The following is a 113063-nucleotide window of genomic DNA, read 5'->3' as shown; positions in this document are numbered from 1 at the left end:
CCCGGCTCGCGTAGCTCCGGGATCGCCAGTCGTTGCGGAAGACCGTGTGGGACGTCTCGAGAGTCGCCTCCAGCTGCGCGTCGGTGTGGTCGTCGAAACTCTGAACGAGGAGTTCGGTATAAGGATCTCTTGATTGGTAAGTCATTGGGGGCTCTTTCAGTCGGTTGGTGGATTATTGGTTGGTGGCGGGTCGGATAAGGCTCGGAAGCGGCGGACCGCGTTCCCGGACCGTGACTCGAGGAGCACGGTCGTGCATCGGCGCGACCGGCTGCATCTCGGCTGCGGGCAGAACCCGCACCGAGCGTTTGTCAGCTGAGCGGACGAACGGACGGGCCACGACCGGAGGGCGCATCAGCCTGCCATTCCGCTCCTCGCTTGAGGAAAGCGTGACGGCTCGTGAAGCATCGGGAAATCGCGCTGGTGCCAGATCGGATACGGCACCGGCACTGCACTCGCCTCGTCGAGCCGGGCGATCTGTTCGGCTGACAATTCCCAGCCGATCGCGCCGAGGTTCTGCAAGAGCTGGTCTTCGTCGCGCGCGCCGATGATCAGCGTGCTCACGGTCGAGCGCCCGAGGAGCCAGTTGAGTGCGATTTGCGTGACCGACTTCCCCGTCTCAGCCGCGATCAGGTCGATGGCGTCGATGATACGGAAGAGACGCTCGTCCTCATATTGCGGGCCGGTGCCGGCAATGTCGTGGGCGCGCATGCCAGGAGCGGCCGGCTGACCCCGGCGGATACGTCCGGTCAGTTTGCCCCAACCCAGCGGGCTCCAGACGACCGCCCCGACGCCCTGATCCTCTGCGACCTGCTGGAGTTCGAACTCATATTCGCGGCTGAGCAGCGAGTAACAGACCTGATGGGCCACATACCGCGGGTAGCCGTGCCGATCCGAGATCGCGACCGACTTCATGACCTGCCAGGAGGAGAAGTTGGACGCGCCTACGTAGCGGATCTTGCCCTCGCGGACGAGTTGATCGAGCGTCGACAGCGTCTCTTCGACCGGCGTGTTGAAGTCCTGTCCATGCAGCTGGAAGAGATCGATGCGATCCGTGCCGAGCCGGCGCAGCGCCTTCTCCACGCTTTCGATGAGATGCTGGCGCGACGAGCCATAGTCGTTGGCCCCCTCGCCCAACGGGAACGTCGCCTTCGTCGAGATGAGCACGCGGTCGCGTCTGCCCTTGATCGCCTCTCCGAGGATCGTCTCCGCACCGCCGTCCGAATAGACGTCGGCGCTGTCGAACATCGAGACACCGTGGTCGAGGCAGATGTCGACGATGCGCGCGGCACCTCCGGCGTCTGTCGACCCAAAGCCCCTGAAGAAGGCGTTTCCGCCACCGAAGCTTGCGGTTCCGAAGCTTAGGACCGGCACGCGAAGGCCGGAACGGCCAAGCCGACGATAGAGCATTTGGGAATTCCTTCCGGTTGAAAATCGGACAGTTCGTTCGCGCCAGCAGCCGGATTTGGCCCGCTGTGGTCAACCTATCCATAGGCATCGATTGACTTGAAGCCTGATAGTTATCATGTTTCGGTCGCTCAAGGCTCGATCGTCCGGTGAAGTGCCGCGGCGGAGCCGGAATGGAACCCAACGATGAAGTCTGTCCGCTTCCACAAGACCGGTGGTCCAGAGGTGCTGGTGTACGAGGAGGTTCCGGATCCGGAGCCCGGCGCCGGTCAGATCCTGGTGCGGGTCGAGGCTGTTGGCATGAATTTCTCCGACGTCTTGCGTCGGCGTGGCGATGCGTATCCGGAGCCGACGCCACTCCCCTTCACCGTAGGCAGCGAGGTAGCCGGAACCGTGGCTGCTCTGGGACCGGGCGTCGAGGGACCGGCCGTCGGGACGCCAGTCTTCGTGCCGGCCCGCACCGGTGGTTATGCCCAGTATGTCGTCGTTGCGGCTTCGAGCGCGATTCCGCTGCCCGACGGCATTAAGCCGGTCCAGGCGACCGCACTCGTGATTCAAGGCCTGACGGCGCTATTCGCATTGCGGAACGCCGGCAGGCTCGCGGAAGGCGAGGCGGTGCTGATCGAGGCCGCAGCGGGCGGCGTCGGTTCGTTCGCGGTCCAGCTTGCGAAACTGCTCGGCGCCGGCACGGTGATCGCAGCCGCAAGCAGCGAGGCAAAACGAGCGAAAGCGATATCGCTCGGCGCCGACGCCGCGGTTGACTACACCGATCCAACATGGGCCGAACAGGTGCGCAATCTGACCGGCGGCCGAGGCGTGGATGTCGTGCTCGAGATGACGGGCGGCGATACGGTCCACCGCGCCCTCGACGCTATGGCACCCTTTGCCCGGATGGTGGTCTACGGCTTGGCCAGCGGCGAAAGCGTCGAAGTCGACCCGCAGCGCCTGATGAATCTCAACCAGTCAGTGGTCGGCTTCTACATCGGAGGCTTCTTCGCCAATCCCGACCGTATCGCCACCGGCCTCTCCGAGATCGTCGCACATGTTCAGGCGGGGAGGCTCGAGCTTCAGATCGGCGGCGTAATGCCGCTCTCGCGAGCTGCTGACGCGCATCGCCTCCTCGAAGGCCGCGGGTCGACCGGAAAGCTTGTCCTCAAGCCATGGGATGACGCATGACACAGACCAGTTCCGCAAGCTCATCGCCTGAGGCCCTTCCAGCGGGGCCGAGGATACTTTTCATCGTCAGTAGCGCCAAGATCGGGTTCTGGCTGGCTGAACTGACTCATCCTTTCTGGCACTTTTCGGAGCGGGGCGCCGAGATCACGCTCGCAAGTCCAGACGGGGGCGCGATCCTGCCTGACAGGACCAGCGATCCGTATTCCGAGAATTCCTGGGAGGCCAACGACCTTGTGAGCAAAGGCTTCCTCTCCGACCCCACGTTGGTCGCGCGGTTAAGTGCCACGGTGGCGCTGAGGGATGTGAGCATCGATAATTTTGACGGCGTGCATATCGTCGGTGGCGGCGGGGCGGCGGTCGACCTTTATCCCAACGCCGATGTGACCGCCCTGCTCGATGCGGCATTTGCCAACGGCAAGGTTGTCGGCACGATCTGCCATGGCTCTATCGCGTTGGCGAATGTGCCCGAACGCGTATCGGGCCGGGCGGCCACGGGCTTTTCGCGGATCGAGGATGCGCAGGTCGAGGACCTCTACGGGAAGGATTTCGTTCCGAACTTTCCGCAACCAGTCATGGAGGCTGCGGGAATCAGGTTCAGCGCGACCGATCCCTGGGGCATCCATGTCGTCGTCGACGGCAATCTGGTGTCGGGGCAGAACCAGCAGTCGGCCTCCGAATATTCGATCGCATACCTCCACCTGCTCACCGGCAACAATCCGGTAATGCGCGCTGGAGAGCGGGACGGCGTTCGCCAGTCATAGAGGCGTTCGCGAGGATGAACGGCGGCAAGCGCGTCGCATCGCCAGGACGCAACCATGTCGCTCAATCGCCCGGGAAGGATTGGTGATGAAGCCCATGCAACAAGTGATCGTCGACCGTTTCGGCGGACCAGAGGTGCTCACGCTCGTCGATGTCGAGATACCGAAGCCAGGTCCAGGCCAGATCCTCGTACGCGTCGAGGCAGCCGGCGTCCTCTATGGCGACGTAATGCGGCGAACCGATCGTTATCTCCTTCCCACCCCCCTACCCTACAGGCCAGGAACCGAGATCGCGGGTGTTGTGGCAGATGTGGGCAACGGGGTGACTTCGCCGGCGATCGGCGAGCGCGTCGTCTGCTTCGTTGGTTCGAGCGGTTACGCTCATTATGCGATAGCTGAGGCAACGAGTGCGATTGCGCTTCCGGACAGCATCGAATTCGGCGAAGCCACGGCGCTGCTTGCGCAGGGGGTAACCGCCTATCTGCTGACGCACGACGTCGCAAACCCGCAGGGCAAGAGCGTCTTCATCGAGTCGGCAGCCGGCGGCGTTGGCATGCAGGTGATCCAACTCGCACGGGCACGGGGCGCCACTTTTATCGCCGGCTCGGCCAGTTCCGCGTCAAAGCGCGAATTTGCCCTCGCGGGCGGCGCCGATTTGATGATCGATTCGCGGGAAGACGGTTGGGCAGAGCAGATTCTTGAGGGCACTGCGGGTCGGGGCATCGATCTGGCCTATGAATCGTCCGGCGCCTCTTTCCGGGAGATACTGAAATGTCTCAGCCCCTTCGGCATGCTGGTCAAGTTCGGCCGCGGAGTGGACGAGAAGCAAAGCCTTGATCCCACCATTTTGGTGGAGAAGAATCAGGCATTACGGGGCTTTTATTTGCCGGGCTATCGCGATGCAGATCACATTCGTCTTCTCGGCGGAGCGACGAAGGCACTGATCGACCTGGTGGTGAGTGGCGCGCTCAAGGTGCATGTCGACCATCGTTACGCCTTGTCTGAGGCCGCCGAGGCCCATCGTGGAATCGAGAATCGCCGGACGATCGGCAAGGTCGTGATCGAACCTTGGGCCGAGTGCCCAAAGTGAGCTGAGCCGGCAGCTCGCAATCAGTGAAAATCGTGGCTGCGGATGCGCAGCAAATCCTGTTCGTCGCGCGGTACGCCATGCGGCGGCGACGCGAGGGTGCGGCCGCGCGGCAACCGGGGATCGCGCGGATCGGGGCCGCCGCCGCTGCGCGCGCCATCCGCCGGATTTGGCGCGACCGAGAAATCCATGTCGCCGATCGAGCGCAGCATAGGATCGATATCGGTGATGCGGTCACAGATGATGTGGATGACCTCGCCCTCCTTCTGGAGGCGGCCGCGCATCGCGATCATCGACGCGGCCATGACCTGCCGGCGATAGATCTCGAACCGATCGGGCCAGAGGATGCCGTTGGCGATGCCGGTCTCGTCCTCGATGGTCACGAACAGGACGCCCTTGGCCGAACCCGGCCGCTGGCGCACGAGGATGACGCCGGCGACCTCGACGTTGCGTCCATCGCGGATGGTCGGAAGATCGGCGCAGCGCACGATGTTCATGGCGTCGAACTGGTCGCGCAGGAACATGGCCGGTTGGCCGCGCAGCGACAGGCCGATCGACCGATAGTCCTCGATGACCTCGCGGCCGTCGGTCATCGGCCGCAGCGTCACCGCCGGCTCCAGCCCCTCCGGCGAGAAGGCGGCCTCGCGCGCATCGGCGCCGGCGAACAGTGGGAGCGGCGCTTCGCCGAGCCCCTTTACCTTCCACAGACCCTGCCGCCGATTCTCGGCGAGGCAGCCGAAGGCGTCGGCGTCGGCCAAGCGCTCGATCGCGGCGCGCGGCACGCCGGCACGACGCCAGATGTCCTCGGCGCTCTCATAGGGAGCCTGGCCGCGCGCGGCGACGATGGCGGCGCCATGCACATTGGCGAGCCCGCGCACCTGTCCGAAGCCGAGCCGCACCGCAAGATAGCGTCCGGCGGCCGGCTCCAGCGTGCAGTCCCAATGGCTGTGGTTGACCGAGACCGGGCGAACTTCGACGCCGTGGTTGCGGGCGTCGCGGACGATCTGCGCGGGTGCATAGAAGCCCATCGGCTGCGCGTTCAACAGCGCCGCACAGAAGACATCGGGGTGGTGGTGCTTCACCCAACAGGAGGCGTAGGCGATCTTGGCGAAGCTGGCGGCGTGGCTTTCCGGGAAGCCGTAGCTGCCGAACCCCTCGATCTGCTTGAACGTGCGTTCGGCGAAGTCCTTGGGATAGCCGCGCTCGATCATGCCGCCGACCAGCTTGTCGTAGAAATGGCTGACCCCGCCGGTGAGCTTGAACGTCGCCATCGCGCGCCGGAGCTGATCGGCCTCGGCCGGAGTGAAGCCCGCGCCGACGATCGCGACCTTCATCGCTTGCTCCTGAAACAGCGGCACCCCCAGCGTCTTTTCAAGGACGGCGCGCAGCTCGGGCTTGGGATATTCGGGCTTCTCCTTGCCCTCGCGTCGCCGCAGATAGGGATGGACCATGTCGCCTTGGATCGGTCCGGGGCGCACGATCGCCACCTCGATGACCAAATCATAAAACTTGTTGGGCTTGATGCGCGGCAGCATCGACATCTGCGCGCGCGATTCGATCTGGAAGACGCCGAGCGTATCCGCCTTCTGGATCATCGCATAGACGCCCGGATCATCGTCCTGCAGGTCGGCCATGCCGGTCCTGATGCCTTTATGCTGCTCCAGCAGGTTGAAGGCGCGGTTCATGCAGCCGAGCATCCCGAGACCGAGCACATCGACCTTCATGAACTGGAGCGCGTCGATATCGTCCTTGTCCCATTCGATGATCTGGCGGTCTTCCATGCGAGCCGGCTCGATGGGCACGAGATCGTCCAGCCGCTCCTGCGTCAGCACGAAGCCGCCGGGATGCTGCGAGAGATGGCGCGGCGTGCCGATGAGCTGGCGTGACAGCTCCAGCGTCAACCGGAGCCGATGATCGCCGGCGTTGAGGTTGAGACTGGCTATCTGCTCGTCGCTGATGCCGTCGACCGACCAGCCCCAAACGAGGCCGGTGAGCATCTTGGTCAGGTCACGCGGCAGGCCAAGCGCCTTGCCGACCTCGGCGACCGCGCCGCGCGTGCGGTAGCGGGTGACGACGGCGGTCAGCGCCGAGCGATGCCGCCCGTAGGTCTCGTAAATCCACTGGATGATCTCTTCGCGCCGCTCATGCTCGAAATCGACGTCGATATCGGGCGGCTCCTTGCGTTCGCCGCTCACGAATCGCTCGAACAGCAGCTCATGCTGGATCGGATCGATGGAGGTGATGCCGAGCATGTAGCAGACGCAGCTATTGGCGGCCGACCCGCGCCCTTGGCACAGGATGCCCCGACGCCGGCTTTCCGCGACGATGGAATGAACGGTCAGAAAATAGGGCGCGTAGCCGAGCTGGTCGATCAGCCTCAGCTCATGGTCGATCTGCTCACGATATTTGGGCGGCAGGCCATCGGGGAACATCTGCCCGGCCGCCTCTTCGGTCAGCGCCGCCAACGCCTCCTGCGCGGTGCGCCCGGCCATCACCTGCTCATAGGGGTATTGATACTGGATCTCGCCAAGGTCGAACTGGCAGGCAGCGGCGATATCGGCGCTGGCCTGAATCGCGTCGGGAAAGGCGGCGAACCGGCGTTCCATCTCTTGCGGAGATTTCAGACCGCGATCCATGTACCGCTCGCGCCGGAAGCCAAGCGCGTCGATCGTCGTCTTCTCGCGGATCGCCGTCAGGACATCCTGCAACGGCCGGCGATCCGACGCATGGTAGAGAACATCGCCGGTGGCGACGCTGCGCATCCGGGCGGAGCGCGCCAGCGCATCGAGTTGGTGGAGCCGCGCTGCATCATCCGGCCGGCGCCGCAGCGAGAGCGCCAGATAGCCGCGCGCGCCGAAGACGGTGCGCAGCTCGGCAAGATGCGCGGCGGCGGTGGCGTCGGGACAATCGGGAATGAGGATCGCGATCAGCCCCTCGGCGTGCGCGACGACATCGCTCCAATCGAGGACGCAGCATCCCTTGCCGCCGCGCGCCTTGCCGATCGAGAGCAGGCGCGTGAGCCGCGACCAGGCGGGACGGTCGATGGGATAGACCAGCAAGGCCCGGCCATCGGTCAAGTCGACCCGAGCACCCGGAATCATGCGGACGCCGGTCGTCTTCTGCCCATCCCAGCCGCGCACCACGCCGGCCACGCTACCCCAGTCGACCAATCCCAGCGCGCGATGGCCGAGCAGGCTGGCGGCGGCGAACAGTTCCTCGGGCGAAGAGGCGCCACGCAGGAACGAAAAATGGCTCGTCACCTGAAGCTCGACATAGGTGGTCGCGGAGGTCGCCATCAGCCAAACAGCCCGTGCATGTACCAAGAGAGATCGCCGGTCGCCCCTTCCACGCCGTCGCCGCGGCGGAACAGCCAGAAGCGTTCGCCGCCTTCGGCCTCCACTCGGAAATAGTCGCGCACCGCCCACAGTTCGCGTGCCGTGCGCCACCATTCGCCGTGGATGCGCTCGGGGCCGTCGCCCGCCACAACGCGATATGCGCGTCCGCGCCAGACGAACCGGCGCGGCGGGTGATCGGGCAGCAAGGCGACGACGTTGGACAGCGGCTCGGGTCGCGGCAGGAGACGGATGGGGCGCTTCCACGCCGGCCAACCGGTCGGGATGGAGAGCGGCGACACGCGGAGCACGGCACGCTCGGGCACATCGCTTTCGCGCGCGCCGATGCGGAACAGCGCTTGCTCCCCGACGCCGCCGGCGAGTTGGTCGACCAGCGGCGCGATATCGCGGACGCGGGCGCCGTCGGCGAATGTCGCTTCGAGCGATGTCGGCGCAAGATCCTCGACGCGCGGCGTTGCCAGCGTCATCGCCTCGATGCCGAGACCCGGTTCGATGCGCTCCACCCGCAGCGCGAACATGCGTTTCAGATGGTGCGCGTCGCGCGTCGCGCGCGCGGTGCCGAGGCCGATGCGCTGCTCGTCGCCATCGACGCGCAGGCAGGTCAGGACCGCGCTGCGCAACCCGAGGCCGCGCGCCTGAAGAAGCCGGGCGAGATCATCAACGAGGTCGCCGATGACCTGTGTGATGGCCTCCGCCGTTCCGATCGGTTCGAGCAGCCGGCGCGAGACCTGCGGCTCGTCGAAAGGTATGACCGGGGTGATCGGTTCGGCTACCAGCCCGCGCGCCTGATCGAGCCGGGTCACGGTCGCGAGGCCGAGCCGACGCGCGAGCGGTCCGCGCGGCATCGGATAAAGATCGGCTATGCGGTCGAGCCCGAAGCGCGCGGCGGCGGTCAACGCATCCGGCGTGAGCCGGAGCGCGGCGAGCGGCAATCCGGCAAGGGCTTGTGCCTCGGCACCCGGCGGCAGGACCGTGATGGATACGCCGCTGTAGCGGGCGAGCGCGTGCGCCGCGCCCGGCGTGCCCGCGATGGCGATGGATGCGGTATATCCCAGCCGGGCAAGGAAGCGGTGCAGATGGCGGCAGAAGCGCTCTTCGCCGCCAAACAGGTGGGTGGCGCCGGTGAGGTCCAGCCACAACCCGTCCGGCGCGGCCACGCTGGCAGTGGGCGTCCAATGCCCGACGGCATGGAGCGCGAGCCGGTCGAGCACCGCCCGATCGGCCGCCGGATCGGCATCGCGCACGTCGAGATCGGCGACGAGCGCGCGTGCGTGCGCGGCCGCCATGCCTTTATGGATACCCAGCTCGGCGGCGAGCGGACAGGCAGCGGTGACGACATCGCGTTGACCGACTCGCTCGATGAGGATCGTCGGCCGCGCCCATGCCGCGGGCTGAAACGGGGCGGCCACGGCTTGACCGCGCGGGCCGCCTTCGTCGGGTCGCATGGCCTTGAAGGGATGATCGGCCGGCTCGCTGCGCCGGCCCATCTCGCGCATCGTCGGCCGCTGGTGTGCGGGCAAGGTGGCGATGTCGTCCGCGACGCGCTCCCGCGCCAGCGCGCCGTCGCGCGCCCAACGGGCGCCAGGACGCCAGCCGCCGCCACGCGGCACCGAGCAGGCGCCGGGATCGTCGTCGATCGGCGGCACCACGCTCGGCCGAACCGGGCGTGGCTCCGGGTTATGCGGCTTGGCTGATTGCTCCAACCGGCGCAGCCGCTCGATCGGGAGCTGCGGCAGGTAGAGCGAGGCGACCCGTGACATCACATGCTTCAACTTCGAGGGAAAAGGGATTGCCGCTGCCTTGCCGGACCAACTCGACCGACCAGCGCGCGCGGCCCACGCCGGGATATGGCAGGCGCGCCGATGAGGCGCAGCCGATCCGCCAGCGCGTCCTTGCCAGCGACGGCTGGACTAGCGGGCAGCGATCCGGCTTGCGATCGCGGCGATACAGCAGGATCGGCGTGCCGCTGTCGGCTGCCGCGAGCTGGAGCCGGCGCGTGACGGTCAGGTCAGCCGCTTTCACCTCGGCGACGACGCAGGCGAGCGAGCCGCCGCGCAAGCCGTCCTCGGCCAGCGCCAACACGTCGCTGTCCTTGCGGCCCTGCGCGTAGAGGATGCGATCGGGACCGAGACCCACTTGCTCCAGCCCCGGCGCATAGAGATCGAACCGGCTCAGCGCCCACAGGACGGTGAAGCCCGGTTGGGCGGCGAACCGCGCGGCGATCCCGGCCATGAACAGCGATGCTGCGGCATCGTCGCTCAGCGAGTCGGTCGCAGCCGCGATCTCGTGGAGGCCGGCACCGTCGACGCCCCGGTCCGCAAGCCGGTCATCGATCGCGGGCAGCCCGAACGCCAAGGCCGGCCCGCGCGCGGCCGAAGCCTGCGCGAGCTGGGCGCGGAGCGCAGCAAGCTGTTCGGCGCGAGGCCGATCGGTCAAGGCTGGTTGCGTGGACACAGGTCATCATCGACTCATTTGTTCTTATTATGTTCCATTGCGTCGGAGGATTCGTCAAGGTCAATGAATCGGGACGGCCTGTCCGAAGCGTCGCCCAAGGTCGCACGAGACACTGTTCAAGAGGATTTTCGGCAGGAGAAACGGAGGCTTCATCGATCCCGACGGCGCTTTGAATCCGCGCCCCAGTTCCTATCTAAGTCACTGGTATCGCGCATGTGCGCGGAGGACAGGATGGCGAATGGTTGGGCGCGAGACGGCGCCGTTCAGGATCAGATCGACGATACGGTGATGGATGCGGTGCTGCGGGCGCGCGTCATGATGCCGGCGGGCGATGGCAGCGATGAATGCGACGATTGCGGCGAGGAGATTCCGGCTGCCCGGCGCGCTGCGCTGCCGGGCACGCGAACCTGCGTCGCCTGCCAGTCGAAGCGCGACGCGAATATCCGCAGCGTCGGAATCAATCGTCGTGGCAGCAAGGACAGCCAGTTGCGCTAGGGCCGGGCGATGTCGGGGGGCGCTATTTCCATTGCTCGATCAACGGACCGGTACGGCCCGCGATCGGATCGGCATCCGGAAGCGGTAGCCCGGCCATGCGCTCGCGGGCCTTTTCGCTCGGTGCCTCGCGGCAGATGTCCCAATCCTGTCCGCGCGGATAGGCGCCGACCACGAGAAAATCGTCGCTGGCTTCAATGCTACGATGGCCAGTGCCGGTCGGCAGAACGAGCGCGTCGCCGGCCTCGACGCGGATTTCGCGCCCGCCCGGACCACCGATCATAAGCGTCGCCGTGCCAGCCGCGATACCGAGCGCTTCGTGCGCGGTCGAATGATAGTGGTGATAGTCGTAGATGCCGTCGCGCCATTGCGGCGGCCAGCCGTTGTCGCCGAACGCCGCCTCGAATGCCTTCGCCGTTCCCTCGCAGTCGGTGGCATCGACCGCCCCATGATAGAATAGCACCGCGAGCTTAGGGTTGTTGGGGACCCAGTCGTGCTCAGGCAGCACGAAGCTCTCGACCTTCATAATGACGCTCCCACCTCGCTTGCAGCCGCTGGCCTGCGGCGGCGCTGCGGCTTGTCGGCCAGCTCGACCCATACCGGCGCATGATCGCTGGTCTTCTCCCAGCCGCGGACATCGCGGTCGACCTCTGCGGCGACGAGCCGATCGGCCAAGACCGGGCTCAGCAGCAGATGATCGATGCGCAGCCCGGCATTGCGGGCGTAGGCATTTCGAAAATAATCCCAGAAGGTGTAGATTTTCTCCCCCGGATGGAGCGTGCGCAGGGCATCGGTCCAGCCTTGGCCGAGCAGGCGAGCATAGGCAGCGCGTGCTTCCGGGGCGAACAGCGCGTCGTCCAGCCAGCGCTCAGGTTTATAGACGTCAAGATCGGTCGGCATGACGTTGAAGTCGCCGGCCAGCATCACCGGCAGGCCCGATCCGAGCAGTTCGGCTGCGTGATCGATCAGCCTGTCGAACCAGCGCAGCTTGTAGTCAAACTTGGAGCCGGGTTTCGGATTGCCGTTCGGCAGATAAAGCCCGCCGATCAGAACCCCAGCGACGGCCGCCTCGATGTAGCGGCTATGCAGATCGTCGGGATCGCCGGGGAGCCCCCGGCGCGTTTCGTGAATCTCGCCGACCCGGCTCAGGATGGCGACGCCATTCCAGCTCTTCTGGCCATGCCATATCGCTTCGTAACCAAGGTCTCGGATCGCCTTTTCGGGGAATTTCTCCTGCGGCGCCTTCAGCTCCTGCAAGCAGACGATATCGGGCCCGCTCTCCTCCAGCCAACGCAGCAGGACCGGAAGACGGCCGTTGACGCCGTTCACGTTATAGGTAGCGATCTTCACAGGTCGGGCAACGTCTGATCCGCGCGGCCCCAGCCGGCCAGCGCCTTCGATCGCGCGCGCTTCATCAGTTCGGCGGCATCGCCGATATGGAAATGGGCCGGGGTGTCGATCGTCTCCATCTCCTTCCATGTGATCGGAGCGGCGACGGGAGCGCCCTCGCGGGCGCGGGCACTGTACGGCATGACCGCCGTCGCGCCTCGTTGGTTACGCAGATAGTCAACGAAGATGCGGCCCTTGCGCTGGGCCTTCGGCAGCGCCGCTGTGAAATGCTCCGGATCGCTCTGCGCCACCGCCTGCGCGAGGCGATGCGCGAAATCCTTCACCTCCGGCCATTCGGCGCGCGGGGTGAGCGGCGCGATGACATGGACGCCCTTGCCACCAGTCACCATCGGGAAGGTCTCCAGTCCGATCGATTTGAGGATATCGCGGAACTGGAACGCAGCCGAACGCACCACTTCGAAATCGAGCCCGACATCGGGGTCGAGGTCGAACACCAGCCGATCCGCCTTCTCGACATCCTCGATCCGCGCGCCCCAGCCGTGGAACTCGATCGTGCCCATCTGCACGCAGGTCATCAGCCCATCGGCATCGTCGATATAGAGATAGGGTTCCTCGTGGCCGTTCTTCTCGACGACGCCGACATGATGGACCTTGTCGCCGAAGCTGCCGGCGTCATGCTTCTGGAAGAAGCATTTCTTGGCGCGGCCCTGCGGACAGCGGACCAGGCTGATCGGCCGCGAGCCGACCCAGGGAAGCATGATCTCCGCCACCGCCGCATAATGATCGGCGAGCTGGCCCTTGGTGATGTTGGACTCAGGAAAGATTACCCGTTCGCGGTTGCTGATCGGAACATTGCTGGTCGCGGGCGCCGGAAGGTCGGCGGCATGATGCTCGGTTTCTAGAACGACCGCCTCGGGCTTCTTGTCCTCGCGCAGCCCGAGATAGCTGGGATGCCGGAGCGTGCCTTCGTTGGTCATTTCCGTGAAGGCAATCTCGGCCACCAGCGCGGGGCGCAGCCAGTGCGCGCCGCGAACCTCGGCGCGGGCCGCCGCGACCGTGGGCGCCTTCTGTTCGAGCGGAGCCATGATCTCCATCAGGCGGAACAGCTCGGCGGTGTCGAAGCCGGTGCCGACTTTACCTGCGTAGCGAAGCTTGCCGTCATCATGGACGCCCAGGATCAGCGAACGGAACGCTCGGCTCTTGTCCGAAGGCGTCCAGCCGACAATCACGAACTCCTGCCGCTTGATGCACTTGGTCTTGACCCAGCTCCCGGCGCGCGAGCCGACATATTTCGCGGTGGCCAGCTTGGAGATCACGCCTTCCAACCCGGCTTGGCAGAAGCTGTTGAGCAGCTTTTCCCCGTTGCCGCGGATATGGTCCGAATAGCGGATATGACGAAGATCAGCGGGAAGGACCGCGTGCAGCCTTTCCTTGCGTTCGATGAGCGGAAGCCCGGTCAGATCGTCGCCGTCCAGCTCCAGCAGGTCGAACGCATAATAGTCGATGGTGCCGGGCGCACCCTTGAGCGCGCCTTGCAGCGCCTGGAAGCTCGACCGGCCATTGCCATCGAGTACGACCGCCTCGCCATCGATCAGCGCGGAGCGGACCTTGAGGTTGGCCGCGTCGGCGAGAATCGAGGGGAAGCGATCGGACCAGTCGAGCCCCGAGCGGGTATAGGCGCGAGCCTCCCCGCCACCGACCGATACGAGCGTGCGGTAGCCGTCATACTTCATTTCGTGCAGCCAACGGTCGCCTGCGGGCACAGCATCGACGAGGGTGGCAAGCTGGACAGGGCGGAAGGGCGGCGGTGTCGAGCCGGACACATGTTTCCTGCCGTCGGCTGATCGCGCCGAACGCTTCGGGTTTGGTCGTGTCGCAGCGCGCGCCACTCTGGCCGGCTCAGGCTTGCCTTGTCATCTTCGAGAGACTCCCGTGGACAGGGAGTCGTTCCCACAGCGAGAATGACGACGTCCGCCAATATGGAAGTTAGTGGTCGCCGCGATCGCCTTGGCCGGGCTTCGCCTTAGTCTTCGCGTGCTGCCGGACATCTTGGCTCAACGACCGGCCCACATCGTCCGATTCCTTGAACTTGCCCTCGTCATCCCGACGGACATAGCGCTTGTCAGTGCCGGTATCGATCAATTCTCGCTTCGACATCTTACTCTCCTCGTCTCGGCTTCAGCTTGGAACGCACAAGCGAGTCGTGGGGTTCATGCCCCAGCATCGGCCGCCGCTGGCGGCCTGAACGCGCCAAGCGCTGAGATGGCAGGAGTGGAGCACATGCCGGACGATCCAACGCCGCCGTATCCCGAGCAGCAGCAGCCTATGCCGGGACGCACCGATGCAATGAACCCGCGCCCCGATCACGGTGAAGACAGTTACAAGGGATCGGGCCGCCTTCAGGGTAAGCGCGCGATCATCACCGGCGGCGATAGCGGAATCGGCCGCGCCGTTGCGATCGCTTATGCACGCGAGGGCGCTGATATTCTGATCGCCTATCTGAACGAAGACGACGATGCGCGCGAGACGCAGCGGCTGGTCGAGGAGGCGGGCCGCAAGGCCGTGCTCGTGCCGGGCGACATCAGCAATCCCGACCATTGCCGTTCGATCGTCGACAAAGCGGTGGCGGAGCTGGGCGGACTGGACATCCTGGTCAACAACGCCGCCCATCAGGCGAGCTTCGAGGATATCGACGACATCTCCGACGAGGAGTGGCAGCTCACCTTCGCGACCAATATCCATGCGATGTTCTATCTGGCGAAGGCGGCCGTGCCGCATTTGGGCAAGGCTGGAGTGATCATCAATACGACCTCGATCAATGCCGACCAGCCGAGCGAGCATCTGCTGGCCTACGCTACGACAAAGGGCGCGATCCAGAACTTCACGATGGGATTGGCACAGATGCTGGCAGATAAAGGTATCCGCGTGAACTGCGTGGCGCCTGGTCCCGTCTGGACGCCGCTCATCCCGTCGACGATGCCGCCTGAGGCGGTGAAGAACTTTGGCAAGAATACGCCGATCGGCCGCGCGGCACAGCCGCGCGAGCTGGCGCCGCCCTATGTGATGCTGGCGACTGACGAGGCGAGTTATATCACCGGCGCAACCGTTCCGGTCACAGGCGGGCGGCCGTTCATCTGACAAGAGCCGGACCGGTCCACCTGCCGGAACTGAGGTAGGTCGGCCGATCAGCGAGGGACCGGATCAGCTCTTGGCGGCGTGCTCCGGCTTACCCTTGCGCTTGGTGTGAGCGAACTCCTCAAGCTGCTTTTCCGACATGGATTCCTCCATACTCTTGGATGCACCCTTGAGCTTCGATTTCGGCTGTTCGCCGCGCTTCGCGCTCAGCGCCGCGCCGGCGGCTTTTTGTTGAGCGACGGATTTTGCAGGCATTTGTCGACCTCCTTGTCCAAGCCGCACCAACGTCTCGCGCTATCCTTGGTGCCCGCGCTGCGGGATCTTCAGAAAAGCGCCGATTGCGGCGGATACACCTGCGCCGGGATCAGGCTTCCTTTGGGCAGAGTGCGCAGCACTTCACCCGCCGGCACGCTGGCGTCCAGCCAGTCCGTCCAGAGTTCGCGCGGTAGCGGCACGATCTGGCGCCGATGAAATGGCGCGATGTCCTCGCCGGGCTCCAGCGTCAGCATCGTGAACGCCTCGCCGATTTCGGGGTGCGCGCGCCAGATGCCGGCGATGCAGAACCAGTCATGATCCTTGAGCGTGAATAGCCATTTGGTCTTGCGCTTCTCTCCCGGCTGGGGGTCGGTGAACTCGTAGAAGCCGTCTGTCAGGATGAGGACCCGGTTCGATGTGAACTCGCGCCCTTCGGCACGGAAATTATAGACCGGCTTGCCGCCCTGCCCCGGCCAGCTCCATCGTCGGTTGATCAACTCGCCGCCGCCGCGCCTGCCCTCGATTCCGCGGACGATTGGTGCTGTGTCCGTGATGTTAATGTCAGCGCGCGCCGCTACGTTGGGCGTCCCTTCAGGCACGTCGATGTTGATCTCCAGACCCTCAAAATCCTCCATGATCGAGGCGATCTCCACTTCGAGCCGATAGTCATTGCACATGGCACGCTCTCTTCGTCATCTTGCGACTCGCTCTCGTTCCCATTATGTTCCAGCGCATGGACGTTAAGCCCACCCCGTTCGACTCCGGCGCTGCAGACGACCATGCCCGGCTTATCATCCGGAAGAAGACGAATGATTCCGGCAAAGTCGAGATGGTCAAAGCGCGCTGGGGTTCCAATCCCCGGTTCAGCGATGGCGCTTCGTTCCGGTTCGTGCGTTCCGAGGGGCGCACGTTCCCAAGCCACCGTTGCCTCATCCCCTGCTCCGAGTTCATTCTTGCCGTGGGCGACAAGCGCTATCGCGTGACGCTGGACGGCGGCAATTTCTTCTACCTCGCGGGAATCTGGGAACCGGCGATGGGTGAATGGCCGCTCAGTTTCCGGGTCGTCACCGTGCCTGCTTGTCTTGAGGTCGCGCGCTATCAAGAACGCCACGGCGCGATCATCCATCGCCGCCAGGTGATGCAGTGGCTCGACCAGACGGTGCCGGAGATAGATCTGCTGGAGACGCCGCCGGCTCACATGTTCGTTGTCGAGGAGATCGTCGATGCCCCGCGTCAGACTGCGCTGGCGCTGTGAGGCGGGGGGCCGGACGGGAGGATCAAGCTATGAGTCGCTTGTGGGACACGCCTGAATATTGGGTGCGTAGCGAAGCCGACGAGATGCTTCGCGAAATGGAGGATATGGAACCTGGCGCGGTGGCCGACTCGTTCGAGCGCACGTCCGCCAATTATGATGGCGATCCCGAATTCGCCCTTGCCGTGGTCGCCGATCTGCGCCGCCGTGCCGACGCCGGCGTGCGCTTCTGGCCCGGCCCACTCGGGCTAGCGGCAGACACGTTGCGGGCCGCGGGCGACATCGACGGATTGATCGATGACGAGATTCCGTGGTGAATCTCGCCGTCGCAGATCTATTCGACACGCCCATTTTGCCTGGCCTCGCGACGAGCGAGAATTTCATCAGCGCGGCGGAGGAACGCGCGCTGATCGCGCTGATCGGCGATTGCGAGCTGACGCCCTTCCAGTTCCAGCAATGGACCGGCAAGCGGCTTACGTGCAGTTTCGGCTGGAAATATGATTTCGGGACCGGCTGTTTCGCGCCGGCAGAGCCGATCCCGGACTGGCTGCTACCGCTGAAGGCGAAAGCTGCGGGGTTCGCTGGCCTCGATCCGACCGATCTCGTTCAGGCACTTCTGATCCGATACGACCCTGGTGCGGGAATCGGCTGGCATCGCGACCGGCCCGTGTTCGAGCACGTTGTCGGAGTTTCGCTGGGTCAGACGGCCAGGATGCGATTCCGCCGGCGCAGTGGCACGAAGTTCGAACGTGCTTACGTTCCACTACAGCCACGCTCGATCTACCATCTGAGTGGCGAATCTCGGAATGAATGGGAACACAGCATAGCTTGTGTGGATGCCGTCCGGTGGTCGATCACATTCCGTTCGCTTACGCGCGCCAAAGGGTTGCCGCTAAGCGATCTGACATCGTAGCGGACCACGCATGAACGAACCGACCGCGCATACTGCTTCACGAACAATCCTTGCCACACCGCGGGCCATCTTCCGCATATTGCTCGACGGCGAAGCGATGGCGAACTGGCGCCCGCCCGCTGACATGACCGCGCGGGTCGAGCACTTCGATCCCCGGCCGGGCGGCCGCTATCGAATGGTGCTTGTTTATCCTGACGGCAGCGTATCGCATGGCAAATCCAGCGAGCACGAGGACGTGATCGATGGCCGGTTCGTTGAAATCTTCCCGGACGAGCGTCTGGTCGAGGAAGTCCAATTCGAGAGCGACGATCCGCGGTTCCAGGGAACAATGACGATCACCACGCTCCTGGTCCCGGTGCGCGATGGGACGCGCCTCACCATCACTGCCACAAACGTGCCGCCAGGAATCAGTGAGTCTGACCACCGCACTGGGATGGAAGCAACGTTGCGCAATCTCGCCAACTTTGTCGAATAGGTTCGCCAGCGCAACGCTCGGCGCGCTGTTCACAAGTACGCAATCGTTCAATTCGCTTGGTCAAGCTCAGGTAAACTTTGCGATACAGGCGTGAATTAGCAGCTTTCTCGAACCGTCTAGCGCGGGCGTGTTCGACCACGCTCCCGGGTCTACGAACAACAAACCGCAACCTGGATCGGCCAGCGATATCGCCGCGTCAACGCGACGGAGAACTCTTCCTTTCTTGAGCATCCAACCAAGAAAAGACGCCAGGCATTCGCGCAGCGCGGATACGCCCCTCGTTCTTGAGAAGGGTTGTGGTCGTAGCGCAGGCATCTTGGATCTCATGCGACTGCTGCTCGGCACAATAGGCCCGAACCGCATCCAAGATTTCTGTATCGCCGCTGCGTCCGGCCAAGTCAGCCAGAAACGTTGCTGCGGTGAACGAGTCGAGCTGCTTAAGAATGATGTCGCGGTGGGCAAGAGCGAACCGGAATGCCATAAGCGGGTGACTGATCGCCACAGCCTCGATCATTCGTGGTCCGGCCGTTCCCGCTGATGTGTCGGCAACCGCAATATCCAGCGCTTTCGCGGCAAGGGCGTCATCTCTGGCACGTCCAAGCAGCTCAAACAGCGACGAACGAAGCTGCGGTGATCGCTCCGCGAACGCCATGATGCGAATGCGCTCCCAATCTTCGGCAGACGCGTTGCGCGCGACGGCCTTGAGCACTGCGATGCGAGGGGCCGGCTCTTCGTTCGCTTCGAACAGATGCCTGGCGCTGTTCAGGACTTCCGGCACGCCCGCGCCGCCGAGGGTCTCGATCAACTGTTCTCGCAAATTGGCGTCCTCTGCCGGCTCGCCAGACCGTGGAGACCAGCCCAACATTTGCAGACGAGGAGCGAAGGACGCCTGTGCGAAGTCGCGGAGAAGGAGCTGACCGCGGGCATCGTTTGCCGCATACCCATAAAGCGTATCCCAGTGCGACAGCGCGTCGCTGACAACCGGCGCGGGTGCCTCCGGGCCGAGATTGGATGTCAGTTCCAGGATCGCTGCCGGCGACCCGGCGCCCGCAAGGCCGAGGGCCGCTGTATCGCTGAGCAATGCGAGCTGATCGATCTGGTCCAGTGACGGGAAGACCTTGGATAACTCGGCCAGCATGGACGGAGAATAAGCGGTGCGGAAGTAGCTCTTCTGCCCGATGTTCACGACCGTCGCACCACAACCGGGGATCGAAACCATCGCTTTGTCGTGCAGAAGCAGTTGCTGAGGCTTCTGGCCCGGGTGACCAAGAAGAACGGGAAGATGCCAGCCGGGACCGGGGTCATCACGGCCGTCACTGTGGAAGCGGCGCTCGTCCAGCCGGACAATCGTCTGACCAGACTCGCATGAGCTCGAAGCCTCGACCAAAGGCAACCCGGCCTGGCGGGTGATGTCGCGCGCAATGCCGTCCACCGGGAGCTTGGCCGCAGCGCTTACGGAGGCCCAGAGATCGTCGCTCGTGGTGCTGCCGTAAGCATGGCGCGCGATATAATCGCGAAGACCGGCGCGCCATGCTTCGGACCCGACATAGGCCTCGAGCATGCGGATCGCCGCTTCGCCTTTGAAGTAGGTGATGAAATCGAAGGACTGGAGCGCGCCGGCGGCGTCATTGACCGGCTGCACGACGGCATGGCTCGTGTCGAGCGCGTCGGCCTCCATTGCCAGATCCCGCCCGCGCATGAAGGTAAGGTCCGGGCTCCATTCCGGGTGGAAATGGCGGTCGGCCTCCTGCTCCATCCAGGAAGCGAAACCTTCATTGAGCCAGAGGTCGTCCCACCAGCGCATCGTGACGAGATCGCCAAACCACTGGTGTGCCATTTCGTGCGCCAGAGTGGTGAACACGCCCTGCTTCCGGCGCTCGGATGCTGTCCGCGGGTCCAGGAGAAAATCTCGTTCGAAAGAAAAAACCGCCCCCCAATTTTCCATGGCGCCATATGTCAGGCTCTCCCCGGGGCCGGCCACGTTGTCGAGCTTGGGCAACGGAAATGGATAGGCAAAATAGGCGTTGAGCCATGGCAGGAGGCGCGTGGCGGAATCGAGTGCGAAATCAGCCTGTGATCCAACGCCGCGGCGGGTGACGACGCCCAGCTCCACACCGTCGATTTTCTTCGTGGTCCGTTCGAAATCGCCCACCGCCAGGAAGAGAAGATAGGTTGCCATCTTTGGTGTCGGCGCGAAGGTCACCTGATGGCGGCCATCGCGGACGCGCACATCCTTAACAGCGGGCATGTTGCTGATGGCGGTGGCTCCGGACGGCACGAGAGCCTTCACCGTGAACGTCGCCTTGAACGATGGTTCGTCCCAGGACGGGATCAGGCGACGCGCGTCGGCGGCCTCAAGCTGCGTGAACAGATAGCGCTTGCCCTGTTCATCAAGCGCGAAGAGTCCACTCCCGCTGCGCTGGACAGTCCCCGAATATGCTATCGAGAGGATGTAGCGGCCCGCCGCGACCCTCGATCCAACCGAGATGTGCATGGTCTGGTTTGTCGGGTCCAGCCGCACGCGGGCCGCGCCGAGGCTCTTGCCCCCTTCCGTTTTCAGCTCGACCCGTTTCACGTTCAGTTGCCATGCGTTGAGCACGATCTCCTCGGTGGCTGCCCGAACTGAGAGGTTGATCTTCTCCCTCCCGGAAAAGGTGAGATTCTTCCCATCGGGTTGGAGCACCACGTCATAATGAGTGGGAATAACGGTGCTGGGGAGCGTCGCCGAAGCCGGAAAAATCGGGATCAGGACTGCCAGCGCACCGGCGACACGAGAGTATCCGGCTCGCGTCAGAGCGAACCGGCATGGGAAAGCCTTGCCAAGCAACGGAATAGCCTCTTATTTAACAGCGATCTCTTTTCGTAAAACAGAAAGATTTGGATGTTTCAAGGTGATTCCGAGGCGATCGCGCGTACTGCGGGCAGGCTGCAGGGCCTGCTTGTCCTGATCCTTATCGGCACCGTCGCGATCGAAGGTTGGGCGCTCTGGACCGAACTGCTCGCAATACCGCGACTGCCGACGCAACTGCCCGCCGGGGCTCCCACATCGAATTGGTCGGGCTGGTGGTGCGATCTGCTGTCCGGCGTCGCGGTTATATTGGGTCTGCTTTGCCTGGTGAGGATGGCGGGGGCATTGGCCCAAACGGGAAGAATGGTGCCGCGCGCGACCAGCAGCCTGCGTTCGTTCGCCTATTGCATTCTTGCGGCAGCGGCCTCGACGAGCATCTTGCCGGTCGCCGTTCTGTTCGCCGCGCGCGCGCTTCATCTGTCGGACGGATCGGGCGCGGCAGTGGTCGGCTCAGATTTTCTTCTTCTGTTGATCGCCGGCGTGCTGGTTCCGATCACCCACCTCCTGGCCTCCGCGAACCTGGCCCGGGAGGAACTCGATCGCATCGTCTAGGAGCCGCCCGTGATCGTCGTCCGTCTCGATGTCATGCTCGCGCTTCGGAAGAAGCGGTCCAAGGATCTTGCCGAACATATCGGCATCACGGAGTCCAATCTTTCCCTGCTGAAGTCAGGGAGGGTGAAGGGCGTCCGCTTCGCTACCCTCGACCGTATTTGCCAATTTCTTGAGTGTCAGCCCGGCGATATCCTCGTCTGGGAGGAAGGCGAGCAACGGGATTGATCGGCGCACATAGCGTGCATTGTTGGAGTGCGGCCGCGCTCGCGTCCGATCGAGCATCTGGCCAGACCGGGCTCGGTCCGAGCGCTCCGAAGCGCACCATGGCGATCGAGGCTGATGAGCCGTTAGCGGATTTTCCGCAGCAGCGTAGCACCCGGAACTAGTTATTGAATGACTATTCCATAAAGGCCATATGGACCCGATGGCACGGCCAAGGGAATTCGATTCAGACCAGGCGCTCGACGAGGCGATCGCTGTGTTTGGAGCGCATGGCTTCGAGGGAACCTCGGCCCAGATGCTGGTCGAGGCGATGGGGATCGGGCGTCAGAGCCTCTATGGCGCATTCGGCGATAAGTGGCAGCTCTACCGCGCGGCGGTGCGTCGCTACGGTCAGGGCGAGATCGCATCGCATCTCGATGCGCTGCGCAGCGGTGCCAAGGCGATCGACGGGATCGAAGCGATGCTGCGCCGGGTGGTCGCGACCGCCGACCAGCCCTGCCTCGGCGTCGGCTCGATCTGCGAGTTCGGCCGGTCGCGCCCGGATCTGACCGAGATCCGTACCGCACTCGGCAAGCCGCTCGCCGACGCGCTCGCCGGCCGCGTCGCAGAAGCCCAGCAGGACGGTGACATCGCAGCGACGCTCGACCCCGGGCAGGTCGCCGGTTTCCTCGTCGGCTGCATCGCGGGCGTCGGGATCGCCGGGCGGGCCGGAGCCGACCGCGCGGCGCTGGATGCGCAGGCGGATCTCGCGCTCCGCGCGCTGCGCTGACCTCCCTTTTTTTGACCAATTACGGAACGATCATTCAACTTCGGAGCAAGACAATGAAGGCAGTCGTGATGACGGGGACCGGCGAACGAGAGGTCCTCCACTATGTCGACCGGCCGGACCCGGTGGCGGGACCGGGCCAGGCGCTGGTCGAGATCGCCTTTGCCGGTGTCAACTTCATGGACATCGGGGTGCGGCAGGGCATGGCCTGGACCGAGATGCCCGATCCCAAGATCCTCGGCGTCGAGGGCGCGGGCCGTGTGCTGGCGGTGGGCGAAGGGGTCGAGGACATCCGGCCCGGCCAGCGCGTCGCCTGGGTCTATGCGCCGGGGAGCTATGCCGAGCGGATCGCGATCCCCGCCGCCCTCCTCGTGCCAATCCCCGATACGATCGACGACCGCACCGCCGCTTCGATCATGATGCAGGGGCTGACCGCCAGCCATTTCGCGACCGACTTCTATCCGGTCCAGCCCGGCGACATCGCCTTCGTCCATGCCGCCGCTGGTGGCGTCGGCTTGCTGCTCACCCAGATCATCAAGCTCAGGGGCGGTTCGGTCATCGGGCGCGTCTCGTCGGCGGGCAAGATCGCCGCCGCCAGGGAGGCCGGCGCCGATCATATCATCGTCGACACCGAGGGGAAGTTCGCCGAGGAGGCCCTTCGCCTCACCGGCGGCGAGGGCGTCCATGTCGTCTATGACGGCTCCGGGCCTGTGACCTTCCAAAGCTCGCTCGACGTGCTGCGGCGCTCCGGCACCTTCTGCTGGTATGGGCCGGTACTGGGTGGCCCCGGCCCGCTTGACATCATGAGCCTGCCGAAGAGCATCAAGATCGGCTATGCGACCTTCTACGATCACATCCATACGCCCGAGCTGCTCCACGCGCGCACCAATCGTCTGTTCGACTGGATCGCCGAGGGCAAGCTGAAGGTCCGCGCGGGCGGCGACTATCTGCTCGCCGACGCAGTGCGTGCTCATGCCGACATGGAAAGCCGCAGGACCACGGGCAAGCTGGTGCTGGTCCCGTGAGCGGGCAGGTCGCCCTGGTCTTCGGCGGGTCGCGCGGCATCGGCGCGGCGATCGCCCGCCGACTCGCCGCCGACGGGTTCGACGTCGCGCTGACCTATGTCTCGCGAGCCGACAGCGCCACTGACGTCGTTTCCGCGATTGAAGCGGTCGGCGGGCGCGGACTCGCCATCGAAGCCGACAGCGCCGACCCTGCGGCGATCCGCCGGGCAGTCGACACGACGGTCGAGGCGCTCGGACCGCTCGACGCTGTAGTGGCCAATGCCGGTTTGCTGCGCCACGGCCCGGTCGAGAGCTTCGGGCTGGACGATCTCGACCGGATGCTCGCCGTCAACGTGCGCGGGGTGTTCCTGGCGATCCAGGCATCGATTGCGCGGATGCACGATGGCGGCCGGGTCATCACGATCGGCAGCAACACCGCGATCCGCACCGGCAGCCCCGGTAGCAGCGTGTATGCGATGACCAAGGCGGCGGTCGCCGCGATGGTCAAGGGGATCGCGCTCGACCTCGCGCCGCGCCGGATCACGGTCAACAACGTCCAGCCCGGCCCGACCGAGACCGACATGACCGCGGCGATGGCGGAACGGCTCAAGGAAATCGTCCCGCTGAAGCGTATCGGGCAACCTTCCGAGATCGCGGGGCTCGTGTCCTATCTGGCGGGCGACGAGTCGGGCTATATGACCGGCGCTAGCCTGACGGTCGACGGCGGCTACGTCCTGTAAGACGTGTCGTCGACGTCTCCGTCTGAGACGCATCGTCGCTTGTGACAATATGCTGCGCTCCATCGCTCGGATGGACTTTGCCGTCACGCCTGGATGCGGAGACGGCGCGACAAACGGTGGTGGCCCTCATCCACGTATTCGAAACTAGCACCTTGTGGACGGAAATCGCCTTCGCCTCAGTCGGGCCGACGGGCAGATGAGACGGTGCGGATCCGAAGCCATGACTTCCGCCAAGTGAACCCACCCGACGGTTTATCGGAGACACCCGACTGCACGAATCGGACCCGCTTGAACGAACCACGCGCTCCGTTACCGTTCACCATCGACCGCCAACGTTCGGTCGAATTTTAGGGCAATTTTTAGGGCAATCGGCCGAAGCCAAAAAAATCTCTAATGTTTTCAAGGGGAAGTGGTGGAGCCGAGGGGGATCGAACCCCTGACCTCGTCATTGCGAACGACGCGCTCTCCCAGCTGAGCTACGGCCCCAAAGGAGCGCTGCCTATAGGCGAGCGATTTGGCCCTTGCAACGGGCATGTTGCAAAAATTTCGGCGATTTTTGTGGGGGTCGTCACGCCCCTCCGTCGCGGTGAAACGCCCGTCCCGCCGGATGTTACCCGCCTGTAACGGCCGGAACAGCCTGCTTCGCCGCTCATTGATGGATCGTCGGCGCTGGCATCAGGCGCCCCGACCGGAGAAGGAGAAGGACGATGGGTTATCAAGGCGGAGGCCGCTACGGCCAGGATCGCTATGGCAGCAGCGGTGGCAGCGGCTGGGATCGCGGCGACCGATATGGCGGATCGGACAATTATCGCCGCGATGATCGAAACTATCGCTACGGGACGCGCGGCCAGTTCGGCGGCGGCGATTATCGCCGTGGCAATGAAGAACGCGGGCGCCCGCAGGATTATGATCCCGATGAGCGCGGCTTTTTCGACCGGGCCGGCGACGAAATCCGGAGCTGGTTCGGCGATGAGGAAGCCGAGCGCCGCCGCGAATATGACGAATATTATAACCGCCCCTATGGCGATCCGCGCGACCCGTCGAGCCGCATCGGTTTCGCGTCGGCGGGCCGGAGCGATTATCTCCCCAACCGCGGCTATGCGCCCTACACCAACGAGCGGAGCGGCTTCGGTAGCGAGGATCATGGCTCCCGCACGCGCGCATTCGGTCCCAATCAGGACTATGGGTCGCACCATGACAGCAACTATCATAGCTGGCGGCAGCAGCGGATCGACGAACTCGACCGCGACTATACCGAATATCAGCGCGAGCATCGTGACCGCTTCAACAGCGAGTTCAACACATGGCGGACCCGTCGCGGGGAGCAGCGGCAAGCGATCCAGCAGGTCAAGGAACATATGGAAGTGGTCGGCAGCGACGGCGAACATGTCGGCACGGTCGACAAGCTCCGGGGCGATCGCATCCTTCTGACCAAGAATGATGAGGATGCAGGCGGCGTCCATCATTCCATTCCGTCGAGCTGGATCAGGTCGGTCGATGCGACGAAGGTGACTCTGGAAAAAACAGCCGAGCAGGCGCAGGAGGCTTGGCGCACCGAACGCGAGCAGGGCGCCATGTTCGGTGACCGAGACAATGAGCGCAGCGGCTGGTCGAGCGAACGCCAGTCGAGCAGCTACAGCACGAATCGCTATCGCTGACAGGCACGGGCCTTGACGCAGGAAGGTCCGGCCGAAAGGCCGGGCCTTTTCTTATGTAAGCCGCTTGCCATGCAACGCTCCCCGGTGCCAAGCCTAACCGCGTTCTTCGATGAGGTTGCTCATGCCGACATTGCTGCTGCTGGCGCTATCCAATATCTTCATGACTACGGCCTGGTACTGGCATCTGAGAGGCGGGATGGAAAAACCGCTGCTGACGGTGATCCTGATTAGCTGGGCCATCGCCTTCGTCGAATATTGTCTTGCCGTCCCCGCCAACCGCATCGGCTTCGCGCATGGCTGGACCGCCGGGCAGCTCAAGATCGCGCAGGAAGCCATCGCGCTCGTCATCTTCGGCATATTCATGGTGACGGTGCTGGGCGAGCCGCTGCACTGGCGACATGCCGCAGCCTTCCTCTGCATCATGGCAGGGGTCGGATTTCTCTTCGTCGGGCGGACCTGAGCGCGGCTCGGTTCAGTCCAGTACGTTGGGGAGGTCGCGGAACCCCTTGTGCAGGGCGGCGCCCCAACTGTGGGATATGCGCGAGAACTGCTCGTCCTCCGCCTCGATCCGGGTGCGGACGCGAAAATCATATGTGTCGCGCTCGATGACCGTCAGATCGAGCGGCATGCCCACCGAAAGGTTGGACCGGAGAGTCGAGTCCATCGACACCAGCACGGCCTTGGTCGCATCTTCCAGACTGGTTTCGCGGCGGATGATGCGGTCGAGGATAGGCTTGCCATATTTATGCTCGCCGATCTGGAAGAAGGGCGTGTCTTCCGTCGCCTCGATGAAATTACCGGCGGAATAGACGAGGTAGAGGCGCGGCTTGCCGCCCCGGCGCTGCCCCGCGATCATGATGGACGCGCTGGACGCCGATCCCCCCATCTCGATGCTTTCGCGATACTGCCCCTGCATCGACCGCATGGCGTCGCCAACGATCTGGGCGACGCGGTGCATGGTGTCGCAGTTCAGGATGGTTTCGACGGTGGGATCGAGTTCGGATTCCTTGATCGCCTTGCTCAGGTTGGTCTTCACACCCTGCGTGATCGAAAGATTGCCGGAACACATGATCGTGATCGCCCGGTCGCCTGGGACATGATAGGTGAAGCTCTTCCGGAAGCGCGCGATATTGTCCATGCCCGCATTGGTGCGGGTGTCGGACAGCATGACCAACCCCTGATCCACTCGCACCGCCACACAATAGGTCATGCCGCCCCCCGGCCTCCTGATCCGGCTTCAGTCCTGAACCTGTGGCCTAATCTGTTGCTGCTGCCGCTGCAACTGCCGTTGCTCGACCCCTTCGTCCGCTACGGATATGCGCACGTCCGCCTCGACCATGATGTCGCCCGTCAGCGTGACCGACCCGCGTATGGGCGCCGCATCGTCGGCGTCCAGCCCGCTGGCGACGCGCAGATAGCGGTCCGTCGCGCAAACGCGATTGGAAGGATCGAAACCGATCCAGCCGAGATCCGGCAGGTAAGCCTCCGCCCAGCCATGGGTTTCGTGCAGCAGATCGCCGTCGCCCGCGAGCAGGTAGCCCGAGACATAGCGTGCAGGCACGCCAAGCGAGCGGGCAGCGGCGATGAAGACCTGCGCATGGTCCTGACACACGCCCGCCCCGAGCGCGAAGGCTTCGGCGGCGGTGGTCGTCGACAGGGTGACGCCCGAGCGATACTGGACCGCATCCGCCACGGCGGCGGAGAGCGCGTGCAGCCGGGCGAGCGGCCCTTCCCCCACCGGCAGACCGCGCGCCAGTTCCGAAATGGCTTCCGAAGGCCGCGTCAGGTGGGTGTCGCGCAGGAAATAGGGCGGCGGCACCTTCGAAGACAACGGCCCGAGGATACCGTGCGTATCGCGGGTTTCCACCAGACCTTCGGCCACGATGGTCGCGTCGTCCATCCGGTCGTGGCGAATCCAGATCGCTTCACTTTCGCCATAGGCGTTGGGACGAAAGCTGAGGACGGGTTCGTCGTTGATGCTGACCTGCCAGTTATCGACGGTCTGCGCCGGTGTATCGACAGGCATGAGCTTCAGGCGCATGGCGACGCGCCCCGCCGAGGCGGAGTATCGGTAGGTCGTCTGGTGGCGAACCAGCAGTTTCATGCCGCTCCCCTACCCGATGTCAGCCAAAATGATAGGCCTCGGCGATTTCGAAGCCGAGGCGGTTGGTCATGGCAAGGCCGTTCTGCACCGTTTCGTGCAGGCCGCGCCGGAAAATTTCGCCGCTGTCGATGCTTTCCATCGCGGCCACCAGTTCGCGCGCAGTATCGTGGCAGGCCGCGCGCGCATTATGCCATCCAGCAAGGCGGTTCAGGCGATAGGCGATCTGATCGTAACAATAGGCGACGCTGCGCGGAAACAGGCGGTTGAGCACCAGAAAGTCGGTGATCTGCCACGGCGTGTAGGTGCCGCCGTAGACATGATGATAGGCCCGCGCGCCCGACAGGGCGTAGAGGACGGAGGTCCACTGATAATGGTCGCGATTGCCGCCCACGACTTCGGTTTCGGGCAGCAGGACATAATATTTGACGTCGAGCAGCCGCAGCGTCATCTGCGCGCGCTCCAGCGCGGAGCCGGTGCGCAGGAAGTCGTGCCCTTCGTTGCGCAACTGTCCCGAATGGGCGGCGCCGCGAAAGGTCATGACGCGCGTTTTCACCCAGTCGATGAGCGCGGGAAGCTGCTGCCGCGCTTCGCCCACATCATAGCTGTCGAGCTTGCGCCAGCCGTCATTGAGCGATTCCCACATGTCCTGCGTCAGCATCGTGCGGGCCGACTTGCCGTTGGCGCGCGCCTTCAGGAGGCAGGAGCGGATCGAGCTGGGGTTGTCGAGGTCCAGCATCAGGTAGGATACCGCGTCGCTTTCGCTGACGATGCGTCCTTCCGGGAACTGATGCCCGGTTCCCGTCGCCCGAACGACCGACCGCCATTCGTCGCGATGATGCGCGCCGGGCAATATCGCCATGCGCTGCCCCATGGTGATGAGTCGCGCGGTGGCTTCGGCGCGCTCCATGTAGCGCGCCATCCAGAAGAGATTTTCGGCGGTCCGGCTCAGCATCGCATCAATCCTGCATCACCCAGGTGTCCTTGACGCCGCCGCCCTGGCTAGAATTGACCACGAGCGAACCTTCGGTCAGCGCCACGCGGGTCAACCCGCCGGGGACGAGGCGGATCTGCTTGCCGACGAGGCAATAGGGCCGGAAATCGGCGTGGCGACCGACCACCGCCGCCGGGCCAAGCGTGGGCACGGTAGACAGATCGAGCGTCGGCTGCGCGATGAATTCGCTCGGATTGGCCTTGATGCGATCGGCATAGGCCGCGATTTCCTCACGGGTCGATTTCGGGCCGATCAGCATGCCGTACCCGCCAGATCCGTGCACTTCCTTCGCCACCAGTTCGGGCAGATGCTCCAGCACATAGGCGAGTTCATCGGGCTTGCCGCACTGCCATGTCTGGATATTGTCGAGGATCGGCTTTTCCCCGAGGTAGAAGCGGATCATCTCCGGCACATAGATATAGACCGCCTTGTCGTCGGCGATCCCGGCCCCCGGCGCGGAAGCCAGCGTGACGCCGCCGCTGCGATAGACGTTGAAGATGCCGGGCACACCCAGCAGGCTGTCGGGCCGAAACACCAGCGGGTCGATATATTCGTCGTCGATGCGGCGGTAGATCACGTCCACCGCCTTCGGCCCCAGCGTCGTCTTCATCCAGACGCGGTCCTCATCGACGAACAGGTCCGCCGGTTCCACAAGCTCTACGCCCATCAGGTCGGCAAGAAAGCTGTGCTCATAATAGGCGCTGTTGAGTGCGCCGGGGGTGAGCACGACCACGACCGGATCGCCCTTGCAGGCGGGGGGCGCGACTTCCTTCAGGCTCTTGAGCAGTTCGGCAGGATAATCGTCCACCGGCGCGACCAAGCCCTGTTCGAACAGTTCGGGGAACATCCGCGTCATTATTTCGCGGTTTTCGAGCATGTAGGAGACGCCCGACGGCGTGCGGCAATTATCCTCCAGCACCTCGAAACTGCCGGGACCGGTCCGCACGATGTCGATGCCGACGATATGGCTGTAGACCTTACCCGGCGGGGTGAAGTCCGCCATTTCGGCCAGATAGGCGCTGTTGCGGTAGATGATGTCGGCGGGCATGATGCCCGCCTTCACGATCTCCCCACGATGATAGACATCGTGCAGAAAGGCGTTGAGGGCGCGGGCGCGCTGGCGGATGCCACGGTCCAGCACGCGCCATTCCTGCGCTGTAAAAATACGGGGCAGCAGATCGAAAGGGATGAGCCGTTCCGGATCGCCGCCCTCACCATAGACGGCGAAGGTGATACCGATGCGGCGGAAAATGGCCTCTGCCTCATCCAGACGGCGGTTGAGACCGGCAATGCCCGTTCGCTCCACCCATTGCTGCACTTCATCGTAACAGGGGCGTATCGAACCGTCCGGCTCAAACATCTCATGGAAGGGCAAGTGGTCGATCCTCCCTCGGCCCAGGCGGACCGGTTGTGCATTGCAGCATTAGGACGCGGGGATCGGGCGAATGCAACAGAAAAAAACGCGCCGCGCCTGTCCCGCAGCGTTATGAACGCCCGAACGGCGGGAAAGCCGCAAACCCCGCCAGCCGGGACAGCTGAAAATAGCAGGCAGTTTTTCGGCGAGGCCGGACACAAGCCCCGTTGACCCGCTGCCCCGCCCTGCGTATAGCGCCGCCTCACTGCAGGGTCATGCGCCCTGCCTGCCCATGGGGCGGAGTAGCTCAGCCGGTTAGAGCAGCGGAATCATAATCCGCGTGTCGGGGGTTCGAGTCCCTCCTCCGCTACCACATCGACAGTCCGGTTCTGCAACATCGGGCTTGCCCTGATCGTTGAACAGCGGCAAGGCCGCTGCAAACAGGCCGTGGAGAGGTTTGCAGGCGGATGAGCTTTTACGATGTGTTGATCGTGGGTGCGGGCCACGCCGGGGCGCAGGCAGCCATCTCCCTGCGACAAGCGGGCTTTGAAGGCAGCGTCGCCATGATCGGCGACGAAAAATATCCGCCCTATGAGCGGCCCCCGCTATCCAAGGAATATTTCGCGGGCGAAAAGACGTTCGAGCGCATCCTGATCCGCCCCGCCGCTTTCTGGGAAGAGCGCAAGGTCGACCTGCTGCTCGGCAAGCGGGTGAAGAGCGTCGATCCGGTCGCGAAAACCGTCACCGCAGGCAGCGAGGATATCTCCTACGACAAGCTCATCTGGTGCACCGGCGGCACGCCGCGGATGCTGACCTGCGATGGCGCCGATGCGGCCAACGTTCACGCCGTGCGTCGGCGCGACGATGTGGACGCGATGATGGGGAAGCTCGACGCCATCGGCCATGTCACGATCGTGGGGGGCGGCTATATCGGCCTGGAAGCCGCCGCGGTGCTGACGAAGTTCGGCAAGACGGTGGTGCTCCTCGAGGCGATGGACCGCGTTCTCGCGCGGGTGGCCGGCGAGGAACTGTCGCGCTTTTACGAAGCTGAGCATCGCGCGCACGGCGTCGACCTGCGCACCGGCGCGAAGATGGACTGTATCGAGGTGACGGACGGCAAGGCGACCGCCGTGCTGATGGCAGATGGCGAGCGGATCGAAACCGACATGGTGATCGTGGGCATCGGCATCATTCCCGAAACCGGCCCTCTGATCGCGGCGGGTGCTGCGGGCGGCAATGGCGTCGATGTGGACGAATATTGCCGCGCGTCCCTGCCCGACATCTATGCCGTGGGCGATTGCGCCGCGCATGCCAACCGCTTCGCGGGCGGCGCACATATGCGGGTGGAATCGGTGCAGAACGCCAACGATCAGGCCAAGACCGCCGTCGCGCATATTTTAGGGAAGGAAGAGCCCTATGATGCGGTTCCGTGGTTCTGGTCGAACCAATATGATCTGAAACTCCAGACGGTTGGACTGTCCGTGGGGTTCGACCAGACGGTCCTGCGTGGCGATCCCGCCGCGCGCAGCTTTTCGGTGGTTTACCTCAAGGGTGGCAAGGTCATCGCGCTCGACTGCGTTAATGCCGTCAAGGACTATGTGCAGGGCCGCGCCCATGTGCTGTCGGGCGCTGCTCTCGATGTCGCGCAACTGGTCGATGCGGGCGTGCCGCTGAAGGAAGTGGGGCTGGCCTGACCGGCCTCAACCGCGGAACATCACCTTCATCGCGAGATCCCACGGCCCGCCGCGATAATGCCAGGCCGCCAGCCCGGCAATGGCGAGCGGACGGGGCTTGAATGTCGCGCAAAGAACGGCGGCCAGCGCCTTGGCTTCTTCCGGCGAAACCTTGTTCTGAACGGTGATGTGGAAGCGGGGGCGGCCCTGATCCTGCGGGGTCAGCAGACCGGAGAAGGCTTCCGCCAATTCCTGCCGCATGGCCAGCAGGTCGGGACTTTCGACACGATAGGCGACGCCACGCCCCAACATCATGACTTCGGTCAGACGCGCTGGCGGCGGCGGTCCGGCGCATAGTCCCCGCAGACGCTGCGCGACCTCTGCGAGCGCAGATGGCGGCAGGTGGTGGAACAATGTGATGTGCGCGGGGATATGATTGCGTTCGGGCGGGAAATGCGCCCGTCGCAGCGCGTCGGCCCAGGCGAAATCCTGCGCGCCCATGAGCGCCGTCACGATGACCGGAGCAGTGTCGCTCATACGGCTATCGTATCGCTGCTGAAACGGTTATGATCCGGGACGAAGGTGGCCATGCGACCGCCAGACAGGGAGAGGCGCGCCATGTTCACGCAACGATCCATATTCGTCATCGGCATCATCCTGCTGTTCTGGAACCTCATGGGGGTGGCGGCCTTTTTCACGCAATATCATATGAATCTGGGCGAGCTGGCCGCCACCGATCCGGTCGGCGCGCGGATCTTCGCCGCAATGCCATCGTGGTTGTGGGCAGTCTATGGCGTTGCGGTGGGCGCAGGAACCCTGGGCGCCATCCTGCTGCTGCTGCGACGGGCGAGTGCCGCGCTCCTGTTTCTGCTGTCGCTGATCGCGGTGCTGGTGCAGTTCGGCTACACCCTTGGCGCCACCGACCTGATCGCTCAGAAGGGGCTGGCGACGGCGGCAGGATTCCCCGCGCTCGTCATCCTGATCGCAATCGGCCAGTGGCTTTACGCCCGCGCTCTGGTCGTGCGGGGCGCCCTGCGCTGACGGTCAGAGTTCGCCCCGTGCCCGCCTGATCTCGAACCATTTGCGCACATTCTCATTATGCTGCTGGTAGGTGTCGGCGAAGATATGGCCGCCCTTTCCGTCCGCGACGAAATAGAGCGCCTTGGTGGCTTCGGGATGAAGCACCGCGAAGATCGACAATTTGCCCGGATTGGCGATCGGCCCCTTCGGCAGGCCCGTCATCGCATAGGTGTTGTAATCGTTGACCGCGGCGATCTCCGACTTGCGGATGCGGCGACCGAGCGGCTTGCCGCGCGTGATCGGATAGATGATCGTGGGGTCCGCCTGCAGCATCATGTTGGTACGCAAACGGTTATAATAGACGGCGGCGACCTTGGGCCGCTCGGCGGGGACGGCGGTTTCCTTTTCCACGATACTGGCCAGAATGACGGCCTCTTTGGGTGTCTTGACCATCAGCCCCTTGGCGCGACCAGCCCATAGCCGGGCCAGTTCCCTGTCCATCGCCGCCTGCATCCGCTTGAGGACGGCGGCGCGCGGTTCGCCCTTGTCGAAGGCGTAACTGTCGGGAAGCACGCTGCCTTCTTCCGGCACGTCGATCGTGCCGGTCAACTGATCGTTCGCCATCAGCCGTTCGTAGACGAGGATGGAGGGCATCCCTTCGGGAATGGTGACGAGGCGCGTGACCGTCTTGCCGCCCTGGAGGATGGAGAGGATGTCGCTGTTGCTGGCGCCGGCGGGGATGACGAACTCGCCCGCCTTGATCGGCCTGGCGCCCCCGAAGATTTTGGCTCGGGTCAGAAAGGCGTCGGCCGACCGTACCGCCCCTTCCCGCTTCAGCAGGACGGCGGCGTCGGACAGGCTCGCGCCTTCCGGCACGGTGATGCCGATGTCCTGCGTGGCCGGTCCCTGCTCGGTCCAGCCATGGACGAAGCGGAAGGCGACGAACGCACTGGTGGCAAGCACGACCAGAAGGACGGCAAGCCCGAACCGGCGCATGGGCGTGGAGCGGAGTTGCCGTGCCATGTCTGACCGCTCCCTTTCGCCGTCAGATCGCCTTCATGATGAGCGACGCATTGGTGCCGCCGAAGCCGAACGAGTTGTTCAGCACCGCGCGCACCTTCCGCTCCTTGGCGACATGGGGGACGAGGTCGACGCCCTTGCAGCTCTCGCTCGGCTCGTCGAGGTTGAGCGTGGGCGGCACGATCTGGTCGCGCATCGCAAGGATGCAGAAGATGCTTTCCACCGCGCCCGCGCCGCCGAGCAGATGGCCGATGGCGGACTTGGTGGAGGACATCGACATGGTCGACAGATGATCGCCGAACAGCCGCTTGACCGCGCCCAGTTCCAGCTCATCGCCCAGCGGGGTCGAGGTGCCGTGCGCGTTCACATAGTCGATGTCGGCGAGGCTGAGGCCGGACTTTCTGAGCGCCATTTCCATCGAACGATAGCCGCCGCTGCCCTCGGGGTGAGGAGCGGTGACGTGATAGGCGTCGCCCGACAGGCCATAGCCCACGACCTCCGCATAGATTTTCGCGCCGCGCTTTTTCGCGTGCTCATATTCTTCGAGCACGACGACGCCCGCGCCTTCGCCCATGACGAAGCCGTCGCGGTTGACGTCATAGGGACGGCTGGCCCTTTCCGGCGTGTCGTTGAAGTTGGTGCTGAGCGCGCGCGCCTGCGCGAAACCTGCGATGCCGATCGGACAGATCGCGCTTTCCGCGCCGCCCGCCAGCATCACGTCCGCATCGTCCATCGCGATCATGCGCGCGGCGTCGCCGATGGAATGCGCCCCGGTCGAACAGGCGGTTACCACCGCATGGTTCGGACCCATCAGGCCATATTTGATCGAGACCTGACCCGAGATCAGGTTGATGAGGCGGCCATGGACGAAGTGCGGCGAGACGCGGCTTGGTCCCTTGTTCGCCAGCACCAGCGATTCGCTTTCGATGCCCGGCAGCCCGCCGATGCCCGATCCGATCGAGCAGCCAGCCCGCAGCCTTTCTTCTTCCGACATGTCGTCGAGACCCGCGTCGCGCAGCGCCTGACTGGCGGCGGAAATGCCGTAGACGATGAAGGGGTCGACCTGCCGCTGGATCTTGTGATCGACGTCGAGCGAGGCGTCATAGCCATATTCGTGATCCGCCGGCTTCACTTCGCAGGCGATCCGGCATTTATATTCGGTGGCATCGAAGCGCGTGATCGTGGCTGCGCCGGATCTGGAAGCGATGATGTTCTTCCAACTGGTTTCCACGTCCCCGCCAAGCGGGCTGACCATGCCAAGGCCGGTTACGACGACACGACGCATATGCTAGCTCCGAACTGAAATCTGGGCCTGTTCCCGCCCATGTAGCCATTGGGAACACGCTTTCAAACCGCGTGCCCATATGAAAAGGCTCCCCGCGCTCCGGCAGGGCCGGAAAGGAGGAGCCGTTCCTTCTCGCAAAAAGCAGCGGCCCTCCCCATGCGGGGTCAGGCCGCCATCGCCTTACTGCTTGCTGTCGATATAGTCGATGGCGTCCTTGACGGTGCCGATCTTTTCGGCCGCGTCGTCAGGGATTTCCACGCCGAATTCTTCCTCGAACGCCATGACCAGTTCAACGATGTCCAGGCTGTCTGCGCCCAGATCGTCGATGAAGCTGGCGTCCTCGGTCACCTTTTCGGCTTCGACGCCCAGATGCTCGACGACGATTTTCTTTACGCGATCCGCGGTCTCACTCATGAGAGGTCCTTCTTACTGGGTATCGTTGATGGTCTGTGAACAACCGTTAAGGCAATGCCCTAGAGCCAAGCCCCGATAGAGGCAAGAGGGAAGGCCGCCAAGCCCCCTTCGACGCCAGCGGCAACATTCCGCAGCGCCAAGGGGAGGGGCGGCGCTGCGGCGACGCTGTTTACCAAAGTTTCAACCGCCCGTGCGAAACAGCACGGATGAGCGCCCCGCCCTGCCCCGATCGCTTCATCACGCGCGAGCGTGTGCGCATCACATCCTTGATCGCACTGGCGGCGACGATCATCGGTATCGGCTGGCTTCTGGTCACGACGCATGGAACAGTGGATGCACTGGGACGGCCGCTGGGCACCGATTTTTCCAACGTCTGGACCGCCGGATGGATGGCAGATCACGGGCGGGCCGCCGCGGCATGGGACTGGGACGCGCAGTATGCGGTGCAGAAGCAGGTCCACCATGACCCGCATATTCCCTTTTATGGATGGCACTATCCCCCGCCCTTCCTGCTGATGGCAAGTCTGCTGGCGAAACTGCCCTATGTGGCGGCGCTGCTGCTGTATCAGGCCATGACGCTGGCAGGAGCGCTGCTCCTGGTGCGGCGCATTCTGCCGGGCGACAGGCTGGCGATGCTGGCGGCGGCGGGCGCGCCTGTGGTGATGATATGCCTGGGTCACGGGCAGAACGCGTTTCTCACCGCCGGACTGCTGGGTGGAGGCATGCTGCTGATCGACCGGCGGCCATGGCTGGCAGGCGCGTTGCTGGGCGCTCTGGTCTACAAGCCGCAGTTCGCGGTGCTCATCCCCGTGCTGATTCTTGCGCGAGGGAATGCTCGCGCCTTCATCGCGGCGGGTGGGACGGTCGTCGCCCTGTGCCTGCTGACGCTGACGATCTGGGGCTGGGCAGTGTGGCAGGCTTTCGTCGACTCCCTGCCCCTCACCCGGCATGTCGTTATCGAAGCGGGCGCTACGGGATGGGAAAAGATCCAGAGTCCCTTTGCAGCCGTCCGGCAATGGGGCGGTTCCATCCCCCTCGCCTACACGGTGCAGGGGCTTGCGACAGCGCTTGCGGTCGCGGCGGCGGGGCTTGCGGCAGGGCGCGGCTCGGCGAATGTGCGCGGCGCAGCAGCTCTCAGCGCAGCGCTGCTCTGCACGCCTTATGTGCTCGATTATGATTATGTGCTGCTGGGCGTCGCCATCGCTTTTCTCGTGGCGGACATGCTGCGGCGCGGAGCGCTCAAGTGGGAAGCGACCGGCCTCGCCTACGCCTGGGCCGCACCCCTGTTCGGACGTGCCGTGTCGGAATTTGCCCATATCCCGATCAATCTGATCGCGGCCTTTGTCATGCTGACGCTGGCGATGCGGCGCGCCATCCTGCTGGACGGCGCGCTCGACTTTGTCAGATCATCGCCATTCCGCCATTCACATGCAGGGTCTGGCCGGTGACGTAACCCGCCTCGCGGCTGGCGAGATAGACCACGGCCGCGCCGATGTCGTCGCCGCTGCCCAGATCGCCCGCCGGTATCTTGGCGAGGATGCCGCTCTTCTGCGCGTCGTTCAGCGCATCGGTCATTGCCGAGCGGATGAAGCCCGGCGCGACGCAGTTGACGGTGATACCCCGGCTCGCCAGTTCCTGACCGAGGCTTTTCGACATGCCGATGATCCCGGCCTTCGACGCGCAATAATTGGCCTGTCCCGGATTGCCCGTGACGCCCACGACCGATGTGATCGAAATGATGCGACCGAAGCGCGCTTTCATCATCGGCTTGGCGGCAGCGCGGACGAGGCGAAAGGCAGCCTCCAGATTGACCTGAATGACCTGACTCCATTCCTCATCCTTCATCCGCAGGATCAGGTTGTCGCGCGTGATGCCCGCATTGTTGACGAGGATGTCGATTTTGCCGCCCAGCGCATCCACCGCCTGCGGCACCAGCGCGTCGACGGAAGCGGCGTCGGACAGGTTGCAGACGACGGTCCTGTGATCCCCGCCCAGTTCCGCCGCGAACGCCTTGAGCTTCTCCTCATTGCTGCCCGACAGCGCGAGCGTCGCGCCCTGCGCCGCCAGCGCCTTTGCAATGGACGATCCGATCCCGCCCGAAGCGCCCGTCACCAGCGCGGTCATGCCTGTAAGGTCGAACATGTTTTTAATCCTCTTTCGGGGTCAGAAGGCGGCCAGCGCCGCTTCGATGTCATCCATGGTGATGACGCTGCGAACCGTCGCGTCGGGCGCGATACGCTTGATCATGGGACCGAGCACCTTGCCGCCCAGCTCGACATATTCGGTGACGCCCGCGTCCCACATGGCGGCGATGGATTCGCGCCAGCGAACCCGGCCCGTCACCTGCTCGACGAGGCGCGCCTTGATCTCTTCCGGATCGGCGACCGGTGCGGCAAGGACGTTGGCATAGACCGGCAATAGCGGCGCATTCATCGCCGCCGCCCCCAGCGCATCCTTCATCGCATCGGCGGCGGGCTGCATCAGCGGGCAATGGAATGGCGCGGAAACGGGCAGCAGCACACCGCGCTTGATGCCGTGATCCTTCACCATGGCGACCGCGCGTTCGATTGCGCCCCGGTGGCCGGATATCACCACCTGTGTCGGATCGTTGTCGTTGGCGACGGCGCAAACCTCGCCCTCCGCCGCCCCGTCGGCCAGTGCCTGCGCCTTGTCGATGTCCGCGCCCAGCAGCGCCGCCATCGCCCCTTCGCCCACCGGGACGGCCGCCTGCATCGCCCGGCCGCGCAGCTTCAGCAGGCGCGCGGTTGTACCGATGTCGAACGCTTCGACCGCGCAGAGCGCGCTATATTCGCCGAGGCTGTGGCCCGCGACATAATCGCCCTTTTCGGCGAGGCGAAAGCCCCCCTCCTTCTCCATCACGCGCAGCGTGGCGAGGGCGTTCGCCATGATCGCTGGCTGCGCGTTTTCAGTGAGGGTCAGGTCGCTTTCCGGACCTTCCACCATGATGCGGAACAAATGTTGCGACAGGGCGTCATCGACCTCCTGAAACAGCTCCCGCGCGGCGGGGCTGGCGTCGCCCAGCGCCTTGCCCATGCCGACGGACTGGCTGCCCTGTCCCGGAAACACAAATGCCCGCATGCTATCGTCCTTCTTCCCGGCACTTCCCCAGAGCGCCTGTTCCCTCAATCGTTACACTTTGAGACATAAATGTCGTTGAGCCGTACATATGCCTGCGGCAGTCAGAAACTGAACCCGTCCGACCGGCGTCGGGCGAAAGTGAAGCGGCCCCTTTAACGATGAGAGAGAGCAAGGAAAAGGTGCGTTATCGCAAGCTCCTGATCGGCGGGACGGCGCTGTTGCTCGCGGGTTGCGCGGCGGGTCCGGACTATCGTGCGCCGCAGGCTGGAACGCTGGGCGTGCCGGATGCCTATTATTCCGGGGCGAACGGCCCTGCCCCCAGCGAGGCTGAACTGGCGCAGTGGTGGACGCGGCTCGGCGACCCGGCGCTGAGCGCTCTGGTGGACGCCGCCGTCGCCAACAATCTCGACATCGTGCAGGCGCAGGCGCGGTTGCGGCAGGCACGCGAAAGTCTGGCTCAGGCGAATGCATCCTTCCTTCCGCAACTGAGCGGCACCGCCACCGGCGGACGCAATTACAGCAATCAGGACGCAGGCGGCCGGCTGGACGCGAACGGCAATCCCATCGGCGGAGGCGGCAGCAACTGGTCGAGCAGCTACAATGCCCGCGTCAATGCAAGCTGGCAGATCGACCTGTTCGGCGAACTGGCGCGCGGGCGGGAGGCCGCGCGCGCCGATCTGGCGGCGTCGGGCTATGATCTCGCCAATGTGCGCATCACGATCATCTCCGAACTGGTCACCAACTATGTGCAGGCGCGCCTTGCGCAGGAGCAACTGCGCATCGCCCGCGAAACGCAGAAAGTGCAGCAGGACAATTACCAGATCGCCAACTGGCGGCTGCAGGCGGGCCTTGTCTCCTCCCTCGACGAGCAGCAGGCGCGTGCCCAACTGGCGCAGACCAACGCCACCGTGCCGCAACTCGAAGCGAGCCTGCGCGGCAGCCTGAACCGCATCGCAGTCCTGACGGGTCAGGCGCCCGGCGAAGCGACGCGGACGCTGGAAACACCCGCCGCCATCCCGGTCGCCGCGACCGGCATCGCAGCGGGCATTCCCGCCGACACGCTGCGTCAGCGGCCTGACGTGCGCAGCGCCGAACGGGCACTCGCAGCAGCAACGGCGCGGATCGGTGTCGCGCAGGCGCAACTTTATCCCGCGCTCGGCATCAGCGGCAATATCGGCACCACCTCCAACGCCTTCGGCGAACTGTTCAAGCTCATCACCGGCGGCATTTTCGGCAATATCCAGCAGCTGATCTTCGACGGCGGACGCGCCGCTTCGCAGGTCCGCTCGCAGCGCGCCGCGACGGACGCTGCCTTCGCCGCCTACAAGCAGAGCGTGCTGACCGCGCTGGAGGATGTCGAGAACGCCATGGCGCAACTGACGAGCGCCCGCGCCCGCAAGACCGAGTTCACGACCGCACTGGAAGCGTCGAACAACGCGGCCATTCTGGCGCGCAGCCAGTATCAGGCGGGCCTCATCGACTTCCAGACGCTGCTCACCAGCGAATCCACCCTGCTGAACGCCCGCAACAGCCTGGCGTCCGCGCAATCCGACGAGGTTCTGGCCGTTGCCCAGCTCTATAATGCGCTGGGCGGCGGCTGGCAGAATATGGACACCCAGCCCCGATGAGCAATGACGTGACGCAGGACAAGGATCTCGACGATTTCCTCGGCGCCCGGCCGCAGAAACCATGGCGCAAATGGGCGGTGCGCGGCGCGATCGGCATCGGCCTGATCCTGCTGATCCTGCTTGTCGCACGCTGCTTTTCGGGCGACGAGAAACCCAATTACGCAACGCGCGGAGTGCGCAAGGGCGACCTGACCGTCAGCGTATCGGCGACCGGCAACCTGAAACCGGTCAATCAGGTCGATGTGGGTTCCGAACAGTCCGGCAAGATCACGGCGGTCTATGTCGACGTGAACGACCGCGTGACGAAGGGGCAGCGGCTCGCCGAACTCGATACCCGCCGCCTCGTGGACACGGTGAACCAGAACCGCGCGCAGGTTTCCGCCAGTCAGGCGCAGGTCGCGCAGGCACAGGCGCAGGTCGCCCTCGCCAAAGCGACGCTCGACCGGCAGGAAAATGTGTTCCGCCTGTCGGGTGGACGCGTGCCCGCAAAGACCGAACTCGACGCCGCGCGGGCGGACTATCAGTCCGCGCTCGGATCGCTCCGCGCCGCGCAGGCGCAGGTCAGCGTCGCGCGCGCGCAGCTATCGAGCGCACAGACCAATCTTTCCATCGCGCAGATCGTCTCTCCGGTCACAGGCGTGGTGCTGTCGCGCGACATCGAGCCGGGGCAGACGGTCGCGGCGTCGCTCAACGCGCCTGTGCTCTTCACCATCGCCGAAGATCTGACCAAGATGGAGGTGGAAGTCGCGGTGGACGAAGCCGATGTGGGGCAGGTGAAGGAAGGGCAGAATGCGACCTTCTCGGTCGACGCTTTCCCCGGTCGCACATTCCCCGCGCGCGTCACCCGCGTCAATGTAGGGTCCAACGCGTCGAGCAGCAGTTCGAGTTCCTCGTCCTCGGGCAGCAGTTCGACGGCCAGCACGGCAGGCACGGTCGTCGCCTACACCGCCGTTCTCAGCATCGACAATGAAGACGAAATCCTGCGCCCCGGCATGACCGCGACGGCAGACATCGTGACGCAGGAACTGCGCAACGTGCTCCTCGTCCCCAACAGCGCGCTGCGCTTCAAGCCCAGCAGCGACGCAGGCCAGGGCGGCGGCATCACCAGCGTGCTGCCCGGCCCGCGCCGCTTCCGCCGGGGCGGCGGCAACCGGCAGGTGAATTTCGGCGCAGGAAGCAGCCAGACGGTCTATGTCGTGGGCGAGGACGGCAATCCCAGGGCGGTGCAGGTCGTCGTGGGCGCGAGCGACGGCGCGCGCACGGTCATCACCGGCGGCGATCTCAAGCCCGGCATGCGCGTCATCACGGGCCAACTCGCCAAGGGGCAGGAAGCGCCTGCGGAGGACCAGCGAGACCCGCAGGGCGGCGACCGCAAGGCCGCGCCCTCGGGCGAGCGGCGGCGCAACCCGGCGGCGGACGGCAGACCCGCCAGTATGGGAACGCTGGGCAATTCGGGGGATCGCGCGCCGGAAACCGCGCCAGTCGCTCCGACCGACACCCGCGGCAGCGGACAGCAGGGCGGAAACTGATCCGCCATGACGGGCGATCCCATCATTTCCCTGCGCGGCGTGACCAAGGTCTATGGCGACGGGCCGACCGCCTTTCAGGCATTGAAGGGCATCGACCTCGACATCGCGGCAGGCGACTTTGTGGCCGTCATGGGTCCATCGGGGTCGGGCAAGTCGACAACGATGAACATCCTCGGCTGCCTCGACGTGCCGTCAGGGGGACAGTTTCTGTTCAAGGGCCGACATGTCGAAACGCTCGACCGCGACCAGCGCGCACTCCTTCGCCGCCGCTACCTCGGCTTCGTGTTTCAGGGCTTCAACCTTCTTTCCCGCACCACCGCGCTGGAGAATGTCGAACTGCCGCTCCTCTATCGGGGCGAGGACAAGAAGGTTCGCTACGAGATGGGCATGGCCGCGCTCGACAAGGTGGGGCTACGGGAATGGTGGGACCATACCCCCGCCGAACTGTCGGGCGGTCAGCAGCAGCGCGTCGCCATCGCACGCGCCATCGTGACGCAGCCCGACGTTCTGCTCGCCGACGAACCGACCGGCAACCTCGATTCGGAACGATCGGTCGAGATCATGGAGTTGCTGACCGACCTCAACCGCAACAGCGGCATCACGGTCCTCATGGTGACACACGAACCCGATATGGCCGCTTATGCGCGCACCATCGTCCATTTCAAGGACGGTCTGGTGGAGCGGATCGAGGAAGGAGTGAAGGCGTAAGATGCTGGGCACCACCGTCATCCTCGCCTTCCGCGCGATCAACCGGCACAAGCTGCGGAGTTTTCTGACCACGCTGGGCATCATCATCGGCGTGGCGGCGGTGGTGACGATGGTGACGCTGGGCAACGGCGCGACCGCCGCCGTGCGCGAACAGATCAGTTCGCTGGGCGCCAACGTCCTGCAACTGCGCCCCGGACAGGGTTTCGGTCGCGGCGGCGGCGGTCCCCGCCCGCCCGACTTCAAGGAAGCGGACCTCACCGCCATCGAGAACCAGTTGACCGGCGTGCGCGCCGTCGCTCCGGTGGTGCAGTCGAGCGGCACCGCGATCTACGAAGGCAACAACTGGTCCACAACCGTCTACGGCACCACATCCGCCTATTCCGAAGTGCAGCAGTGGAAGGTCGCGGATGGCCGCCTGTTCCTGCCCGACGAGGAAGAAGCGGGCCGATCGGTCTGCATCATCGGCAATACGGTGCGCACGAACCTGTTTCAGGGTGCGGAACCGGTCGGCAAGCGGATGCGCATCAAGGGCGTTTCCTGTCAGGTGATCGGCGTCTTGACGACGCGCGGCCAGGGCGGCTTCGGCGATCAGGACGATGTGGTCGTGATGCCGATCAGGTTCGTGCAGCGCCGCTTCACCGGCGACCGCGACATCAGTCAGATCATGGTCGCGGTGGACGACGCCTATGACACCAGCACCGTGCAGGCCAGCCTTGAGGAGCTGATGCGCGAACGGCGCAAGGTGAAACCGGGGTCGGAAGATAATTTCAACGTCTTCGACACCAAGCAGATCAGCGACACGCTGACCGGCACGACAACCATCCTGACGCAGATCGTCGGTGCTGTCGCGGCCATATCGCTGCTGGTCGGCGGGATCGGCATTATGAACATCATGCTGGTATCGGTGACGGAGCGGACGCGGGAGATCGGCATCCGCCTCGCCATCGGCGCGGTGGCGCGGGAAGTACTGATGCAGTTTCTGGTAGAGGCCATCGTGCTGTCCTGCCTCGGCGGGCTGATTGGCCTGTTCCTCGCGCTGATCGCCTCGGTCGCCATTGCCCCGCTGATGCAGGTGCCGTTCCTGTTCGACCTGCGCGTCAACCTGATCGCCTTCCTCTTTTCCGCCGCGATCGGGGTGGTGTTCGGCTATTTCCCGGCGCGGCGGGCGGCGGCTCTCAACCCCATCGACGCCCTGCGACACGAGTGAAACATACCCCTTTTCAGCGGTTTATGAACGACCATTCATGTAAGGTGGGGTTTTGATACATTTTCCGACACTCTTTGCAGGCGCGCGGGACAGGCCTGATACAATTGCCGCCTAACTCTGTCTTCGACGCCGGGAACGGCGCCTGACACAGAGGACAAGGAGCAAGACATGTTCAAGAAACTCATCATGGCCCTGACCGCCACCACCATGATCGCAGGACCGATCGTCACCGCGCAGGCGCAGGCCCAGACCTACGGCCCGCACCGCCAGCAGGCGACGCGCACCGTGGTCAAGCATAACCCCCATGGCCGCACGGTCGTGAAGAAGCAGACTGTCGTCCGGAAGGACACGCATCGCCGCTGGGCGAAGGGTCAGCGCTTCGACCGGCGCTACGCCACCAACTATCGCGTCATCAACAATTATCGCGATTACCGCCTGAACGCCCCGCCGCGCGGCTACCACTGGGTTCGGTCGGGCAATGACGCGGTGCTCGTCGCCCTCACCAGCGGCATCATCGGCGCGGTGATCGGCAGCGCGATCCGGTAAGACCGCCATCCGTTATCCATGCCGCCCCGCAGCCTCTCTCCGCTGCGGGGCGGTTTTTCATGTGCTGGTTGACGCTGTCGTCTACGGCACGTCGCATTGGGCCTCAGGCCAGCCCCGTCAGGTAAAAGACGGCGATGATGATGAACACGGTCAGCGTCTTGATGAGCGTCAGGGCGAAAATGTCTTTATAGGCCTGCCTATGGGTCAGGCCCGTCACGGCGAGCAGCGTGATGACCGCGCCGTTATGCGGCAGGCTGTCCATGCCGCCCGACGCCATCGACGCGACCCGGTGCAGCACTTCCCGCGGGATGCCGGCAGCGTCCCCCGCCGCCATGAACTGATCGGCCATCGCGGCGAGCGCGATCGACAGGCCGCCCGAAGCGGAACCGGTGATGCCCGCGAGCGACGTGACGGTGATCGCTTCGTTGACTAGCGGATCGGGAACGGCGCGCAGCGCATCCTTGACGATCAGGAAGCCGGGCAAGGCGGCAATCACCGCGCCGAACCCATATTCGACCGCCGTGTTCATGCCTGCGAGCAGCGCGCCGCCTACGGCCGCTTTCGATCCTTCGGCAAAGCGGCGCGCCACCGTTCTGAACGCGAACAGCAGGATGGTGGCGATCCCGGCCAGCAGAGCGCCTTCCACCGCCCAGAGCGCGGACACCTGCGCCACCTTGACCGCTACCGGCTCGGCCATTCCGGGCAGCGACAGCTTCACTTCCTCCTGCGGCAGCCAGCGTGGAATCGACAGCGTGAGCGCCAGATTGCCCAGCCCCACCACCAGCAGGGGCAGCAGCGCGATCAGCGGGTGGACCAGCGCGTCGTCGGCAACCGGCACCGGCTCGTTCACCAGCGTTTCTGGCGCGCCATAGCCCTCCCCCGCCGCCGCGAGGGACCGCCGACGCCAGCCGAGATAGGCAAGGCCCATGCCGACGATACACAGCGACCCGATCCCGCCCAGCACCGGCGCGGCCCAGGTCGTCGTGCCGAAGAAGCTGGTGGGGATGATGTTCTGGATCTGCGGCGTGCCCGGCATCGCGTCCATCGTAAAAGTAATGGCGCCGAGGCCGATGGTCGCGGGCACCAGTCGCTTGGGGATGTCGGCGTGGCGGAACATTTCGGCCGCGAAGGGATAGACGGCGAACACCGCGACGAACACCGACACGCCGCCATAGGTGAGCAGCGCGGTCACGATCATGATCGCCGGAATGGCGCGCGATGCGCCCACCAGACCGATCACCGCCGTGACGATCGCACGGGAAAAGCCGGAAATCTCGACCAGCTTGCCGAACAGCGCACCCAATAGGAACACCGGGAAATAGAGTTTTAGGAAGCTCGCCACCCGCTCCATGAACAGGCCGGAGAAAGCGGCAGGCACCGCCGCCGGATCGGTCATGAACACCGCCAGCATCGCCAGGAGCGGCGCCATCAGGATGACGCTCATGCCGCGATAGGCCGCGACCATCAGCAGGATGAGGGATAGCGCCGCTATTGCCACTGCCATATAGAAATCCTGCCCCTCTCTCCGTCGCCAAGCGCTTTCGCTCCGGCGACGCAATTACGATGAAAAGAAGGAAAGGCACAAGTTGGATCGGCGGACCGGCAAAACTGCCATTCCCCTTGCCTTTCCCAACCCTTTCCGCCATAGGCGCGCCTTCGTTCAGGCGTCGGGGTGACTCGGCTGCCGGTGCGAAGCATTTTTGCAAGACGACAGCCGGAGGGGCGTTCCACATGGGGTGGGCGTCAGCAATCGGCCAACAGAGAAGGCTTAAACATGGCTCTTTACGAGCATGTGTTCCTTGCGCGCCAGGATCTGGCACAGGCGCAGGTGGACGCTCTGGCGGAAACCGCCACCAAGATCGTCGAGGATATGGAAGGCAAGGTCACGAAGGTCGAGACCTGGGGTCTGCGCAGCCTCGCCTACAAGATCGCCAAGAACCGCAAGGCGCACTATGTGATGCTGAACATCGACGCCCCCGCCGGCGTCGTCGCGGAACTGGAGCGCCAGACGCAGATCAACGAAGACATCATCCGCTACATGACCGTCAAGGTCGACGCGCTGGAAACCGGCCCGTCTGTGATGATGCGCAAGCAGGACCGCCCCGATCGTGGCGGCCGCGGCGACCGTGGTGATCGCGGTGACCGTGGCCCGCGCCGCGAGCGCGAAGAAGCCGCTGGCGAATAAGGAGATCTGAACCATGGCACGCCCGTTTTTCCGCCGCCGCAAGAGCTGCCCCTTCGCCGCCAAGGATGCGCCGAAGATTGATTACAAGGACGTTCGTCTGCTTCAGGGCTTCGTGTCCGAACGCGGCAAGATCGTCCCCAGCCGCATCACGGCCGTTTCGGCCAAGAAGCAGCGCGAACTGGCTCAGGCCATCAAGCGCGCCCGTCACCTGGGCCTGCTGCCCTACATCGTGAAGTAAGGGAGTAGACCCCATGGAAATCATCCTGCTCGAGCGTATCGAGAAGCTGGGCGCAATCGGCGACATCGTGACCGTCAAGGACGGCTACGCCCGCAACTATCTGCTGCCCAACAAGAAGGCTCTTCGTTCGAACAACGCGAACAAGAAGGTCTTCGAAGCCAACCGCGCCAAGATCGAGGCTGACAACGCCGCCCGCCGTTCGGACGCCGAAAAGGCCGCCGAAGGCGTCAACGGCAAGCAGATCGTCCTGATCCGCCAGTCGTCCAACGCCGGCCAGCTTTATGGTTCGGTCGCGGTCCGCGACATCGTGGAAGCGCTGCACGCCGATGGCGTGACCAACGTCTCCAAGGCGATGGTCGTGCTGGAACGCCCGATCAAAACGCTGGGCCTGTTCGACGTGAAGGTCGCGCTGCACCCCGAAGTCGTCACCACCATCTCGGTCAATGTCGCCCGCTCGCCGGACGAGGCCGACCTTCAGGCGCAGGGCGTCGACGTGATGGCCGACCTCTTCGAAAAGGACGAGAGCGGCTTCACCGAAGACTATGATCCCAATGCCGAACCGGGCGAGATCGCCACGTCGGCGGCTGCTGACGAAGAGACGGCCGAAGAGGCCTGATCCTTCCAGCCGGATCGACGAACGAGAAAGCCGCCCCTTGCCGGGCGGCTTTTTTGTTGCAGGAAGGAAGGCTGCGCCTGTCACGCGAGTCGCTTCAGCCGATGCCCCATGCCGCTTCCTTCCTCGCCCGCCGATGGCCCCTGCTGACGACAGTGCTGCTGGCGGTTCTGTCGCTGGCGATCTTCTGGCCCGGCGTGGTCAGCTTCGATGCGGTCGGCCAATATGGTCAGGCCATGACAGGGCGTTACGACGACTGGCATCCGCCGATCATGGCGCGCCTCTGGTCGCTGTTTCGGCCGGAAATCTGGCGGGCGGCGCCGATGCTGATCGTGCAGGTCACCGGCTACTGGATCGGGCTGGGACTGATCGCGGAGGCGCTTTCCGGATGGCGGAGAGCCGCTGCCTTCGCAATCGGCCTGTTTCCTCCGCTCCTTGGCTGGCAGGCGGTGATCGTCAAGGACAGTCAGTTGATGGCCGCGCTGCTCCTCGCAACGGGAATCATTGTCCATTCCCGTTTGCGCGGGAGGATAATGGCACAGTGGCAACTGGCGTTGGCCTACATCCTCATCGCCTACGCGCTGCTGGTTCGCGCCAACGCGCTGTTCGCGATTGTCCCGTTCGCGGTGCTGATAGCCGCGCGAGGGTCTATCCGGGTGCGGCACGGCGTGGCGATCCTCGCCGCTCTCGCCATGGCGCTCACGCTTGGCCCTGTCGTCAACCATCGGCTGCTCGGCGCACGGGACAGTGGAGTGCAGCGGACGGTCCCGCTCTACGATCTGGCGGGCATCGCGGTCCGGGCCGATGCGCCGCTGGCGGGGTTCGCGCCAGATGCGGGGCGGCGGCTGAAGGCGGCTCATTGCGTCAAGCCGCTCTTCTGGGACACCCTTGGCAGTCGGGACGAATGCGCCGCTGCGATGCATCCGCTCGATCGCGCGGCGCCCGGCCATCTCTACGCACTGTTGGCGACCGCAGCGATTGCGCACCCGTTCGCCTACGCAGCGCATCGACTGGCGCACTGGAATTCGACCGAACGCTGGCTTGTCGGCGGACGCTGGCCTCTGGCAGCGCCCCCTGCCCGCACCGAACCCAATGACTGGCATCTCCCGGACCCCTCGCTGCATGCCGCTGCGGAGTGGATGGCCGTGGCGGTGCTGTTCGTCGGATTGCCTTTCTGCTGGCCGGTCGTCTGGACATTCGCCGCAGCGATGGGCCTGTGGCGATGCTGGAACGGAAAGGACGACCGCGACGTGATCGCCCGCGCCCTGTTGGCATCAGCGTTGGCGCAGGAAGCGAGTTTCCTCGTCATCAGCATCTCATCGGACCTGCGCTATCATCTCTGGTCGATGGTCGCGACGGCGATCGGGTGGCTGTTCGCAAGGCGGCACGGTTCCAAAAGCCTTGCCGCGTGGACGATGGCAGGTATTGCTTTTCTGGTCGCGACAGGCGCGGCGGCGCGCTGGACCTTGCCGCCAGCCCCCGCGACCTACGCCGACCTTATGCGATAAGGATCAGCCCGCCTTCTTCCGCCGCGTTTCCCACCCCTTTTTGGCAGCGGCGGAACGGTCGGCAGCGGAGCGGCGGGCGGACGCAGCCCCGCCCTTCCGGCCGCCCTTGCGGGAGGAGCCATGCGTGTCCGCCTTGCCCCGGCCCGATCCGGATTTGTTGCCGCCGCCTGACTCCTTGTTGACGGTCGCCCACGCTCGGCGCTCCGCCTCGTCTCTGGAAACACCGCGATCCTCGTAGCCCTCCTCGATGTGGCGGGCCTTGCGCTTCTGCTTGTCGGTGTAGCTGCTCTTGTCGCCCTGGGGCATCAGTCGTCTCCTGAATGGCCGCTCCCGCAATCCAACTCGTGATAAACCCATGTGTTCATATCGGTGCGCCTGCGTCACGAAGGATGGAACGGCGGACAGCGCGCAGACGTTCGGACGGCATGAACACCCCTCCCCTCATCGCGCGGCTGGCCCGGCACCTCGCCAAGGACCGGCCCGATGACTGGCCCGGCCATGTCGAAGCGGCGGCCAGCATTCTCGCCATCCTCAAGGACGCGGACGAAGCGATGCGCGAGGAAGGCGACCTCGCCATCTGGCAGCGTATGATTGACGCAGCGCTCCGGGAACGCTGGACGATGCGGCAACCGGGCGCGGACGGCACGTCGCCGGGCGGCGCCGACGAGGAAGGCGACATGCGCCTGACGCCGGACGCCATCGGGCATGACCGCGCGGACTGGATGCATATTCGTCGGGAACAGGAGACATCGTCATGAAAGGGCTGTTGAAACTCGCGATCGTATCGGGTCTCGGGGCGTTTGCCTTCAAGGGCTGGCGCGACTGGATGGGCACCGCTCAGCCGCGCGGGTCATTGCCCGAAGTGCGCGAGGCAGGGCCGCAGCACGGCATTTCGCCCGACGACTGGGATGTCGTGGACGAGCAGTCCGACGAGAGCGTCCCTGCCAGCGACCCGCCGGGCAACTACTGAGCGCGACGCGCCATTGCCCGGATGCCTGCCGCGCCCTATGGAGCGCAAGGCGGGCATAGCTGCCTATTACAGGGGAAATTGTTCCATGCCTTCAGGGCTGATCGCGTTGCTCGACGATGTGGCGGGCATCGCCAAAATGACCGCCGCGTCGCTCGATGATGTCGCGGGCGCGGCGGGCAAGGCGGGGTCGAAGGCGGCGGGCGTCGTGATCGACGATACGGCGGTTACGCCCAATTATGTCATGGGCATCAGTCCGCAGCGCGAATTGCCGATCATCTGGAAAATCGCGAAGGGATCTTTGCGCAACAAGCTGCTGTTCCTGCTGCCTGCCGCCCTGCTGCTGTCCGCGTTCGCGCCATGGGCGCTGCCGCCGCTTCTGATGCTGGGCGGCGCGTTCCTGTGTTACGAGGCTGTCGAGAAGATCGCCGAGGCATTCGGTGGCGATCACGCCGAAGACGATAGCGCACCTGCCGATCCTGCGGAACTTGAGAAGCAGAAGGTGTCGAGCGCCATCCGCACCGATTTCATCCTGTCGGGTGAGATCATGGCGATTTCGCTCGGCACGGTGGCCGACAAGCCGCTCTGGGAACAGGCGATCGTGCTGGTGGTGGTGGCGTTCTTCATCACCGCGGGGGTGTATGGCGTGGTCGGCTTCATCGTGAAGATGGATGACATCGGGCTTCATCTGGCCCGGCGCAGTTCGGCGGCTGTCCGCGCACTGGGCCGAGGTCTGGTAAAGGCGATGCCGATCCTCATGTCGTTGCTGGGCGTCGTCGGCACGGCGGCGATGCTGTGGGTGGGCGGCGGCCTGATCGTCCATGGCCTGCACGAATTTCACTGGGATCTGATCCCCGGGGTCATCCACCATGTCGCGCAGGGCGCAGCCCATGCCAGCCCTGCGATGAGCGGAGCCGTCGAGTGGATCGTCAACGCGGCGGGCGGCGCTCTGGTCGGACTGGTGATCGGCGGACTTGTCGTCGCAGCCCTGCACGTGCTGCCGTCGAAGGCGCACAAGGGCTGATCCCATGCGATCTCCATGGCGGACCGAAGCTGGCGCACTGATCGCGCTGGCCCTGCCGATGATCGCGGGCAACATCGCCTGGGCGGCCATCGCGGCAAGCGATCTGTTGCTGCTGGGCCGTCGCGGCGCGGAAAGCGTCGCGGCGGGCGCCCTCGCCATCAACCTGTTCCATGCGCTGCTGATCTTCGGCATGGGGCTGGTGACGGCTGCATCGCCGCTCATCGCCAGCGAGCGGGGACGGCGGCGGCACAGCGTCCGCGACGTCCGGCGCACCGTTCACCAGACGCTGCGCGCGGCGCTGTTCTTCGTCCTGCCCGCCTGGGCCCTGCTGTGGGAATGCGAAACCATCCTGCTCGCCATGGGGCAGGAACCGGACCTCGCGCGCGGAGCTGCAGCGCTGATGCATGGCCTGCAATGGGCGCTGCTGCCGTTCCTGGGCTTTACCACCCTGCGCAATTTCATCGCCGCGCTCGAAAGGCCGGTATGGGGGCTGGTCATCATGCTCGCCGCCATTCCTTTCAACGTTCTGATGGGCTGGGCGCTGATCTTCGGGCATCTCGGCTTTCCGGAAATGGGCCTGTTCGGGGCCGGGCTGGCGAGCAGCCTGTCCTCCTCATTCCTGTTCATCGGGCTGCTGGCGGTCATCCTGCTGGACCGGCGGTTCCGGCGTTACCGACTGATGGGCCGGTTCTGGACCCGCGACCGGGAACGGCACCGTCAGGTCTGGGCGCTGGGGCTGCCCATTGCGGTGACGCTGGGTTTCGAAACGACCGTGTTCAATGCCTCGGCTTTCCTCATGGGACTGATCGGGCGCGACTCGCTCGCCGCGCATGCCGTCGCGGTCCAGATCGCTGCGCTGGTGTTCATGGTGCCCATGGGCATCGGACAGGCGGCGACGGTCAGGGTCGGGATCGCCCACGGCCGCCGGGACCGGGCCGCTATCGGGCGTGCGGGATGGCTTGCACTGATATTGGGGACAGGCTTTGCCGTTGGCGCGGCCACGCTGCTGCTCCTGTTCCCCCGCGCCCTCATCAGCGCCTTCCTCGATCTGTCTGACCCGGCGAACGCGCAGACGGTGACGCTGGCAGTCAGTTTTCTGGGAATTGCCGCACTGTTCCAGCTTGTCGATGCGGCGCAGGCGGTGGGCGCGGGCGTGCTGCGCGGTGTGCAGGACACGAAAGTGCCGATGATCTTCGCGCTCATCGGCTACTGGATCGTGGGCGTCGGCGTTGGCGCGTTCCTGGCCTTCCCGCTTCACATGGCTGGCCTTGGCATCTGGATCGGCCTTGCCAGCGGGCTGGGAGCGGTCGCCTCCCTCCTGTTGGCCCGCTGGGCGCTGCGCGAACGGCTGGGCCTCGTGGCATTCTGAGCGGGTTTTTTCCGTGGCTTGCATGGCAGAAACATGGTGCGGCGCACAAAGCAATTGAAAGAATCGCGCAAATCGGTCAATCAGGACCGATCATGCAAGCCCCGACCGAGATTTTTGAAGCGATCGCGCTCCAGAAGTGCCTGAAGGTGACCTACAACAAGATGGTGGTCACGCTGGCGCCGCACATCCTCTACACGCGCCATGACGAGATGTATATCGACGCCGTCACCACGGACCGGGACGGCCGCCCGCCGCGTGAGCTGAAACTCGGCACGTTCAAGCTGACCGGCCTTTCTGACATCCAGATCCTCGATGAGACTTTCGAGGGAATGTATGGCCTCTATGACGAGGGCGAGGAAAAATATAAGGGCGTCACTCTCTTCGCCATCGCGCCCGAAAGCGCGGCGGCTTGATCCAGCGCGAGTGGGCGGCGATGGGCCGCCCTTCTCATTTCTTCAGCCTGTATCCGGTGCGGAACATCCACGCGATGATGCCGACGCACAGCGCCAGCATCCCCGCCACGAACAGCAGGCTGAACTCGATCTCCACATCGCCGCGCCCGAAGAAGGTCCAGCGGAAGCCGGAGATCAGATAGACGATAGGGTTGAACAGCGTGATCGTGCGCCACGGTTCGCCGAGCATATGCACCGAATAGAAGGCGCCCCCCAGGAACGTCATCGGCATGATGAGCAGCAGCGGGATCACCTGCAACTGCTCGAAACTCTGCGCCCAGATGCCCAGGATAAAGCCGAACAGGCAGAAACTGACCGCGATCAGCACCATGAACGCCGCCATGGCGAAGGGATGCGCGACCGGCACATCGACGAACAGGTGCGCCGTCACGAAGATGATGGTGCCCACGATCAGCGACTTGGTCGCCGCCGCGCCGACATAGGCGATCACCGTCTCCGTTGCGGATACGGGCGCGGATAGCAGTTCGTAGATGGTGCCGGTGAATTTGGGCATATAGATGCCGAAACTCGCGTTGAAGATGCTTTCCGTGAACATCGACATCATGATGAGACCGGGCACGATGAAGGCCGCATAAGGGATGCCGTCGATTTCTGTCATGCGCGATCCGATCGCGCCGCCGAACACCACGAAATAGAGCGACGTGGTGATGACCGGGACCAGCAGCCCGGTCAGCAGCGTGCGGCGGAAACGGTGCAGTTCGAACCTGTAGATGGCGGCGATGGCGCGCAGATTCTGGAGGCTCATGCCGCCTTCTCCTCATGGACGAGGCTAACGAAGATATCCTCCAGGCTACTCTGCCGGGTGTTGAGATCCTTGTAGCCGATTCCGAGATCGCCCAGCCGCCGCAGCAGCGACGACACGCCGGTGCGCTCGGCCTGCGTATCGAAAATATACTCTATTTCGCCGCCCTCGGCGTGCAACGTCACGTCCCATTCGGAAAGCGCGGCGGGCAACGCCTCGATCGGTTCGGCGAGAACGACGGTCAGCGTCTTCTTGCCGAGCTTCTTCATCAGCGCGGTCTTCTCTTCGACCAGCACCAGTTCGCCGCGGTTGATGACACCCACCCGGTCAGCCATCTCCTCCGCCTCCTCGATATAATGGGTGGTGAGGATGATGGTGACGCCGGTCTGGCGCAGTTCGCCGATCAGTTTCCACATGTCGCGGCGCAGTTCTACATCGACGCCGGCGGTCGGTTCGTCGAGGAACAGCACGCGCGGTTCGTGTGACAGCGCCTTGGCGATCATCACGCGCCGCTTCATGCCGCCCGACAGTTCCAGAATCCTGTTGTGGCGCTTGTCCCAGAGCGACAGGTCGCGCAGAATTTTCTCGACATGGGCGTCATTGCGCGGCTTGCCGAACAGGCCGCGGCTGAAAGTCACGGTGTCGATCACCCGCTCGAACTGATCGGTCGAAAGCTCCTGCGGCACAAGACCGATGGCGGAGCGCGCGCCGCGATAGTCGCGAACGATGTCGTGCCCGGCGACGGTCACGCTGCCGCCGGTTGGTCGGGCGATGCCGCAGATGATCGAGATCATCGTCGTCTTGCCCGCACCGTTCGGCCCGAGCAGCGCGAAAATCTCGCCTTCGCTGATGGAAAGATCGACGCCTTTCAGCGCCTCGAAACCCGACGCATATCGTTTCGTCAGGCCGCTAACCTCGATGATGGATGCCATGGATGGCTCTGCCCCTTTTGCGTTGCCGCAAAGATAGTGGGCCGGTGCCGATCCGCAACCTACTCCCCCTGACGGAAAAAGCGGAAGACCGTGGCAGGGGGAAAGTTTCGCACCGTCTGCCCCGCCCGCTCCACATCGAGACCGAGCGCATCGAGCACCTCGCGGTTGACCGGAGGCCGCATCGAATAGGTGAACTGCACGAAGCTGCCGCCGGGACGGAGCATGCGGAACGATTCGGACAGGATGTCCGCATGCATCCCCCGGTCCATCGCCAGCAGCGGAAGGCCGCTCACGACCGTCTGGTAATCCCCCGGCTCTCCCGCCGTCGCGGTCGACACGATCTGCGCGGGCGTTTCCAGCACCGATACGGTGGGGAAATGGCGACGAAGGCCGCGCGCGAAGCCGGGATTGATCTCCACCACCTCCAGCCGGTCGGCAGGCAGGCCGGTGGCGAGAATCGCGCGGGTGAAAACGCCCGTGCCGCCCCCCAGCTCCAGCACGCGCCCGCTGTCGAGCGGGTCGATCTGCGCGACCATCAGCCGGGCGAGATAGCGGCTGGAGGGCACGACCGATGCCGTCTGACGCGGCTTTTTTACCCAGGCAGCAAGGAAATCGAGATATTCGGTCGCGCGCGCCCGAAATTCGCTGTTGGGCAAAGCGATCGCGCGGCTGCGCTTGGGCTTATATTGCATGGGCGAAATGCGACCGCTCTCTAACCATCCGCTCTCCCTTAGCGATGTGGAAGGGTCGCGTCGATTGGCTTTCGTTCAACCCCCTTTCAGGATCGCAAAAGGACGAAATTTCATCATGGGTTATCGCCCGTGCATCCTAATGGCCGGACGATGCATTGAAGCCGTCAGCGCCTACGCGCGCGAACAGGGAGGCTTCATCTATGTCGGCTGAAACCGAAGAGCGGATACGCGCGCGGGCGCACGAAATCTGGGAGGCGCAGGGCCATCCGGAAGGTCTGGCCGAAGAACATTGGGCGCAGGCGTCGGCGGAGATCGCCGCGCTCGATGGCGGCGGTTCCGAGGCCGCGCTGCCGAACCCGCTTGCGACGGGCGCGTCGGCTGCGGAACTGGCCAAGCCGAAACGGGGGCGGAACCCCCCGCCCGCCTGAAATCGCTCCACCTCGCCCCTCACCTTTCATATCTGGAGGTAGCTTGAGCCATTTTCCCGACCGCCTTGAGGGCGGCTCCCCCTACCCACTGGGCGCCAGTTTCGACGGCCTCGGCGTCAACTTCGCCCTGTTTTCCGCCAATGCAGATCGCGTCGAACTGTGCCTGTTCGATCCCAAGGGAAAGAAGGAGCTGGCGCGGCTCACCCTGCCCGAATGCACCGATGAGGTATGGCACGGCTATCTGCCCGACGCCCGGCCCGGCCTGCTCTACGGCTATCGCGTCCACGGCCCCTTCGCGCCGGAACAGGGACATCGCTTCAATCCCAACAAGCTGCTGCTCGATCCCTATGCCCGCCGCCTGTCGGGTAGCCTGCGCTGGAACGACGTGCTGCACGCCTATCCCCTGCGCGGGAGGAAGGGCGACCTCGGTTTCGATAAAAGGGACAGCGCCGCCGCGATGCCCAAGGCGGTGGTGACGCACGACAGTTTCGACTGGTCGCGCGATGTCCGGCCCAATATTCCATGGTCGGAAACCGTCATCTACGAAGCCCATGCCAAGGGTCTCACCAGATTGCTGGAGGCCGCCCCACCGCAGGAGCGTGGCACCTTCGCGGCGCTCGCCCATCCCAAAGTCATCGACCATATCAGGCGCCTCGGCATCACGACGCTGGAACTGATGCCGATCCATGCCTTCACGCAGGACCGCTTCCTTCAGGAAAAGGGACTGCGCAATTACTGGGGCTATAATACGCTCAGCTTCTTCGCTCCGGAACCGAGCTATTTTGCGACCGACACGCATGACGAGTTGCGCGTCGCCGTGCGGCGGCTGCACGCGGCGGGGATCGAGGTCATCCTCGACGTGGTCTACAACCATAGCTGCGAGGGCAGCGAGGCAGGGCCGACCCTGTCGTGGCGCGGTATCGACAACGCCACCTATTATCGCCTGCTGCCAGACGATCCGCGCTACTGCCTGAACGACACGGGGACGGGCAACACATTCAAGCTGACCCATGCGCGCGTCATCCAGATGGTCGCGGATTCGCTGCGCTACTGGGCAACGAGCTTCGGCGTCGACGGATTCCGCTTCGACCTTGGCCTGACGCTGGGGCGGACCGACCACGGATTCGACCCCAATGCGGGCCTGTTCGACGTACTGCGGCAAGACCCGATCCTCGGGCGGCTGAAGCTGATCGCCGAACCGTGGGATGTCGGGATGGGCGGATACCAGCTTGGCAATTTCCCGCCCGGTTTCGCGGAATGGAACGACAAATATCGTGATACCACGCGGCGCTTCTGGCGTGGCGATCCGGGACAGAGGGGCGATCTGGCCGCGCGGCTTTCGGGATCGGGCGACCTGTTCGACCGGCGCGCGCGGCGGCCATGGGCCAGCGTCAATTTTCTCACCAGCCATGACGGCTACACGCTCGCCGATCTCGTTTCATACGAGGAGCGGCACAACGAAGCCAATGGCGAGGATAATCGCGACGGCCACGACAACAACCTTTCGCGCAACTGGGGCGCGGAAGGGCCGACCGACGACCCGGCGATCAACGAAACGCGCGGGCGTGTCCGCCGGGCGATGCTGACGACGCTCCTCGCCTCGCTCGGCACGCCGATGCTCGTCGCGGGCGACGAGTTCGGGCGGACGCAGGGCGGCAACAACAACGCCTATTGCCAGGATAACGAGATAAGCTGGCTCGACTGGTCGATGATGGAGGGCGAGGACGGCAAGGCGCTGTTCGACTTCACCGCCCGCCTCATCGCCCTGCGGAAAAAGCACCCGGTGCTGCGTGCATCGACCTTCCTCTACGGGCAGGATACACCCGGTTTCGGCGTGAACGACATCGAATGGTGGGACGAACGCGGCCAGCCCCTGTCGCCCGCCGACTGGGACAATCCCGATGGCCGCGCGCTGGCGATGCGGCGGGCGACCCTGCGTGAGGACGGGCGGGTCGAGGCGCTGACGCTCCTGCTCAACGCCAGCGACGACGTGATCGACTTCACCCTCCCCGCCCCCTCCGCCCCGCGCGAGGTGCTGATCGACAGCGCGCAGCCGGATCGCGAACCGTTCGAAATCGGCGACGCCTATGGCGTTCAGCCGCATTCGGCGGTCCTGCTCTGCTGGATCGCGGAAAAACCCGACGCATGACGATGTGGGGACCGAAGGCGCTGGGCGGCGGGCGCTGGCGCTTTTCGCTCTGGGCGCCGGACCGCGATGCGGTGACGCTGGAGCTGCGCGACGGCCTTTCCGCCGCGATGGAGAAGCAGCCCGACGGTTGGTTTGACGTCGAGGCCGCCGCAATCCCCGGCGCGCGCTATCGCTTTCGCCTCGACGCGGACCTGGCGGTGCCCGACCCGGCATCGCGCCGGCAGGATGGCGGCGTGCATGGCTGGAGCGTGCTGGTCGATCGACCGGCGGCAAGGTCGGCATGGGACGGGCGTCCGTGGCAGGAAGCCGTGATCCTCGAAATCCATGCGGGCCTCTGCGGCGGATTTGCGGGCGTGACCGACCGGCTGGCCGACTGGGCGGATCAGGGCATCACCGCCATCGAACTGATGCCGGTCAATGCCTTCAGCGGCACCCGCAACTGGGGTTATGACGGCGTGCTCCCCTTCGCGCCTGCCGAAGCCTATGGCACGCCGGAAGAGCTTGGCGCGCTGATCGACGCGGCGCACGGCCACGGGATGATGGTCTTTCTCGACGTGGTCTATAATCATTTCGGACCGGACGGAAATTACCTCGGCGCCTATGCCTCCGCCTTCTTTCACCCTGACCGGCACACGCCGTGGGGCGGCGCGGTGGCGGTGGACTGGCCGGAAGTTGCGGCCTTCTTCCGCGAAAACGCGCTCATGTGGCTCAACGAATATGGTTTCGACGGGCTGCGTTTCGATGCGGTCCACGCCATCGGCGACGATGCTTTTCTCGACGGGCTGGCGCGGGACATTCGCGCTGGCGTCGCGCCCGGCAGGCACATCCACCTGATGCTGGAAAATGAGCGCAACGACGCCGATCGCCTCTCGCCGGATCGCTACGATGCGCAGTGGAACGACGATTTCCACAATGTCATGCATGTGCTGCTGACCGGCGAGACGGACGCTTATTATGAGGATTTCGCCGATCGCCCCGCCGAGCGGCTGGCGCGCGCTCTGGCGCAGGGTTTCATCTATCAGGGCGATGCGTCGCCGCATCAGAAGGGCAACCCGCGCGGCAAGCCCAGCGCGCATCTGCCCCCAACCGCCTTCATCGCCTTCCTCCAGAATCACGATCAGGTCGGCAATCGCGCCATGGGCGAGCGGCTGATCCACCTCACGTCGACCGACAGGCTGAAGGCCGCGACGGCGATGCTCCTCCTCATGCCGCAGATCCCCCTGCTTTTCATGGGTGAGGAGAGCGGCGCGCTCAGCCCCTTCCTCTTCTTCACCGATTTTCACGACGATCTGGCGGAAGCGGTGCGCGAAGGACGGCGGAGAGAATTTGCGGGCTTTGCCGCCTTCGCCAGCGAAGAGGCGCGCGCGCGGATACCCGACCCCAACGATCCCGCGACGTTCGAGGCATCACGCGTCCGCGCGGGAGAAGGCGCCGGTATGTGGCGCGCCTTCTACCGTTCGCTGCTCACGATCCGTCGGGAGAGGATCGTGCCTGGTCTTCCCGGATGCCGCGCCCTGTCCGCTTCGGCGCTGACGGATGCGGCAGTGGAAGCATCGTGGCGGCTCGGAACCGGCGAAATGCTGACGATCCTGCTCAATCTGGGAGCCCGGCCGGTCCCCCTCCCCTTATCCGCCACTGCGCTTTATGCCAGCGGCGATCCGGGAAGTCCCGCCAGTTTCGCCGCGTGGATCGCCACCCCATGAACATCCTGCACCAACTGGCGGCGCACGCCGGGGTCACCGCCCGGATCGCACGGCCCGACCGGGAGAGAGTCGTATGATCCCGCGCGCGACCTACCGGCTGCAACTGACGCGGGACTTCCCTTTCTCCGCTGCCGTAGCCATCGTCCCCTATCTGTCGAAGCTGGGCGTCAGTCACGCCTATCTGTCCCCCATCACCACCGCGCGCAGCGGATCGACGCACGGCTACGATGTGATCGACCCGACACGCATCAGTCCCGAACTGGGCGGCGAGGACGGCTTCCGCAGCCTCGTGGCGGCGCTGCGCGACTACGATATGGGTGTCATTATCGACATCGTGCCCAACCATATGGGCGTCGCAGGCGGCGAGAACCGCTACTGGAACGACGTGCTGCGCCATGGGGCCGACAGCGCCTATGCGCGCTGGTTCGACATCGACTGGACCGGTCCGATAGTCCTGCCCGGGCTGGGCGCGCCGCTGGTGGAGGTCATCGCAGCGGGCGACATTGTGCTGGTCGAGGACGGAGACGATCCGCACCTCCTCCTCTATGGCGAGCAGCGCCTGCCGCTGCGGCCCGGATCGCTGGACGGCACGCCCGGAGGCGGCGACAGACTGCGCGTGGTGATCGAGCGGCAGCATTATCGCCCGGTATACTGGCGCACCGCAAACGACCGTCTGAACTGGCGGCGCTTCTTTGCGATCAACGAGCTGGCCGGGTTGCGGATCGAAGATCCAGCCGTGTTCGAGGCGACGCAGCGGCTCTATTTCGATCTGTTCGCTCAGGGGCTGATCGACGGCGTGCGGATCGACCATGTCGACGGCCTTACCGATCCGGCGGGCTATTGCCGCGCAATGCGCGCGCGCCTCGATGCCAACGGGAACGAGGATCGGCGCGCCATCATCATCGTCGAAAAGATATTGGCCGCGGACGAACCGCTCGCGACTGACTGGGGGATCGACGGCACCAGCGGTTACGATTTCATGCGCGACGTCACGGCTCTGCTACACGACCCGGAGGGCGAAACGGCTTTGAAGGAGGCGTGGCAGCGTGTCGACCCGGCGCATGGCGATGCGGCGCAGGTGGTGTTGCAGGCGCGGCAGGACATGCTCGACTGGCAGTTCGAAGGCCAGTTGGCGGCCTGCGTCGCCGCCTTCGACGCGCTGGCGCAATCGGTGCTGGGACTTGAGCATATCACGCCAGCGATGTGGCGGAGGGCAGTCGAACGGCTGCTCTGGGTCTTCCCCGTTTACCGCACCTATGGCGATGGCCGCTCAGCGCCGCGCGACGATGCGGCGGCGCGGGAGAGAGCCTGGGCCGACGTGCAGCCGCATCTGCCGCCCGGCGAAAAAAGTATTGCGCGTCAGGTCATCGACTGGCTTGCGGGGGACGGTGTGGGCGACGCCGCGCTCGCAGTCGAAGCGGTGAGGCGGTTCCAGCAACTCTCCGCACCCATCGCGGCAAAGGGTGTGGAGGACACCGCCTTTTATCGCTACGCGCCGCTGCTGTCGGCCAATGACGTCGGTTCCGCGCCCGAACAGTTCGCCATCCCGGCCGATCTGTTCCACAAGCGCGCGGCGGCGCGCGCGGCGGACTTTCCGAATGCCTTGCTGGCGACAGCGACCCACGACCACAAGCGCGGCGAGGATATGCGCGCAAGACTGGCGGTGCTGAGCGCCGTCCCCGACCTGTGGGCGGAAAACTGGAAGCGTTGGGATGCGATCAGCGGGGAAGCTGGCCCCGTGCACCCCGCCGACCGCTATCAACTGTGGCAGACGCTCGTCGGGGCATGGCCGGAACCGAACACAACGATGAAGGCGTTCCACGAGCGCATGAGCGGCTGGCTGCAAAAGACGCTACGCGAGGCGCGCCTGCGGTCGAGTTGGGAAGAACCCGACGCAGGCTATGAATCGCGGGCGCAGAGCTACCTCGCCGCCGTGCTCGGCAATGCCAAGCTGGTCAGCGATATCGACAGCTTCGTGCATAGTATCCGCCCCGCAGCCATCGCGAACAGCCTCGTCCAGACCGTCCTCAAATTCTGCGCGCCAGGGGTGCCGGACATCTATCAGGGGTGCGAGGCGCTCGATCTGAGCCTCGTCGATCCCGACAACAGACGGCCCGTCGATTATGATCGCAGGCATCGGTGGCTCACGGAACCGGACGGCGACGATGGCGTGAAGATCGCATTGGTCCGCAACCTGCTGGCGCTGCGAAAGAGCGCCGCCGATCTGTTTGCGCACGGTGACTACCGCCCGCTCTCCGTCACCGGCCGCCGCGCCAGCAATGTTCTGGCGTTCGAGCGGACTTATAGGAACCGCAAACTGTTCTGCGCCGTGCAGATCCGGTCCGGAAAGGTCATGACAGAGCAAGGAGGGCAGCCCCCGGCGTCATGGTGGGGAAACACGCGGATCGAGAGGCGGGAGGAAGAAGCCGCCGCCTTTTTCTCGAAACGCCCCTATGTGATTAACTTATATGAATAGATTGACAGTTTAAGGGAACTGCGGCCTGCATCGTGCGTCTTCCTGCCGAACGGTGCGGTCTTTTCGAGACTGCCATGGAGACAGGTTGGCAATGATCGACGTCGCGTTTCTGGAATGGCTTGCCCCGCATACCGAAAGCTTTCAACTCCGATCCAACCCCCAGCATGACAGTCATACGACCGTCGCGCGGCATATCCTGCATCGCGACCGGGTCGGGGAACCTCTTCAGTTCTGCAACTCCCATTCGCGCCGCGCGGCCATAGAGGGCGAGAGCCTCTGGGAACTGAGCGTGCGCCATCTGGATGGCAGCGCCACGCATTTCGGCGCACCTTCGCTGGAACAATGTCTGGCTTTCGCGCGGGCGCGGCTGGCTCCCACGGCGCTGAGGGCCATCGCCGCCTGATGCGCGCGACTGTTTGCGCTACAGCGATGTAGACAGCTTCGCAGGGAATCAGCCGATCATCATCAGGCTGGCGTTCCCCCCCGCAGCGGTGGTGTTGATGGACGTCGACACTTCCTCAAGCAGCCAGTCGAGGCAATAGCCCTGATCGTCGACATGCACCGAAGCGATCGGGCCGGGCAGTTCCGCGACTTCGCGCGCCGTCTCTGCGATCCGGGCCGCGTCCCCTTCCACCAGCACGGCGGCATAAGGTCCGTCGCCGATGCTGCTGAACCAGGTGCTGACTTCCGGCGGCAATCCCTCCGGCAAGGCCATGCCCTGAACGATCCCGCGATTGCCGGTGGCGAGCACCGCCGCCATCTGCCGGAACAGCACTTCCCGCGTTAACGGGCGCATCAGGACGCGGCCGCGCGGATGGAGAGCGTAAAGATTGCGCTCCCCCACCGGGCCGGGCAGTTCTCGCTCGACGCCCAGTGCCGACGCATCGCCGGTGCGGCGCGCCTGCGCGGCGGCTTCCCCCTCACCCTGCGCGTCCAGCCAGCCGGCAAAGGCCTTGAGCGGCGGGCGCAGATGGCTGACCCTTTCGGCGAAAACCGGCGGCGTCGTGACGAGCCGCCCCAGATAAAGCGGCCCGCCCGCCTTCGGCCCCGTCCCCGACAGGCCGCACCCGCCGAAGGGCTGCACCCCGACGATGGCGCCGATGACGTTGCGGTTGACGTAGATATTGCCGACCTTCACCCGCTCGGTCACGCGCGCAACCGTTTCGTCGAGCCGGGTATGCAGGCCAAAGGTCAGGCCATAGCCGGTTGCGTTGATGTCATCGACCAGCGCATCCATCCGCTCGCGGCGGAAGCGAAGGACGTGCAGCACCGGGCCGAACACCTCGCGGGAAAGGTCGGCGATGCTGTCTATCTCGATGATCGTGGGCGCGACGAATGTGCCGTACGCGACTTCGGGCGGCAGCGGGCTTTGCTCCACTTTTCGGCCCAGCGCGCGCATCGCTTCGATATGGCGGGTGATGCCGTCGCGGGCTTCGGCAGAGATGACGGGGCCGGTGTCGACCTTTAGCGCGTCGGTCCGCCCGATCCGCAGTTCGGCCAGCGCGCCCTTCAGCATCGTCAGCGTCCGGTCCGCGACATCGTCCTGAAGGCAGAGGATACGGAGCGCCGAACAGCGCTGGCCTGCACTGTCGAAGGCGGACGCAATGACATCGGCCACCACCTGTTCGGCGAGCGCGCTGCTGTCCACGATCATCGCATTCTGCCCGCCAGTCTCCGCGATCAGTGGGATGGGCTTGCCTTCGGGTGACAGGCGGGCGGCGAGCTGCTTCTGGATGAGGCGCGCGACTTCGGTCGATCCGGTGAACATGACGGCGGCGGTTTCGGGCGCAGCGACCAGCGCCGCGCCGATGGGGCCGTCGCCCGGCACCAGTTGCAGCGCATCGGCAGGTACGCCCGCCTCGTGGAGAAGCCGAACCGCTTCGGCGGCGATCAGCGGCGTTTCTTCGGCGGGCTTGGCAAGCACGGCGTTCCCCGCGACCAGCGCGGCGGCGACCTGCCCCGTGAAGATCGCCAGCGGGAAGTTCCACGGCGATATGCAGGTGACGACGCCCAGCGGTCGCTGTGCCGGGCCGAAGGTCGCCCGCGCCTGCGCCGCATAATAGCGCAGAAAGTCTATCGCTTCCCGCACTTCGGCGATGGCGTTGGGCAGCGACTTGCCCGCTTCGCGCATGATGAGGCCGAGGAGGATCAGCATCCGGTGCTGCATCGCATCGGCGGCGCGTTCGAGCGCCGCGGCGCGGTCCGTCGCCGGGGCATTGCACCATGTCGAAGCCGCAGCGGCGATGGCGGCGACGCGCGCTTCCTCCTCGCTCGCCTCCGTCACATGGCCGACGACATCGCGATGGTCGGCGGGGTTGAGGACGGGCCGCTGCGTGCCCACTCCGCTCGGGGGCGCGGCGGTCCAGTTCAGCGTTGCGCTGTGAGCCAAAGCGACGCTCAGGTCCGCCAGCACCTGTTCGTTGCTGAGGTCGAGGCCCGCCGAATTGCGCCGGTCCGGATAGAGGTCGGCGGGAAGCGCGATCTGGTCATGCTGCGCGCCGGGGTGCGGCATCGCCCGCACAATCTCGACCGGATCGGCGACCAGTTCCGCGATCGACACGGCGGGGTCGGCGATGCGGTTGACGAAGCTGGAGTTCGCGCCGTTCTCCAGCAGGCGGCGGACGAGATAGGCGAGCAAAGTCTCATGCGTGCCCACCGGCGCATAGATGCGGCAGGGGCGGTTCAGTTTGTCCGCGCCGACGACCTGTTCGTAGAGCGGCTCGCCCATGCCGTGCAGGCACTGGAACTCATAATCGCCGATCATGAAGCCCGACCCTGCCAGTTCATAGATGGTCGCCAGCGTCTGCGCATTATGCGTGGCGAACTGCGGGAATACGGCGTCGCGCGCCGCCAGCAGCTTTCGCGCGCAGGCGACATAGGCGATGTCGGTGTGGAGCTTGCGGGTATAGACCGGAAAGCCCTCCAGCCCGTCCACCTGCGCGCGCTTGATCTCCGCATCCCAATAGGCGCCCTTGACCAGACGGACCATGATCCGGCGACCCGCCCGGCGGGCAAGATCGACGATCCAGTCGATGACGAAGGGGCAGCGCTTGCCATAGCCCTGCACCACGAAACCAAGGCCGTTCCAGCCCGCAAGGTCCGGGTCCAGCGCGAGGCTTTCGAGGAGGTCGAGCGACAGTTCCAGCCGGTCAGCCTCCTCCGCGTCGATGTTGAAGCCGATGTCATAGCTTTTCGCCAGCAGCGCCAGCGTCTTCACCGCAGGCAGCAGTTCGCCCATCACGCGATCCGCCTGCGCGCGGACGTAGCGGGGGTGGAGCGCGGACAGCTTGATCGAGATGCCGGGGCCGGCATAGATGCCCCGCCCCGCCGACGCCGCGCCGATGGCGTGGATCGCGCTTTCATAATCCGCGAAGTAGCGGGCCGCGTCGGCAGCGGTGGTCGCGGCCTCGCCCAGCATATCGTAGCTGTAGGAAAAGCCTTTGGCCTCCATCTCCCGCGCGCGCCTGAGCGCTTCGCGGATGGTCTCCCCGGTGACGAACTGTTCGCCCATCATCCGCATGGCAAGGTCGACGCCGCGCCGGATCACAGGCTCGCCCGCGCGCGCTACGAGGCGGGTCAGCGCCGCGCCCAGCCCCCGGTCATCGACGCTGCCGACCAGCTTGCCGGTGACGACGAGACCCCATGTCGCGGCGTTGACGAACAGCGACTTGCCACCGCCCAGATGCGATCCCCAGTCTCCGTCCGCGATCTTGTCGCGGATCAGCGCATCGCGCGTGTCATTGTCCGGAATGCGCAGCAGCGCTTCGGCGAGGCACATGAGCGCGACGCCTTCCTGACTGGACAGGGCATATTCCTGCACCAGTCCCTCGACACCGCTGCCCCTGTGGTTCGCTCGGAGAGCGCTGACGAGGCGGGTCGCGGTGGCCGCGACGGCCGCGCGGGTCGCGTCGGGCAGGGTCGCAGCCTCGATCAGCGGCGCCATCGCCTCCGCCTCATCGCGGCGATAGGCGGCGGTAATCGCGGCGCGCAGGGGCGTGGGCTGCGAGATGGCGGGCGCGAAGGCGGCGAAGGGCTGATCGGTCATCATGCCATCATAGCGGAGCCTTAAAATTCATTCCGCCTCATTTTAGCCCATATGTCGATCATAATGACTTATTATTCGGCTTATGCTAGGCAAATGATATGACCTATGGACCCGATACAGTCGATCTGGACGAGTTCGACCGGCGTATTGTCGCCGCGCTGGTGGAGGATGGGCGCATGTCCGTCACCGATCTGGCGGCGACGGTCGGCCTGTCCAAGACGCCCTGCCAAGTTCGGCTGCGGCGTTTGCAGGAAAAGGGAGTCATTCGCGGCTTCCGCGCCATCGTCGATCCCGCGAAGCTGGGCATGGACCATGTCGCCTTCACCGAGGTGAAGCTGTCCGACACGCGCGAGGCGGCCCTCAATGAATTCAACGCCGCCGTGCGCCGCATCCCCGAAGTCGAGGAATGCCATATGCTTGCGAGCAATTTCGACTATCTGCTGAAAGTGCGCACCGCCGACATCCGCCGCTATCGCGCCGTGCTGGGCGAGAAGATCAGCGCCCTCCCCCATGTCGCGAGCACATCCACCTTCGTCGCGATGGAAACGGTGATGGAGGCGGGAAGCCGCCGCGTCAGTCGAAAAGGCTGAGCGGGATCGCGTCGCCCATCGCCTTGTATCCCGCAGGCGACGGATGCAGCGCGTCGCCCACGTCATAGGCCGGGCGCAGGCGGTCGGGGCGCGCCGGATCGCGCGTCACCGCGTCGAAATCGACCACCGCATCGAAATTTCCGGGCTGCCTTATCCACGCATTGACCGCCTGCCGGTCCGCCTCATTCTGTGCGTTGGCATGGTAATAATCATTGCCGACGAAGGGCATGACGGTCGCGCCGATGACCTTGATGCCCTTGGCGTGGGCACGTGCAACGATCTGGCGATAGGCGCCGACGATGCGGGCGACATGCGCCTCATGCGCGTCCCTGCTGACCGGCGCTTCGCGGGTCAGGGTGCCGAGGTCGTTGATCCCTTCCAGCAGGATGATGTGCGTCACCCCCGGCTGCGCCAGCACGTCGCGGTCCAGGCGCGCGAGGGCGCTGGGACCAAGACCGTCATTGAGCAGGCGATTGCCGCCGATCCCCTGATTGACGATGGCGACGGTGCGGCGCTTCGGGTCGGCCTGAAGCCGCTCGGCCAGCCGGTCGGTCCAGCGGTCGTTGCCGTTGGTGGTCGCACCGCGCCCGTCCGTGATCGAATCGCCCAGCGCGACGACGACGCGGGCAGGAGCGCAGCGCTCCACTTCAAGGCCCGACAGGTGGAACCAGTGGTCGAAACTTTCCGCTCCGGTCATGGCCGCGTCCGCCAGATGATCGCCCGGCAGGTGCCACGATGTCGCGCGCGATCCGGGATGCGAGGTCTGTTCGGGTTCGCCCCGGTAGCGGATCGACACCGCGATATTCTCCAGCGCGTGCGTCGGCATGGCGACAGGATCGGAAAGATAGTCCGCGCCGGGCGGGATGATGACATCTGCCTTCCCGTCGAAGCGCAACGGGATGATGCTGGCGGGATCGACGCGGGCGGACGCCGGGTTCGGCGCACGCGCGATGCTCGCCCCCGCAATCGTCAGCGGCTGCGCGCCCGCAAGGTTGGAGAAGTGCACGCGGAGGCGATCGCCGGAAACGGATGGCCGGACGATCTGCCGCAGCGTCCGGTCGGCGAGCGTGCCGGGCGGCAGCACCGCGTCGCCCACCGGCTTATATTGGGCAGAGGCCCAGGCGGCAATCCATGCGGGCTGGCAGCTCTTCGCCTGCGCAATCGTGGGAGACAGCATCGCCAGCGGCAGCGCCAGCCAGGCCAGACGGGTCATCATGAACGGCTCTCCTGCGGTTTCTTTTGTGGCTCCAAGGAAAAGCGGGCCGGCCTTTCGACCGGCCCTCAGGGTCATCCTTGGGGAAGGATCGGGTTGAACATGGATCAGGCAGCTTCCTGCCGGTCGCGCGCGAAGCGGGAAAGGGTGGCGCGGACGCCCTGCGTTTCCAGCAGGGTCAGCCAGCCGGTGAGTGCATCGGCAAGGCGCGGATCGGCAGCGAGCGCGGGCGGGACGATGGCGGACAGACACAGGATCGCCTGCACACGCGTCTCCGGCGTGTCGGCGTGGCGGAGCGCAGCGGCAATCGGCTCCGCCAGCGGATCGTCGATGGCATGGGAATGCCCGGCATCGTCCCGCCCCGCCTGCCAGCGTATCCAGGCCGCGACGGCCAGCGCCAGCGCGGCGATCCCCTGCCCCGCCGCCAGCCTGTCTGCGATGGGCGCGAGCAGGCGCTGGGGCAGCTTCTGCGATCCGTCCATCGCGATCTGCCGCGTGCGGTGGCGCAGTGTCGGATTGTCGAAACGCGCCATCAGCGCGCGGCGATAGGCAGCGACATCGAGTCCGGGTGGCGGCGAGAGCGTCGTTTCCGCCTCGTCCCACAGTGCCTCCACGAAAAGCCGCGCTTCGGGCAGCGCCAGCACCTCGTGCACATGTCCGATGCCCGCAAGCCCGCCGAGATAGGCGATGCCGCTATGCGCGCCGTTCAGAAGGCGCAGCTTGGCGTCCTCCCATGGCGCGACTGCTGCGGCGATCTGGACACCGGGGCCGAAGGCGGGACGCGGGCCGCAGAAGCGATCCTCGATCACCCACTGCGCGAAAGGCTCGGTCTTGACCATGGCCCGATCCTCGACACCGATGACGGCGGCAAGTGATGCAATATCCTCTGCCGTTGTGGCGGGAACGATGCGGTCAACCATGGTCTGAGGGAAGGCGCCCTCCGCCGCGATCCATTCCGCAAGCGTGGCGTCATGCCGCCCGGCGAGCGCGATCACGGCCTCGCGCAGGCGCGCGCCATTGTGCGGCAGGTTGTCGCAACTGATCGCCGTGAAGGGCGGCAGGCCAGCATCGCGGCGGCGCGCCAGCGCGGCGACGATGAAGCCGGGCGCGCTCTGCGGCCGGTCGAGCGAAAGAAGATCGGCGGCGATCTGCGGGTCGCCGTCTATCAGCGCGCCGGTCGCAGGGTCCAGCTTGTAACCCTTCTCGGTAACGGTCAGCGTGACGATATGCGTGTCGGGCGAGGCCATCGCCGCGACCAGCGCTTCCGGCTCCTCCGGCGCGACGATGACGCGCTGAACCGCGCCGATCACGCGTGCCTGCTCCGTCACCCCGTCACGGACGAGGATCGTATAAAGTCCGTCCTGCGCCGCCATCTGGTCCCGCACGGCGGACGAGCGCAGCGATGCGGCGACGATGCCCCAGCGCAGGTCGCCCGCTTCCAGCGCATCTTCGAAGAACAGTGCCTGATGCGCGCGGTGAAACGCGCCGATGCCCAGATGGACGACGCCGCAGCGCACGGCGGCGCGGTCGTAGGACGGTCGCTTCACCGGCGCTGGCAGGCCCGCCAGCGATGCCGCCGCCAACCGGATCACAGCCTGTAAGCCTTCTTCGCCAGATCATAGGCCAGTGCGTGCGCGACCTCGAACGCTTCGTCCTCCTCCAGCCGGTGCTCGGCAACGAGCTGCGCCAGCCAGGCGCAGTCCATCCGCCGCGCGACGTCGTGCCGCGCCGGGATCGACAGGAAAGCGCGCGTGTCGTCGTTGAAGCCGACCGTGTTGTAGAAGCCCGCCGTTTCGGTCATGCGCTCGCGGAAGCGGCGCATCCCTTCGGGACTGTCGTGGAACCACCATGGCGGACCCAGCTTCACCGCAGGGTAGTGCCCCGCCAGCGGCGCAAGTTCGCGCGAATAGACATCTTCGTCCAGCGTGAAGAGGATCAGCGTCAGGCGCGGGTCGTTGCCGTAGCGGTCGAGCAGCGGCTTCAATGCCTGCACGAACTCCCCGGCAACCGGAATGTCCGCCCCCTTGTCCCGCCCGAAGCGTTCGCGGACGGCGGCGTTATGGCTGCGATGCACGCCGGGATGGAGCTGCATCACCATACCGTCCTCGGTCGCCATGCGCGCCATCTGGACGAGCATATGCCCCCGGAACAGTTCCGCCTCGCGCGCGCTGACCGGCCCCGCCATCGCCTTGGCGAACAGCGCTTCGGCCTCCTCCAGCGAAAGATTGGCGGTGAAGGCACTCGGATGACCATGATCGGTCGAGGTCGCACCCGCCTCGCGGAAGTCGGCGCGGCGTTTCTCATGCGCGCGCAGATAGCCGGCATAGTCCGGCTCCTCGCCCGCCATCGCGCAGAAACGCCGCACATTGTCGATGAACTTCGGATCGTCGGGGTCCATCACCGGATCGGGGCGATAGGCGGTCACGACCCGCCCGGCCCAGCCCGACGCGCGGATCGCGCGATGATGGTCGAGCGGATCGAGCGGCCCTTCGGTGGTCGCGATCACCTCGATATTATAGCGCTCGAACAGGGCGCGGGGGCGGAAGGCGTCGGTCTTCAGCGCGGCGTCGACGATGTCGTAAACATGGTCGGCGGTCGCCGCCTCCAGCCGCACGTCGATGCCGAACGCCTCAGCGAACACCCAGTCGAGCCACAGGCGCGACGGCGTGCCGCGGAACAGGTGATAATGTTCGGCGAAGCGCCGCCAGATCGCGCGCGGATCGCTCTCGACCCGGCTGCCATCGACGGTCGGCACGCCCAGATCCTCCAGCTTCACGCCCTGGCTGTAGAGCATGCGGAAGACATAATGGTCGGGCACGATCAGCAATTGCGCGGGATCGGCGAAGGGCTGGTCATAGGCGAACCAGCGCGGATCGGTGTGGCCGTGCGGGCTGACGATCGGCAGATCCCTGACGGTCGCATGGAGCGCGCGCGCGATGTCCCGCGTCGCCGGATCGGACGGAAAGAGCCGGTCGGGATGGAGGCGCAGGGGCTTCGTCATGCGGCGCTTTCGGCAGGGGAGATCGCCACCGGCTGATAGCGGGGCAGAAGCAGGTGGATGACCGCCAGCGCGATCAGATAGGCGACGGATGCGACCGCGAAGATCGGGCCGTAGCTGCCGATGGTCTCAAGAATCACCCCGGCGAACTTCGCCATCAGCATGCCGCCGAGCGCACCCGACAGGCCGCCCAGCCCGACAACCGATCCCGCCATCCAGCGGGGAAAGACATCGCCCGGCAGCGCGTAAAGATTGGCGGAAAAGCCCTGATGCCCGGCGCAGGCAAGGCCGATGAGGCCGACCGCGATCCACATGGACGGCGCCTGCGCAGCGAAGGCGATGGGCACCGCGCACAGCGCCGCCAGCAGCATCGCGCTCTTGCGCGCGCGGTTGACGCTCCAACCCCGACCCATGAGGCGCGAGGAGGTCCAGCCGCCCATCACCGATCCCACGTCCGCCAGCAGATAGACGGCGATCAGCGGCGGACCGAAGTCCAGCATCCTGACGCCATATTGCTTGTTGAAGAAATCGGGCAGCCAGAAGAGGAAGGTCCACCATACCGGGTCGATCAGGAAACGGCCCAGCATATAGGCCCATGTCTGGCGGTGGCGGAACAGGCTGGCCCATCTGACCGGGCGCTGCGGTTCCTGCGGGTCGGTTTCGATCCACGCCAGCTCCTGCGGGCTGAGGCTCTTCTTCTCGCGCGGGCGGCGGTAGAAACTGAGCCACGCCGCAAGCCAGACGACCGTCAGCAGGCCCGTCAGGATGAACGCCCAGCGCCAGCCGAGCGACACCGCGATGATCGGCACGATCAGCGGCGTCAGGATCGCGCCGACATTGGACCCGGCATTGAAGATACCGATGGCGAGTGCACGTTCCTTCCTGGGGAACCACTCGTTTGTCGCGGCAATGGCGGCGGGAAAGGTGCCCGCCTCGCCGATGGCGAGCGGAATGCGGGCGAGCAGCATCCCCGCCGTCGAGGTGAAGAAGATGTGCGCGACATGGCCGACGGTCCAGAGCGCGACCGCCAGCGCATAGCCCGCCCGCGCGCCGATCCGGTCGATCAGCCGACCGAAGAATACATAGGCAATGCCGTAACCCGCCTGAAACCAGATGGCGAGGTCGGCATAGCCGCTCTCGGTCCAGCCGTATCGTGCCTGAAGATCGGGCTTGAGCGTCGGCAGCACCAGCCGGTCGACATAGCTCAGCACCACAGCGGCAAAGAGCAGGCCGCAGACGATCCAGCGGACCTTTCCGGAGGGTTTGGGGATCGCCTGCGTCATGGCGTCACCAGTTGAACAGCGTGCCGTCCTCCAGCCGGTTCACCGGCAGGAAGGCGCGCTGATATTCATATCCGGCGGCCAGCTCCTCGTCGATATCGACACCGAGGCCCGGCGCGTCGCCCGGATGCATCATGCCGTTCGCGAAGGTGTAGGCATGGGGGAAGACCGCGTCAGTTTCGGGCGTGTGGCGCATATATTCCTGCACGCCGAAATTCGGCACCGACAGGTCGAAATGGAGCGCAGCGGCCATGCAGACGGGCGACAGGTCGGTCGCGCCATGGCATCCGGTGCGCACCTGATAGAGGTCGGCGAGCGCGGCGATGCGGCGCAGATGGGTGATGCCGCCCGCATGGACCACTGTGGCGCGGATATAGTCGATCAACTGGTTCTGGATCAGATCCTTCGCGTCCCAGATCGAATTGAAGATTTCGCCCACCGCCAGCGGTGCGGTGGTATGCTGGCGGATCAGTTTGAACGCTTCCTGATTTTCCGCAGGGGTAGCATCCTCCAGCCAGAAAGGACGATAGGGTTCCAGATCCTTGCCCAGACGCCCGGCCTCGATAGGTGTCAGGCGGTGATGGATGTCGTGCAGAAGGTGCACATCCCAGCCCAGCGCCTCACGCGCGGCCTTGAACAGTTCGGGCACGACGCGGAGATATTTGGACGTGTTCCAGACATTTTCGGTCGGCAGGTCGGCGTCGGCGGGTTCGTAAAAATAGCGGTCCTTGGAAACGCCATAGGTGGACGCCATGCCCGGCACGCCGCACTGAATGCGGATCGCCTTGTAGCCCTGACGCTGGTAATCGAGCGCGGCCTCGATGGTGTCGTCGATGCTGGTGCCGTTGGCGTGGCCGTAGACCATCACGCCTTCCCGGCTCGCGCCGCCCAGAAGCTGATAGACGGGCAGGCCTGCGATCTTGCCCTTGATGTCCCACAGCGCCATGTCGACCGCCGCGATTGCCGTCATGGTAACAGGACCGCGCCGCCAGTAGGCGCCCCTGTAGAGATATTGCCAGATGTCCTCGATCCGGTGCGCGTCGCGACCGATAAGGCAGGGAATGACGTGATCGGTGATATAGCTCGCCACCGAAAGTTCACGGCCGTTGAGCGTCGCGTCGCCGACGCCTGTGGTGCCATCGTCGCAGATGATCTTGAGCGTCACGAAATTGCGGCCGGGTGAGGTGACGATGACCCTGGCGTCAACGATCTTGGGCATTCGGGCGGTCCTGTTCAGAAAGATGGAAGCATGGAAAGCGGCGCGCTGTGAGCGGGAGAGGCACAGGGCGATGAGGCGAGAGTCGCGCGCGGGCTGACAGCGCCGACCGCCGGGATATGCTCGATCATACACCCCTCCCTTTTTGCGGACGGCGCATTTTTCCGCTTGCCGCAACCAGACTGATACCGTTACCATTGCAATCAGAGACAAGGCTTGTCAATGCCCGACTGCGGCATACGACCATAGAGAAAGTCAGGGAGAGGGCAGGATGCTGGCGCGCTTTTTATGCTGGATGTCAGTCGTTGCGGCGGCGGCCCTGGCGCCCGTTGCGCGGGCCGAGGATGGCTATGACCTGTGGCTGCGCTACCGCCCTGTCGAGGCGGCCCGGTCGACGGACATCGCCGCCCGAACGACCGGCATCGTCACCAGCGGAGACAGTCCCACGCTGGCCATCGCCGTGGCGGAATTGCAGCGCGGCGTCGAAGGCATGACGGGCCGGCAGATCGCGCCCCTGTCCGCCCTCCGGCCCGGCGCGCTGGTGCTGGCGACGCCCCGGACCGGAACCGCCATGCCGATCGACACCGGCAGACTGGGCGACGAGGGCTATGCGATCCGCTCCACGCAGATGAGCGGCGCGCCCGTTACGCTCATTGCCGCGAACAGCGACCGGGGGCTGCTCTATGGCGTCTATCACTGGCTTCGCCTCGCGCAGGGCGGCGCGGCGCTGGACCGCATCGACCTTCGCAGCGCCCCGCGCATCGGGCTGCGGCTGCTCAATCACTGGGACAATCTGGATGGCACGGTGGAGCGCGGCTATGCGGGCATGTCGATCTGGGACTGGTGGCGGCTGCCCGACTATAAGGGGCCACGCTACGCCGACTATGCCCGCGCGAATGCATCGCTTGGCATCAACGGCACGGTGCTCAACAATGTGAACGCCAAGGCGGAAAGCCTGACGCCCGCCTATATCGCCAAGGCGGCGGCGCTCGCGCATGTCTTCCGCCCCTATGGCATCAGGGTCTATCTGTCGGTCCGCTGGACTGCGCCGATGGAGCTGGATGGTCTCAAGACAGCCGATCCGCTCGACCCACAGGTCGCCGCATGGTGGAAGGCGAAGGCGGACGAAATCTACCGCGCCATCCCGGACTTCGGCGGCTTCCTCGTCAAGGCGAACAGCGAAGGCCAGCCCGGCCCGCAGGACTACAAGCGCACCCATGCCGATGGCGCGAACATGCTGGCGGCGGCGGTCAAACCCCATGGCGGCATCGTCATGTGGCGCGCCTTCGTCTACCAGCATGACAATCCCGAGGACCGCGCGAAGCAGGCCTACAGCGACTTCAAGCCGCTGGACGGCCAGTTCGCCGACAATGTGATGGTGCAGGTGAAGAACGGCGCCATCGACTTCCAGCCACGCGAGCCTTTCCATCCCCTCTTCGGCGCGATGCCCAGGACGCCGCTGATGATGGAGTTTCAGATCACCAAGGAATATCTCGGCCAATCGACCCACCTCACCTATCTCGGCCCGCTGTTCGAGGAAGTGCTGAAGGCCGACACATTTGCGAAAGGCAGGGGATCGACCGTCGCAAAGGTAATCGACGGGTCGCTCGACGGGCATCGGCTGACAGGCATCGCCGGAGTCGCCAATATCGGCGTGGACCGCGACTGGAGCGGATCGATCTTCAATCAGGCGGACTGGTACGCCTTTGGTCGTATGGCGTGGAATCCCGACCTTCCGGCGGAGGCGGTGGCCCGCGAATGGGCCGCCCTCGCCTTCTCCCCCGATCCGCGCATCGTCGATCCTGTCGTCGCGATGATGATGGGATCGCGGGAGGCTGCGGTCGATTATATGACGCCGCTCGGCCTCTCGCATGTGATGGCGACGGGGCATCATTATGGCCCCGGCCCCTGGGTGTCGGACCTCGCCCGCCCGGAATGGAACCCGGTCTATTATCACAAGGCGGACGCAAGCGGCATCGGCTTCGACCGGACGGCCAGCGGCAGCGACGCCGTCGCCCAATATGCGCCACAGGTCGCGAAAATGCTGGCGAATCCGAAGACTGCGCCGGAACGCGACCTGCTCTGGTTCCACCATCTGCCCTGGTCCTATCGCCTCAAGTCGGGCGAAAGCCTGTGGGACGGGATGGTGCATCGTTATGATCGCGGCGTCGCCTATGTGGAGGATATGCAGCGGACGTGGGACAGCCTGCGCCCGCTGATCGACCCTGAACGCTTCGCCCAGACGCAGGCCTTCCTGCGCATCCAGCGGCGCGAGGCGCAGTGGTGGCGCGACGCCAGCATCGCCTATTTCCAGTCGGTGAACCGCCTGCCCCTGCCCGCCGGCTCCGCTAAGCCCGCGCACGATCTCGACTGGTATAAGGCGCAGAGCTTCCCGTTCGCGCCGGGACATTGGTGATGGCCGGACGCGAAAACATAAGTTGATTTTTCCCGCCAACGCTGGTCGAGATGCGCCATCATTTCGCGCGCGACATCGTTTCGAAAGCCCCAGCCGTGACCGACACCCGTTCCTCCCGCCGCCAGCGCAACGCGCCGACCATCAACGATGTCGCGCTGGCCGCGGGCGTGTCGCCCATGACGGTCTCCCGCGTCATCAACGGCGAACAGGTCGTGCGCCCCGCCACGCGCGAGAAGGTGGAGGCCGCCATCGCCGCGCTCAACTATGCGCCGAGCGCTGCGGCGCGCACGCTGGCGGGAGGCGACGAGACACGGATCGGCCTCCTCTATTCCAACCCGTCCTCCTCCTACCTCAGCGAATTTCTGGTCGGCAGCCTCGATCAGGCGAGCCGCAGCGGCGTCGATCTGGTGGTCGAAAAGTGGGACGAGCAGACATCGGTGCGCGCGGTCGTCGATCATCTGCAACGCAGCCGCATCGACGGCGTGGTGCTGCCGCCCCCGCTCTGCGATTTCGAGGAACTGGTGGGCGCGCTCCAGAAAGCCGGCATCCCGGCGGTGGCCGTCGCGACCGGGCAGCCGCGGGGCGATATGCTGGCGGTCAGCATCGACGACTGCCACGCCGCCTATGAAATGACGCGGCACCTGCTCTCGCTCGGTCACATGCGCATCGGCTTCATCAAGGGCAACCCCAACCAGAGCGCGAGCACGCGGCGGTTCGAAGGCTATGTGAAGGCGCTGGAGGAAGCGGGCCTGCCGGTCGACGACGACCTGATCGAACAGGGTTTCTTCACCTACCGGTCAGGACTGGACGCCGCCGAGCATATATTGGCCCTGCCCGATCCGCCGACCGCGATCTTCGCCAGCAATGACGATATGGCGGCGGCAAGCGTCGCCATCGCGCATCGCACCGGCCTCGACGTGCCGGGCGATCTCACCGTCTGCGGCTTCGACGATACCTCGCTCGCGACGACCATCTGGCCCGAACTCACCACCATCCGCCAGCCGATCAGCGACATGTCGCGCGCCGCCGTCGATGCGCTGGTGCGGCAGTTGAAGCCGCGCCGCGGCGCCGATGGCGACACCGCGCAGCATCAGGTGCTCGACTATGCGCTGATCCGCCGCCAGTCCGACGCCGCGCCGCGCACCCGGCCGCGCACCGGCGGCCGGTAGGCAACGGCGTTCAGCTTGCCCCGAATACGCGGGCGAAGATCGTATCTACCTGCGCGAAATGATAATCGAGGTCGAACTTCTCCTCGATCTGCTCCGCCGTCAGCGCCGCCGTCACATCCGCGTCGGCCTTCAACAGTTCCATCAGCGATAGCTGCCCGTCCGATTCCCAGACCTTCATCGCGTTGCGCTGGACGTAGCGATAGCTGTCCTCGCGGCTCACCCCCGCCTGCGTCAGCGCCAGCAGCACGCGCTGCGAGTGGACGAGGCCACCCATCTTGTCGAGATTCTTCATCATCCGCTCGGGGTAGACGAGCAGCTTGTCGATGACGCCGGTCAGGCGGCCCAGCGCGAAGTCGAGCGTGATGGTGGCGTCCGGCCCGATGTAGCGCTCGACCGACGAATGGCTGATGTCGCGCTCATGCCACAGCGCGACATTCTCCATCGCGGGCAGCGCATAGGCGCGCACCATGCGGGCAAGGCCGGTCAGGTTCTCGGTCAGCACCGGGTTGCGCTTGTGCGGCATCGCGCTCGACCCCTTCTGGCCGGGCGAGAAATATTCCTCCGCCTCCAGAACTTCCGTGCGCTGAAGGTGCCGCACCTCGACCGCGAGCCGCTCGATGGAAGAGGCGATGACGCCCAGCGTCGCGAAGAACATGGCGTGCCGGTCGCGCGGGATGACCTGCGTCGATACCGGCTCGACCGCGAGGCCCAGCTTTTCCGCGACATGCTCTTCCACGCGCGGGTCGATATTGGCGAAGGTACCGACCGCGCCGGAAATGGCGCAGGTCGCGACTTCGGCGCGCGCGGCGATCAGGCGCGCCTTGCAGCGGCTGAATTCGGCATAGGCCTCCGCCATCTTGAGGCCGAAGGTGACGGGTTCGGCGTGGATGCCGTGGCTGCGGCCGATGGTCGGCGTCAGCTTATGCTCGAAGGCGCGGCGCCTGATGACTTCCAGCAGCTTGTCGAGATCCTCGATCAGGATGTCCGACGCGCGGGCAAGCTGCACCGCAAGGCAGGTGTCGAGCACGTCGCTCGACGTCATGCCCTGATGCATGAAGCGGGCCTCGTCCCCCACCTGTTCCGCCACCCAGGTCAGGAACGCGATCACGTCATGCTTCGTCACCGCTTCGATTGCGTCGATCGCGGGCACGTCGATAGCGGGGTTGGTCGCCCACCAGTCCCATAGCGCCTTCGCAGCCGAAGGCGGCACGACGCCCAGTTCGCCCAGCTTCTCGGTCGCATGCGCTTCGATCTCGAACCAGATTTTGAAGCGCGCCTCCGGTTCCCAGAGGGCGGTCATCTGCGGGCGGGCGTAGCGTGGCACCATGGAAGCGAATCCTGCATTGGCTGGGAAAAGATGGTGCGCCGCCTAGCAGCGTCCCCGCCATGGGGCAAATACCCCTGCCCTCGTCCCGCGCGAAAGGCGGATCGTCGCGCCCGGCTCGACGGACCGACCAAAGACATCGACGAAGCGCTCCCCATGAACAGATGTTCAGGAACATTCGGGCTTTATGGTCTATTATTCATGCCGACAGATCGTCATGGATCGCGGCGCCGGCAAATGGCGCTGAAGGATTGATGCAGGAGTTGACCATGTTGCGGACCCTATTGCTCACCAGCGCGCTTCTCGTGTCCGCCCCCGCACTCGCGCAGGAAACCGCGCAGTCCCAGACGCAGCCGCCGCAGGGGTCGTCACCCGCAGCGCCCCAGCAGGCCGCTCCGGCCCAGCCATCGACTGCGCAACCTGCGGCGCCTCAGACTGCCGCGCCGGCCACAACGGCGAGCGCCATCGCATCCATCGTGGACAGCGAATTTGCCGCCTATGATGTCAACAAGGACGGCCAGCTCGATCAGGCGGAATTTTCCCGCTGGATGGTGGCGCTGAAGGATCAGGAAATGAAATCGACGGGTACGACCCTGCCTGCGGATAAGCTGACCGCATGGGTCAATGGCGCATTCACCACCGCCGACAGGGACAAGAGCATCACAGTCAGCAAGCCGGAACTCATCACCTATCTGAGCAACGGCGCAGCCTGAATTCCCGCCTGTCACGAAGGCAGGATGACACAGCCCGCAAGGGTCGCACGGGGCGGCATGGAGCGAAGGCCATGCCGCCCCATTTTTGCGACTCGCAAAGGCTGTGGGTCAGCCCTTCTTGCGTGCGTAGAGCAGGGCGGCGACGATAGCGGCGGACCCGATACCGACAGCCGCGCCGGTCCATATGCTCTTGCCGACCGACTTCCCCGCCGCGCTGGCGAGATCGGGAGCCTGTTTCTGAGATGCCGGGGCGGAGGGCGCGGTCGCGTCGTTGCGCGACTCTGAGTCTTCGTTCGTGCTCATGGTCCGACCAGCTATGCCCCAAAGCCCGCCCCACGGGAAGAGCGTCGAAGCAACTAATCAACTTGTCTTATTGCGCGGCATTCGCGCAACATCCTCTTGACTTCCGCCTCCCTTCCATGCTGGTAGCGCTATCAAACTTAGAACGCTTTTTTAGGAGCTGATGATGCCCGGGGTTGCTGCCTTGTTCGATTGCCTGCCTGCCGACTGGCGGGACGGCCTCTTTCTCGGACGCATCGAAACGCCGCAGGGACCAAGCCCCATCATGGTCGCGGGCGGCACCGCCTACGACATGAGCCGTATTGCACCCACGGTGGCGCAACTGGTCGAAAAACTGCCGGTTTCACCCGACGCCGGCGAAAATCTCGGCCCGCTCGATCAACTCGACCTGCCGCTGCTCAGCCCCGTCGATCTGCAATGCGTCAAGGCGTGCGGTGTGACTTTCGCGCTATCCGCCATCGAGCGCGTGATCGAGGAACGCGCGCGCGGCGACGCTGCCGCCGCCGCAGAAATCCGCGGACGCCTCGAAGAGCGGGTCGGCGGCTCGATCCGCGCCGTATCGCCCGGTTCACCGGAAGCCGCAGCGCTCAAGGCCGCGCTGATCGAGGACGGCCTCTGGTCCCAATATCTCGAAGTCGCGATCGGTCCCGACGCCGAAGTCTTCACCAAGGCTCCGGTGCTTTCGACGGTCGGCCCCGGCGCGGAAATCGGCATCCGCTCCGATTCCACATGGAACAATCCAGAGCCGGAAATCGTGCTCCTGGTGAGCGCTACCGGAAAGACCGTCGGCGCGACGCTGGGCAACGATGTCAACCTGCGCGATTTCGAGGGCCGCTCCGCGCTGCTGCTCGGCAAGGCGAAAGACAATAACGCCTCCTGTTCGCTCGGCCCGCTGGTCCGTCTGTTCGATGACAGCTTCACCATCGACGATGTCCGCAACGCCGAAGTCGAACTGACCATCGACGGCCCCGAAGGCTATCGCCTCGAAGGGACGAGCAGCATGAACCAGATCAGCCGCGATCCGCTGGACCTCGTGCGCCAGACGCTGTCGGAGCATCAATATCCCGATGGCTTCGCGCTGTTCCTCGGCACGCTCTTCGCGCCGGTGCAGGACCGGGACGAACCGGGCCGCGGCTTCACGCACAAGGTCGGCGACATCGTGGCCATCTCCACCCCCCGCCTCGGCAAGCTGGTCAACCGCGTCGTCACGTCGAAAGACGCCGCGCCGTGGACGCATGGCCTGACCGCTTTCATGACCAACCTTGCCGCTCGCGGCCTGCTGAACGCCCAAGAGAAAGAACCTGCATGAGCCGCGCCATCTACCCCAGCTTGAAGGACAAGCGGGTTTTCATCAGCGGCGGCGGTAGCGGTATCGGCGAAGGGCTGGTCGAGGCTTTCGTGGCGCAGGGCGCACAGGTCGCCTTCTGCGACATCGCGGTCGAGGAAAGCGAAAAGCTGGTCGCGCGGCTCTCGGACGCCGCCCATGCGCCCGTCTTCCATGCCGTCGATCTGCGCGATGTCGCTGCGGTGCAGGCAATGATGGGCGATGTGGAGCAGCAACTCGGCGGCATCGACATCCTCGTCAACAATGCCGCGAACGACGACCGCCACAGCATCGAGGACGTGACTCCCGCCTATTGGGACGAGCGCATGGCGGTGAACCTGCGCCATCTCTTCTTTGCAGCGCAGGCCGCCGCCCCCGCCATGAAGCGTGCGGGCGGCGGCGTGATCCTGAATTTCGGGTCGATAAGCTGGCACCTCGCTTTGCCCGAACTGGTGCTCTATCAGACCGCCAAGGCCGCCATCGAGGGTCTGACGCGCAGCCTCGCCCGTGATCTGGGCCGCGACAATATTCGCGTCAACACGATCATTCCCGGCAATGTGAAGACGCTCCGCCAGGAAAAATGGTATACGCCGGAGGGCGAAGCCGAAATCGTCGCCGCCCAGTGCCTCGACGGACGCATCCTGCCGGTTGACGTCGCCGCTCTCGTCCTGTTCCTTGCGTCGGATGACGCGCGCTTCTGCACGGGTCATGATTATTTCATCGACGCAGGATGGCGCTGACATGACGACGACCGAACCGCAAAGCATATTGTCGCTGGGCGCGACCCTGGGCGAAGGCCCGGTCTGGGTCGAACGCGACGCGGCCTTGTGGTTCGTCGACATCAAGGAACAGCGCATCTATCGCTTCGACCCGGCGCTGGGCGCTGCGCGAAGCTGGGAAGCACCGGCGCAGGTCGGATGGATTCTGCCCACCGACGACGGGCTGTTCGCGGTCGGCCTCCAGACCGGAGTGCACCGCTTCGATCCGGCGGACGGCAGCTTCACGCTGCTTCACGCGCCTGAAGCGCATCTGCCGGGCAATCGCCAGAACGACGCCTGCGTCGCGCCCGATGGCGCGATCTGGTTCGGCTCCATGGACGATGGCGAGGAAGCGCAGAGCGGACATTTCTACCGCTTTCACAAGGGCGTCTGCGCCGACACGGGCCTGCCGCCCGTCTGCATCACCAACGGCCCTGCCCTCTCCCCCGATGGCCGTATCCTCTATCACACCGATACGCTGGGCAAGCGGATCTGGCGGACGGCCCTGTCTGCGGACGGCGCGGTCGGCGACACCAGCCTCTTCGTCGAGATCGAGGATGGCGCGGGCTATCCCGATGGGCCGACCGTCGATGCGGAAGGATGCGTCTGGACGGGGCTGTTCTTTGGATGGGCGGTGCGCCGCTACGATCCGGCAGGCAGGCTGATGCACGAAGTCCGCTTCCCGGTATCCAACATCACCAAGATCGCTTTCGGCGGCGAAGGACTGACCACAGCCTATGTGACGACCGCGCGCAAGGGACTGGACCTGACAGCGTTGACTAGCCAGCCCCTTGCGGGCGATCTGTTCGCCTTCGACGCCGGGGTCGCGGGGCTGCCGGGACCGATCGCAACATTATAAGCCACGATAAGAAAGCAGGAAGGATAGCAGGATGAGTGAGGGGAGCGCCGGGAAGGTCAATATGGCCTTCATTGCAGCCATCGTCGCGGTAGCGACGATCGGCGGGTTCATGTTCGGCTATGACTCAGGCGTCATCAACGGCACGCAGAAGGGGCTGGAAAGCGCCTTCGACCTCGGCAAGCTGGGCATCGGCGTCAATGTCGGCGCGATTCTCGTCGGCTCCTCCATCGGCGCGTTCGGCGCGGGGCGCATGGCCGACATCATCGGCCGGCGCGGCGTGATGATGCTGTCCGCCATCCTCTTCCTCGTGAGCGCCATCATCGCCGGCGCGGCCGGATCTTCCGCAATCTTCATCGTTGCGCGCATCATCGGCGGCCTCGGCGTCGGCGCGGCGAGCGTGATCTCGCCCGTCTACATCTCCGAAGTCACCCCCGCAGCGGTGCGCGGGCGGCTGTCGTCGGTGCAGCAGGTCATGATTATTTCGGGCCTCACCGGCGCGTTCGTCGCCAATTTCGTGCTGGCGCGCTATGCGGGCGGATCGACCGCATCGCTGTGGCTCGATTTCCCGGCGTGGCGCTGGATGTTCTGGCTGCAGGCGATCCCCGCCGCCATCTACTTCCTCGCCCTATTGGTGATCCCGGAAAGCCCCCGCTACCTCGTCGCGCGCGGGCAGGAAGAGCGGGCACGCGAAGTGCTCACCCGCCTGTTCGGGGCGGAGGAAGCCGCGCGCAAGGTCGCCGAGATCCGCGCCAGCCTCGCCGCCGACCATCACCGCCCCAAACTGTCCGACCTGATCGACAAGGCCAGCGGCAAGGTGCGCCCGATCGTCTGGACCGGCATCGGCCTCGCCGTCTTCCAGCAGCTCGTCGGCATCAACGTGGTCTTCTATTATGGCGCGACGCTGTGGGAAGCGGTGGGCTTTTCTGAGGATTATGCGCTTCAGACCAACATCCTGTCGGGCGTGCTGTCCATCGGCGCCTGCCTCGCCACTATCGCGCTGGTCGACCGGATCGGGCGCAAGCCGCTGCTGCTGATCGGATCGGCGGGCATGGCGGTGACGCTGGCGACGGTCGCCTACGCCTTCTCCACCGCCGTCACCGGCGCGGACGGCGCGGTTTCGCTGCCGGGCAATAACGGCATCATCGCGCTGGTCGCGGCAAACCTCTACGTGATCTTCTTCAACATGAGTTGGGGTCCGATCATGTGGGTCATGCTGGGCGAGATGTTCCCGAACCAGATTCGCGGATCGGGCCTCGCCGTGGCGGGCTTCGCCCAGTGGATCGCCAACGCGGTCGTCTCGGTCAGCTTCCCCTCGCTGGTGGTGTCGCCGGGCCTCGCCGTCGCCTATTGCGGCTATGCCTTCTTCGCGCTGATCTCCTTCTTCTTCGTGCGCGCCATGGTCAATGAGACCAAGGGCCGCGAGCTTGAGGACATGGTCGGCTGAGCGAAGACATCATCACCTTGCGGGCGGGGGCACTGGAAGCGGCGCTCTCGCCTTCGCTTGGCGGCGCGCTGCTCGGCTTTTCCGCATATGGCGCGGACCTGCTGCGCCGCACGCCACATGGCGCGACCGATCCGCTGGCGATGGCGAGCTTCCCGCTCGTCCCCTACGCCAACCGGATCGCGGAAGGCCGCTTCGTCTTCGACGGCGCGGCGCATCAGCTTCCGCTCAACTTCGGCGACCATCCGCACAGCATCCACGGCTTCGGCTGGCAGGCGAAGTGGACAGCGATGGAGACAGGTCCGGCGCATGTCACGCTGATCCACGATCATGCCGGAAACGCGGGCTGGCCGTGGGCCTACCGGGCGGAGCAGCGTATCGCGCTGACGCCTTCGCATCTGTCTACATCGCTGTCGCTTTTAAACGAAAGCGACCGCCCGATGCCGGCCGGGCTGGGCTTCCACCCCTATTTCGCGGCGGACGCCCGGACGCGGCTTTCGTTCGCGGCGGACCGTCTCTGGCTCTCGACCCCCGGCATGCTGCCCGAACGCGAAGCGCCCGCCGACACGCTGGGTGACTGGTCGCAGCCCGCGCCTGTTCAGGGCGAAAGCCTGATCGACAATATCTACAGCGGCTGGAGCGGCACGGCGATGATCATGCGCGGCGACGGCCTGCGGCTTACCCTGCGGGGCGAAGGCGCGGACTGGCTCCACGTCTATCGTCCTCCCGGCGAAGCCTTCTTCTGCCTCGAACCCGTCACGCATATGCCCGATGCGATCAACCGGGACGGCATGGCGGTCCTCACTCCCGGCGAGCGGCTGACGGTCGGCATGACGATCGCCGTCGACAAAGATGACGAGGCGCTTTCGGATTCCGCCGCTATCGCCTAAGCTGACCCGCAGAGAAGCAGCGAGAGTGAGAAACCGATGCAGTTTTTGCGGACCGCCTTCTGGGTCGTCATCGCGGTGGCCGCCGCGTTATTCTTCAAGGCGAACAACGGTCCGCTCGTCATCAAGATCTGGGGCGACATCGTGTGGGAAACGCGGGTGTGGTTTCCGATCCTGCTCGCGTTCCTGCTGGGCGCGCTGCCCTTCTGGATCATGGCGCGAGTGACGCGCTGGCGCCTGCGGCGTCAGGTCGAAGGGAACGAACGCGCGCTCGCCGCCGTCGCCGCCAGCACCGCGCCGCCGCCCCCTGTGCCAGTCACGCCCACCGTCTCGCCGGGCGACAGCCCCGCCCCTCTTTCCTCCACGCCGCCCGCAGGTATTCCATGAGCAGCCCCATTTACGTCGCCATCGACACCCCCGACCTCGCAAAGGCGCAGACGCTCGCCGGGCAGGTGCGGCATCATGTCGGCGGCCTGAAACTCGGCCTCGAATTTTTCTGCGCCAACGGGCATCACGGCGTGCATGAAATGATGAAGTTCGGTCTGCCGATCTTCCTCGATCTGAAGCTGCACGACATTCCCAACACCGTGGCGAAGGCGGTGCAGGCGCTGCATCTGCTGGAACCGGCCATCCTGACCGTCCATGCGGCGGGCGGCCGCGCCATGCTGGAGGACGCAAAGGCAGCGGCGGGCGCGAACACGAAGGTGGTGGCGGTGACGGTGCTCACCAGCCTCGACGATGGCGACCTGATGGACATCGGCGTCGGCGGCAGGGCGGAGGATCAGGTCCGCCGCCTCGCCGATCTGGCGCAGAGCGCGGGCCTCGACGGCATCGTCTGTTCGGGCAAGGAAGTCGCGACCGTCAAAAAGGCATGGAGTGACGGTTTCTTCGTGGTGCCCGGCGTTCGCCCGGCGGGCGGCGCAAAGGGCGACCAGAAGCGCGCCGTGACGCCGCGCGAGGCGCTCGACCGGGGCGCGTCGATTCTGGTGGTCGGACGCCCGATCAGCCTTGCCGAAAGCCCCGACCTTGCCGCGCGCGAGATCGAAGCGACGCTCTAGCGCGCCTTCTCCAGATGCTCGCGATAGAGGCTGACGTCCGGCTGTATCGCCAAGGCCTTTTCCAGCAGGTCTCGCGCTTCCACGCGTGATCCGCCCGATTGCAGCAACGCCTGTGCCCAAAGGTCCGCCAGCGCGGCATTGCCGGGCATCAGGCGATAGGCGGCGCGGGCGTAGACGCGCGCCCGCCCGCCCTCGCCTTTCGCCAGCGCGCTTTGCGCCATATCCGCCATCAGCGCCGCGTCGTTGGTTCCGGTCCGGCGGATCAAGGCCGCCAACGTCCGTTCGGCGGCGCCCCAGTCCTTTCGCCGCACCGCCAGCGCCGCCGCCAGCCGAAGCGCATCGGGACTGGCAGGATTTTGCGCGATGAAGAGCCGCGCGACCGCCTCCGCCCTTCCCGTGTCGCCCGCCATCGCCCAGGCCGATGTCAGACGCAACGCGGCGGCACGGTCGAACCGCATGTTCGCCGCCGCTTCATAGGCGCGCGCCGCTTCCGCCGGCCTTTCCAGCGTCAGCAGGCTGTCGCCCAGCGCGAGCCATGCGTCGGGCGCACCCGGATTGGCGCGTGCGAGCAGCCGGGCGCGCCCTACCGCCTCCCCCGCGCCGCCCTGATTCAGCAGGGCGCGGATATAGAGGATGTTAGCCTGCGCCGACCCGGTATCCACGGGCGGCGACGCTGCGGTCATGCCATCGTCGGGGGACGCGATCACCGCCGCATCGGCGCGCAAGGGCCATTGCGCCCGCGCCAACATGTCGGCGGCCATGTCCGCGTCGTCCAGCGCTTCCTGCGCCCGCGCCGCCAGCGTCAGCACATAAGGCTCCGCATCGCGCAGCGCGACCATGGGCGCGAGCGTGGTGGCGGCCGACGCGAAATCGCCCGCGAGATAATAGGCACGGCCCAGCAGCGTCCGGGCGGGCCGGTTGCCCGGCTGTTCGGCGACCAGCGGCGCCAGCGCCTCGATCGCCAGCAGAGGGTTGCCGCCTTCCATCTGGAGAATGCCGCGCAGCAATCGCGTCGCCGGTTCGCCGTTCAGCCGCCCCCCGACCCGGTCCAGCAGCGCACGGGCAAGGTCCGGCTCGTCCCCCCGCGCGGCGATCACCGCCTGTATCATCCAGGCGCGGGCGTTACCGGGTTCGACGGCCAGAAGGCGGCGCGTCACCGCAATCGCCTGACTGGCGCGACCGGCATCGGCCAGCGTGGCGGCATATTGCTCCAGCGTGGGAGCCGCGCTCCTGTCGATGGTCAGAGCGCGCTCGAACCATGGCAGGGCAGCAACAAGGCCATATTGCGACCGGGTCAGTTCCCCCCGGAATGTGAGCGTGCGCACATCGTCCGGCGCCAGCGCAACAGCGCGGTCCGCGGCCATGATCGCCGCCGCCTGATCCCCCATGGCCAGATGCAGCCGCCCCAGTTCCACCCGTGTGCGCGCGTCATCCGGCGCGGTTTCCAGCGCCTGCTGGAGGGTGGCGAGCGCGCCATCGGCTTCGCCCTGCGCAGACAGCGCGCGCGCGACGATCCGGCTGGCCGCAACGCCATCGGCGGGCGGAATATCCGTCGCCTGCGCCTCGGCGAGTGCAGCCTGCGCATCGCCCTGCAGCAGCAGCGCTTCCGCCATGGCGACGCGGGTGGCGGCAGGCGGCTGACCGAGCGCGCGGGCGCGTTCGGCCTCCGCCCGCGCGCCCGCCCCGTCGCCCAGTTCCGCAAGCACCAGCGCCTGCGCGGCATGCGGCCGAGGCGCGCGGGGCATCTGCTTGATCGCGTTCATCAACTCGACCCGCGCCGCGCGCATGTCACCCTTTTCCATCGCCGCAAGCCCGCGCGTCAGCGCAGCACTGCCGTCCCGTTCATGGCTGCGCCATTGCCACAGCCCGACGAGCGCAATCAGAAGCGCGGCCAGCCCCGCCAGCAGAAACAGTCTCGAACGCCGCATGATCAGGCCTGCATCCGATATTGTTTCAACAGATCGTAAAGCGTGGGCCGGCTGATGCCGAGCATCCGCGCCGCGCCCGAGATATTGCCGTCTGTGCGCGCCATCGCGCGGCGGATGGCGCGGCGGTCCGCCGCCTCGCGCGCGGCCTTGAGATTGACGAGGTCGCCCGCCTCCGCCCCGTCCTCGCCAAGGTCGAGGTCCGCCGCCGTGATGAGCTTTCCTTCGGCCATGATGACGGCGCGCTTCACCCGGTTTTCCAGTTCCCGCACATTGCCGGGCCAGTCCCAGCCGTCCAGCGCCGCCAGCGCGTCAGGGGCAAAGCCCTTGAGCGGCGCACCAAGCTCGCGCGTCAGCCGGGTGAGGAAATGTTTCGCCAGCAGGACGGGATCGCCCGCCCGATCCTTGAGCGGCGGGATTTTCACGACGATCTCGGCCAGCCGGTAGAAGAGGTCGTCGCGGAAGCGGCCCTCCGCGACAAGCTCTTCCGGGTTCCGGCTGGCGGCGCAGACGATCCGCGCAGGATCGGCGTTCGATGCGCCAAGCAGATGCATCAGCCGCATCTGGACCGACGCCGGCATGTCGCCGACATCCTCCAGAAACAGCGTTCCGCCCTTGGCCTGTGCGATCCTGCCGGGCACATTTTCATAACCGAAAAGTTCTGCGTCCAGCATCGCTTCGGGCACGGCGGCGCAGTTGACCGCTACGAACGGCCCCGCCCGGCGCGGACTGGCGTCATGAAGGCCGCGCGCCAGCAGCGCCTTGCCGGTACCGCTCGGCCCGGTCAGCAGCACCGACACGTCGGCGGCAGCGACGCGCTCAATCGCGCGGACCACCCGCATCATTTCGGGCGCGCCTGTGACCAGACTGCCCAGCACCCGGCGGCTTTCCGGTGGCGTTTCGGCCAGCCGGACATTCTCCCGCTCCAGCCCGTGAACATGGAAAGCGCGCCGGACGATGAGGCCCAGTTCGTCGATGTCGACGGGCTTCTGATAGAAATCGTAAGCGCCGCCCGCTATCGCATCTAGCGCGCTTTCCCGCGCGCCGTGGCCGGATGCGACGATGATCTTCGTGTCAGGCTTGATCTTCAGCATTTCGGCAAGGGTCGCGAACCCCTCGCTCGTCCCGTCCGGGTCGGGCGGCAGGCCAAGATCGAGCGTGACGACATCGGGCGTTTCCGCGCGCAGCATCTCGATCGCTTCGTCGCGGTCCCCGGCGATGAAAAGCTGATAATCCTCATAGGCCCAGCGCAGTTGCCGCTGGAGGCCCGGATCGTCCTCGACGATCAGCAATTTGGGGCGCATGTCGCTCATCAGGCCGCGCTTTCCCGTGTCTTGTCCGCTGTCCCGGCAGGCCGCGCCAGAGGCAGCCGCAGCGCGAACCGGCTGCCCGTGCCGAGGCGGCTTTCGACCGAAAGGCTGCCGCCCATCGCCTGCGCCAGACTGCGCGCCTCGAACGCGCCGAGGCCAAAGCCGCCCGGCTTGCTGGAGGAAAAAGGCTTGAACAGTTCCCGCCGGATATAGTCGGCGCTCATGCCGACACCACGGTCGATGACCTCGACGATCGCGGCGTCATCTTCCTGCCCCAGCCGCAGTTCGACCGGCTCACCGCTGGTGCTGGCGTCGATCGCATTCTGGAGGAGGTGCGTCACGATCTGCTCGATCCGGCCGCGATCCCCCAGCACGCTGTCCGCCTCTCCGCTGACATGGATGGAGTGCTGGCGCGCGCGGCTCCTTGCGATGTCGTCCAGAAGCGCGCGCAATGGCACGGCGTCGGGTTCTTCCGCCCGCCCCTTGCTATGCTGCGTCAGGCGCGCGAGCATGTCGTTCAGCTTGCCCACCGATTCCTTCAGCGTCAGCACCATGTCAGCACGAAACGCCGGGTTGTCGGCATGACGTTCGGCGTTGCGCGACAGCAGGGAAAGCTGGCTCACCAGATTTTTGACATCGTGGATGATGAAGGCGAAGCGGCGGTTGAACTCGTCGAACCGCTGCGCATCGCTCAGCGCCTGTTGCCCCTGCGCCTCGCTGATATAGGTCGCGGCCTGCTGCCCGGCGGCGCGCAGCATATCGAAATCCTCCCAGTCCAGTCGCCGGTCGATGGGTGGACGGGCCAGTTGGATCGCGCCGACGAGATGGCCATAATGGATCAGCGGAACGAGCGCCCAGCACCACTCATCCTCCGCGATCCAGACCGGCAGGGCGATCCGCCTGTCCTCCTCCCTCAACCGCGCGAGATCGAGGATGCGGCCGCTCTGTTCCAGATGACGGGCGGCTGCGACCGCGATGTCGTCCAGGTGCGCGGGGTCGGGCCATTTCCAATGTGCTTCGAAGGACAGTCCGCCGTCTGCATTGCGCAGGAACAGAATCGCGGCGGGGCTGTCCGTGATGTCGGCCACCGCCTTCGCCACGCGCTCGCCGAGCGGAGAGCCATCCTCGCCGGGCCGTCCGATCGTCTCGCCAAAGCGCATCCATTCGGCGCGATAGTCGTAGCGGTGCTGGAAGAAATGCTTGGCGACCTGCACCTTCCAGAAGGCGCGAAGCGTGGGCGCGGGCAGGAAGAGGATCGCGGTCACCGCCATCACGAACACCGCCGCGACCTCTATCATCCGGGCGTAGGGGCCGGCGATCATCTGGATGACCACGGCCGCCGCGACCAGAACCACCGCATAGAGAGCGAGCGCCGCCACAGAAATCGACTGAAACGCGACGAAGCGGGAAAGCTGCACCCGCCCGCTCATCCCCTTGCGCAGGCCGATGGCCATGATCGGCGGAAGCATGGTCATGAACGGTCCGCGCAGGGCGTAAAGCTCATCGCCCCGCACGGGCGCAGCGCGCGCCACGGCATAGAGGCCCAGATCATAGGCCCACATCGCCGCCAACGCTCCCAGCACCAGGGTGACGCCGCCCCGCTCGCGCGAAGGCCACACCATATGGAGGTGATGCAGCAGCAGCAGGCTGGCGATGGAAATCATCATGCGCAGCACGATCGAGGAGGAGGACAGGGCGCGGTGGAGTTCGCTGTCCGCCGACAGTTGCGGCCAGCTCAGATCCACCAGCGTCACGATGGCGAGCAGGCCCGCCGCGACGACATAGATGGCGCCGATCCCCCCGGAAAAGCCCGCCCGTCCCGCCGGACCGCGCCGCGACAGCACGAACAGGGCGAGCAGCCATGCGCCGTTCCGGGCACTTTCCGCGATGCCGGACATCGGCTTGGAAACGCTGCCGAACGAAATATAGAGCGCCCAGCAGGATGTCATCAGCAGCGCGGCGGCGATGAGACGCGGTTCGGGCGTGTCATCGCGGCGGCGCAGCAGGAAAATGCCAAGCGCGGCGAACAGCACCGCAGCCAGCGCATGCCCCCAGTCGCCAACGAAGATCAGCCAAGCGCTCATCCGCCCGCCGCCTCAGCGCGCCCCGTCGGGCCAGAGGATGACGCGCACGGTCTGGATCAGGATCAGCAGATCGAGGAAGGGCGTGTAATTCTTGGCGTAATAAAGGTCATATTCCAGCTTGTGCCGGGCATCCTCGATCGACGCGCCATAGGGATAGTTGATCTGCGCCCAGCCGGTGATGCCGGGCTTCACCATATGCCGTTCGGCATAATAGCGCAGATGCTGCTCCAGATCCTCGACGAACTGGCGACGCTCCGGGCGGGGACCGACGAAACTCATTTCGCCTTTGAGGACCGTCCATGTCTGCGGCAGTTCGTCGATGCGGAGTTTGCGCAGCCAGTAGCCGAGGCGCGTGATCCGGGGGTCGTCCTTTTCCGCCCACACCGCCTGACCCGACACTTCGGCATCCTGCCGCATGGTGCGCAGCTTCACGATCCAGAATTCCTGGCCGTAGAGGCCGACGCGCTGCTGGCGGTAAAAGGCCGGCCCCTTGCTGTCGAGCTTCACCAGCAGGGCGGCGATGGCGATGACCGGACCGGTCAGCACCAGCAGGATGGTGCTCGCAATGATGTCGAACAGGCGCTTGGCCATGCTCGACAGGCGGCGTCCGGCGGAAAAACCGTCAGAGAAGATGAGCCAGCTTGGATTGACGCTGGCAAGGTCGACACGCCCTGTCTCCCGCTCAAGGAAGGTCGACAGGTCGTTGACGTGCACCCCGGTGGTCTTGATGCGCAGCAGGTCCGCCATGGGGATGGCGTTGCGCCGTTCCTCCAGCGCGAGGATGACCTCGCTGGCGTTCAGCCGGACCACAAAATCCGACAGGTTGAAAATGGCTTCGCGGTTGATCGCTTCGGGGATGACGGGCGGCCCATCGTTCATGGCGATGAAGCCGACGACGAGGAAACCCGCGCCACGCTTCTGCTCAAGTTGCTTGATGCGGTTGGCCCGATTGCCTGCGCCCAGAACGACCAGTCGCCGTTTGAAGGCTTCGCCGCCGAGGATCGAACCCAGCAACAGCCTTACCAGGAGCAGCAGGCCCATCGCGATTCCCATCGCGTAGAGCGAATTGGACCGCCAGAGCGTCATCGCGGGCATCAGGAAGTAGAGGACGGACAGGAATATGACGCCGAGCGAAACCGCGACCAGCAGGCGCGCGAAGGCGAAGCGGACCGATTGCAGCGCTTCGACGCCATAGACGCCCACCGCGATCATGGCGGTCTGGATGGCGAGGGCGAAGCTCAGCAACGGGCCGACGCGGGTGATGACATGGTCGATGGTCATCCCGATCTGATTCGCGCGGATGAGCCAGCCTGCTTCGGCTGCACCGAGCAGCAGGATGAAATCGAGCAGCCCCAACAGCAGCACCGCGTGCGGCACATAATGTTTGAACAGCCTTATCATCTATATCCATGTCCTGCTGGCAACGTCAGGAGCGCGGACGCTCCGGCGCCGGAAGCCCTTACAGGATATGTAAGCTATTCCGACACTGGATCACCCTGCCGGAAAAACACAAAGAAATGCTGAATAAATGGTCCGGCGCTCGCGTCCGGCACCCGTCGCGATGCCGGCTTTACTGGCCCTGCCGCAGATCGCGCGCGACATTCTGCGCCGCGCTTCCGACGCGGGCGGTGGCGTTGTCGACCGAGGCCGCCGCTTCGGTCACGGCGTCGGCGCGCCGATCCTCCCGCGCATCTTTCGTCATATAGAAGAAGACGATGGCCAGAATGACCGCAAGCGCAACGAGGAAGAAAGTGGTGCCGCTGCCAAAGAGCGGTTGCCTGACCTTCGGCGTCTCGTCGCTCACAGGGTGGCTGGAACGATCGCTGTGCATGACGCGCCTCCTTCCAGCCGCGTGGTAGAGGCCGTCCGGCCGTCTCCCCGTCAGTCGTGATCCGGCCCGGCCAGTCGTCCCCGGCTCAGCCGGTCGACATCTTCCATGATCTCGTCCAGCACGGGCGTGTCGGTCGTTTCCTGGCTGCGACGGGTCGGAAGCTCGCCATTTTCGAGGATCTGCTCAAGCGCGGCACGACCCCGCGCCACGCGGCTCTTGATCGTGCCGACCGCCACGCCGCAGATTTCCGCAGCCTCTTCATAGGCGAACCCGCCCGCACCCACGAGGATCAGAGCCTCGCGCTGCGGCTGGGGAAGCTGAAGCAGGGCGCGCTGCATGTCCGAAAGCTCGACATGCTTGTCCTGACCCGCAGGGGCAGCGAGAATCCGGTCAGCGGTCAGATCATCCCAGTCGCCGCGAAAGCGCGAGCGGCGCATCTGCGAGAGATAGTGGTTGCGCAGGATGATGAAGGTCCATGCCCGCATGTTCGTCCCGGCCTGAAACCGGGTGCGCGCGGCCCATGCCTTCAGCAGCGTTTCCTGCACCAGATCGTCGGCGAGATCGCGGTTGCCGGACAAGGAACGCCCGAATGCGCGAAGATGCGGGATGACGGCGGCCAGCTCGCGCTTGAAGTCCGAATCGGACAACTGCACGCGCTCTTCCACCGCACCGATTTCGCTAACATCCTCATCCATCGGAGCATTCCCCGCACCGGCGGTGACAGTGGCCGCGTGAACCGACGTCGTCAAAGTCATTTTCGCGTCCGCACCTTACACTGATTTTATCACAAGGGCTTCCCCGTCCGGCCTGCCAAGGCCGGTCGACGTTCGCGAAGGGAAAGAAGATCAACGCCTCACCCCCCTCGCGTCACCCGCCCCGAAAGCAGCCCGTTGCGGGGCGGGCCTGCATTCAGGCCCGAACCCCGGCCGCATCCGGATCGTTACGCATCATTAACGCAGCGTGCGGCGGCAAGTTCCCTCGCACGGAAAGCGATCACACCGGCGCCGTCGCCTCATCGAAGAACAGAGCCTGCGAAATGGCCGCCTTGACCGTCGAACGCTGAAACGGCTTGGTGATGAGGAAGGTCGGTTCGGGCCGCTCGCCGGTCAGCAGACGTTCGGGGAATGCCGTGATGAAGATCACCGGCACCGAAAATTCGGAGAGGATGTCCTTGACCGCGTCGATCCCGCTGCTGTCGTCGGCCAACTGGATGTCGGCGAGGACGAGACCGGGCCGGTCCGCCATCGCTTCGCGGACCGCGTCCTCGCGCGTCACGGCGATGGCGGTCACGTCATGCCCGAGATCCCGCACGATGGTTTCGATGTCCATGGCGATGATCGGCTCGTCCTCGATGATGAGAACCTTGGCGCGGGTCTGCGCCTCGATCTCGCTCAGCGCTTCTTCGACCAGCGCTTCGACATCGGCTGCATCCATGTCCACCAGATAGGCCGTATCCTCAACGGTAAAGCCCTCCAGCGCGGTGAGCAGCAGCGCCTGACGCGGCAGCGGCGTCAGCCGCGCGAGGCGCGCCTGCGCAATGGCTTCCTGACTTCCGCCGATGGACACCGGCACATCCTCCAGATGGGATGAGGACCAGATCGCATGGAAAGTCTTGTAAAGGCCGAGGCGGGGATCGACGTCGCGCGGAAATTCTTCGGGAGCCGCGACAATGGCTTCCAGCGTCGCTCTGACATAGGCGTCCCCGTGCGCCTGACTGCCCGTCAGCGCGCGGGCATAGCGGCGCAGAAAAGGAAGATGGGGGTGCAGTTGCTGTCCAAGCGACATCGTCAAATCGTCTCCCTGCCCATGACGGGCGTGCATGGTCCGAAGCATCGGCGTGCGTGATAAGGATGGAATGTCCCCGCCATATTGGCAACCCCGCCCCCCGGATCGCCCTCCCCCTGAGGGATGACGAAAAAATGCTTCGGATGACGGAACCATCGACGCGCGAATTTGTTTCGCAGGCAGACGGTTTTTTTATCGGGCCGGAAATGAGGCGGGGTGTCGCGGTTTGGGCGATGTCGTTGGAATTGACGCGCCAGCGCAAAGCCGCAAATAGGGTTTGGCGACTGAGATGACGCTAGAGGGGCTGATTTTGGTATCTTCGATGACGGAGCGGGGCTTGGCCGAACAAGACGATAAGGCCGGCGCTGACGCAAAAGCGACGAAGACGCGGGCTGTGAAAACTGGCGCGGCGCCCTCCCCCCGCAAGCGCGTCGGCGTGTCCGCCAAAGAAGACGAGCATGTGTCGAACGCTTTGCGCACCGTTTATCAGCGGGCCGTCAGCGAAGATATTCCGCTCGAAATGCTGGACCTCCTCAAGAAGCTGGATTGATTGAGATATGACGGTGGGCGCTCTCCCGCCGCGACCGGCAGTTCCTTCGGGACGCACCGGAGAATTTCTCCAGTCGACGGGCCTCAAGATGTTCGTCGTGCTGACGCTCGCGCTGCTGCCGCTGGGCCTTATCGCACTGGTCGCGTCGCTTCAGGCGATACGCAGCGCCGATCTCGAAAAGGAAGCGCTGCTGCGCGTCGCCGTAACGCAGAGCGCCCGCAAACTGTCCGCGGATCTTCAGTCCGACCGCACCGCCCTCATGCTGTCCGCCAACGCCTTTTCCCAGAACAAGGCGGACCCGGGCATGTGCACCCGGCTCTCCCTTTTCCTGCGGGCGCACAACGATCGGGACGCGCGCTTTTACATCTATGACCGCGCAGGACGGCGGCTGTGCGGAACTTCGGCGCCGGAACCGCGCGGCATCCCCGCCGAACGGCGCTTCGAGCGTAAGGCACTGATCCTCCTCCCCGAAGAACGCTATCTCCTGAGCCGGGTGCGCAGCGCCAACGATCAGGTGGTCGCGCTCAACTATTATTCGCGCAGCCATCTGGAGAGCGTGGCCGATCCGATGACCGCCGTGCCCAACCGGCAGTTGGCCATCCGTCAGGGCGAAGGCGAGTTCCTTATCAGCCGGCCGATGCGGGAGGCCAAGGGCAGCCGCACCAGCCTTTCGGCGCGGCTGGACCAGCCCGATGTGATCCTGACGATGACGATGCACGATCCGCCCGCGACGCTGGCGCGCATGCTGTCGCTGTTCCTGCCGCTCGTCATGTGGTTCGCCGCCGCCGCAATCGGCTGGTTTGTCGTCAACCGGCTCTTGATCCGGCCGCTCGTGCTGTTGCGCCGCGTCGTCGCCGCCTACCAGCCGGGACAGGTGCTCGAACCGATGGAGCGCGTGCGCACCCCTGCGCTGGAAATCAACGCGCTCGCAGAAACCTTCCGGTCGATCAGCGAGGATGTCGCCACCCACGAAGCGGAGATGGCAGAAGGTCTCGACGCCCAGCGCAAACTGACACGCGAAGTGCATCATCGCGTCAAGAACAACCTCCAGATCATCGCCAGCCTCATCAGCCTTCATGCCCGCTCGGCCCATGATGCGGAGGCCGTGGAGGCCTATTCGTCGATCCAGCGCCGCGTCGATGCCCTGTCGGTCGTGCATCGCAATCATTTTGCGGAACTGGAGGAAAATCGCGGCGTCGGCGTCCGTGCGCTGGTGAGTGAACTGTCCGCCAGCCTTCGGGGAACCGCGCCGCAGCAGGCCCGGCGCTTTGCCATCCAGATCGAAAGCGACAATCTCCACATTCATCAGGATGTGGCGGTGCCGGTGGCTTTCCTGATTACCGAGCTGGTCGAACTGACGATGGAACTGGCCCCGCAGGGATCGGTCCGCATCACCGTCCAGCAGGACGAGGACCGTGCCGATCGCGCCCTGTTCTCGATCCAGTCGGCGGCGTTCAAATCTTCACCCGAAATGACGCAGTTGCTCGAAGGCCGATATGGCCGCGTGCTGACCGGCCTGTCGCGGCAGTTGCGCGCGCCGCTGGAGCATGACGGAGACGAAGGACGCTACAGCATCATGATCGCCGTCATAGCTTGAGCGGGCAATCTCAGGCCTTGCGATAATCCCGGCGGAAATCGGCGGCGAAATCCCTCAGTGTTCCCGCCGCGATGCTGTCGCGCAGACCCTGCATCAGTTCCTGATAGAAGTGGATATTATGCTGCGTCATCAGCATGGCGCCCAGCATTTCGCCCGCCTTGACGAGGTGATGGAGATAGGCGCGGCCCCAGGTCGCACATACCGGGCAGCCGCATCGCGGATCGAGCGGTTCCCTGTCCTCGGCAAAGCGCGCGTTGCGGATGTTGAGCGGCCCCGCCCAGGTGAAGGCCTGTCCGTTGCGGCCCGACCGTGTCGGCAGCACGCAGTCGAACATGTCGATGCCGCGCTCCACCGCACCGACGATGTCGTCCGGCTTTCCCACGCCCATCAGATAGCGCGGCCTGTCCTCCGGCAGCATCGCAGGCGCGAAATCGAGCGTCGCGAACATCGCTTCCTGCCCTTCGCCGACCGCCAGCCCGCCCACCGCATAGCCATCGAAGCCGATGTCGATCAGCTTCTGCGCCGACACGCGCCGCAGGTCTTCGTTCAGCGATCCCTGCTGGATGCCGAAGAGCGCGGCGCGATCCGCATGCGCGCCCCCCGCGTCGAAAGCCTCGCGCGAGCGGCGCGCCCAGCGCATCGAGCGTTCCATCGACTGTGCGGCTTCGTCATGGGTGCAGCCGTTTTTGGTGCATTCGTCGAACGCCATGACGATGTCGCTGTCCAGCAGGCGCTGGATTTCCATGGATCGTTCGGGCGACAGCATATGCTTCGACCCGTCGATATGGCTTGAAAAAGCGACGCCTTCCTCGCTCATCCGGGTGAGCGCGCTCAGGCTCATCACCTGATAGCCGCCGCTGTCCGTCAGGATCGGCCGGTCCCAGCCCATGAAGCCGTGCAGCCCGCCCAGCCGCGCCATGCGTTCGGCGCCGGGGCGCAGCATCAGATGATAGGTGTTGCCAAGGATGATGTCCGCCCCGGTTGCACGCACTTCGGCGGGGCGCATGGCCTTGACCGTGGCGGCCGTGCCGACCGGCATGAAGGCGGGCGTGCGGATGTCGCCCCGCTGCATGCGCACCACGCCGGTGCGGGCCTTGCCATCGGTCGCGTGAACGGAAAAAGCGAAACGGGGACTGCTCATGCCCCGCGCTCTAGGGGCGGACGCCCGGACGCACAAGGATGCGTGCGGATCAGCCGGTGCGACGGACCCCGTCGAACAGCGTCATGGCGTCAATGTCGAACCCTTCGACCCGCTGATAGCGGCCGACGAACCGCAGGCAGTCGCGCGACAGACGCAAGGCCCACGGGTTTCCGTCGCTGTCCCGCAGCGTCAGCGTGACGATTGGCGATGGCGGCTGATTCTCCATGCGGCCACGCTAATTAATGAAGGTTAACAAACGGCTAGCGGCGGTTTTTCGCGGCGGGTCAAAAGACCGAATCGTTGCAATTGCGTCACAGGTTTTCGCCAGCCCCCTCAAAACCCGAGTCCTTCTTGCAACAGTTGCTACCAAAAATGGTTAAAGGCCTGTCAATATCTGGCGCGTTGATTGCATCATGCCTGCGGGCCTGTGCACCTTCGGGTGAACAGAAAACGGGGACGCAAAATGATGGATTCAGGCCGGTTTCAACCGACCCGCGACGATGTGGAAGAGGCGGTGGGCGAACATATCGCCGACCATGCCGAACTTCTTCCCATCGCCGCCCAGCCAGTATCGCTCGATACCGAACTGCGCCAGTCCGTTCTGTTCGATCTGGGGCAGATCGACGTGCGGTGGGATGCCGAACTCGCGACGCTCTGGGCCTTCATGACGCCGCACGAGCGGCCCAATTCCAACCTCGGCCTGATTCGCGACACCGTGGCATGGCAGCGGGAAACCAAGCGGCTGTTCGGCGACCGCGGCGGCATGATGAAGTTCATGGTGCTCGGTTCGCGCTTCCCCGGCGTGTTCAATCTGGGCGGCGATCTGGAGATGTTCGCCGACTGTATCCAGCGGCGGGACCGCGAAACCCTGCTGCGCTACGGCGTCGCCTGTTGCGAGATCGTCGAGCGTATCTGGCATTCGAACGATATGAACATCCTCAACATCGGCCTTGCGCAGGGCGACGCGCTGGGCGGCGGGCTGGAAGCGCTGATGTGCTTCGATGTCATCATCGCCGAACGGCAGGCGCGCTTCGGCCTGCCCGAAGTGCTGTTCGGCCTCTTCCCCGGCATGGGTGCCTATTCCATCCTGTCGCGCCGCGTCGGGCCGGTGCTCGCCCGCCGCATGATTACCGAGGGCCGGGTCTACAGCGCCGACGAAATGTTCGAAATGGGCATCGTGACCGAGGTGGTCGAACAGGGCGAAGGCGAAGCCGCAACCGCGCGCTGGATCAGGGAGCATGCCGCCCATCATGCCGGCCATGTCGGCATCGCGCGCGCAGGGCGGCGGGTCAATCCGCTGACACTGCTGGAACTGACGGACATCGTGGAAACATGGACCGATACGGCGCTGGCCCTGTCGGACCGTGACTTGCGGATGATGCGCCGTCTGGCCGCGGCACAGACGCGTCTTCGCGAATAAGCGGGATCAGCCCGCCCGGCGGCGGCGCAGCGTGGGGACGGGATCGGGACGTTCCGCCCCTTCCAGCGGCCCCGCCGCGATCAGTTCGCCGATACGGTCGAGGCCAACGGGCCGGCTGAACAGATAGCCCTGCACATTGGTGAAGCCCGCTTCCTTGGCGTGCGCCAACTGGTCCCGCGTTTCGATCCCCTCCGCCACCGTGTCCATGGCGAGATCGCGCGCCAGATTGCCGATGGCCCGCACGATCGCCCGGTCCTCCGCATTGGCGCTGACCCCCGCCATGAAGCTCTGGTCGATCTTGAGCGTATCGAAGCGGTAGGACCGCAGATAGGCGAGCGAGGAATAGCCGGTGCCGAAATCGTCGAGGGCGAGGCGCAGGCCGATCCGCTGCAATTCGCGCAGCACGGCATTGGTCTGGCCGCTGTCGTCGAGGAAGATCGATTCGGTGACTTCCAGTTCAAGCCGGCGGGCGGGCAGGCCGCTTTCCAGCAGCGCCGCGATGACGCTGCCGGGCAGTTCATTGGATTTGAGCGACGCGGGCGAGATATTGATCGCGATGCGGACGTCGCTGGGCCATGTGGCCGCGGCAAGGCATGCCTCCCGCAGCACCCATTGCGTGATCCCCTCGATCATGCCCATGCTTTCGGCAATGGGAATGAACTCGGACGGAGGGATCGCGCCCAGCACCGGATGGTGCCAGCGGATCAGCGCTTCGCACGCGTCGATATGGCCGGTCGCGAGATCGACGATCGGCTGGTAAAGCAGGGTCAGTTCCTCGCCTTCCAGCGCGCGGCGCAGGCCCGTCTCGATCTCGTGCAGGCGGTTGAACCGTTCCTTGAGCGACCAGTTGAAGCTCGCCGCCCGGTTGCGCCCGGCGTGCTTGGCTTCATAGAGCGCAAGGTCGGCGTGCTGCATCAGCTCGTCCATGTCGCGCCCGTCCTGCGGCGCGACCGCATAGCCGATGGAGGCCGTCACCTGAAGATGATTGTCGGGCAGGTCGAAGCCATAGGCGAAATAGCCGATGATCTCCTGCGCCAGCGCCGCGGCGGTCACGCGGTCCATGTCCGGGCAGATGATGACGAATTCGTCGCCGCCGAAACGGGCGATCCGTCCCCTGCCCTGCACCACTTCGGTCAGCCGCTCCGCCACGCCGCGCAGCAACTGGTCGCCGACCATATGGCCGAGCGAATCGTTGATTTCCTTGAACCGGTCGATGTCCATCCAGAGGATCGTGACGGCGTCGTTGCGCTTTTCGCTGGAATCGAAAATGTCGCGCAGGCGCGTCTGCATTGCCAGGCGGTTTTCCAGACCGGTCAGATTGTCGAACCGGGCCAGCCGCTCGAATTTTTCCGCCAGCAGCGACTTGTCCCGCCGCCCGACCAGCGCCTGCACGACGATGCGGTGGATAGTCGAGCTGATTTCGGCGAGGCCGAGCACCATCATCACCATCGCCACCGACAGCACGCGATAGCCCGTCGATCCCTGAAGCCAGAGGCCCGTGGCGGTCGGCAGCAGGGTGAGGCAGACCTGCCCGATGGCGATCTGCACACGGCCCGCGTTGCGGCCGGAGATGCCGCCTGCATAGCCCGTCGCCATCGACACGCTCAGCATGTGCGTGACCGGATTGTTCGATCCCAGCAGCGTGACGAACGCCATCAGGCCCAGCAGCCCGGAATAGCCCCACGCCCCCAGTTCGTAGATCAATTCCCAGTTCCGGGAAGCTACGGCGGTGCCGCGCTTGAGCTGGCGATGGAAGAAGACCGCCGAAATGACGCGGAGTGTCGCGACGACGCACAGCGCCGTGACCACCAACTGTATCGGTCCCGGCCCGGACATGCTGCTGATGACGATGCCCACCGCCACGCCGGTGACGGCGCCGATCGTCAGCGATGTGGGGGAGGCGTAAAGGGATTCGACCAGACTGCGCCGCACGTCCGCATCATGCGACGGGCGCAATGTTCTCCATTTTTCCAGCAATGTATTTAGCAGGCGCAAATGGCGGGTCTCCGGATTCCCGATCCGGTCAATCGCATTTTTCGTTTATCATCCGGTTAACGCTGTTGCCCGCACTCAGGGCTGATGCAGATCCTTCATCCGTGACCAGAGCGTCTGCGGCGAAGGCGCGTTGTCAGCGATGACCTCCGCCGGATCGACCGCGTCGGGGAAACGGACGCCGCATACGCCGTTCTGGACCCATGTTACGCGCGCCTCGACCGAGAAGTTGCGCGCTTCCAGCCTGATCCAGTCGCCGACCGCCAGCCCGCTGTCATCGTCCAGCATCGCCCCGCCAGCGGAAATGTCTCCCACCATGACCCGCCGGCGCAGCCCCTTTTGCACGAGATCGGCAACGAACTCCGTCGCAAAGCGCGGATGTCTCCGCCGGTCCGGGATACCCGATCCATCGCCCGATCCACCGCCAGCCATCGTCACTTCATCTCCTGCCATGGCGCGGGCGACGCGCCCACATTCCTCCCGCCGCGAGCGCCCACCAGCAGATGAACGGCTGCGCGAACAGGCGGGGATAGTGATAGATCCACCCTAGGCCCGTTCCGGTCGAAAGATCCTGTACCGCGTGGTTGATGTTCAACGGGTAAACGCAAACCGCATAGAAAGCGAGCATGATCCCGGCCAGCAGCCGGGTGCGCGGCACGAAGAGGCCGATGGCGCCCGCGATTTCCGCGACCCCCGTCAGCGCGATGAGCAGTCCCGGCATCGGCAGCATCGCGGGCATGCGGGCTGCGAAGATGTCGGGCCGGGCCAGATGGAGGCATCCCGCGATCAGGAAAATGGGGGCGATTGTCGCTCTGGCGACGTTCGCGCGGCGGAGACGCTTCTGGCTGCGGAGGCTGTCCATGCCCCCTTATCCGCCGACGCCGGGCCGTAGGGAAGAGGATTTGACCGCATAAGAAAAGGCCGGCGCATCGCTGCGCCGGCCCCTTCCCGTTTCTGACGATGAACGGCGGACTTAGAAGTCCATGCCGCCCATGCCGCCCATACCGCCGGGCATCGCGGGAGCGGAAGACTTGTCTTCCGGCAGCTCGGCGATGGTGGCTTCGGTGGTGATGAGCAGACCGGCGACCGACGCGGCGTTCTGGAGCGCGGTGCGCACGACCTTGGTCGGGTCGATGACGCCGGCGGCGACCAGATTTTCGTAGGTGTCGGTCGACGCGTTGAAGCCGAACGAGGTGTCGTTCTGGTCGAGCAGCTTGCCCGAAACGACCGCGCCGTCATGACCGGCGTTGGCCGCGATCTGACGCACCAGCGACGTCAGCGACTTGCGGACGATGTCGATGCCGCGGGTCTGGTCGTCGTTGACGCCGGTGACGCCTTCGAGAACCTTGGTCGCGTAGAGCAGCGCGGTGCCGCCACCGGGAACGATGCCTTCTTCGACAGCCGCGCGGGTCGCGTGCAGCGCGTCGTCGACGCGATCCTTGCGCTCCTTGACTTCCACTTCCGTCGCGCCGCCGACCTTGATGACGGCCACGCCGCCAGCCAGCTTGGCGAGACGCTCCTGGAGCTTTTCGCGGTCATAGTCCGAGGTGGTGTTCTCGATCTGCGAACGGATCTGCTCGGTGCGGCCCTTGATCGAGTCGGCGTCGCCAGCACCATCGACGATGGTGGTGTTGTCCTTGTCGATGGTGACGCGCTTGGCGGTGCCGAGCATGCCGAGGGTGACGCTTTCCAGCTTGATGCCGAGGTCTTCGCTGATGACTTCGCCCTTGGTCAGGACGGCGATGTCTTCCAGCATGGCCTTGCGGCGGTCGCCGAAGCCCGGTGCCTTGACCGCAGCGACCTTCAGGCCACCGCGCAGCTTGTTGACGACGAGGGTCGCGAGCGCTTCGCCTTCGATGTCTTCCGCGATGATGAGCAGCGGACGGCCCGACTGCACGACCGCTTCGAGGATCGGCAGGATCGACTGGAGGTTGCTGAGCTTCTTCTCATGGATCAGAATGTAGGGGTCAGCGAGTTCGACCGACATCTTTTCCGGATTGGTGATGAAGTAGGGCGACAGGTAGCCGCGGTCGAACTGCATGCCTTCGACGACGTCCAGTTCGAAGTCGAGACCCTTGGCCTCTTCGACGGTGATGACGCCTTCCTTGCCGACCTTTTCCATGGCTTCGGCGATCTTTTCGCCGACTTCACGGTCGCCGTTGGCGGAGATGATGCCGACCTGCGCCACTTCGGCCGAACCCGAAACCGGCTTCGAGCGCGACTTGATGTCTTCCACGACCTTGCCGACCGCGAGGTCGATGCCGCGCTTCAGGTCCATCGGGTTCATGCCCGCGGCTACCGACTTCATGCCTTCGCGCACGATCGCCTGAGCCAGAACGGTCGCGGTGGTGGTGCCGTCACCGGCGATGTCGTTGGTCTTCGAAGCGACTTCGCGGACCATCTGGGCGCCCATATTCTCGAACTTGTCCTTCAGTTCGATTTCCTTGGCGACGGAAACGCCGTCCTTGGTGATGCGGGGCGCGCCGAAGCTCTTGTCGATGACGACGTTGCGGCCCTTCGGACCCAGAGTCACCTTGACCGCGTCCGCCAGGATGTCGACGCCACGCAGAATGCGTTCACGCGCTTCACGCGAAAACTTTACGTCCTTCGCTGCCATGATCTTTACCTCTCTTGAGAATTGCGAAACTTGCGAAGTTCACACCGTTGCAGGCGATGAAAATCCGCGAAAAACAGGAAATGACGTCCGGTTCGCAGCTTTACGCCACGATGCCGGGGCCGTCGCCATCAGGCGACAACGCCAAGGATGTCCGATTCCTTCATGATGAGCAGGTCTTCACCGTCGACCTTCACTTCGGTGCCGGACCACTTGCCGAACAGCACGCGGTCGCCAGCCTTCACGTCGAGCGGCGTCACCTTGCCGTCTTCGGCCTTGCTGCCGGTGCCGACGGCGACGATCTCGCCTTCCTGCGGCTTTTCCTTCGCGGTATCGGGGATGATGATGCCGCCTGCGGTCTTCTCTTCCGCTTCTACGCGGCGGACGAGAACACGGTCGTGCAACGGACGAAATGCCATGTTGGTGTGCCTTTCCCTAGCTGTTTTCAGGAAGCGGCGGACGAGCGGATCATCCCGCGCCGGCCTGTCCTCTTCCCGATGAACTTTCCCTTGTTAGCACTCATCCACAGAGAGTGCCAGCGCCGCGAATATGGCGCGCGAGACGCGAGCGTCAAGATGGTTCCAACGATTTTTTAGCGGCGGAGACGACCGGCGCGAGGCCGATGCGGCAAAGCGGACGGGAAGCCGGTTCGGCACCTTGTCCGCTCACACGGGGCTTCCTACCTGCGCTGCATCATTCCCCTGCCGAAAGGACCGGTCCTTGAGCGACACCCCCTATATCCCGCCCGCCGTCTGGACCTGGGACAAGGCGAGCGGCGGAACATTCGCCAATATCAACCGCCCCATCGCCGGCGCGACGCATGACAAGGCGCTTCCGGTGGGCCAGCATCCGCTCCAGCTTTATTCGCTGGCGACGCCCAATGGGCAGAAGGTCACGATCCTGCTGGAAGAACTGCTGGCGGCGGGCGTGACCGGGGCCGAGTATGACGCGTGGCTGATCCGCATCGGCGACGGCGACCAGTTTTCGAGCGGCTTCGTCAACATCAACCCCAACAGCAAGATCCCGGCTCTGGTCGATCACAGCGTCTCCCCGCCCCGCCGCGTGTTCGAGTCGGGGTCGATCCTCGTCTATCTCGCCGAAAAGTTCGGGAAGTTCCTGCCCGCAGACGGTGGCAAGCGGACCGAGACGCTGAACTGGCTGTTCTGGCAGATGGGCGCAGCGCCGATCCTGGGCGGCGGCTTCGGCCACTTCTTCGCCTATGCGCCGGAGAAATACGAATATCCGATCAACCGCTACGCCATGGAAGTGAAGCGGCAACTGGACGTGCTCGACCGGCATCTGGCGGACCATGAATATATGGCGGGCGACGAATATACGATTGCCGACATGGCGATCTGGCCCTGGTATGGCGGCGTGGCGCTGGGCCGCACCTATGAAGGGGCACATGTCTTCCTGGATGCGCCGGGCTACAAGCATCTGACGCGCTGGGCGCAGCAGATCGACGCGCGCCCGGCGGTCAGGCGCGGGCGGATCGTCAACAAGGCGAACGGCCCGCTGGAGGAGCAACTGCACGAGCGGCACGACGCCAGCGACTTCGACACGAAGACGCAGGACAAATTGCAGGAGGTGTAACAGCCTACCGCAGAAGCCCCTACCCCGCTTCCCTGACGATCTCCGCCCAGGCGGCTTCGTCGATCACCTCGATGCCGAGCGCGGCCGCCTGCTTGAGCTTGCTGCCCGCGCCCGGCCCCGCGACGACGAGGTCGGTCTTTGCGCTTACGGAACCGGCGGCCTTCGCGCCGAGGCGTTCGGCCTGCGCCTTCGCCTCGTCGCGGCTCATGGTTTCGAGCTTGCCGGTGAACACGACGGTCTTTCCGGTGACGGCGCTGGCGGTGGTTTCCACGACATAAGGCGGCGGAGCAACTTCGGACAGCAGGTCGTCCCATGCCTCGACGTTGTGGGGTTCATGGAAGAAGTCGGCAAGCGCATGGCCGACCGCCGCGCCGACATTTTCGACGCCGATATGGTCGGCGATGGCCTTGTCTCGCTTCGCCTGACTGTCGAAGGGCTGGTCGCGCAGGGCGATGATCTCCTGCGCCAGCGCGCGGATGGCCGGAAGCGTGGCGTAGCGCCTGAGCAGGTCGCGCGCCGTCACCGCACCTGTGTGCCGGATGCCAAGCCCGAACAGCAGGCGCGCCGCGTCGGGCTGGCGCTTGGCTTCGATGGCGGCGAGGAGATTGTCGACCGACTTCTCCTTCCACCCTTCGCGGCCAAGCAGGTCGGCGCGGTGCGCTTTCAGGCGGAAGATGTCGGCGGGTTCGGCGATCCAGCCGAGGTCGAGAAACTCCTGGATCGTCTTTTCGCCCAGCCCCTCGATATCGAGCGCGGCACGGCTGACGAAGTGGCGCAGCCGCTCGAAGCGCTGGGCCGGGCAGATGAGGCCGCCGGTGCAGCGCACATCCACCTCGCCCTCCTCGCGCACCGCTTCGCTATGGCAGACGGGGCAGTGGTCGGGGAAGAGAAAGGGGTCGCGCGGTTCCTCGCGCGTCAGATTGTCCACCACCTGCGGGATGACGTCGCCCGCGCGCTGGACGACGATGCGGTCGCCGGGGCGGACGCCCAGCCGCTCAATCTCGTCGGCATTGTGGAGCGTGACGTTGGAGACAACCACGCCGCCCACGGTGACGGGGGTGAGCCGCCCCACCGGCGTCAGCTTGCCGGTGCGGCCGACCTGTATGTCGATGGCCTCCAGCGTCGTCTGCGCGCGTTCGGCGGGGAATTTGTGCGCGATGGCCCAGCGCGGCGCCTTGGCGACGAAGCCGAGCCGCTGCTGCCAGTCGAGCCGGTCCACCTTGTAAACCACCCCGTCGATGTCGAACGGCAGATCGGCGCGCGCCGCTTCGATCGCGCGATAATGGGCGATGAGAGCGTCGAGGCTGTCGACCCGAACCAGCCTGTCGGAGACGGGCAAGCCCCATGCGGCGATGGCCTGCATCACGCCGAACTGTGTGTCGGCGGGCACGTCGCTGTGCGCGCCCCAGCCATGGGCGAGGAAGCGCAGCGGGCGGCTGGCGGTGACGGCGGCGTCCTTCTGACGCAGCGATCCGGCGGCGGCGTTGCGCGGATTGGCGAACTGGCGGGCCTTTTCCGGGTCGTCGGCTTCGGCGAGCAGGCGCGCGTTGAGGGCCACAAAGTCCGCCTTCGCCATATAGACCTCGCCCCGAATCTCGAACAGGTCGGGGACGTTCGGCCCGCTGAGCGTCTGCGGAATGTCTGAAATGGTGCGGACGTTCGCGGTCACATCCTCGCCCGTGGTCCCGTCGCCGCGCGTGGCGGCCAGCACCAGTTCACCCTTCTCGTAGCGGAGCGAACAGGACAGGCCGTCGATCTTCGGTTCCGCCGTCAGCGCGACCGGCTCCGCTTCGGGCAGCGCGAGGAAGCGGCGGACGCGGGCGATGAACTCGGCGATGTCCTCGTCCGAAAAGCCGTTGTCGAGGCTCATCATGCGGACGGCATGGGGCACTTTCTTGAGCGTCGATGTCGCGGTGGCGCCCACCTGCGCATTGGGCGAATCGGCGCGGATGAGGTGCGGGAAGGCGGCCTCCAGCGCGTTGTTCTCGCGGATCAGCGCGTCATAGTCCGCGTCGCTGATCTCCGGCGCGTCCTGATCGTGATAGAGCCGATTGTGCTTTGCCACCTCCTTCGCGAGGCGCATCAGGCGGTTGGCGGCTTCGGCTTCGGTGAGGGCGGCGGGATCGGTCATGGGAATGCTTTAGCCGCAGTCCCCTGCTTCCGGCTAGACCCGCTCCAGCAGCCGTTCCGCCTGCGCCCTCGCCTCCGCCGTGATTTCCGCGCCCGACAGCATTCGGGCGATTTCCTCGCGGCGTTGCGCATCGTCGAGCGCGTGGACGCCGGTGCGGGTGACGGTGCCGTCCGACGATTTGGCGATCAGCATGTGACCCGCGCCGCGCGCCGCGACCTGTGGGCTGTGGGTGACGACGAGGATCTGATTGCTCTGCGCCAGCCGGGACAGCCGTTCGCCGATGGCGTCGGCGACCGCGCCGCCCACACCCCGGTCGATCTCGTCGAAGATCAGCGTGTCCGCACCGCCCCGCTCCGCGAGCGCGACCTTGAGCGCAAGAATGAAGCGCGACAGTTCGCCGCCCGACGCGATCTTCGCCAGCGGAGCGAAGGGCGCGCCGGGGTTGGTCGAGATTTCGAACTCGATCCTGTCCATGCCCTGCGCGCTCCACTGGCCTTCTTCCAACGGCGCGACCACGGTGCGGAAGCGTGCGGAATCGAGCTTCAGGGGCGCGAGTTCGCCCGCGACCGCCGCGTCTAGCCGTCCGGCGGCCTGGCTGCGCGCGGCGGACAGCGCCTGCGCGGCGGCGCGATAGGCTTCCCCCTTGCGCGCGACATCCGCCTCCAGCGCGGCGAGATGTTCCTCGCCCCCTTCGATAGCGGCGAGTTTGGCCGCCATCCCGTCGCGCAGCGCGGCGAGATCGTCGGGCGCGACCTGATGCTTGCGGGCAAGGCCACGCAGGTCGAACAGCCGCGTTTCGATGGCGTCGAGCCGGGCGGGATCGAAGGACAGCGCTTCGGCGGCTTCGGCGAGCCGGTCCTCCGCCTCGCCCGCTTCCACCACCGCGCGGTCGAGCGCTTCGAGCACGGCGGTCAGCAGCGGCTCTTCGCTGGCGATGCGGTCGAGTCGGCGGGCGGCCTGCCGCAACTGGGCGAGGCCGCCGTCCGATCCGGTCAGGCAATCGCTGACCGCCGCCAGATCGTCCGACAGGCGCGCGCCTTTCTGCATCGTCGCGCGTTCGGTGGCGAGGCTTTCCTCTTCGCCCGGTTCGGGCGCGAATTTGCCCAGTTCCTCGACCGCATGGGTCAGATAATCCCGGTCGCGCGCGGCGTTTTCCACGGTCGCGCGGGCTTGCGACAGAGCGGCGGAGGCGGCCTTCCATGCCGCATGGGCGGCAGCAACCGCGCCGGTGTCGCATCGTCCGTAGGCGTCGAGCAAGGCCCGGTGCCCGCGCGGATTGAGCAGGCCGCGATCGTCATGCTGGCCGTGAATTTCCACCAGCGCCCCGCCCAGATCGCGCAGCAGCGCGGCGGAGCAGGGCTGGTCGTTCACGAAAGCGCGGCTGCCGCCATCGGCCTTCAACGTGCGGCGGATCAGCAGCGGCTCGCCCGGCTCCATGTCGATGCCGTTTTCGGCCAGCAGTTCCGCTGCCCGCGTGCCTCCGGCGGGCGGATCGAAGGCGGCGACGACGCTCGCCTGCGCTTCCCCCGCGCGCACCAGCCCGCTGTCCGCCCGCGCGCCCAGCGCCAGTCCCAGCGAATCGAGCAGAATGGATTTGCCCGCACCCGTCTCGCCCGTCAGCACCGAAAGGCCCGCGCCGAACTCCAGGTCCAGCGCATCGATCAGCACGACATTGCGGATGGCGAGGCTGGTCAGCATGACGCGTTTCTACCTGTCACCGCACAAAAGGGGAACACGCAATCGGCGGTCACGCCTTGCCGGGATGTTCCCTCATCAGCTTGAAGCTGCGCTCATACCATTTGGAGCCGGGATAGTTGCGGCCCAGCACGGCGGCGGCCTTCTGCGCTTCGGCGGGAATGCCCAGCGACAGATAGGATTCGACCAGCCGCTCCAGTGCTTCGGGCGTGTGGGTCGTCGTCTGATATTTGTCGATCACGGTGCGGAAGCGCAGCGTCGCGGCGAGCCACTGGCCGCGACGCTGGTAAAAGCGGCCGACTTCCATCTCCTTGCCCGCAAGGTGATCGTTGACCAGATCGACCTTCAGCCGCGCGTCGGCGGCGTAGCGCGTGTCGGGATAGCGGCGGATCAGTTCGCCCAGCGCATCCATCGCCTGCTGCGTGATCTTCTGGTCGCGGGTCACGTCGGCGATCTGCTCATAATAGCAGAGCGCGATCAGATAATAGGCGTAGGGCGCGTCCTTGTTGCCGGTGTGGATCGACAGGAAACGCTGAGCCGCCGAAATGGATTCGGGATAGTCCTTGTTCATATAATAGCTGAACGCCGACATGAGCTGCGCCCGGCGCGCCCAGGGCGAATAGGGATGCTGCCGCTCCACTTCGTCGAACAGCGCGGCGGCGAGCTTGAACTGGCCGCGATCCAGCCGGTCCTTGCCGCTGTTGTAGAGCGTCGACACGTCGCGGGCGACATATTGGGTGTCGGCCTTGTTCTTCGACGTGGCGCAACCGGCCAGCAGGGCAGAGAGCAGGACGGGGGCGGCAAGCGCGCCCATGCGCGTCAGGGATTTGGTCAGCATGGGCCGGGTCATAGCCGAGCCGGCCGCCCGCGCCAAGCGGCAGAATGCGGCGTGCGTCAGCCCGCCAGCCCTTCCGCCTTTTCCGCCAGTTCCAGCCAGCGTTCTTCGGCGGCGTCCTTTTCCCCGCGCGCCTTTTCGATGGCGGCGGTGAGCGCGGCGAAGCGTTTCGGGTCGCGGGTATAGAGCGCCGGGTCGGCGAGCGCGTCCTCGTCGCGCGCGATGGCCGCTTCCAGTTCCTCGACGCGCTTTGGCAGCAGGTCGAGGTCGCGCTGGTCCTTGTAGCTGAGCTTGGCGGACGCGGGCTTGGGCGGCGGCGGAGGCGCGGCGTCTTTCTTTTCCGCTCTGGGCGCGCGGCGCGGGTCGCGCTTGGCGATCCAGTCGGCATAGCCGCCGACGATCACGTCCACCGTGCCGCTGCCGTCGAGGCCCAGCGTCACCGTGACCGTGCGGTCGAGGAAATCGCGGTCGTGGCTGACGATCAGGACCGTGCCGTCATAGTCGGCGATGACTTCCTGGAGCAGGTCGAGCGTTTCGAGGTCGAGATCATTGGTCGGCTCGTCCAGCACCAGCAGGTTGGATTCGCGCGCGAACTCCCGCGCGAACAGCAGGCGGGAACGCTCACCGCCCGACAGCGTGCCGACCTTCGCTTCGGCCAGCGAGGGATCGAACAGGAAGTCCTTGAGATAGCCGTGGACATGCTTGCGCACCCCGCGCACGTCGATCCAGTCGCCCCCCTCGGCCAGCACGTCGCGGACGGTCTTGTCGCCCTGCATCAGGCTGCGCTGCTGGTCGATGAAGATCATGTCCAGCGTCTTCGCCAGCGTCACTTCGCCGCTGTCGGGCGCGAGTTCGCCGGTCAGCAGTTTCAGCAGCGTCGACTTTCCCGCGCCGTTGCCGCCGACGATGCCGATGCGGTCGCCGCGCTGCACGCGCAGGGAGAAGTCCTTGATGATCGTTCGGTCGCCGAAATTTTTGCTGACATGCTCGGCCTTGATGACGCTCTTGGTCTTGCTGTCGTCGCTGCTGACGGCGAGCTTGGCGGTGCCTTGCGGCCCCTGCATCGCGGCCCGCTGGGCGCGCATTTCCCAGAGCTTGGCGAGGCGGCCCTGATTGCGCTTGCGCCGGGCGGTGACGCCCCGCTCCAGCCAGTGCGCCTCGATCTTGAGCTTCGCGTCGAGCTTTTCGGCGGCGCGGGCTTCTTCGGCATAGACCGCTTCCATCCACTGTTCGAAACCGCCGAAGCCGATTTCGTTGCGGCGCATCGAACCGCGGTCTAGCCAGAGCGTCTGGCGCGTCAGCCGCGTCAGGAAAGCGCGGTCGTGGCTGATGACGATGAACGCGCCATTATAGCGCGCCAGCCAGTTTTCCAGCCAGTCGATCGCGGCGATGTCGAGATGGTTGGTCGGCTCGTCGAGCAGCAGCAGATCCGGTTCGCTGGCGAGCGCGCGGGCGATGGCGGCGCGGCGGCGCTCACCCCCGCTCGCCGTCCTCGCTTCGCGCGACAGGTCGATGCCGAGCTGGTCGGCGATGGCTTCCACCTCATGCGCGGGCGGCGCGAACTCGCCCGCCAGCGCGAAATCGTGGAGCGTGGCGAAGGGCGTCACGTCCGGGTCCTGTTCCAGCATGATGACCCGCGCGCCCGGCTGCACCGAGCGCGTGCCCTCGTCCGGCTCGATCTGGCCGCCCAGCAGCTTGAGCAGCGTCGTCTTGCCCGCGCCGTTGCGCCCGATCAGCGCCAGCCGGTCACGCTGCCCGACATGGATGTCGATGTTGCGGAAAAGCCAGTGCGTGCCCTGCGAAAGGCCGAGATTTTCGAACGAGAGGATCGGAGCCGCCATGGCGGTGCAGCTAGGCGCTTGGGCAGGCGCGGGCAAGAGCGATGGAACCACAAAGCTGTCGCACGGCTTTCAACGCAGGACAGCGTCGGTTCATCGCAGCCGTTCCAAATGGACGCATCACCGTAGAGGAGACTACCCCCATGAAATCCGCTTTGGCCCTGCTGGCGCTGGGCGCCGCCGCGATCCCCGCCGCCGCGCTCGCGCAGACCAGCGTCACCATCGCCGAAACCGCGCCCGTCGTGACGCTGAACGTCACCGAAAGCGTCGAGGCCGCGCCCGATGTCGCGACCGTGGGCACCGGCGTCCAGACCCGCGCGCCCACCGCGCAGGCAGCCATGCAGCAGAATGCCGCGCAGACCGAAAAGCTGATCGCCGCGCTGGCCAGGGCGGGCATCGCCAGGAAGGACATCCAGACCAGCGGGATCAACCTCAGCGCGCAATATGATTACAGCAACAATAATGGCCAGTCGCCGACGCCGCGCTTCATCGGCTACGAAGCGTCGAACCAGTTGACTGTCAAGCTGCGCGACATCAAGCGGGTTGGCGCGTCGCTCGATGCGATGGTGGCGGCGGGCGCGACCAACCTCAACGGGCCGAGCTTTTCCATCGACGATCCCTCGCCCCTGCTGGTGCAGGCGCGCGGCGCGGCGCTGAAGAGCGCAAAGGCGCAGGCGGACTTCTATGCGCAGGCGGCGGGATACCGCTCGGCCCGGCTGGTATCGATCAGCGAAAGCAACAGCGGCGGCCAGCCGCCCATGCCGATGATGGTCCGCAGCTTCAAGGCGGACGCCGCGCCCGTCACCCCGGTCGAGCCGGGACAGGTCAGCGCATCGGTGACGCTGACCGTGCAATACGCGCTGGAGAAGTGAGAATGCGCGGGCGGCGATCCACAGGGACAGGCCGCCCGCCCGTTCATCCTGCGGCCATTCACCACCTGTTCAATGCCGTGCAGCTATGCCATTGCCATGATTATGAAGTGGAAAAGTCTGGCTGCGGCGGTCGGAACGGCGACCGCACTGGTGCTCACCATGCCGATGGCGGAGGCGGGCAACAGGCGCGACGAACAGGATGCCGCCCGCCGCGCGATGCTGGACGGGCAGGTCATGCCCTTTTCCCTCATCAAGCGCCGCGTCGACGCGGCGGTGGGCGGCGCGACC

At 65.3% G+C, this 113063-nt stretch carries 107 protein-coding genes and 2 tRNA genes (2 of these 109 cut by a window edge); 56 read left to right on the top strand and 53 right to left on the bottom strand.

Annotated features, from left to right (window positions below):
* Positions 1-145 carry the 5' end (the start) of an NAD-dependent succinate-semialdehyde dehydrogenase gene (locus tag SAMIE_RS02650; protein WP_066697892.1) on the bottom strand. 1232 nt of this gene lie to the left of the window's left edge, so the window shows 145 of its 1377 coding nt (coding positions 1-145); its start codon is at positions 143-145; its stop codon lies beyond the left edge, outside the window.
* Between the two features lie 206 nt (positions 146-351).
* Entirely contained in the window at positions 352-1407 is a 1056-nt protein-coding gene (locus SAMIE_RS02645; protein WP_066697893.1) for an aldo/keto reductase, read from the bottom strand.
* A 183-nt stretch (positions 1408-1590) separates the two neighbouring features.
* Here SAMIE_RS02645 and SAMIE_RS02640 point away from each other — a divergent pair, with 183 nt between their 5' ends.
* The 3 genes from SAMIE_RS02640 to SAMIE_RS02630 all read left to right on the top strand — a co-directional run bounded on the left by SAMIE_RS02640 (position 1591) and on the right by SAMIE_RS02630 (position 4428).
* Positions 1591-2580 carry a quinone oxidoreductase family protein gene (locus SAMIE_RS02640; RefSeq protein ID WP_066697894.1) on the top strand — a complete coding sequence of 330 codons (990 nt, stop codon included), beginning with the start codon at positions 1591-1593 and terminating at the stop codon, positions 2578-2580.
* Positions 2577-3341, top strand: coding sequence for a type 1 glutamine amidotransferase domain-containing protein (locus SAMIE_RS02635; RefSeq protein WP_066697895.1), 765 nt, complete (start codon positions 2577-2579; stop codon positions 3339-3341). The genes SAMIE_RS02640 and SAMIE_RS02635 overlap by 4 nt, the downstream gene beginning before the upstream one ends.
* Before the next feature lie 85 nt (positions 3342-3426).
* Complete coding sequence (locus tag SAMIE_RS02630) at positions 3427-4428, top strand: quinone oxidoreductase family protein (RefSeq protein WP_066697897.1); 1002 nt, start codon at positions 3427-3429, stop codon at positions 4426-4428.
* Between the two features lie 20 nt (positions 4429-4448).
* On the opposite strand, the gene SAMIE_RS02625 is transcribed toward SAMIE_RS02630, so the two are convergent.
* Genes SAMIE_RS02625 through SAMIE_RS02615 form a run of 3 tightly spaced genes read right to left on the bottom strand, consistent with a single transcriptional unit; the run spans position 4449 to position 10214 of the window.
* Positions 4449-7721: an error-prone DNA polymerase gene (locus tag SAMIE_RS02625; RefSeq protein WP_066697899.1), complete on the bottom strand. Its 3273-nt coding sequence runs from the start codon at positions 7719-7721 to the stop codon at positions 4449-4451.
* Entirely contained in the window at positions 7721-9538 is a 1818-nt protein-coding gene (locus tag SAMIE_RS02620; protein ID WP_083952396.1) for a DUF6504 family protein, read from the bottom strand. Before SAMIE_RS02620 ends, SAMIE_RS02625 begins: the two co-directional genes overlap by 1 nt.
* The gene (locus SAMIE_RS02615) at positions 9456-10214 is read right to left on the bottom strand and encodes an ImuA family protein (RefSeq protein ID WP_232037353.1); all 759 of its coding nucleotides are present in this window, start codon (positions 10212-10214) and stop codon (positions 9456-9458) included. Before SAMIE_RS02615 ends, SAMIE_RS02620 begins: the two co-directional genes overlap by 83 nt.
* A gap of 249 nt (positions 10215-10463) precedes the next feature.
* Here SAMIE_RS02615 and SAMIE_RS02610 point away from each other — a divergent pair, with 249 nt between their 5' ends.
* The gene (locus SAMIE_RS02610; protein ID WP_066697902.1) at positions 10464-10727 is read left to right on the top strand and encodes a DksA/TraR family C4-type zinc finger protein; all 264 of its coding nucleotides are present in this window, start codon (positions 10464-10466) and stop codon (positions 10725-10727) included.
* Between the two features lie 22 nt (positions 10728-10749).
* Here the strand turns inward: SAMIE_RS02610 and SAMIE_RS02605 are convergent, their stop codons facing one another.
* Genes SAMIE_RS02605 through ligD form a run of 3 tightly spaced genes read right to left on the bottom strand, consistent with a single transcriptional unit; the run spans position 10750 to position 13897 of the window.
* Positions 10750-11250: a cupin domain-containing protein gene (locus SAMIE_RS02605; protein ID WP_066697909.1), complete on the bottom strand. Its 501-nt coding sequence runs from the start codon at positions 11248-11250 to the stop codon at positions 10750-10752.
* Positions 11247-12074, bottom strand: a complete 828-nt coding sequence (gene xth / locus SAMIE_RS02600) for an exodeoxyribonuclease III (RefSeq protein ID WP_066697912.1) — start codon at positions 12072-12074, stop codon at positions 11247-11249. The genes SAMIE_RS02605 and xth overlap by 4 nt, the downstream gene beginning before the upstream one ends.
* Entirely contained in the window at positions 12071-13897 is a 1827-nt protein-coding gene (ligD, locus tag SAMIE_RS02595) for a DNA ligase D (RefSeq protein WP_232037352.1), read from the bottom strand. The genes xth and ligD overlap by 4 nt, the downstream gene beginning before the upstream one ends.
* 457 nt (positions 13898-14354) lie before the next feature.
* Here ligD and SAMIE_RS02590 point away from each other — a divergent pair, with 457 nt between their 5' ends.
* A complete protein-coding gene (locus tag SAMIE_RS02590; protein ID WP_066697924.1) occupies positions 14355-15212 on the top strand; it encodes an SDR family oxidoreductase in 858 nt (285 codons plus the stop codon).
* A gap of 63 nt (positions 15213-15275) precedes the next feature.
* Here SAMIE_RS02590 and SAMIE_RS02585 read toward each other — a convergent pair whose 3' ends face one another.
* A complete protein-coding gene (locus SAMIE_RS02585; RefSeq protein ID WP_066697927.1) occupies positions 15276-15464 on the bottom strand; it encodes a DUF3008 family protein in 189 nt (62 codons plus the stop codon).
* Between the two features lie 68 nt (positions 15465-15532).
* Positions 15533-16141 (bottom strand): SOS response-associated peptidase family protein, encoded by a 609-nt coding sequence (locus SAMIE_RS02580; protein WP_066697930.1) that lies wholly within the window; start codon positions 16139-16141, stop codon positions 15533-15535.
* 56 nt (positions 16142-16197) lie between these two features.
* On the opposite strand from SAMIE_RS02580, the gene SAMIE_RS02575 reads away from it, so the two are divergent.
* The 4 genes from SAMIE_RS02575 to SAMIE_RS02560 are packed head-to-tail and all read left to right on the top strand — an operon-like array spanning position 16198 to position 18104.
* Complete coding sequence (locus tag SAMIE_RS02575; protein WP_232037351.1) at positions 16198-16719, top strand: SOS response-associated peptidase family protein; 522 nt, start codon at positions 16198-16200, stop codon at positions 16717-16719.
* Positions 16720-16748: 29 nt separating this feature from the next.
* Entirely contained in the window at positions 16749-17033 is a 285-nt protein-coding gene (locus SAMIE_RS02570) for a hypothetical protein (protein WP_066697932.1), read from the top strand.
* Positions 17027-17629, top strand: a complete 603-nt coding sequence (locus tag SAMIE_RS02565; protein WP_066697935.1) for an alpha-ketoglutarate-dependent dioxygenase AlkB — start codon at positions 17027-17029, stop codon at positions 17627-17629. The genes SAMIE_RS02570 and SAMIE_RS02565 overlap by 7 nt, the downstream gene beginning before the upstream one ends.
* Before the next feature lie 10 nt (positions 17630-17639).
* On the top strand, positions 17640-18104 hold the full coding sequence (locus tag SAMIE_RS02560; protein WP_066697937.1) for an SRPBCC domain-containing protein: 465 nt from the start codon (positions 17640-17642) through the stop codon (positions 18102-18104).
* Positions 18105-18300: 196 nt separating this feature from the next.
* Here SAMIE_RS02560 and SAMIE_RS02555 read toward each other — a convergent pair whose 3' ends face one another.
* On the bottom strand, positions 18301-20931 hold the full coding sequence (locus SAMIE_RS02555) for a M1 family metallopeptidase (protein WP_066697940.1): 2631 nt from the start codon (positions 20929-20931) through the stop codon (positions 18301-18303).
* Between the two features lie 54 nt (positions 20932-20985).
* Here SAMIE_RS02555 and SAMIE_RS02550 point away from each other — a divergent pair, with 54 nt between their 5' ends.
* The 5 genes from SAMIE_RS02550 (at position 20986) to SAMIE_RS02530 (ending at position 24236) form a co-directional block, all read left to right on the top strand.
* The gene (locus SAMIE_RS02550; protein WP_066697943.1) at positions 20986-21504 is read left to right on the top strand and encodes a DUF2975 domain-containing protein; all 519 of its coding nucleotides are present in this window, start codon (positions 20986-20988) and stop codon (positions 21502-21504) included.
* A 9-nt stretch (positions 21505-21513) separates the two neighbouring features.
* Positions 21514-21729 carry a helix-turn-helix domain-containing protein gene (locus SAMIE_RS02545; protein ID WP_217998374.1) on the top strand — a complete coding sequence of 72 codons (216 nt, stop codon included), beginning with the start codon at positions 21514-21516 and terminating at the stop codon, positions 21727-21729.
* A 199-nt stretch (positions 21730-21928) separates the two neighbouring features.
* Entirely contained in the window at positions 21929-22495 is a 567-nt protein-coding gene (locus SAMIE_RS02540; protein ID WP_066698356.1) for a TetR/AcrR family transcriptional regulator, read from the top strand.
* A 53-nt stretch (positions 22496-22548) separates the two neighbouring features.
* Complete coding sequence (locus tag SAMIE_RS02535; RefSeq protein WP_066697946.1) at positions 22549-23517, top strand: quinone oxidoreductase family protein; 969 nt, start codon at positions 22549-22551, stop codon at positions 23515-23517.
* The gene (locus SAMIE_RS02530) at positions 23514-24236 is read left to right on the top strand and encodes a 3-oxoacyl-ACP reductase family protein (RefSeq protein ID WP_232037349.1); all 723 of its coding nucleotides are present in this window, start codon (positions 23514-23516) and stop codon (positions 24234-24236) included. Before SAMIE_RS02535 ends, SAMIE_RS02530 begins: the two co-directional genes overlap by 4 nt.
* Before the next feature lie 410 nt (positions 24237-24646).
* Here the strand turns inward: SAMIE_RS02530 and SAMIE_RS02525 are convergent.
* A tRNA-Ala gene (locus tag SAMIE_RS02525) sits at positions 24647-24722 on the bottom strand.
* A gap of 221 nt (positions 24723-24943) precedes the next feature.
* Between SAMIE_RS02525 and SAMIE_RS02520 the strand changes: the two genes are divergently transcribed.
* Positions 24944-25894: a DUF2171 domain-containing protein gene (locus SAMIE_RS02520; RefSeq protein ID WP_066697949.1), complete on the top strand. Its 951-nt coding sequence runs from the start codon at positions 24944-24946 to the stop codon at positions 25892-25894.
* 121 nt (positions 25895-26015) lie between these two features.
* Entirely contained in the window at positions 26016-26354 is a 339-nt protein-coding gene (locus SAMIE_RS02515) for a DMT family protein (RefSeq protein ID WP_066697956.1), read from the top strand.
* A gap of 12 nt (positions 26355-26366) precedes the next feature.
* On the opposite strand, the gene SAMIE_RS02510 is transcribed toward SAMIE_RS02515, so the two are convergent.
* The 4 genes from SAMIE_RS02510 to SAMIE_RS02495 are packed head-to-tail and all read right to left on the bottom strand — an operon-like array spanning position 26367 to position 30364.
* Complete coding sequence (locus tag SAMIE_RS02510) at positions 26367-27104, bottom strand: peptidase (RefSeq protein ID WP_066697962.1); 738 nt, start codon at positions 27102-27104, stop codon at positions 26367-26369.
* Between the two features lie 27 nt (positions 27105-27131).
* On the bottom strand, positions 27132-27998 hold the full coding sequence (locus tag SAMIE_RS02505) for a transglutaminase family protein (RefSeq protein ID WP_066697963.1): 867 nt from the start codon (positions 27996-27998) through the stop codon (positions 27132-27134).
* 19 nt (positions 27999-28017) lie between these two features.
* A complete protein-coding gene (locus SAMIE_RS02500) occupies positions 28018-28950 on the bottom strand; it encodes an alpha-E domain-containing protein (RefSeq protein ID WP_066697965.1) in 933 nt (310 codons plus the stop codon).
* Positions 28951-28954: 4 nt separating this feature from the next.
* The gene (locus tag SAMIE_RS02495) at positions 28955-30364 is read right to left on the bottom strand and encodes a circularly permuted type 2 ATP-grasp protein (RefSeq protein ID WP_066697967.1); all 1410 of its coding nucleotides are present in this window, start codon (positions 30362-30364) and stop codon (positions 28955-28957) included.
* 275 nt (positions 30365-30639) lie between these two features.
* Between SAMIE_RS02495 and SAMIE_RS02490 the strand changes: the two genes are divergently transcribed.
* Together SAMIE_RS02490 and SAMIE_RS02485 are read left to right on the top strand one after the other, a co-directional pair.
* A tRNA-Met gene (locus SAMIE_RS02490) sits at positions 30640-30716 on the top strand.
* A 94-nt stretch (positions 30717-30810) separates the two neighbouring features.
* Positions 30811-32037 carry an NAD(P)/FAD-dependent oxidoreductase gene (locus SAMIE_RS02485; RefSeq protein WP_066697969.1) on the top strand — a complete coding sequence of 409 codons (1227 nt, stop codon included), beginning with the start codon at positions 30811-30813 and terminating at the stop codon, positions 32035-32037.
* Positions 32038-32043: 6 nt separating this feature from the next.
* On the opposite strand, the gene SAMIE_RS02480 is transcribed toward SAMIE_RS02485, so the two are convergent.
* On the bottom strand, positions 32044-32553 hold the full coding sequence (locus SAMIE_RS02480; protein ID WP_066697975.1) for a 2'-5' RNA ligase family protein: 510 nt from the start codon (positions 32551-32553) through the stop codon (positions 32044-32046).
* Positions 32554-32634: 81 nt separating this feature from the next.
* Between SAMIE_RS02480 and SAMIE_RS02475 the strand changes: the two genes are divergently transcribed.
* Positions 32635-33057: a sugar transporter gene (locus tag SAMIE_RS02475; RefSeq protein ID WP_066697977.1), complete on the top strand. Its 423-nt coding sequence runs from the start codon at positions 32635-32637 to the stop codon at positions 33055-33057.
* Between the two features lie 3 nt (positions 33058-33060).
* On the opposite strand, the gene mltG is transcribed toward SAMIE_RS02475, so the two are convergent.
* The 3 genes from mltG to SAMIE_RS02460 form a co-directional block, all read right to left on the bottom strand.
* A complete protein-coding gene (gene mltG, locus SAMIE_RS02470; protein ID WP_066697979.1) occupies positions 33061-34032 on the bottom strand; it encodes an endolytic transglycosylase MltG in 972 nt (323 codons plus the stop codon).
* Positions 34033-34081: 49 nt separating this feature from the next.
* A complete protein-coding gene (fabF, locus tag SAMIE_RS02465; RefSeq protein WP_066697981.1) occupies positions 34082-35341 on the bottom strand; it encodes a beta-ketoacyl-ACP synthase II in 1260 nt (419 codons plus the stop codon).
* Positions 35342-35521: 180 nt separating this feature from the next.
* Positions 35522-35755, bottom strand: coding sequence for an acyl carrier protein (locus tag SAMIE_RS02460; RefSeq protein ID WP_006950224.1), 234 nt, complete (start codon positions 35753-35755; stop codon positions 35522-35524).
* 206 nt (positions 35756-35961) lie between these two features.
* Between SAMIE_RS02460 and SAMIE_RS02455 the strand changes: the two genes are divergently transcribed.
* The gene (locus SAMIE_RS02455; protein ID WP_066697983.1) at positions 35962-37203 is read left to right on the top strand and encodes a glycosyltransferase family 87 protein; all 1242 of its coding nucleotides are present in this window, start codon (positions 35962-35964) and stop codon (positions 37201-37203) included.
* Here the strand turns inward: SAMIE_RS02455 and fabG are convergent.
* Together fabG and fabD are read right to left on the bottom strand one after the other, a co-directional pair.
* Complete coding sequence (gene fabG, locus SAMIE_RS02450) at positions 37157-37897, bottom strand: 3-oxoacyl-[acyl-carrier-protein] reductase (protein WP_066697992.1); 741 nt, start codon at positions 37895-37897, stop codon at positions 37157-37159. The genes SAMIE_RS02455 and fabG overlap by 47 nt on opposite strands.
* A gap of 21 nt (positions 37898-37918) precedes the next feature.
* Positions 37919-38854, bottom strand: a complete 936-nt coding sequence (gene fabD, locus SAMIE_RS02445) for an ACP S-malonyltransferase (protein WP_066697994.1) — start codon at positions 38852-38854, stop codon at positions 37919-37921.
* 158 nt (positions 38855-39012) lie between these two features.
* On the opposite strand from fabD, the gene SAMIE_RS02440 reads away from it, so the two are divergent.
* The 5 genes from SAMIE_RS02440 (at position 39013) to SAMIE_RS02420 (ending at position 44472) form a co-directional block, all read left to right on the top strand.
* The gene (locus SAMIE_RS02440) at positions 39013-40482 is read left to right on the top strand and encodes an efflux transporter outer membrane subunit (RefSeq protein ID WP_083952397.1); all 1470 of its coding nucleotides are present in this window, start codon (positions 39013-39015) and stop codon (positions 40480-40482) included.
* Positions 40479-42011, top strand: a complete 1533-nt coding sequence (locus SAMIE_RS02435) for an efflux RND transporter periplasmic adaptor subunit (protein WP_066697996.1) — start codon at positions 40479-40481, stop codon at positions 42009-42011. Before SAMIE_RS02440 ends, SAMIE_RS02435 begins: the two co-directional genes overlap by 4 nt.
* Before the next feature lie 6 nt (positions 42012-42017).
* Positions 42018-42719, top strand: coding sequence for an ABC transporter ATP-binding protein (locus SAMIE_RS02430; protein WP_066697998.1), 702 nt, complete (start codon positions 42018-42020; stop codon positions 42717-42719).
* A 1-nt stretch (position 42720) separates the two neighbouring features.
* Positions 42721-43926 carry an ABC transporter permease gene (locus tag SAMIE_RS02425; protein WP_066697999.1) on the top strand — a complete coding sequence of 402 codons (1206 nt, stop codon included), beginning with the start codon at positions 42721-42723 and terminating at the stop codon, positions 43924-43926.
* A gap of 168 nt (positions 43927-44094) precedes the next feature.
* Positions 44095-44472, top strand: a complete 378-nt coding sequence (locus tag SAMIE_RS02420; RefSeq protein WP_066698002.1) for an RcnB family protein — start codon at positions 44095-44097, stop codon at positions 44470-44472.
* 103 nt (positions 44473-44575) lie between these two features.
* Here SAMIE_RS02420 and SAMIE_RS02415 read toward each other — a convergent pair whose 3' ends face one another.
* On the bottom strand, positions 44576-45976 hold the full coding sequence (locus SAMIE_RS02415) for a GntP family permease (RefSeq protein ID WP_066698005.1): 1401 nt from the start codon (positions 45974-45976) through the stop codon (positions 44576-44578).
* Between the two features lie 270 nt (positions 45977-46246).
* Here SAMIE_RS02415 and rpsF point away from each other — a divergent pair, with 270 nt between their 5' ends.
* Genes rpsF through SAMIE_RS02395 form a run of 4 tightly spaced genes read left to right on the top strand, consistent with a single transcriptional unit; the run spans position 46247 to position 49016 of the window.
* On the top strand, positions 46247-46657 hold the full coding sequence (gene rpsF / locus SAMIE_RS02410) for a 30S ribosomal protein S6 (protein WP_066698008.1): 411 nt from the start codon (positions 46247-46249) through the stop codon (positions 46655-46657).
* Positions 46658-46670: 13 nt separating this feature from the next.
* Entirely contained in the window at positions 46671-46895 is a 225-nt protein-coding gene (gene rpsR / locus SAMIE_RS02405) for a 30S ribosomal protein S18 (RefSeq protein WP_004212076.1), read from the top strand.
* A gap of 13 nt (positions 46896-46908) precedes the next feature.
* Positions 46909-47511 carry a 50S ribosomal protein L9 gene (rplI, locus tag SAMIE_RS02400; protein ID WP_066698012.1) on the top strand — a complete coding sequence of 201 codons (603 nt, stop codon included), beginning with the start codon at positions 46909-46911 and terminating at the stop codon, positions 47509-47511.
* A 56-nt stretch (positions 47512-47567) separates the two neighbouring features.
* Entirely contained in the window at positions 47568-49016 is a 1449-nt protein-coding gene (locus SAMIE_RS02395; protein WP_126516709.1) for a hypothetical protein, read from the top strand.
* 3 nt (positions 49017-49019) lie between these two features.
* Here the strand turns inward: SAMIE_RS02395 and SAMIE_RS02390 are convergent, their stop codons facing one another.
* Positions 49020-49322 carry a plasmid stabilization protein gene (locus SAMIE_RS02390; RefSeq protein WP_066698025.1) on the bottom strand — a complete coding sequence of 101 codons (303 nt, stop codon included), beginning with the start codon at positions 49320-49322 and terminating at the stop codon, positions 49020-49022.
* 119 nt (positions 49323-49441) lie between these two features.
* Between SAMIE_RS02390 and SAMIE_RS02385 the strand changes: the two genes are divergently transcribed.
* The 5 genes from SAMIE_RS02385 (at position 49442) to SAMIE_RS02365 (ending at position 52789) form a co-directional block, all read left to right on the top strand.
* Entirely contained in the window at positions 49442-49774 is a 333-nt protein-coding gene (locus SAMIE_RS02385) for a hypothetical protein (protein ID WP_066698029.1), read from the top strand.
* A complete protein-coding gene (locus SAMIE_RS02380; RefSeq protein ID WP_066698032.1) occupies positions 49771-49986 on the top strand; it encodes a hypothetical protein in 216 nt (71 codons plus the stop codon). The genes SAMIE_RS02385 and SAMIE_RS02380 overlap by 4 nt, the downstream gene beginning before the upstream one ends.
* 85 nt (positions 49987-50071) lie before the next feature.
* Entirely contained in the window at positions 50072-51007 is a 936-nt protein-coding gene (locus tag SAMIE_RS02375; protein WP_066698034.1) for a DUF808 domain-containing protein, read from the top strand.
* 4 nt (positions 51008-51011) lie between these two features.
* Positions 51012-52376, top strand: a complete 1365-nt coding sequence (locus tag SAMIE_RS02370) for an MATE family efflux transporter (RefSeq protein WP_066698035.1) — start codon at positions 51012-51014, stop codon at positions 52374-52376.
* Positions 52377-52468: 92 nt separating this feature from the next.
* The gene (locus SAMIE_RS02365) at positions 52469-52789 is read left to right on the top strand and encodes a WYL domain-containing protein (protein WP_066698036.1); all 321 of its coding nucleotides are present in this window, start codon (positions 52469-52471) and stop codon (positions 52787-52789) included.
* A 34-nt stretch (positions 52790-52823) separates the two neighbouring features.
* Here SAMIE_RS02365 and SAMIE_RS02360 read toward each other — a convergent pair whose 3' ends face one another.
* From SAMIE_RS02360 to SAMIE_RS02350, 3 genes are read right to left on the bottom strand one after another with little or no spacing between them, the layout of a single operon-like run.
* On the bottom strand, positions 52824-53594 hold the full coding sequence (locus SAMIE_RS02360) for an ABC transporter permease (protein ID WP_066698037.1): 771 nt from the start codon (positions 53592-53594) through the stop codon (positions 52824-52826).
* Complete coding sequence (locus tag SAMIE_RS02355; RefSeq protein ID WP_066698039.1) at positions 53591-54523, bottom strand: ABC transporter ATP-binding protein; 933 nt, start codon at positions 54521-54523, stop codon at positions 53591-53593. The genes SAMIE_RS02360 and SAMIE_RS02355 overlap by 4 nt, the downstream gene beginning before the upstream one ends.
* Positions 54524-54582: 59 nt before the next feature.
* The gene (locus SAMIE_RS02350; RefSeq protein WP_066698042.1) at positions 54583-55215 is read right to left on the bottom strand and encodes a class I SAM-dependent methyltransferase; all 633 of its coding nucleotides are present in this window, start codon (positions 55213-55215) and stop codon (positions 54583-54585) included.
* A gap of 200 nt (positions 55216-55415) precedes the next feature.
* On the opposite strand from SAMIE_RS02350, the gene SAMIE_RS02345 reads away from it, so the two are divergent.
* The 5 genes from SAMIE_RS02345 (at position 55416) to SAMIE_RS02325 (ending at position 62374) form a co-directional block, all read left to right on the top strand.
* Positions 55416-55643 carry a DUF2934 domain-containing protein gene (locus tag SAMIE_RS02345; RefSeq protein ID WP_066698044.1) on the top strand — a complete coding sequence of 76 codons (228 nt, stop codon included), beginning with the start codon at positions 55416-55418 and terminating at the stop codon, positions 55641-55643.
* A 43-nt stretch (positions 55644-55686) separates the two neighbouring features.
* Positions 55687-57792, top strand: a complete 2106-nt coding sequence (gene glgX, locus SAMIE_RS02340; RefSeq protein WP_232037348.1) for a glycogen debranching protein GlgX — start codon at positions 55687-55689, stop codon at positions 57790-57792.
* Positions 57789-59495: a malto-oligosyltrehalose trehalohydrolase gene (gene treZ, locus SAMIE_RS02335; protein ID WP_066698047.1), complete on the top strand. Its 1707-nt coding sequence runs from the start codon at positions 57789-57791 to the stop codon at positions 59493-59495. Before glgX ends, treZ begins: the two co-directional genes overlap by 4 nt.
* Before the next feature lie 73 nt (positions 59496-59568).
* Positions 59569-61971: a malto-oligosyltrehalose synthase gene (gene treY / locus SAMIE_RS02330; RefSeq protein ID WP_066698050.1), complete on the top strand. Its 2403-nt coding sequence runs from the start codon at positions 59569-59571 to the stop codon at positions 61969-61971.
* Between the two features lie 91 nt (positions 61972-62062).
* Positions 62063-62374, top strand: coding sequence for a hypothetical protein (locus SAMIE_RS02325; protein ID WP_066698056.1), 312 nt, complete (start codon positions 62063-62065; stop codon positions 62372-62374).
* A 48-nt stretch (positions 62375-62422) separates the two neighbouring features.
* Here SAMIE_RS02325 and putA read toward each other — a convergent pair whose 3' ends face one another.
* Positions 62423-66016, bottom strand: coding sequence for a trifunctional transcriptional regulator/proline dehydrogenase/L-glutamate gamma-semialdehyde dehydrogenase (putA, locus tag SAMIE_RS02320; RefSeq protein ID WP_066698366.1), 3594 nt, complete (start codon positions 66014-66016; stop codon positions 62423-62425).
* 98 nt (positions 66017-66114) lie between these two features.
* Between putA and SAMIE_RS02315 the strand changes: the two genes are divergently transcribed.
* Positions 66115-66606, top strand: a complete 492-nt coding sequence (locus SAMIE_RS02315; RefSeq protein WP_066698058.1) for an Lrp/AsnC family transcriptional regulator — start codon at positions 66115-66117, stop codon at positions 66604-66606.
* Here the strand turns inward: SAMIE_RS02315 and SAMIE_RS02310 are convergent.
* The 5 genes from SAMIE_RS02310 to manD form a co-directional block, all read right to left on the bottom strand.
* Positions 66590-67822, bottom strand: coding sequence for an SGNH/GDSL hydrolase family protein (locus tag SAMIE_RS02310; protein ID WP_066698060.1), 1233 nt, complete (start codon positions 67820-67822; stop codon positions 66590-66592). The two genes, SAMIE_RS02315 and SAMIE_RS02310, sit on opposite strands and share 17 nt — an antisense overlap.
* Before the next feature lie 104 nt (positions 67823-67926).
* Positions 67927-69411 carry a mannitol dehydrogenase family protein gene (locus SAMIE_RS02305; RefSeq protein ID WP_066698062.1) on the bottom strand — a complete coding sequence of 495 codons (1485 nt, stop codon included), beginning with the start codon at positions 69409-69411 and terminating at the stop codon, positions 67927-67929.
* A complete protein-coding gene (gene uxaC / locus SAMIE_RS02300) occupies positions 69408-70820 on the bottom strand; it encodes a glucuronate isomerase (protein ID WP_066698063.1) in 1413 nt (470 codons plus the stop codon). The genes SAMIE_RS02305 and uxaC overlap by 4 nt, the downstream gene beginning before the upstream one ends.
* Positions 70817-72100, bottom strand: coding sequence for an MFS transporter (locus SAMIE_RS02295; protein WP_066698066.1), 1284 nt, complete (start codon positions 72098-72100; stop codon positions 70817-70819). The genes uxaC and SAMIE_RS02295 overlap by 4 nt, the downstream gene beginning before the upstream one ends.
* Positions 72101-72104: 4 nt before the next feature.
* On the bottom strand, positions 72105-73316 hold the full coding sequence (gene manD / locus SAMIE_RS02290) for a D-mannonate dehydratase ManD (RefSeq protein ID WP_066698068.1): 1212 nt from the start codon (positions 73314-73316) through the stop codon (positions 72105-72107).
* Between the two features lie 268 nt (positions 73317-73584).
* On the opposite strand from manD, the gene SAMIE_RS02285 reads away from it, so the two are divergent.
* Positions 73585-75729 (top strand): alpha-glucuronidase family glycosyl hydrolase, encoded by a 2145-nt coding sequence (locus tag SAMIE_RS02285; protein WP_066698070.1) that lies wholly within the window; start codon positions 73585-73587, stop codon positions 75727-75729.
* Positions 75730-75779: 50 nt separating this feature from the next.
* Entirely contained in the window at positions 75780-76898 is a 1119-nt protein-coding gene (locus SAMIE_RS02280) for a LacI family DNA-binding transcriptional regulator (protein WP_066698084.1), read from the top strand.
* Positions 76899-76908: 10 nt separating this feature from the next.
* Here SAMIE_RS02280 and purB read toward each other — a convergent pair whose 3' ends face one another.
* Complete coding sequence (purB, locus tag SAMIE_RS02275; RefSeq protein ID WP_066698086.1) at positions 76909-78225, bottom strand: adenylosuccinate lyase; 1317 nt, start codon at positions 78223-78225, stop codon at positions 76909-76911.
* A gap of 266 nt (positions 78226-78491) precedes the next feature.
* On the opposite strand from purB, the gene SAMIE_RS02270 reads away from it, so the two are divergent.
* Entirely contained in the window at positions 78492-78935 is a 444-nt protein-coding gene (locus SAMIE_RS02270) for an EF-hand domain-containing protein (protein WP_083952406.1), read from the top strand.
* Positions 78936-79043: 108 nt separating this feature from the next.
* Here the strand turns inward: SAMIE_RS02270 and SAMIE_RS02265 are convergent, their stop codons facing one another.
* On the bottom strand, positions 79044-79238 hold the full coding sequence (locus tag SAMIE_RS02265) for a hypothetical protein (RefSeq protein WP_066698090.1): 195 nt from the start codon (positions 79236-79238) through the stop codon (positions 79044-79046).
* 163 nt (positions 79239-79401) lie between these two features.
* Here SAMIE_RS02265 and SAMIE_RS02260 point away from each other — a divergent pair, with 163 nt between their 5' ends.
* Genes SAMIE_RS02260 through pyrF form a run of 7 tightly spaced genes read left to right on the top strand, consistent with a single transcriptional unit; the run spans position 79402 to position 85562 of the window.
* The gene (locus tag SAMIE_RS02260; protein ID WP_066698369.1) at positions 79402-80544 is read left to right on the top strand and encodes a fumarylacetoacetate hydrolase family protein; all 1143 of its coding nucleotides are present in this window, start codon (positions 79402-79404) and stop codon (positions 80542-80544) included.
* The gene (locus SAMIE_RS02255) at positions 80541-81299 is read left to right on the top strand and encodes an SDR family NAD(P)-dependent oxidoreductase (protein WP_066698093.1); all 759 of its coding nucleotides are present in this window, start codon (positions 80541-80543) and stop codon (positions 81297-81299) included. Before SAMIE_RS02260 ends, SAMIE_RS02255 begins: the two co-directional genes overlap by 4 nt.
* A gap of 1 nt (position 81300) precedes the next feature.
* Positions 81301-82176, top strand: coding sequence for an SMP-30/gluconolactonase/LRE family protein (locus SAMIE_RS02250; protein ID WP_066698096.1), 876 nt, complete (start codon positions 81301-81303; stop codon positions 82174-82176).
* A 31-nt stretch (positions 82177-82207) separates the two neighbouring features.
* Positions 82208-83620 (top strand): sugar porter family MFS transporter, encoded by a 1413-nt coding sequence (locus SAMIE_RS02245; protein ID WP_066698099.1) that lies wholly within the window; start codon positions 82208-82210, stop codon positions 83618-83620.
* A 17-nt stretch (positions 83621-83637) separates the two neighbouring features.
* The gene (locus tag SAMIE_RS02240; RefSeq protein ID WP_083952399.1) at positions 83638-84507 is read left to right on the top strand and encodes an aldose 1-epimerase; all 870 of its coding nucleotides are present in this window, start codon (positions 83638-83640) and stop codon (positions 84505-84507) included.
* A gap of 36 nt (positions 84508-84543) precedes the next feature.
* Positions 84544-84891: a lipopolysaccharide assembly protein LapA domain-containing protein gene (locus tag SAMIE_RS02235; RefSeq protein ID WP_066698102.1), complete on the top strand. Its 348-nt coding sequence runs from the start codon at positions 84544-84546 to the stop codon at positions 84889-84891.
* On the top strand, positions 84888-85562 hold the full coding sequence (pyrF, locus tag SAMIE_RS02230; RefSeq protein ID WP_066698104.1) for an orotidine-5'-phosphate decarboxylase: 675 nt from the start codon (positions 84888-84890) through the stop codon (positions 85560-85562). Before SAMIE_RS02235 ends, pyrF begins: the two co-directional genes overlap by 4 nt.
* Here the strand turns inward: pyrF and SAMIE_RS02225 are convergent.
* From SAMIE_RS02225 to SAMIE_RS02195, 7 genes are all read right to left on the bottom strand, one after another.
* Positions 85559-87490 carry a tetratricopeptide repeat protein gene (locus SAMIE_RS02225; protein ID WP_066698105.1) on the bottom strand — a complete coding sequence of 644 codons (1932 nt, stop codon included), beginning with the start codon at positions 87488-87490 and terminating at the stop codon, positions 85559-85561. The two genes, pyrF and SAMIE_RS02225, sit on opposite strands and share 4 nt — an antisense overlap.
* Positions 87491-87492: 2 nt before the next feature.
* Positions 87493-88800, bottom strand: coding sequence for a PEP-CTERM-box response regulator transcription factor (prsR, locus tag SAMIE_RS02220; protein WP_066698106.1), 1308 nt, complete (start codon positions 88798-88800; stop codon positions 87493-87495).
* Positions 88800-90881 carry an XrtA/PEP-CTERM system histidine kinase PrsK gene (prsK, locus tag SAMIE_RS02215; RefSeq protein ID WP_066698108.1) on the bottom strand — a complete coding sequence of 694 codons (2082 nt, stop codon included), beginning with the start codon at positions 90879-90881 and terminating at the stop codon, positions 88800-88802. Before prsK ends, prsR begins: the two co-directional genes overlap by 1 nt.
* 12 nt (positions 90882-90893) lie before the next feature.
* On the bottom strand, positions 90894-92282 hold the full coding sequence (locus tag SAMIE_RS02210; RefSeq protein ID WP_066698109.1) for a TIGR03013 family XrtA/PEP-CTERM system glycosyltransferase: 1389 nt from the start codon (positions 92280-92282) through the stop codon (positions 90894-90896).
* Between the two features lie 169 nt (positions 92283-92451).
* A complete protein-coding gene (locus tag SAMIE_RS02205) occupies positions 92452-92712 on the bottom strand; it encodes a hypothetical protein (protein WP_066698116.1) in 261 nt (86 codons plus the stop codon).
* Between the two features lie 50 nt (positions 92713-92762).
* The gene (locus tag SAMIE_RS02200; RefSeq protein ID WP_066698119.1) at positions 92763-93407 is read right to left on the bottom strand and encodes a sigma-70 family RNA polymerase sigma factor; all 645 of its coding nucleotides are present in this window, start codon (positions 93405-93407) and stop codon (positions 92763-92765) included.
* 298 nt (positions 93408-93705) lie between these two features.
* Positions 93706-94497, bottom strand: coding sequence for a response regulator (locus tag SAMIE_RS02195; protein ID WP_066698128.1), 792 nt, complete (start codon positions 94495-94497; stop codon positions 93706-93708).
* Positions 94498-94834: 337 nt separating this feature from the next.
* Here SAMIE_RS02195 and SAMIE_RS02190 point away from each other — a divergent pair, with 337 nt between their 5' ends.
* Both SAMIE_RS02190 and SAMIE_RS02185 read left to right on the top strand, forming a co-directional pair.
* Entirely contained in the window at positions 94835-95047 is a 213-nt protein-coding gene (locus tag SAMIE_RS02190; RefSeq protein ID WP_066698129.1) for a NepR family anti-sigma factor, read from the top strand.
* Between the two features lie 88 nt (positions 95048-95135).
* Positions 95136-96644: a sensor histidine kinase gene (locus SAMIE_RS02185; protein ID WP_066698373.1), complete on the top strand. Its 1509-nt coding sequence runs from the start codon at positions 95136-95138 to the stop codon at positions 96642-96644.
* 10 nt (positions 96645-96654) lie between these two features.
* Here the strand turns inward: SAMIE_RS02185 and tgt are convergent, their stop codons facing one another.
* Both tgt and SAMIE_RS23255 read right to left on the bottom strand, forming a co-directional pair.
* The gene (gene tgt, locus SAMIE_RS02180; protein ID WP_066698130.1) at positions 96655-97785 is read right to left on the bottom strand and encodes a tRNA guanosine(34) transglycosylase Tgt; all 1131 of its coding nucleotides are present in this window, start codon (positions 97783-97785) and stop codon (positions 96655-96657) included.
* 49 nt (positions 97786-97834) lie between these two features.
* Entirely contained in the window at positions 97835-98011 is a 177-nt protein-coding gene (locus SAMIE_RS23255; RefSeq protein ID WP_162849022.1) for a hypothetical protein, read from the bottom strand.
* Between the two features lie 237 nt (positions 98012-98248).
* On the opposite strand from SAMIE_RS23255, the gene SAMIE_RS02175 reads away from it, so the two are divergent.
* Positions 98249-99205, top strand: coding sequence for a crotonase/enoyl-CoA hydratase family protein (locus SAMIE_RS02175; protein ID WP_083952401.1), 957 nt, complete (start codon positions 98249-98251; stop codon positions 99203-99205).
* A 6-nt stretch (positions 99206-99211) separates the two neighbouring features.
* Here the strand turns inward: SAMIE_RS02175 and SAMIE_RS02170 are convergent, their stop codons facing one another.
* From SAMIE_RS02170 to groES, 5 genes are all read right to left on the bottom strand, one after another.
* Positions 99212-101161: a putative bifunctional diguanylate cyclase/phosphodiesterase gene (locus SAMIE_RS02170; RefSeq protein ID WP_232037347.1), complete on the bottom strand. Its 1950-nt coding sequence runs from the start codon at positions 101159-101161 to the stop codon at positions 99212-99214.
* A 114-nt stretch (positions 101162-101275) separates the two neighbouring features.
* Complete coding sequence (locus SAMIE_RS02165) at positions 101276-101650, bottom strand: PilZ domain-containing protein (RefSeq protein ID WP_083952402.1); 375 nt, start codon at positions 101648-101650, stop codon at positions 101276-101278.
* Positions 101637-102059 carry a DoxX family protein gene (locus tag SAMIE_RS02160; RefSeq protein ID WP_066698134.1) on the bottom strand — a complete coding sequence of 141 codons (423 nt, stop codon included), beginning with the start codon at positions 102057-102059 and terminating at the stop codon, positions 101637-101639. Before SAMIE_RS02160 ends, SAMIE_RS02165 begins: the two co-directional genes overlap by 14 nt.
* Before the next feature lie 111 nt (positions 102060-102170).
* On the bottom strand, positions 102171-103814 hold the full coding sequence (gene groL, locus SAMIE_RS02155) for a chaperonin GroEL (RefSeq protein ID WP_066698136.1): 1644 nt from the start codon (positions 103812-103814) through the stop codon (positions 102171-102173).
* Between the two features lie 128 nt (positions 103815-103942).
* Positions 103943-104230 (bottom strand): co-chaperone GroES, encoded by a 288-nt coding sequence (gene groES / locus SAMIE_RS02150; protein ID WP_066698138.1) that lies wholly within the window; start codon positions 104228-104230, stop codon positions 103943-103945.
* Positions 104231-104531: 301 nt separating this feature from the next.
* Here groES and yghU point away from each other — a divergent pair, with 301 nt between their 5' ends.
* The gene (yghU, locus tag SAMIE_RS02145; protein ID WP_066698140.1) at positions 104532-105404 is read left to right on the top strand and encodes a glutathione-dependent disulfide-bond oxidoreductase; all 873 of its coding nucleotides are present in this window, start codon (positions 104532-104534) and stop codon (positions 105402-105404) included.
* Positions 105405-105423: 19 nt separating this feature from the next.
* Here yghU and ligA read toward each other — a convergent pair whose 3' ends face one another.
* Genes ligA through SAMIE_RS02125 form a run of 4 tightly spaced genes read right to left on the bottom strand, consistent with a single transcriptional unit; the run spans position 105424 to position 111906 of the window.
* Positions 105424-107535 (bottom strand): NAD-dependent DNA ligase LigA, encoded by a 2112-nt coding sequence (ligA, locus tag SAMIE_RS02140; RefSeq protein WP_066698142.1) that lies wholly within the window; start codon positions 107533-107535, stop codon positions 105424-105426.
* A 33-nt stretch (positions 107536-107568) separates the two neighbouring features.
* Entirely contained in the window at positions 107569-109233 is a 1665-nt protein-coding gene (gene recN / locus SAMIE_RS02135; RefSeq protein ID WP_066698144.1) for a DNA repair protein RecN, read from the bottom strand.
* A gap of 49 nt (positions 109234-109282) precedes the next feature.
* A complete protein-coding gene (locus SAMIE_RS02130; RefSeq protein ID WP_066698377.1) occupies positions 109283-110068 on the bottom strand; it encodes an outer membrane protein assembly factor BamD in 786 nt (261 codons plus the stop codon).
* A gap of 56 nt (positions 110069-110124) precedes the next feature.
* Entirely contained in the window at positions 110125-111906 is a 1782-nt protein-coding gene (locus tag SAMIE_RS02125) for an ABC-F family ATP-binding cassette domain-containing protein (protein WP_066698146.1), read from the bottom strand.
* A gap of 140 nt (positions 111907-112046) precedes the next feature.
* Here SAMIE_RS02125 and SAMIE_RS02120 point away from each other — a divergent pair, with 140 nt between their 5' ends.
* Complete coding sequence (locus SAMIE_RS02120) at positions 112047-112775, top strand: SIMPL domain-containing protein (protein WP_066698148.1); 729 nt, start codon at positions 112047-112049, stop codon at positions 112773-112775.
* Positions 112776-112847: 72 nt separating this feature from the next.
* A protein-coding gene (locus tag SAMIE_RS02115; protein ID WP_066698151.1) for a hypothetical protein crosses the window boundary here: on the top strand, positions 112848-113063 show its 5' portion. It continues 123 nt past the right edge of the window; only the first 216 of its 339 coding nucleotides appear in the window; it begins with the start codon at positions 112848-112850; its stop codon lies beyond the right edge, outside the window.

The organism is Sphingobium amiense, from assembly GCF_003967075.1.
Classification (GTDB): Bacteria; Pseudomonadota; Alphaproteobacteria; order Sphingomonadales; family Sphingomonadaceae; genus Sphingobium; species Sphingobium amiense.
This window is presented reverse-complemented; position numbering and strand designations above follow the sequence as displayed.

Bases quoted from the DNA above. Each gene is read 5' to 3' on its own strand.
- SAMIE_RS02645 (WP_066697893.1), bottom strand. From the start codon at position 1,407: ATGCTCTATCGTCGGCTTGGCCGTTCCGGCCTTCGCGTGCCGGTCCTA.
- SAMIE_RS02640 (WP_066697894.1), top strand. From the start codon at position 1,591: ATGAAGTCTGTCCGCTTCCACAAGACCGGTGGTCCAGAGGTGCTGGTG.
- SAMIE_RS02635 (WP_066697895.1), top strand. From the start codon at position 2,577: ATGACACAGACCAGTTCCGCAAGCTCATCGCCTGAGGCCCTTCCAGCG.
- SAMIE_RS02630 (WP_066697897.1), top strand. From the start codon at position 3,427: ATGAAGCCCATGCAACAAGTGATCGTCGACCGTTTCGGCGGACCAGAG.
- SAMIE_RS02625 (WP_066697899.1), bottom strand. From the start codon at position 7,721: ATGGCGACCTCCGCGACCACCTATGTCGAGCTTCAGGTGACGAGCCAT.
- SAMIE_RS02620 (WP_083952396.1), bottom strand. From the start codon at position 9,538: ATGTCACGGGTCGCCTCGCTCTACCTGCCGCAGCTCCCGATCGAGCGG.
- SAMIE_RS02610 (WP_066697902.1), top strand. From the start codon at position 10,464: ATGGCGAATGGTTGGGCGCGAGACGGCGCCGTTCAGGATCAGATCGAC.
- SAMIE_RS02605 (WP_066697909.1), bottom strand. From the start codon at position 11,250: ATGAAGGTCGAGAGCTTCGTGCTGCCTGAGCACGACTGGGTCCCCAAC.
- SAMIE_RS02590 (WP_066697924.1), top strand. From the start codon at position 14,355: ATGCCGGACGATCCAACGCCGCCGTATCCCGAGCAGCAGCAGCCTATG.
- SAMIE_RS02585 (WP_066697927.1), bottom strand. From the start codon at position 15,464: ATGCCTGCAAAATCCGTCGCTCAACAAAAAGCCGCCGGCGCGGCGCTG.
- SAMIE_RS02580 (WP_066697930.1), bottom strand. From the start codon at position 16,141: ATGTGCAATGACTATCGGCTCGAAGTGGAGATCGCCTCGATCATGGAG.
- SAMIE_RS02575 (WP_232037351.1), top strand. From the start codon at position 16,198: ATGGACGTTAAGCCCACCCCGTTCGACTCCGGCGCTGCAGACGACCAT.
- SAMIE_RS02570 (WP_066697932.1), top strand. From the start codon at position 16,749: ATGAGTCGCTTGTGGGACACGCCTGAATATTGGGTGCGTAGCGAAGCC.
- SAMIE_RS02560 (WP_066697937.1), top strand. From the start codon at position 17,640: ATGAACGAACCGACCGCGCATACTGCTTCACGAACAATCCTTGCCACA.
- SAMIE_RS02550 (WP_066697943.1), top strand. From the start codon at position 20,986: ATGTTTCAAGGTGATTCCGAGGCGATCGCGCGTACTGCGGGCAGGCTG.
- SAMIE_RS02540 (WP_066698356.1), top strand. From the start codon at position 21,929: ATGGCACGGCCAAGGGAATTCGATTCAGACCAGGCGCTCGACGAGGCG.
- SAMIE_RS02535 (WP_066697946.1), top strand. From the start codon at position 22,549: ATGAAGGCAGTCGTGATGACGGGGACCGGCGAACGAGAGGTCCTCCAC.
- SAMIE_RS02520 (WP_066697949.1), top strand. From the start codon at position 24,944: ATGGGTTATCAAGGCGGAGGCCGCTACGGCCAGGATCGCTATGGCAGC.
- SAMIE_RS02515 (WP_066697956.1), top strand. From the start codon at position 26,016: ATGCCGACATTGCTGCTGCTGGCGCTATCCAATATCTTCATGACTACG.
- SAMIE_RS02510 (WP_066697962.1), bottom strand. From the start codon at position 27,104: ATGACCTATTGTGTGGCGGTGCGAGTGGATCAGGGGTTGGTCATGCTG.
- SAMIE_RS02505 (WP_066697963.1), bottom strand. From the start codon at position 27,998: ATGAAACTGCTGGTTCGCCACCAGACGACCTACCGATACTCCGCCTCG.
- SAMIE_RS02500 (WP_066697965.1), bottom strand. From the start codon at position 28,950: ATGCTGAGCCGGACCGCCGAAAATCTCTTCTGGATGGCGCGCTACATG.
- SAMIE_RS02485 (WP_066697969.1), top strand. From the start codon at position 30,811: ATGAGCTTTTACGATGTGTTGATCGTGGGTGCGGGCCACGCCGGGGCG.
- SAMIE_RS02480 (WP_066697975.1), bottom strand. From the start codon at position 32,553: ATGAGCGACACTGCTCCGGTCATCGTGACGGCGCTCATGGGCGCGCAG.
- SAMIE_RS02475 (WP_066697977.1), top strand. From the start codon at position 32,635: ATGTTCACGCAACGATCCATATTCGTCATCGGCATCATCCTGCTGTTC.
- mltG (WP_066697979.1), bottom strand. From the start codon at position 34,032: ATGCGCCGGTTCGGGCTTGCCGTCCTTCTGGTCGTGCTTGCCACCAGT.
- fabF (WP_066697981.1), bottom strand. From the start codon at position 35,341: ATGCGTCGTGTCGTCGTAACCGGCCTTGGCATGGTCAGCCCGCTTGGC.
- SAMIE_RS02460 (WP_006950224.1), bottom strand. From the start codon at position 35,755: ATGAGTGAGACCGCGGATCGCGTAAAGAAAATCGTCGTCGAGCATCTG.
- SAMIE_RS02455 (WP_066697983.1), top strand. From the start codon at position 35,962: ATGAGCGCCCCGCCCTGCCCCGATCGCTTCATCACGCGCGAGCGTGTG.
- fabG (WP_066697992.1), bottom strand. From the start codon at position 37,897: ATGTTCGACCTTACAGGCATGACCGCGCTGGTGACGGGCGCTTCGGGC.
- fabD (WP_066697994.1), bottom strand. From the start codon at position 38,854: ATGCGGGCATTTGTGTTTCCGGGACAGGGCAGCCAGTCCGTCGGCATG.
- SAMIE_RS02440 (WP_083952397.1), top strand. From the start codon at position 39,013: ATGAGAGAGAGCAAGGAAAAGGTGCGTTATCGCAAGCTCCTGATCGGC.
- SAMIE_RS02435 (WP_066697996.1), top strand. From the start codon at position 40,479: ATGAGCAATGACGTGACGCAGGACAAGGATCTCGACGATTTCCTCGGC.
- SAMIE_RS02430 (WP_066697998.1), top strand. From the start codon at position 42,018: ATGACGGGCGATCCCATCATTTCCCTGCGCGGCGTGACCAAGGTCTAT.
- SAMIE_RS02425 (WP_066697999.1), top strand. From the start codon at position 42,721: ATGCTGGGCACCACCGTCATCCTCGCCTTCCGCGCGATCAACCGGCAC.
- SAMIE_RS02420 (WP_066698002.1), top strand. From the start codon at position 44,095: ATGTTCAAGAAACTCATCATGGCCCTGACCGCCACCACCATGATCGCA.
- SAMIE_RS02415 (WP_066698005.1), bottom strand. From the start codon at position 45,976: ATGGCAGTGGCAATAGCGGCGCTATCCCTCATCCTGCTGATGGTCGCG.
- rpsF (WP_066698008.1), top strand. From the start codon at position 46,247: ATGGCTCTTTACGAGCATGTGTTCCTTGCGCGCCAGGATCTGGCACAG.
- rpsR (WP_004212076.1), top strand. From the start codon at position 46,671: ATGGCACGCCCGTTTTTCCGCCGCCGCAAGAGCTGCCCCTTCGCCGCC.
- rplI (WP_066698012.1), top strand. From the start codon at position 46,909: ATGGAAATCATCCTGCTCGAGCGTATCGAGAAGCTGGGCGCAATCGGC.
- SAMIE_RS02390 (WP_066698025.1), bottom strand. From the start codon at position 49,322: ATGCCCCAGGGCGACAAGAGCAGCTACACCGACAAGCAGAAGCGCAAG.
- SAMIE_RS02385 (WP_066698029.1), top strand. From the start codon at position 49,442: ATGAACACCCCTCCCCTCATCGCGCGGCTGGCCCGGCACCTCGCCAAG.
- SAMIE_RS02380 (WP_066698032.1), top strand. From the start codon at position 49,771: ATGAAAGGGCTGTTGAAACTCGCGATCGTATCGGGTCTCGGGGCGTTT.
- SAMIE_RS02375 (WP_066698034.1), top strand. From the start codon at position 50,072: ATGCCTTCAGGGCTGATCGCGTTGCTCGACGATGTGGCGGGCATCGCC.
- SAMIE_RS02370 (WP_066698035.1), top strand. From the start codon at position 51,012: ATGCGATCTCCATGGCGGACCGAAGCTGGCGCACTGATCGCGCTGGCC.
- SAMIE_RS02365 (WP_066698036.1), top strand. From the start codon at position 52,469: ATGCAAGCCCCGACCGAGATTTTTGAAGCGATCGCGCTCCAGAAGTGC.
- SAMIE_RS02360 (WP_066698037.1), bottom strand. From the start codon at position 53,594: ATGAGCCTCCAGAATCTGCGCGCCATCGCCGCCATCTACAGGTTCGAA.
- SAMIE_RS02355 (WP_066698039.1), bottom strand. From the start codon at position 54,523: ATGGCATCCATCATCGAGGTTAGCGGCCTGACGAAACGATATGCGTCG.
- SAMIE_RS02350 (WP_066698042.1), bottom strand. From the start codon at position 55,215: ATGCAATATAAGCCCAAGCGCAGCCGCGCGATCGCTTTGCCCAACAGC.
- SAMIE_RS02345 (WP_066698044.1), top strand. From the start codon at position 55,416: ATGTCGGCTGAAACCGAAGAGCGGATACGCGCGCGGGCGCACGAAATC.
- treZ (WP_066698047.1), top strand. From the start codon at position 57,789: ATGACGATGTGGGGACCGAAGGCGCTGGGCGGCGGGCGCTGGCGCTTT.
- treY (WP_066698050.1), top strand. From the start codon at position 59,569: ATGATCCCGCGCGCGACCTACCGGCTGCAACTGACGCGGGACTTCCCT.
- SAMIE_RS02325 (WP_066698056.1), top strand. From the start codon at position 62,063: ATGATCGACGTCGCGTTTCTGGAATGGCTTGCCCCGCATACCGAAAGC.
- putA (WP_066698366.1), bottom strand. From the start codon at position 66,016: ATGACCGATCAGCCCTTCGCCGCCTTCGCGCCCGCCATCTCGCAGCCC.
- SAMIE_RS02315 (WP_066698058.1), top strand. From the start codon at position 66,115: ATGACCTATGGACCCGATACAGTCGATCTGGACGAGTTCGACCGGCGT.
- SAMIE_RS02310 (WP_066698060.1), bottom strand. From the start codon at position 67,822: ATGATGACCCGTCTGGCCTGGCTGGCGCTGCCGCTGGCGATGCTGTCT.
- uxaC (WP_066698063.1), bottom strand. From the start codon at position 70,820: ATGACGAAGCCCCTGCGCCTCCATCCCGACCGGCTCTTTCCGTCCGAT.
- SAMIE_RS02295 (WP_066698066.1), bottom strand. From the start codon at position 72,100: ATGACGCAGGCGATCCCCAAACCCTCCGGAAAGGTCCGCTGGATCGTC.
- manD (WP_066698068.1), bottom strand. From the start codon at position 73,316: ATGCCCAAGATCGTTGACGCCAGGGTCATCGTCACCTCACCCGGCCGC.
- SAMIE_RS02285 (WP_066698070.1), top strand. From the start codon at position 73,585: ATGCTGGCGCGCTTTTTATGCTGGATGTCAGTCGTTGCGGCGGCGGCC.
- SAMIE_RS02280 (WP_066698084.1), top strand. From the start codon at position 75,780: ATGCGCCATCATTTCGCGCGCGACATCGTTTCGAAAGCCCCAGCCGTG.
- purB (WP_066698086.1), bottom strand. From the start codon at position 78,225: ATGGTGCCACGCTACGCCCGCCCGCAGATGACCGCCCTCTGGGAACCG.
- SAMIE_RS02270 (WP_083952406.1), top strand. From the start codon at position 78,492: ATGTTGCGGACCCTATTGCTCACCAGCGCGCTTCTCGTGTCCGCCCCC.
- SAMIE_RS02265 (WP_066698090.1), bottom strand. From the start codon at position 79,238: ATGAGCACGAACGAAGACTCAGAGTCGCGCAACGACGCGACCGCGCCC.
- SAMIE_RS02260 (WP_066698369.1), top strand. From the start codon at position 79,402: ATGCCCGGGGTTGCTGCCTTGTTCGATTGCCTGCCTGCCGACTGGCGG.
- SAMIE_RS02255 (WP_066698093.1), top strand. From the start codon at position 80,541: ATGAGCCGCGCCATCTACCCCAGCTTGAAGGACAAGCGGGTTTTCATC.
- SAMIE_RS02250 (WP_066698096.1), top strand. From the start codon at position 81,301: ATGACGACGACCGAACCGCAAAGCATATTGTCGCTGGGCGCGACCCTG.
- SAMIE_RS02245 (WP_066698099.1), top strand. From the start codon at position 82,208: ATGAGTGAGGGGAGCGCCGGGAAGGTCAATATGGCCTTCATTGCAGCC.
- SAMIE_RS02235 (WP_066698102.1), top strand. From the start codon at position 84,544: ATGCAGTTTTTGCGGACCGCCTTCTGGGTCGTCATCGCGGTGGCCGCC.
- pyrF (WP_066698104.1), top strand. From the start codon at position 84,888: ATGAGCAGCCCCATTTACGTCGCCATCGACACCCCCGACCTCGCAAAG.
- SAMIE_RS02225 (WP_066698105.1), bottom strand. From the start codon at position 87,490: ATGCGGCGTTCGAGACTGTTTCTGCTGGCGGGGCTGGCCGCGCTTCTG.
- prsR (WP_066698106.1), bottom strand. From the start codon at position 88,800: ATGAGCGACATGCGCCCCAAATTGCTGATCGTCGAGGACGATCCGGGC.
- prsK (WP_066698108.1), bottom strand. From the start codon at position 90,881: ATGAGCGCTTGGCTGATCTTCGTTGGCGACTGGGGGCATGCGCTGGCT.
- SAMIE_RS02210 (WP_066698109.1), bottom strand. From the start codon at position 92,282: ATGATAAGGCTGTTCAAACATTATGTGCCGCACGCGGTGCTGCTGTTG.
- SAMIE_RS02205 (WP_066698116.1), bottom strand. From the start codon at position 92,712: ATGCACAGCGATCGTTCCAGCCACCCTGTGAGCGACGAGACGCCGAAG.
- SAMIE_RS02200 (WP_066698119.1), bottom strand. From the start codon at position 93,407: ATGGATGAGGATGTTAGCGAAATCGGTGCGGTGGAAGAGCGCGTGCAG.
- SAMIE_RS02195 (WP_066698128.1), bottom strand. From the start codon at position 94,497: ATGTCGCTTGGACAGCAACTGCACCCCCATCTTCCTTTTCTGCGCCGC.
- SAMIE_RS02185 (WP_066698373.1), top strand. From the start codon at position 95,136: ATGTTCGTCGTGCTGACGCTCGCGCTGCTGCCGCTGGGCCTTATCGCA.
- tgt (WP_066698130.1), bottom strand. From the start codon at position 97,785: ATGAGCAGTCCCCGTTTCGCTTTTTCCGTTCACGCGACCGATGGCAAG.
- SAMIE_RS23255 (WP_162849022.1), bottom strand. From the start codon at position 98,011: ATGGAGAATCAGCCGCCATCGCCAATCGTCACGCTGACGCTGCGGGAC.
- SAMIE_RS02175 (WP_083952401.1), top strand. From the start codon at position 98,249: ATGATGGATTCAGGCCGGTTTCAACCGACCCGCGACGATGTGGAAGAG.
- SAMIE_RS02165 (WP_083952402.1), bottom strand. From the start codon at position 101,650: ATGGCAGGAGATGAAGTGACGATGGCTGGCGGTGGATCGGGCGATGGA.
- SAMIE_RS02160 (WP_066698134.1), bottom strand. From the start codon at position 102,059: ATGGACAGCCTCCGCAGCCAGAAGCGTCTCCGCCGCGCGAACGTCGCC.
- groL (WP_066698136.1), bottom strand. From the start codon at position 103,814: ATGGCAGCGAAGGACGTAAAGTTTTCGCGTGAAGCGCGTGAACGCATT.
- groES (WP_066698138.1), bottom strand. From the start codon at position 104,230: ATGGCATTTCGTCCGTTGCACGACCGTGTTCTCGTCCGCCGCGTAGAA.
- ligA (WP_066698142.1), bottom strand. From the start codon at position 107,535: ATGACCGATCCCGCCGCCCTCACCGAAGCCGAAGCCGCCAACCGCCTG.
- recN (WP_066698144.1), bottom strand. From the start codon at position 109,233: ATGCTGACCAGCCTCGCCATCCGCAATGTCGTGCTGATCGATGCGCTG.
- SAMIE_RS02130 (WP_066698377.1), bottom strand. From the start codon at position 110,068: ATGCTGACCAAATCCCTGACGCGCATGGGCGCGCTTGCCGCCCCCGTC.
- SAMIE_RS02125 (WP_066698146.1), bottom strand. From the start codon at position 111,906: ATGGCGGCTCCGATCCTCTCGTTCGAAAATCTCGGCCTTTCGCAGGGC.
- SAMIE_RS02120 (WP_066698148.1), top strand. From the start codon at position 112,047: ATGAAATCCGCTTTGGCCCTGCTGGCGCTGGGCGCCGCCGCGATCCCC.